This is a genomic window from Pseudomonas sp. CROZ-RG-20F-R04-15, from assembly GCF_022662375.1.
GTDB lineage: Bacteria > Pseudomonadota > Gammaproteobacteria > Pseudomonadales > Pseudomonadaceae > Aquipseudomonas.
In genome coordinates this window covers 1-114,533 of sequence record NZ_JAKNQL010000018.1, presented here as the reverse complement: position 1 = coordinate 114,533, position 114,533 = coordinate 1, and the positions used below count along the sequence as shown (strand labels likewise).

At 60.5% G+C, this 114,533-nt stretch carries 81 protein-coding genes, 1 tRNA gene, 1 rRNA gene and 1 pseudogene; 59 read left to right on the top strand and 25 right to left on the bottom strand.

Annotated features, from left to right (window positions below; all coding sequences use genetic code 11):
- Window positions 1–110: 110 nt before the first annotated feature.
- Window positions 111–226: ribosomal RNA gene (gene rrf, locus L8H52_RS22490) — 5S ribosomal RNA — on the top strand.
- Between the two features lie 72 nt (window positions 227–298).
- Here rrf and L8H52_RS22485 read toward each other — a convergent pair.
- The 4 genes from L8H52_RS22485 to L8H52_RS22470 all read right to left on the bottom strand — a co-directional run bounded on the left by L8H52_RS22485 (window position 299) and on the right by L8H52_RS22470 (window position 5,648).
- Window positions 299–1,477: a PepSY domain-containing protein gene (locus tag L8H52_RS22485; RefSeq protein ID WP_242208740.1), complete on the bottom strand. Its 1,179-nt coding sequence runs from the start codon at window positions 1,475–1,477 to the stop codon at window positions 299–301.
- A gap of 76 nt (window positions 1,478–1,553) precedes the next feature.
- A complete protein-coding gene (locus tag L8H52_RS22480) occupies window positions 1,554–4,058 on the bottom strand; it encodes a TonB-dependent siderophore receptor (RefSeq protein ID WP_242208741.1) in 2,505 nt (834 codons plus the stop codon).
- An 88-nt stretch (window positions 4,059–4,146) separates the two neighbouring features.
- A complete protein-coding gene (locus tag L8H52_RS22475) occupies window positions 4,147–5,148 on the bottom strand; it encodes a FecR family protein (RefSeq protein ID WP_242208742.1) in 1,002 nt (333 codons plus the stop codon).
- Entirely contained in the window at window positions 5,148–5,648 is a 501-nt protein-coding gene (locus L8H52_RS22470; protein ID WP_150687708.1) for a sigma-70 family RNA polymerase sigma factor, read from the bottom strand. Before L8H52_RS22470 ends, L8H52_RS22475 begins: the two co-directional genes overlap by 1 nt.
- A 304-nt stretch (window positions 5,649–5,952) precedes the next feature.
- Here L8H52_RS22470 and L8H52_RS22465 point away from each other — a divergent pair, with 304 nt between their 5' ends.
- Window positions 5,953–7,833 (top strand): methyl-accepting chemotaxis protein, encoded by a 1,881-nt coding sequence (locus tag L8H52_RS22465; RefSeq protein ID WP_242208743.1) that lies wholly within the window; start codon window positions 5,953–5,955, stop codon window positions 7,831–7,833.
- A gap of 147 nt (window positions 7,834–7,980) precedes the next feature.
- Here the strand turns inward: L8H52_RS22465 and L8H52_RS22460 are convergent, their stop codons facing one another.
- Genes L8H52_RS22460 through L8H52_RS22445 form a run of 4 tightly spaced genes read right to left on the bottom strand, consistent with a single transcriptional unit; the run spans window position 7,981 to window position 13,580 of the window.
- A complete protein-coding gene (locus tag L8H52_RS22460) occupies window positions 7,981–8,448 on the bottom strand; it encodes an SRPBCC family protein (RefSeq protein ID WP_242208744.1) in 468 nt (155 codons plus the stop codon).
- A 23-nt stretch (window positions 8,449–8,471) separates the two neighbouring features.
- Window positions 8,472–11,864, bottom strand: a complete 3,393-nt coding sequence (locus tag L8H52_RS22455; protein WP_242208745.1) for a non-ribosomal peptide synthetase — start codon at window positions 11,862–11,864, stop codon at window positions 8,472–8,474.
- Window positions 11,865–11,877: 13 nt separating this feature from the next.
- Window positions 11,878–12,807, bottom strand: a complete 930-nt coding sequence (locus L8H52_RS22450) for a diiron oxygenase (RefSeq protein ID WP_242208746.1) — start codon at window positions 12,805–12,807, stop codon at window positions 11,878–11,880.
- On the bottom strand, window positions 12,804–13,580 hold the full coding sequence (locus L8H52_RS22445) for a DUF3050 domain-containing protein (RefSeq protein WP_242208747.1): 777 nt from the start codon (window positions 13,578–13,580) through the stop codon (window positions 12,804–12,806). The genes L8H52_RS22450 and L8H52_RS22445 overlap by 4 nt, the downstream gene beginning before the upstream one ends.
- A gap of 138 nt (window positions 13,581–13,718) precedes the next feature.
- On the opposite strand from L8H52_RS22445, the gene L8H52_RS22440 reads away from it, so the two are divergent.
- A complete protein-coding gene (locus tag L8H52_RS22440) occupies window positions 13,719–13,880 on the top strand; it encodes a hypothetical protein (RefSeq protein WP_242208748.1) in 162 nt (53 codons plus the stop codon).
- Window positions 13,881–14,320: 440 nt separating this feature from the next.
- Here the strand turns inward: L8H52_RS22440 and L8H52_RS22435 are convergent, their stop codons facing one another.
- Window positions 14,321–15,031 carry a GntR family transcriptional regulator gene (locus L8H52_RS22435; RefSeq protein WP_242208749.1) on the bottom strand — a complete coding sequence of 237 codons (711 nt, stop codon included), beginning with the start codon at window positions 15,029–15,031 and terminating at the stop codon, window positions 14,321–14,323.
- Between the two features lie 197 nt (window positions 15,032–15,228).
- Here L8H52_RS22435 and lapG point away from each other — a divergent pair, with 197 nt between their 5' ends.
- Together lapG and lapD are read left to right on the top strand one after the other, a co-directional pair.
- Window positions 15,229–15,921, top strand: coding sequence for a cysteine protease LapG (lapG, locus tag L8H52_RS22430; RefSeq protein WP_127925361.1), 693 nt, complete (start codon window positions 15,229–15,231; stop codon window positions 15,919–15,921).
- A 14-nt stretch (window positions 15,922–15,935) separates the two neighbouring features.
- Complete coding sequence (lapD, locus tag L8H52_RS22425; RefSeq protein WP_242208750.1) at window positions 15,936–17,882, top strand: cyclic di-GMP receptor LapD; 1,947 nt, start codon at window positions 15,936–15,938, stop codon at window positions 17,880–17,882.
- A 594-nt stretch (window positions 17,883–18,476) separates the two neighbouring features.
- Here lapD and L8H52_RS22420 read toward each other — a convergent pair.
- A complete protein-coding gene (locus tag L8H52_RS22420) occupies window positions 18,477–18,815 on the bottom strand; it encodes a hypothetical protein (RefSeq protein ID WP_007918987.1) in 339 nt (112 codons plus the stop codon).
- A gap of 149 nt (window positions 18,816–18,964) precedes the next feature.
- Complete coding sequence (locus tag L8H52_RS22415) at window positions 18,965–35,803, bottom strand: LapA family giant adhesin (protein WP_242208751.1); 16,839 nt, start codon at window positions 35,801–35,803, stop codon at window positions 18,965–18,967.
- Window positions 35,804–36,161: 358 nt separating this feature from the next.
- Between L8H52_RS22415 and L8H52_RS22410 the strand changes: the two genes are divergently transcribed.
- The 10 genes from L8H52_RS22410 (at window position 36,162) to L8H52_RS22365 (ending at window position 49,595) form a co-directional block, all read left to right on the top strand.
- Complete coding sequence (locus L8H52_RS22410; protein WP_064117410.1) at window positions 36,162–37,514, top strand: TolC family outer membrane protein; 1,353 nt, start codon at window positions 36,162–36,164, stop codon at window positions 37,512–37,514.
- A gap of 34 nt (window positions 37,515–37,548) precedes the next feature.
- The gene (locus tag L8H52_RS22405; protein ID WP_242208752.1) at window positions 37,549–39,705 is read left to right on the top strand and encodes a type I secretion system permease/ATPase; all 2,157 of its coding nucleotides are present in this window, start codon (window positions 37,549–37,551) and stop codon (window positions 39,703–39,705) included.
- Window positions 39,695–41,062, top strand: a complete 1,368-nt coding sequence (locus L8H52_RS22400; RefSeq protein WP_242208753.1) for an HlyD family type I secretion periplasmic adaptor subunit — start codon at window positions 39,695–39,697, stop codon at window positions 41,060–41,062. Before L8H52_RS22405 ends, L8H52_RS22400 begins: the two co-directional genes overlap by 11 nt.
- Before the next feature lie 363 nt (window positions 41,063–41,425).
- The gene (locus tag L8H52_RS22395; RefSeq protein ID WP_242208754.1) at window positions 41,426–42,322 is read left to right on the top strand and encodes a TauD/TfdA family dioxygenase; all 897 of its coding nucleotides are present in this window, start codon (window positions 41,426–41,428) and stop codon (window positions 42,320–42,322) included.
- Window positions 42,323–42,344: 22 nt separating this feature from the next.
- The gene (locus tag L8H52_RS22390) at window positions 42,345–43,205 is read left to right on the top strand and encodes an ABC transporter ATP-binding protein (protein ID WP_242208755.1); all 861 of its coding nucleotides are present in this window, start codon (window positions 42,345–42,347) and stop codon (window positions 43,203–43,205) included.
- A gap of 20 nt (window positions 43,206–43,225) precedes the next feature.
- Window positions 43,226–44,092, top strand: a complete 867-nt coding sequence (locus tag L8H52_RS22385; protein WP_242208756.1) for an ABC transporter permease — start codon at window positions 43,226–43,228, stop codon at window positions 44,090–44,092.
- A 173-nt stretch (window positions 44,093–44,265) separates the two neighbouring features.
- Window positions 44,266–45,183, top strand: a complete 918-nt coding sequence (locus L8H52_RS22380; protein ID WP_016985559.1) for a LysR family transcriptional regulator — start codon at window positions 44,266–44,268, stop codon at window positions 45,181–45,183.
- Window positions 45,184–45,408: 225 nt separating this feature from the next.
- Window positions 45,409–46,947: an MFS transporter gene (locus tag L8H52_RS22375; protein ID WP_242208757.1), complete on the top strand. Its 1,539-nt coding sequence runs from the start codon at window positions 45,409–45,411 to the stop codon at window positions 46,945–46,947.
- Between the two features lie 27 nt (window positions 46,948–46,974).
- Complete coding sequence (locus tag L8H52_RS22370) at window positions 46,975–48,045, top strand: HlyD family secretion protein (RefSeq protein WP_242208758.1); 1,071 nt, start codon at window positions 46,975–46,977, stop codon at window positions 48,043–48,045.
- A 53-nt stretch (window positions 48,046–48,098) separates the two neighbouring features.
- Window positions 48,099–49,595: an efflux transporter outer membrane subunit gene (locus L8H52_RS22365; RefSeq protein ID WP_347340759.1), complete on the top strand. Its 1,497-nt coding sequence runs from the start codon at window positions 48,099–48,101 to the stop codon at window positions 49,593–49,595.
- Here the strand turns inward: L8H52_RS22365 and L8H52_RS22360 are convergent.
- The gene (locus L8H52_RS22360) at window positions 49,576–50,265 is read right to left on the bottom strand and encodes an NYN domain-containing protein (protein ID WP_242208760.1); all 690 of its coding nucleotides are present in this window, start codon (window positions 50,263–50,265) and stop codon (window positions 49,576–49,578) included. The two genes, L8H52_RS22365 and L8H52_RS22360, sit on opposite strands and share 20 nt — an antisense overlap.
- Window positions 50,266–50,750: 485 nt before the next feature.
- Here L8H52_RS22360 and L8H52_RS22355 point away from each other — a divergent pair, with 485 nt between their 5' ends.
- Genes L8H52_RS22355 through L8H52_RS22340 form a run of 4 tightly spaced genes read left to right on the top strand, consistent with a single transcriptional unit; the run spans window position 50,751 to window position 55,449 of the window.
- On the top strand, window positions 50,751–51,530 hold the full coding sequence (locus L8H52_RS22355) for an efflux RND transporter periplasmic adaptor subunit (protein WP_194935321.1): 780 nt from the start codon (window positions 50,751–50,753) through the stop codon (window positions 51,528–51,530).
- On the top strand, window positions 51,527–52,846 hold the full coding sequence (locus L8H52_RS22350) for an HlyD family efflux transporter periplasmic adaptor subunit (protein WP_242208761.1): 1,320 nt from the start codon (window positions 51,527–51,529) through the stop codon (window positions 52,844–52,846). The genes L8H52_RS22355 and L8H52_RS22350 overlap by 4 nt, the downstream gene beginning before the upstream one ends.
- The gene (locus L8H52_RS22345) at window positions 52,847–54,943 is read left to right on the top strand and encodes a biotin/lipoyl-binding protein (protein WP_242208762.1); all 2,097 of its coding nucleotides are present in this window, start codon (window positions 52,847–52,849) and stop codon (window positions 54,941–54,943) included.
- Between the two features lie 11 nt (window positions 54,944–54,954).
- The gene (locus tag L8H52_RS22340; protein WP_242208763.1) at window positions 54,955–55,449 is read left to right on the top strand and encodes a GNAT family N-acetyltransferase; all 495 of its coding nucleotides are present in this window, start codon (window positions 54,955–54,957) and stop codon (window positions 55,447–55,449) included.
- Window positions 55,450–55,496: 47 nt separating this feature from the next.
- Here L8H52_RS22340 and L8H52_RS22335 read toward each other — a convergent pair whose 3' ends face one another.
- Both L8H52_RS22335 and L8H52_RS22330 read right to left on the bottom strand, forming a co-directional pair.
- On the bottom strand, window positions 55,497–55,808 hold the full coding sequence (locus L8H52_RS22335; protein WP_242208764.1) for a hypothetical protein: 312 nt from the start codon (window positions 55,806–55,808) through the stop codon (window positions 55,497–55,499).
- Window positions 55,809–55,862: 54 nt separating this feature from the next.
- Window positions 55,863–56,450 (bottom strand): tail fiber protein, encoded by a 588-nt coding sequence (locus L8H52_RS22330; RefSeq protein ID WP_242208765.1) that lies wholly within the window; start codon window positions 56,448–56,450, stop codon window positions 55,863–55,865.
- Window positions 56,451–56,688: 238 nt separating this feature from the next.
- On the opposite strand from L8H52_RS22330, the gene L8H52_RS22325 reads away from it, so the two are divergent.
- From L8H52_RS22325 to L8H52_RS22295, 7 genes are all read left to right on the top strand, one after another.
- On the top strand, window positions 56,689–58,269 hold the full coding sequence (locus L8H52_RS22325; protein ID WP_242208766.1) for a glycosyltransferase family 39 protein: 1,581 nt from the start codon (window positions 56,689–56,691) through the stop codon (window positions 58,267–58,269).
- A gap of 150 nt (window positions 58,270–58,419) precedes the next feature.
- Window positions 58,420–59,265: a sulfotransferase gene (locus L8H52_RS22320; RefSeq protein WP_242208767.1), complete on the top strand. Its 846-nt coding sequence runs from the start codon at window positions 58,420–58,422 to the stop codon at window positions 59,263–59,265.
- A gap of 57 nt (window positions 59,266–59,322) precedes the next feature.
- Window positions 59,323–65,739: an Ig-like domain-containing protein gene (locus L8H52_RS22315; RefSeq protein WP_242208768.1), complete on the top strand. Its 6,417-nt coding sequence runs from the start codon at window positions 59,323–59,325 to the stop codon at window positions 65,737–65,739.
- 46 nt (window positions 65,740–65,785) lie between these two features.
- Window positions 65,786–67,303: a TolC family protein gene (locus tag L8H52_RS22310; protein ID WP_242208769.1), complete on the top strand. Its 1,518-nt coding sequence runs from the start codon at window positions 65,786–65,788 to the stop codon at window positions 67,301–67,303.
- Window positions 67,287–67,892, top strand: coding sequence for an adenylyl-sulfate kinase (cysC, locus tag L8H52_RS22305; protein WP_242208770.1), 606 nt, complete (start codon window positions 67,287–67,289; stop codon window positions 67,890–67,892). Before L8H52_RS22310 ends, cysC begins: the two co-directional genes overlap by 17 nt.
- Window positions 67,889–68,674: an aspartyl/asparaginyl beta-hydroxylase domain-containing protein gene (locus tag L8H52_RS22300; RefSeq protein WP_242208771.1), complete on the top strand. Its 786-nt coding sequence runs from the start codon at window positions 67,889–67,891 to the stop codon at window positions 68,672–68,674. The genes cysC and L8H52_RS22300 overlap by 4 nt, the downstream gene beginning before the upstream one ends.
- Window positions 68,662–69,624: a sulfotransferase family protein gene (locus tag L8H52_RS22295; RefSeq protein WP_242208772.1), complete on the top strand. Its 963-nt coding sequence runs from the start codon at window positions 68,662–68,664 to the stop codon at window positions 69,622–69,624. Before L8H52_RS22300 ends, L8H52_RS22295 begins: the two co-directional genes overlap by 13 nt.
- On the opposite strand, the gene L8H52_RS22290 is transcribed toward L8H52_RS22295, so the two are convergent.
- Complete coding sequence (locus L8H52_RS22290) at window positions 69,619–70,377, bottom strand: slipin family protein (protein WP_007917711.1); 759 nt, start codon at window positions 70,375–70,377, stop codon at window positions 69,619–69,621. The genes L8H52_RS22295 and L8H52_RS22290 overlap by 6 nt on opposite strands.
- A 2-nt stretch (window positions 70,378–70,379) precedes the next feature.
- The gene (locus L8H52_RS22285; protein WP_242208773.1) at window positions 70,380–70,910 is read right to left on the bottom strand and encodes an NfeD family protein; all 531 of its coding nucleotides are present in this window, start codon (window positions 70,908–70,910) and stop codon (window positions 70,380–70,382) included.
- 193 nt (window positions 70,911–71,103) lie between these two features.
- Between L8H52_RS22285 and L8H52_RS22280 the strand changes: the two genes are divergently transcribed.
- From L8H52_RS22280 to pgaD, 14 genes are all read left to right on the top strand, one after another.
- Complete coding sequence (locus L8H52_RS22280; RefSeq protein ID WP_242208774.1) at window positions 71,104–71,547, top strand: YbaK/EbsC family protein; 444 nt, start codon at window positions 71,104–71,106, stop codon at window positions 71,545–71,547.
- Between the two features lie 128 nt (window positions 71,548–71,675).
- Window positions 71,676–71,921 (top strand): DUF2789 domain-containing protein, encoded by a 246-nt coding sequence (locus tag L8H52_RS22275; protein ID WP_242208775.1) that lies wholly within the window; start codon window positions 71,676–71,678, stop codon window positions 71,919–71,921.
- A gap of 86 nt (window positions 71,922–72,007) precedes the next feature.
- Window positions 72,008–73,498: a Fic family protein gene (locus tag L8H52_RS22270; protein ID WP_242208776.1), complete on the top strand. Its 1,491-nt coding sequence runs from the start codon at window positions 72,008–72,010 to the stop codon at window positions 73,496–73,498.
- Between the two features lie 117 nt (window positions 73,499–73,615).
- Window positions 73,616–74,044, top strand: coding sequence for a MarR family transcriptional regulator (locus tag L8H52_RS22265; protein ID WP_064117434.1), 429 nt, complete (start codon window positions 73,616–73,618; stop codon window positions 74,042–74,044).
- Window positions 74,041–76,104, top strand: coding sequence for an FUSC family protein (locus L8H52_RS22260; RefSeq protein WP_242208777.1), 2,064 nt, complete (start codon window positions 74,041–74,043; stop codon window positions 76,102–76,104). Before L8H52_RS22265 ends, L8H52_RS22260 begins: the two co-directional genes overlap by 4 nt.
- Window positions 76,101–76,310, top strand: coding sequence for a DUF1656 domain-containing protein (locus tag L8H52_RS22255; RefSeq protein WP_007917703.1), 210 nt, complete (start codon window positions 76,101–76,103; stop codon window positions 76,308–76,310). The genes L8H52_RS22260 and L8H52_RS22255 overlap by 4 nt, the downstream gene beginning before the upstream one ends.
- On the top strand, window positions 76,307–77,209 hold the full coding sequence (locus L8H52_RS22250; RefSeq protein WP_242208778.1) for an HlyD family secretion protein: 903 nt from the start codon (window positions 76,307–76,309) through the stop codon (window positions 77,207–77,209). Before L8H52_RS22255 ends, L8H52_RS22250 begins: the two co-directional genes overlap by 4 nt.
- The gene (locus tag L8H52_RS22245) at window positions 77,206–78,648 is read left to right on the top strand and encodes an efflux transporter outer membrane subunit (protein WP_242208779.1); all 1,443 of its coding nucleotides are present in this window, start codon (window positions 77,206–77,208) and stop codon (window positions 78,646–78,648) included. Before L8H52_RS22250 ends, L8H52_RS22245 begins: the two co-directional genes overlap by 4 nt.
- 93 nt (window positions 78,649–78,741) lie before the next feature.
- Entirely contained in the window at window positions 78,742–79,377 is a 636-nt protein-coding gene (locus L8H52_RS22240; RefSeq protein WP_242208780.1) for an NADH:ubiquinone oxidoreductase subunit N, read from the top strand.
- A 292-nt stretch (window positions 79,378–79,669) separates the two neighbouring features.
- Entirely contained in the window at window positions 79,670–81,175 is a 1,506-nt protein-coding gene (locus tag L8H52_RS22235) for a YdgA family protein (RefSeq protein WP_242208781.1), read from the top strand.
- A 257-nt stretch (window positions 81,176–81,432) separates the two neighbouring features.
- The gene (gene pgaA, locus L8H52_RS22230; protein WP_242208782.1) at window positions 81,433–83,913 is read left to right on the top strand and encodes a poly-beta-1,6 N-acetyl-D-glucosamine export porin PgaA; all 2,481 of its coding nucleotides are present in this window, start codon (window positions 81,433–81,435) and stop codon (window positions 83,911–83,913) included.
- A 12-nt stretch (window positions 83,914–83,925) separates the two neighbouring features.
- The gene (pgaB, locus tag L8H52_RS22225) at window positions 83,926–85,923 is read left to right on the top strand and encodes a poly-beta-1,6-N-acetyl-D-glucosamine N-deacetylase PgaB (RefSeq protein ID WP_242208783.1); all 1,998 of its coding nucleotides are present in this window, start codon (window positions 83,926–83,928) and stop codon (window positions 85,921–85,923) included.
- A 1-nt stretch (window position 85,924) separates the two neighbouring features.
- Complete coding sequence (gene pgaC, locus L8H52_RS22220; protein WP_016987619.1) at window positions 85,925–87,280, top strand: poly-beta-1,6-N-acetyl-D-glucosamine synthase; 1,356 nt, start codon at window positions 85,925–85,927, stop codon at window positions 87,278–87,280.
- Complete coding sequence (gene pgaD, locus L8H52_RS22215) at window positions 87,277–87,804, top strand: poly-beta-1,6-N-acetyl-D-glucosamine biosynthesis protein PgaD (protein ID WP_242208784.1); 528 nt, start codon at window positions 87,277–87,279, stop codon at window positions 87,802–87,804. Before pgaC ends, pgaD begins: the two co-directional genes overlap by 4 nt.
- A 102-nt stretch (window positions 87,805–87,906) precedes the next feature.
- Here the strand turns inward: pgaD and L8H52_RS22210 are convergent, their stop codons facing one another.
- Window positions 87,907–89,436, bottom strand: coding sequence for an FAD-dependent oxidoreductase (locus L8H52_RS22210; protein ID WP_242208785.1), 1,530 nt, complete (start codon window positions 89,434–89,436; stop codon window positions 87,907–87,909).
- Between the two features lie 140 nt (window positions 89,437–89,576).
- On the opposite strand from L8H52_RS22210, the gene L8H52_RS22205 reads away from it, so the two are divergent.
- The 5 genes from L8H52_RS22205 to L8H52_RS22185 all read left to right on the top strand — a co-directional run bounded on the left by L8H52_RS22205 (window position 89,577) and on the right by L8H52_RS22185 (window position 93,396).
- Complete coding sequence (locus L8H52_RS22205; protein ID WP_242208786.1) at window positions 89,577–90,137, top strand: YbhB/YbcL family Raf kinase inhibitor-like protein; 561 nt, start codon at window positions 89,577–89,579, stop codon at window positions 90,135–90,137.
- Between the two features lie 84 nt (window positions 90,138–90,221).
- Window positions 90,222–91,907: a VWA domain-containing protein gene (locus L8H52_RS22200; protein ID WP_242208787.1), complete on the top strand. Its 1,686-nt coding sequence runs from the start codon at window positions 90,222–90,224 to the stop codon at window positions 91,905–91,907.
- A gap of 30 nt (window positions 91,908–91,937) precedes the next feature.
- Window positions 91,938–92,519: an RNA polymerase sigma factor gene (locus L8H52_RS22195; RefSeq protein ID WP_242208804.1), complete on the top strand. Its 582-nt coding sequence runs from the start codon at window positions 91,938–91,940 to the stop codon at window positions 92,517–92,519.
- A complete protein-coding gene (locus tag L8H52_RS22190) occupies window positions 92,516–93,112 on the top strand; it encodes a hypothetical protein (RefSeq protein ID WP_242208788.1) in 597 nt (198 codons plus the stop codon). The genes L8H52_RS22195 and L8H52_RS22190 overlap by 4 nt, the downstream gene beginning before the upstream one ends.
- A gap of 20 nt (window positions 93,113–93,132) precedes the next feature.
- Entirely contained in the window at window positions 93,133–93,396 is a 264-nt protein-coding gene (locus L8H52_RS22185; RefSeq protein WP_242208789.1) for a hypothetical protein, read from the top strand.
- A 77-nt stretch (window positions 93,397–93,473) separates the two neighbouring features.
- Here L8H52_RS22185 and L8H52_RS22180 read toward each other — a convergent pair.
- A tRNA-Arg gene (locus L8H52_RS22180) sits at window positions 93,474–93,550 on the bottom strand.
- A gap of 442 nt (window positions 93,551–93,992) precedes the next feature.
- Here L8H52_RS22180 and gabD point away from each other — a divergent pair.
- The 3 genes from gabD to L8H52_RS22165 all read left to right on the top strand — a co-directional run bounded on the left by gabD (window position 93,993) and on the right by L8H52_RS22165 (window position 98,247).
- Complete coding sequence (gabD, locus tag L8H52_RS22175; protein WP_007917688.1) at window positions 93,993–95,435, top strand: NADP-dependent succinate-semialdehyde dehydrogenase; 1,443 nt, start codon at window positions 93,993–93,995, stop codon at window positions 95,433–95,435.
- Window positions 95,436–95,620: 185 nt separating this feature from the next.
- Complete coding sequence (gene gabT / locus L8H52_RS22170; RefSeq protein WP_007917687.1) at window positions 95,621–96,898, top strand: 4-aminobutyrate--2-oxoglutarate transaminase; 1,278 nt, start codon at window positions 95,621–95,623, stop codon at window positions 96,896–96,898.
- A gap of 137 nt (window positions 96,899–97,035) precedes the next feature.
- Complete coding sequence (locus L8H52_RS22165) at window positions 97,036–98,247, top strand: response regulator (RefSeq protein ID WP_242208790.1); 1,212 nt, start codon at window positions 97,036–97,038, stop codon at window positions 98,245–98,247.
- Window positions 98,248–98,387: 140 nt separating this feature from the next.
- Here L8H52_RS22165 and L8H52_RS22160 read toward each other — a convergent pair whose 3' ends face one another.
- Both L8H52_RS22160 and desA read right to left on the bottom strand, forming a co-directional pair.
- Window positions 98,388–99,377: a sensor domain-containing diguanylate cyclase gene (locus L8H52_RS22160; protein WP_242208791.1), complete on the bottom strand. Its 990-nt coding sequence runs from the start codon at window positions 99,375–99,377 to the stop codon at window positions 98,388–98,390.
- A gap of 143 nt (window positions 99,378–99,520) precedes the next feature.
- Entirely contained in the window at window positions 99,521–100,705 is a 1,185-nt protein-coding gene (gene desA / locus L8H52_RS22155; RefSeq protein WP_242208792.1) for a delta-9 fatty acid desaturase DesA, read from the bottom strand.
- Between the two features lie 146 nt (window positions 100,706–100,851).
- On the opposite strand from desA, the gene dibA reads away from it, so the two are divergent.
- The 6 genes from dibA (at window position 100,852) to L8H52_RS22125 (ending at window position 107,193) form a co-directional block, all read left to right on the top strand.
- Window positions 100,852–102,771: a phosphodiesterase DibA gene (gene dibA / locus L8H52_RS22150; RefSeq protein ID WP_242208793.1), complete on the top strand. Its 1,920-nt coding sequence runs from the start codon at window positions 100,852–100,854 to the stop codon at window positions 102,769–102,771.
- A 237-nt stretch (window positions 102,772–103,008) separates the two neighbouring features.
- A complete protein-coding gene (gene oscA / locus L8H52_RS22145; RefSeq protein WP_007917682.1) occupies window positions 103,009–103,191 on the top strand; it encodes a sulfur starvation response protein OscA in 183 nt (60 codons plus the stop codon).
- A 135-nt stretch (window positions 103,192–103,326) separates the two neighbouring features.
- Complete coding sequence (locus L8H52_RS22140; protein WP_242208794.1) at window positions 103,327–104,340, top strand: sulfate ABC transporter substrate-binding protein; 1,014 nt, start codon at window positions 103,327–103,329, stop codon at window positions 104,338–104,340.
- Between the two features lie 155 nt (window positions 104,341–104,495).
- The gene (gene cysT, locus L8H52_RS22135) at window positions 104,496–105,314 is read left to right on the top strand and encodes a sulfate ABC transporter permease subunit CysT (RefSeq protein ID WP_008080019.1); all 819 of its coding nucleotides are present in this window, start codon (window positions 104,496–104,498) and stop codon (window positions 105,312–105,314) included.
- A 13-nt stretch (window positions 105,315–105,327) separates the two neighbouring features.
- Complete coding sequence (gene cysW / locus L8H52_RS22130) at window positions 105,328–106,200, top strand: sulfate ABC transporter permease subunit CysW (protein WP_108224225.1); 873 nt, start codon at window positions 105,328–105,330, stop codon at window positions 106,198–106,200.
- A gap of 3 nt (window positions 106,201–106,203) precedes the next feature.
- On the top strand, window positions 106,204–107,193 hold the full coding sequence (locus tag L8H52_RS22125; RefSeq protein WP_242208795.1) for a sulfate ABC transporter ATP-binding protein: 990 nt from the start codon (window positions 106,204–106,206) through the stop codon (window positions 107,191–107,193).
- 108 nt (window positions 107,194–107,301) lie between these two features.
- On the opposite strand, the gene L8H52_RS22120 is transcribed toward L8H52_RS22125, so the two are convergent.
- A complete protein-coding gene (locus tag L8H52_RS22120; protein ID WP_242208796.1) occupies window positions 107,302–107,826 on the bottom strand; it encodes an Mpo1-like protein in 525 nt (174 codons plus the stop codon).
- Between the two features lie 84 nt (window positions 107,827–107,910).
- Between L8H52_RS22120 and L8H52_RS22115 the strand changes: the two genes are divergently transcribed.
- A complete protein-coding gene (locus tag L8H52_RS22115) occupies window positions 107,911–108,588 on the top strand; it encodes a Crp/Fnr family transcriptional regulator (protein ID WP_242208797.1) in 678 nt (225 codons plus the stop codon).
- 16 nt (window positions 108,589–108,604) lie between these two features.
- On the opposite strand, the pseudogene L8H52_RS30535 reads toward L8H52_RS22115, so the two are convergent.
- The 3 genes and pseudogenes from L8H52_RS30535 to L8H52_RS22105 all read right to left on the bottom strand — a co-directional run.
- Window positions 108,605–108,703, bottom strand: a pseudogene (locus L8H52_RS30535) (metal ABC transporter ATP-binding protein); the annotation flags it as partial.
- Between the two features lie 11 nt (window positions 108,704–108,714).
- Window positions 108,715–109,125: a hydroxyisourate hydrolase gene (uraH, locus tag L8H52_RS22110; protein ID WP_242208798.1), complete on the bottom strand. Its 411-nt coding sequence runs from the start codon at window positions 109,123–109,125 to the stop codon at window positions 108,715–108,717.
- Window positions 109,126–109,137: 12 nt separating this feature from the next.
- Entirely contained in the window at window positions 109,138–109,623 is a 486-nt protein-coding gene (locus L8H52_RS22105) for a heme-binding protein (protein ID WP_242208799.1), read from the bottom strand.
- Between the two features lie 135 nt (window positions 109,624–109,758).
- Here L8H52_RS22105 and L8H52_RS22100 point away from each other — a divergent pair, with 135 nt between their 5' ends.
- From L8H52_RS22100 to L8H52_RS22090, 3 genes are all read left to right on the top strand, one after another.
- A complete protein-coding gene (locus tag L8H52_RS22100) occupies window positions 109,759–110,439 on the top strand; it encodes a heavy metal response regulator transcription factor (protein WP_016987597.1) in 681 nt (226 codons plus the stop codon).
- Window positions 110,429–111,847: a heavy metal sensor histidine kinase gene (locus L8H52_RS22095; RefSeq protein WP_242208800.1), complete on the top strand. Its 1,419-nt coding sequence runs from the start codon at window positions 110,429–110,431 to the stop codon at window positions 111,845–111,847. The genes L8H52_RS22100 and L8H52_RS22095 overlap by 11 nt, the downstream gene beginning before the upstream one ends.
- Window positions 111,848–111,931: 84 nt before the next feature.
- Window positions 111,932–112,177: a helix-turn-helix transcriptional regulator gene (locus L8H52_RS22090; RefSeq protein ID WP_242208801.1), complete on the top strand. Its 246-nt coding sequence runs from the start codon at window positions 111,932–111,934 to the stop codon at window positions 112,175–112,177.
- A 38-nt stretch (window positions 112,178–112,215) separates the two neighbouring features.
- Here L8H52_RS22090 and L8H52_RS22085 read toward each other — a convergent pair whose 3' ends face one another.
- Window positions 112,216–113,220 carry an AraC family transcriptional regulator gene (locus tag L8H52_RS22085; protein ID WP_242208802.1) on the bottom strand — a complete coding sequence of 335 codons (1,005 nt, stop codon included), beginning with the start codon at window positions 113,218–113,220 and terminating at the stop codon, window positions 112,216–112,218.
- A gap of 100 nt (window positions 113,221–113,320) precedes the next feature.
- Between L8H52_RS22085 and L8H52_RS22080 the strand changes: the two genes are divergently transcribed.
- Window positions 113,321–114,391 (top strand): fatty acid desaturase, encoded by a 1,071-nt coding sequence (locus L8H52_RS22080; protein WP_242208803.1) that lies wholly within the window; start codon window positions 113,321–113,323, stop codon window positions 114,389–114,391.
- The last annotated feature ends 142 nt before the right edge of the window (window positions 114,392–114,533 follow it).

Below are 114,533 nucleotides of genomic sequence, written 5' to 3'. Positions count from 1 at the left end.
AGATTAAATTCCAAAACCCCTGTCTGCTAACGCAGTCAGGGGTTTTGTTTTAGTAGAAACATCCGTTTTTGCTGGCTTGTTACCGTGTTGACGAGCCAGATACAGAATTTCTTGACGACCATAGAGCGTTGGAACCACCTGATCCCATCCCGAACTCAGCAGTGAAACGATGCATCGCCGATGGTAGTGTGGGGTTTCCCCATGTGAGAGTAGGTCATCGTCAAGATTGAATTCCGAAACCCCTGTCTGCTAACGCAGACAGGGGTTTTGTCATTTCAGCGCCTACAAAAACTGACTATTAAACTGCTTTGCGTGCCTTGCTGATGCGTCGAGCCTGCCATTTGCGCCACCAGATGTAGACGCCGGTCCCTGACAGTCCTGCAATCAAAACACCTAACACCGCGATCATTACTTGTCCGGTCACTCCTACGATCCGTCCACCATGTATCGGCAACTGCAGCCGATAAAACTGCTCCCCCAACGTCCCCTGTCCTGTTATTTCCTGTCCTAACAAGCGCCCGTCCGTACCATGAAAGAACAACCAGGATTTGCCATGGGCTTCAGTGTCGTGCTGCCCGAATCCCGCGCCGTAGAAGTTGTACTCGAAGCTGTAATACAACTCCCCGATCACTGCTGTCAGTCCTAGCCTTTTCCCCTCCTGCAATGCCCTTTCGTAAGCCTGTTGATAACTCAATTGCGTCACCCCCAACGTTGAAGGAGGCATTCGTCCTCGCGCCTCATAGACGCTCGGCTCAATCGACGAAAACAACGACACCGCAGGCTTGAACACCTGACTCGGCAAGTTCATCGCCACGCTGCTCACGGCGATCGGCAGCAACAACAGCCACAACCACAATCCCCCCGCACGATGCAGATCGAAGTTCAGCCGGTAGGCATGCCCACCCTTGATCTTCCAGGCCGTCGACCACTTCTTCCAGAACGGCTTTCCACGCGGCAATGTCAGCCACAGCGCCACAAAACAGTCGATCACCCAGGCGACGGCCACCAACCCCATCAGCCACAACCCCCAGTTCCCCGGCAATGTCAGGTTGTAGTGAAACTCGAGGATGAACGGGACAAAATTCTTCCGTCCAAAACAGCATTCCCCCCAATAACGCTGACCCGTCTGTTCAGCACTCACCGGGTCGAGGTAAAGCACCTGATTACGCTCATCGAATGGCTTTCCTGTCGCCGGATCAGTACGTGGCACTGCCGCCAGTAAAGCGGTATGCCCCGCCTCATGCGGATACTCCATGTACCAGACCTGCAGCTTTGGATGCGCGGATTGCACCGCATCAACCAACGTGCCCGGTGGCAGTCGCGAACCCTGGGCAGAAGCCGTATAAAACTCCGGGTTTAGCCATTCATCCAGCTCATGATTGAACGCCAGAATGCTCCCGGTAATCCCGGCCAACAGCAAAAACACTGCTGTGGCTAAACCGATATATCGATGCAATAAAACCAGAAACGCACGCATTGAAATTTTCCCGTGAAAACGACAAAGCCAGCCCCTGAATTTCAGAGGCTGGCTTTTTTATGCCCAGGACAAAGGCTTAGAACTGGTAGCTGACCGTCGCCGCCACGTTGCGCTCTTCGCCCATGTAGCAGAAGTTCAGACTGGCGCAGGAAGCCACGTAGGACTCGTTGGTCAGGTTGTTCGCATTCAGGCGTACGTCAACGCCCTTCAAACCGACTTTGCTCAGGTCATAACCAATCGAGGCGTCGAACAGTGTGTAGGACGGCACCTTCAAGGTGTTCTCTGCATCCGCCCAGCTATAGCCGACATAACGCACGCCGCCGCCCAGGCGCAGGCCATCGAGTACCGCACTGTCGAACTTGTAGTCCGCCCACAACGAAGCCATGTGTCGTGGCGCCTGCGTCGGCGAGTTGCCTTTGTTCTCGATCACGTCGGTCGGGGTGCTCAACGTACTGACCATCGACTTCGAGTATTCGATATCGGTGAAGGTGTAGCTGCCGAGAACCTTGAGGTTATCGGTCAACTGCATGTGCGCTTCCAGTTCCACACCCTGAGAGCGGACGGCACCGACCGCACGATAGAAGTTTTCCTGCGGCAGTTTGGTCGCCAGGTTCTCTTGGTCGATGCGGAACAGCGAGGCGGTGAACAGGTTGTCCGTGCCCGGCGGCTGATACTTCAAACCGACTTCCCATTGTGTGCCATCGGTAGGAGCAAGCGGGTTACCGGCACTGTCGGCATAGGAATTGGGGTTAAACGATTCGGAGTAGCTGATGTAGGGCGCCAAACCGTTATCGAACAGGTACAACGCACCGGCCCGGCCAGTGAGTTTGGTGCGGCGATCATTGATCTCTGTGCCAACCGGACGTCCGGCCTCAGCGATACGGTTTTCATCTGAAGTCTCGACCCAGTCCTGGCGCAAGCCCAGCGAGAAACGCCACTTGTCCATCTCGATCAGGTCTTGCAGGTAAACCCCGGTCTGCTCCAGACGGCGCAGGTAACTGGTTTCGCCATACATGTCGATCGTCGAGTTGCCGTACACCGGGTTGAACGCATTGATCGGCGCGAGTCCGCCGCTGGTCCAGTCAACCACGGTTTTACGCCGCTGATAATCCGCGCCCATGAGCAACGTGTGTTTGGTCGCGCCGGTGAAAAATTCGGCCTGGAGCATGTTGTCGACGATGAATGCATGCAGACGCTCATCACCGCCGGTGTAGTAGCGGTTCAACTCGTTGCTGGTCGGTGAGGTCCAGCCATAGGCGTAGACCTGATCCATGTTTACCTTGGAATCGAGGTAACGGAAATTCTGCCTTGCGGTGAAGACATCATTGAACCGATGTTCAAACTGATAACCGAACGATTGCTGATCTCGCGAATAGCCATCGACACCCGGTTCGCCTTCGAAGAAGTGCGGCGAGATGCGGTTGCCGTTGCGCTGATGAATCGTGCCGTCCGCTGGTACGCCACCGTGGTAACCGCCATCCGGATCGTGTTGCAGATAAGCCTGCAACGTCAGCGAAGTGTCTTCAGTGAAATCGATACTGAGGGTCGGTGCGAGGGCGAAGCGCTTTTCCTTGTTGTGGTCGAACTGTGTGTCGGACTGATCCGTTAAGCCGATCAGACGATAGGCAGTGCGCTTGTCGTCATCGACCGGGCCGCTGAAGTCAAAACCGACCCCGCGCTGACCCTGAGTGCCGACCGTCGCTTGGACCTGGTGGTAAGCCTCGTACAACGGTTTCTTGCTGGTCAACGCCACCAGGCCGCCAGGCGAACTGCGACCGTACAATACCGACGACGGTCCCTTGAGAATGTCCACGCGTTCAAGGAAATACGGATCGACTTGCATGGTGCTGTAAGTGCCGCTGTCACCCATCGACTTGAGGCCGTCGAGGTAGATATTGTCCACCGAGCCATCGTTGAAACCGCGCATCGCCACATAGTCATAACGGTGGGTCGCGCCATACGGATTGGTCAGCACGCCCGGGGTGTAACGCATTGCCTGCGCGACGGTCTGCGACCCTTGGTCGTCCATTTGCTCGCGAGTGACCACGGAGACGCTTTGTGAAGTTTCCAGCAACGCGGTGCTGGTCTTGGTGGCGATCTGGCTGTGGGTGGCGTTGTAGCCATCCATGCTGCCCAATGCGTTGCCGAGGGCGAAACCTTTGATATCGGTGGTTGGCAGGGCCAGCGCTTCGGTTTCAGCCAGCGGGCGCAGGATGTAACTGCTGCCATCCTGACTGAGCGCTTCCAGACCTGAACCGCCGAGCAAATGGCTCAGCGCCTGATCAGTCGAATAATCACCCTGTACGCCGGGCGATTGCCGGCCTTGGGTTTGCTGCGGGGTCATCGACAACGTAATGCCAGCCTGACGGGCGAACTGATTCAACGCTTCTCCCAGCGGCCCGGCAGCAATGTTGTAGCGATGGCTGACTTCACTGGTACTGCCGCTGGCCGCCAGGCTCAGACTCGGCAATGCACTCACGCCCAGCGCTGTGGACAACAGTGCAGCGCGAACGGCGTGGCGCAGCAGTCCGGAGTCGGCAGTGAAATTCGGAGAGTTCTTACAGGTGGCGCGGACAGTCATTGTAGGTTTCCGTAGGAAGTCGCAAACGCTTGAATTGAAGTGCTTACTGACCAAGCCGAACTTGCTGCGAAAACCCGCCAAAATAATTTCAGGCGACGCGCTCCAGCGTCACCCACCAGCGCGTGCGGTAGCGCAATTGCACCGGCAACGTCTGCGGCAGGATGGCCAGCAGCTTGTCGGTATCTTCCAGGCGGAACACGCCGGACAGACGCAGCTCGGAAACGTCGGACGCACAACTCAGAAAGCCCTGACGATAACGCCCGACTTCAGCGAGAAAGTCGCCCAAGCGCATATTGCGTGTGACAATCAGGCCATCGACCCAAGCGCCGGCATCCATATCCAGCGGTGGCGCCGGACGTACCTGGTGGTGGTCGATCAGATAGCTTTGCCCGGCGAGTGCTTCCAGCGATGTCGTACCGGAGTGAATGGCAACCCGCCCACTGGTGACGCTGAGTCGCGTGCAATGGCTGTCCTGACGCAGGATGAACCGCGCATCCTGCGGTTCGTAAATGCCGTGACGGCTTTGCACGCGCAGCGGCCGCTCGAAGGTTACCCCCTGATCAGCGCCGCCACAGGTGACGATGATTTCGCCGCGAGTCAGTTTGATCAGCCGCTGCTGCGCGGTGTAATCCAGATCCACCGCACTGGCGGTGTTGAGTTCGATCCGCGTGCCATCGGGCAACTGGAAGCCACGACGCTCACCGGTCGCTGTCGCGTAATCGGCGCTCCACTGTTGCCATGTCGCAGTGTCCTTGGCCAGCCAGGCGGCGGAACCCATCAGCAATGCACCAGACAGCAACTTCAAAGCCTGTCGCCGGCCCAGCCCCTGTGCGCTGTTTTCCAAGGTGTTGAACGCCACCTGGGCACCGGGGACTGCGCGCAGGTTATTGCTCAATTCGGCTTGCAGCGACTGCACCCGTTGCCAGGCCAGTTCATGCTCATGATGTTCGGCGCGCCACTGTTCACACTGGCGGTTCAGGCGCGGATTGCCGTGATTGTTGCGCAGGCGCAACAGCCATTGAATGGCCTGCTTGACCACCTGTTGCTGCGGCTCGGTGCGGCGGCTCAGAGAAAGATTATCCACAGGCATCAGTTTTCGTACCGCAGCACGTAGCAGTGATACAGCGCATCGGCGACGTAACGTTCGACGGAGCGCAACGACAGGCCCATCTGTTCAGCGATCTGCTTGTGGGTCAAACCTTCGCACTGCGCCAGCAGAAACGCCTGACGCACTTTCGGCTTCAGTCCTTCAAGCATGCGCGCGATGCTTTCCAGCAGTTCGATTACCAGTGCACGGGCTTCGGCGCTCGGCGTTTCGGCTTCGGGTAGATGCGCAATGGTTTCCAGATAGGCGCGTTCGATTTCCTCGCGCCGCCAATGATCAATCACCAGACCACGCGCGATGGTGCGCAGGAAGGCGCGAGGAGCTTTGAGTTCGAGGCGTTCGGTGCGTTGCAACAGGCGTACGAAAGTATCCTGGGCCAGATCTGCCGCATCTGCCGCGTTGCCCAGCCGCGCGCGCAGCCAAGCGTTGAGCCAGCCGTGATGACTACTGTAAAGCGCCTGTACTGCAAACTCAGGTGAGGACATGAACGCGAACGTCACAAATGATAATTACTCGCATTGTCATCAAGGGTTACAGAATTTGCAACTGCCACTGATACAACGCTCATAAAAAACCGGCTACCAGCCGCTCTAGTACGCCGTTCGGCGGGAACTCGCCAGAAATGCCATCCATTTTCCGTCCAGCCCTAAGATTTCTCCGACACGTGCCGACAGACTGGTGAGACATGCGTGCACCAAAGTAGAGCGGCCTGAAGAACGCCGCCTGCGCTGTACATGGAATGTTGCATCCGGAACGCATCCCCACTTTTGTCATAAGAAGTCCCATGAAATGAATCTCAAGTTCAGCCATAAAATCCTGTTGGCCGCCTCGGGCGTCGTGGTCCTGGCGTTCGCGCTGTTCACCCTCTACAACGACTATCTGCAGCGAAACACCATTCGCCAGAACCTTCAGTCTTCTGTGCAGCAGGCCGGTGATCTGACCGCCAGCAGCGTGCAGAACTGGATGAGCGGGCGGATTCTGGTGCTGGAAAATCTCGCGCAGAACGTTGCCCATCAGGGCAAGGACGCGGACTTGCCGGGTCTGGTCGATCAGCCGGCCTTCACCTCGAATTTCCAGTTCACTTACGTCGGTCAGGCCAACGGTGTGTTCACTCAGCGCCCTGACGCGAAGATGCCGGACGGCTACGACCCGCGTCAGCGCCCTTGGTACAAGCAAGCGGTAGCCGCCGATAAAACCATGCTGACGCCGCCGTACATGGCTGCTGTCGGCGGGTTGGTGGTAACCATCGCCATGCCGGTGAAAAAGAACGGCGAACTGCTCGGTGTGGTCGGTGGTGACCTGAGCCTGGAAACCCTGGTGAAGATCATCAACTCGGTGGACTTCGGTGGCCTCGGCCATGCGTTTCTGGTCAGTGCCGACGGTCAGGTGATCGTCAGCCCGGACAAAGATCAGGTCATGAAAAACCTGAAAGACATCTACCCGAACACCAGCGTGCGCATCGAGAAGGGCAACCAGAACGTCGTGCTCAATGGCCAGGAACGTATCCTGTCGTTCACCCCGGTCAGCGACCTGCCGAATGCGCAGTGGTACATCGGTCTGTCGATCGATCGCGATAAAGCCTACGCCGCACTCAGCCAATTCCGCACCTCGGCGCTGATCGCGATGTTTGTCGCCGTGGCCGCCATTGCCTTGCTGCTGAGCCTGTTGATCAACGTGTTGATGCGTCCGCTGACCACCATGGGCCGCGCGATGCAGGACATTGCTCAGGGTGAAGGCGACCTGACTCGCCGTCTGGTTGTAGAAAGCAAAGACGAGTTCGGTGAATTGGGCAGCGCGTTCAACCAGTTCGTTGAACGGATTCACGCGTCGATTTCCGAGGTGTCCTCGGCGACCCGTCATGTGCATGACCTTTCGCAACGGGTGATGGCGTCGTCCAACGCCTCGATCGTCGGCTCCGACGAGCAAAGCGCGCGCACCAACAGCGTCGCTGCGGCGATCAACGAGTTGGGCGCCGCCACCCAGGAAATTGCGCGTAACGCCGCCGATGCTTCGCAGCATGCCAGCGGCGCCAGCGAGCAGGCCGATGACGGTCGTCAGGTGGTCGAGCAGACGATTCAAGCGATGACCGAACTGTCGCAGAAGATCAGCCTGTCGTGCACGCAGATCGAAACCCTGAACGCCAGCACCGACAACATCGGCCATATCCTCGATGTGATCAAAGGCATCTCGCAACAGACCAACCTGCTGGCACTCAACGCTGCGATCGAAGCGGCGCGTGCCGGTGAAGCCGGGCGTGGTTTTGCGGTGGTGGCGGACGAGGTGCGTAACCTTGCCCATCGCACCCAGGAATCGGCGGAAGAGATCCACAAGATGATCACTTCCCTGCAGGTCGGTTCGCGTGAAGCGGTGACCACGATGAATGCCAGTCAGGCCTCCAGCGAGCAGAGCGTGGAAGTGGCCAACCAGGCCGGTCTGCGTCTGGTCAGCGTGACCCAGCGCATCGGCGAAATCGACGGGATGAACCAGTCGGTGGCAGCGGCGACCGAAGAGCAGACCGCCGTGGTGGAAACCCTCAACGTCGACGTTAACCAGATCAACCTGCTGAACCAGCAGAGCGTGGCCAACCTCAATGAAACGTTGAAGGATTGTGATGCGTTGTCGCAGCAGGCTAACCGTCTGAAGCAACTGGTCGACAGCTTCAAAATCTGATTTTTCAGCTTGGAGACCGAGTTATCGTTCTTCGCGAGCAAGCTCGCTCCCACAAATTGACCGCGTTTCTACAGAAGGAATGCAATCAAAATGTGGGAGCGAGCCTGCTCGCGAAAGCGGTGGTTCAATCACCGCAAAGCCGAAGCCTTAAACAAACAGCTTCAACACATTCCCCATCGCATCATCCGCAAACCCCTGCACAAAATCCTTGAACCCTGGCAGCGCCTCTTCGCCGCCCGAGGCCGGCTCGGCAATGATCGTCCACGTCGCCCGGGACTTGCCTGTGCCCAGCGACTCCACATTCATCGCCGCCCACAGATTCGCCACGCCCAACGTGTTGTAAATTGTCGTCCAGGTCATGCTTCGTGCGTGCTCATCGCGCGAATTGAGTTGTTCGACCACCACGTTGCCATCCTTGAAGAACTTTTTGCGCAGTGAGGACACGCCCTCACCGGTCATTTCGATATGCGACAGCGCCGGAATGAAGCGGTCGAAACCGCCGAAATTGCCGACCACCGCCCAGACTTGCGCCGCGTCTGCGGGCACTTCTACCGAAGAGACAACGTGGCAGCCGTGGGGGTTTTTGATCAGGGTGTCGGGTTGCAGATTGCTCATGGTGTTGCTCCTTTTTTATGGCTTCAGATGAAGTTGATTTGTTTCAGGTAGTCGCAGCCGCGACGCAGCAGCGCCGGGGATTTCTGCGGGTAGTGCGCGCCCATTTGCTGCACGCCGGCTTCAGCGTTGGCGTGGCCGATCAGAGAGATGTCGCCGATGTCTTCTTCAAAGCCGTTGAGGTAGAAACCGAGTACGCCGAACAGCGCGTTGTCGGCGTCGACCCGGTTCAGTTGCTGCTGCCAGTCGGCAACGCTGACCAGCGCGAACTCGCTGCCGGTTTCACGGAACGAAGCGACGTAGGCGTCCCAACTCAATGGCTCGGGGTTATGCAGGTTGAACACCGCCCGCTCGGGCGCATAACGACTGGCGTGGAAGGCGATGAAACGGGCGAGAAAGTCCACCGGCATCAGGTCGAAATTCAGCGCGAAGGCTGGCACCTGACCGAGCTGAATCGAGCCTTTAAGCATCAGCATCAAGCGGTTTTTGTGCGGCTGACAAACGCCGCTCAAGCTGTTGAAACTGATGTTGCCGGGGCGATAAAGATTGACCCGAGCGCCGCGTTCCCGCGCCCGTTCAAGGATGCGTTCAGCGACCCATTTCGACAGGTTGTAGCCGTTGCGAATGTAGATCGGTGGCGTCAGCGCGGCGGGCAGTTCCAGCACCCGTCCCGCATCATCGACCGTGCTTGAAGCCGACAGCGTAGAGACGAAATTGAAAACCTTTTTGCTCTGCCCTTCGCACAAACGCAGCAGGGCAAAAATCGGCTCGACGTTGTCTGCCGCCAGCGACTCGTAATCAAGCACGTGATTGACGTTGGCGGCGTTGTGCACCAACGCGCCGAACTCACGATCCAGACGTTGATAATCTTCGTCGTTCAGGCCCAGTTGCGGACGCGTAATGTCTGCCGCGTAAACCCGCACACGACGCAGATCCAGATGCTCCAGACGGTTTTCCCGCAGTGCCTCGGCAAAGCGTTGCGCCGCCGTTTGCCCGCCGCCGTCACGCACCAGACACGCCACTTCGCTGGCGCCCCAACCAAGCAGCGCCTCGACGATGTGCACACCGACAAAGCTGTTGGCGCCGGTGACGATGACCTTGTGCACATCGCCCATGCGGCTGATCGGCAGCGGTTCGATGTCCAGCGTACGTTCGGCGTCGGCCATGGCCTGGGCGCTGAGCACCGCGTTGTCATCGGTGCCGCGCACCAGCGTTGCGAGTTTGATGATGGTCGGCAGTTCGATGAAGCGATTGATCGAAACGCTGCGCCCGAATTCCTCACGCAAACGCAGCAACATCCGCGACAGCAGAATCGAGTGGCCACCGAGATTGAAGAAGCTTTCGTCGGTGGAAATGTCGCTGGTCGGCAACTCCAGCAACTCCGCCCAGATCTCCAGCAGCAGGGCTTCATCAGCATTCACCGGCAGACATTTCGGCCCGCTGTCCTGAACGTTCACCGGCAGTTCCAGCAGCGCTTTGCGGTCGACCTTGCCGTTGCTGGCGAACGGCATGCTCGGCAGCTCGGTCCACGCCACGGGTTGCATGTAGTCCGGCAAAAACTGTCGGGCGTGGGCCTTCAATGCTTCGCGCGCGGTGGCTGATTGCGGCTGGGCGAGGAAGGCCAGAATGCGCCGCTGACTGTCGATCACCACCGCCACTTGCCGGTACAACTGGCTCTCGCGCAGGCAGCGCTCGATCTCTTCCGGCTCGACCCGAAAACCACGGATCTTCACCTGATTGTCGCGACGTCCGCACAGCTCGATTCCGTGCTCGCCCCACTTGGCCATGTCACCGCTGCGGTAGGCGCGCAGCGTCTGCCCGTCCGGCAGATTCAAGGTCAGATAACGCTCGGCGGTCTGCTGTGGATTGTTCAGATAACCGAGGCAGACGCCGGGGCCGACGATGAACAATTCGCCGACGGTGTTCTGCGGCACCGGTTGCAAATCGTCATCGAGAATCAGCACCTGGCTGTCGGCGATCGGCGCGCCAAGGCTGCGGTTGCTGTCACCGGGTATCAGTTGACGCGCAGTGATCAGCACCGTGGCTTCGGTCGGGCCGTAAAGGTTATGCAGCGTGCCCTGACGGGTCAGTTGCTCGATGACGAACGGCTCGCAGACATCGCCGCCGGTCATCACTTGCACGCCTTCCAGCTGCTCCAGCGGCAGGATGCTCAACAGCGCCGGCGGCAGGAACGCATGGGTCAGTTGTCGGCGGCGGATCAGCGCGATCAGTTGCAGCGGATCACGCCGTTGGGTGTCGTCGGGCACCACCAGTTCGGCGCCTTCAAGCAGGGTCGGGAAGATATCGATCAGTGACGAATCGAAGCTCAGCGAAGAGAACTGCAAGACCCGACTTTCGGCCTGCAACTGCACGTAATCGGCGTACCAAGCGGTGAAGTGCGCAAGGTTGGCCTGACTGAGCAATACGCCCTTCGGATGCCCGGTGGTGCCCGAGGTGTAGAGCGCCATGCACGGCGCATCGAGTGCGGGGCGCTGGCGCATCAGCGCTTGGCTGAGGTCCGCATCAGCGCTGTCGATGCCACTGACATCCAGCCCCGCCATGGTTTCGCCAAGCGGATGCTCACCATCGTGCAGCAGCAACAACGCGCCGGCGTTTTGCAGAATGTATTGCTGGCGCTGCAACGGGTGGCTCGGTTCCAGCGGCAGGTACACCGCGCCGCTGCCGAGAATCGCCAGAATCGAAGCGAACAACGCCGGACTCTTCGGCAGGCAGATACCGACCACCCACGGCTGCGGGTGTTGCTCGAGCAAGGGCTGCAAGCGCTGTTGGATCGCGCGACTGTGGGCGTGTAGTTGCCGATAGCTGATCGATTGTTCGGCGAGATGCAGCGCCGGTCGTTCGGCATGACGGATCAGGCTTTGTTGCAGGCGCTCGATTGCCGGGGCCTGCGCCTGTTCCAGCAGAGTCGGATTCGCCGTGTCGTTGAGGCGATGGATGTACGCCAGGCTGTCGAGGAACAGCAGGTCTTCCATCCGCTCGAAATCCGCCGCCGGCACCGACGCGGCCTGCTGAAAATAGTCAGCATCACGAGAGAAGCGGCTGACCAGCAACGTCACTTCGTCGACCACCTGCGTCAGTGCTCGCTGGCGCAGTGACTGACCATTGCCGGACGGCTCATCGGCAATCGGCACGCGGCTGATCAGTGAAGAGCCGAGGAAGCACAGCAGATCGAGTGAAGGTAAACCGGCCTTGCTGTGCGCATTGATACCCAAGCGCAGGTGCAGGTGCGGGATTGCGCAGCGATCGCCAGCGCCGATGAAGCCATCGTCGATGATCAAGTCCATCGTCGATGCCGCAACGCCGCTACGCTGCAATGTGTGGCCGTGTTGTTCAAGCTCCAGCGCCAGGTCGGTCATGGCCTGGCTGGCGCCAATCAGCAAAATGTCGAGACGTTTCATGTCGGCCTCCTCATCAAACCAGGTAATCACGCAAGGCGTGCTGCACGCAGGGCGTGTCGAGCAGCGAGCTGTTGTGGAAGAACTTGACGATGTTGCCCACCAGCGGATGGTGGCGATTGATCGGGAACGCCAGCCCGGCCATTTCATCCCGGAGCGAACGGCGGGTGGTTTCGCTGACCGGCAGCGCATCGATGAGGCGCAGGTCGAAGGTTTTCTGGATGTCGTTGGTCAGGTAATGGCCGATGAACACCGGCAGGATTTGCGCGATGGTTTCGCGATCCGCCGCGCTGGCGGTGTGCCAATAGATGCGCACCATCCGCGCCCAGAAGCTCGAATGACGACCTTCATCGAGCAGGTGATCGGCCATCAGGCCCTTGATCGACGGCTTGACCGTATCGTCGCGGGCGAACGCCGCCACATCACCGGTCACGGTATTTTCGGCGATGGCCACGCAAACCAGTTCCACCGCGCTACGCAGGTGCTCGGGTGCCAGCGCAACAGCGGCGGGAATCGCCCGGCTCAGTTCGATTTCATCGGGCAACTGAATCGGTTCGATACCGGTCATCGCCACCGTTTGCTGCATGAAATCCATCGCCACCAGCGCGTGGTAATCCTCGTCGACCACCACGGTCATCGCGTCGTAACGACAGGCAAACGGGAAGGTCACGGCGAAGCGATTCTTGGCGATGCTGCGCGCGGTTTTATCGACGATCTCGGTCTCGAAAATCACCACATCGTTGATGAATTTGTACAACGTCTGCACCAAGGCGAAATCGCGCTGCTGCGGACACTCGCGCAGGAAGGTTTCGCTGAGCACCAGTGGTTGGCGGCTGAGCGGGTAGATCAGCCGCTCGTCGTCTTCGAGCACGCGCCGTGGGCGAGTGCGGATGGTCGCGCGGTTTTCCCAGGCATCGGCAAACGATTGATAGTCGGCGGCATTCATTGGGCCACCTCCGCCAATGGTTCGCGCATGCTCAGGCGCAGGCCGTCCCACAAGGCGATACGGCTTTCCACGGCCGCGATGGCGCTGGCGTAGACCTCGGCCTCACGCTGCGGATCGCCAGCGACCAGACGCTCGAGAAGGTGCTCCGCAGCCGGGCCGTGATCTTCGGAGTCAACTTCGATGTGGCGTTCCAGGTAATAGCGAAAGGTCGGCGCCTGCTCGATTCCGATGCCCCAGTCGTCGAGGATGCGCTGGAACATGCTCGGGATCACGCTCTCGCGACCATGCAGAAACGCCGCCGCCACACTGTGTCCCGGTGCATGCAGGGCGGTACGCAAGGTGTCGCGGACAAACTGCGCGGCGGCCGGATCAACCTCGACGCTTTGCAGCGCGACGTCATAGCTCACACCTTCCTGTTGCAGCGCGACAAAGCGCTCCACGGCGGTGGTACTCGCGCCGATTTCGCGCATCGCATCCAGGTACAACTCGAAATGGCTGTAATGCCCTTCGGTCAGCCGATCGTCCGATTCTTCGCCGAGAACGATCTCGTTGATCAACCGGGCGGCGTGAGGATCGCGCGGCGGTAACCACGGCAACCGCGTGCAGGTCAGTTCCTGCTGCAGGCGTTTGGTCAGCGACATGAAATCCCACACGGCAAATACGTGGGTTTCCATGAAACGTTGTAACACCGATAACGAAGTGATCTCGGAAAAGATCGGGTGAATGCTAAGTTCGGCTTTCTTCAGGGCGAGTTGGTTCTTATTGGGCATCATGATGTCCTTTATCGTTGATGTTGAGTGGAACTGTTCTGGCAACTGCGCAAACAATGAAACGACGACTTGCTTGTTTTCTTTCGGCGAACGACAACCTTTCTTTCTGCAAGATAAGTACGGAGCTGGTATAGCGCTGACATGCCTGCCCTTAAAGCGCTGCTGCTGTGCCGCAAGCATCGGGGCGCTGCCGAGGTGAACGGTGAAGTTCACACTTGGCGAGGAAAAACTAATACACCGACAAAGTATTTAACAAGTACATTTTTAATTATTTTAAGTTGGCTGTTTTTTGAAGTTGAGTAATACCGATAAAACTTCTGGCGGAAGTTTTATTTAGGCGTAGAAGCTCCTTTCGGCGAATAACGGCCAAAATTGATCGACAAGAGTGAATGCCTCACTCGAAGCAACTTTCCAGTAATAAGAGTTGAATGATTTAAAAGGGCGGAAGTTGGCCGTGACCCCGCGCCATGACTTCCTTTTTCCCGTGGCAAGGCTCCTTCCGTAGGTTCCTGGTGCGGGGACTGCGCCGTCAGGACGGCGCGTCGCCCGTTCTTTATGGGGTTGGCCGTTCAAGAGTGCGGGTAAATGAGCGCCACGGCTATTACCGATTCGTCATTGGCAGGATGCAAATATCGGGCTGAATGGTGCGCAGGGGGTTAGAGCGGGGACGCGGATCCGCCGGCCTGAGGGCAGGCAGATCGCTTGGGGATTTGTAAGCGGGTGCTTCGCGGGTGGGTACGCGTTCAGCGCGCGGCTTGGCGGCTTTGTGCGGCGGGGGTGGCGAGATAGCGGGTAATGACCTCGACGCCCCGATTGAGGTGTTGCTCAAGGAGTTCGATCGACCGGTCAGTGTCGCGATCTTGCACCGCTTGCAGCATCGCCCGGTGATCGTCCTGGGACAATTTGCCCAGACCCATGGCCTCAAGGTTGAAACGCAGGAAGCGTTCCTCTTCGTTGAGTCCGTCTTCGACCAGCCGCAGCAAGCGTTTGTTGGGCGCCTTGCTGTACAGGGCCATATGGAACAAACGGTTGAGCCGGCCGATTTCCGTGTAGTCGCGTTGCGCCTCCAGCTCATCGATGTAAGCCGCCGCGCGTGCATGATCGGCAGCGGTCAACAGCGGAACCGACTGCCGCATGGCTTCGGATTCGAGCAGGATGCGCAACTCGTAGGTTTCAGTGGCATCGCCCTGAATCAATGGCGCAACCACCGCACCTTTGTGCGCGGTAACGCTGAGCAGTTCCTGGGCTTCGAGCTGGCGCAAGGCTTCGCGCACCGGCATGCGGCTGACGCCGAACAGATCGGCCAGATCCTGCTGACGCAGGGCCGTACCGCAGGGCAGACGACCGTCGAGGATCGCCGAGCGCAGGGTTTCTTCGATCACCGAACGGGCCAGATGCGCAGGAATCGGTCCGTCGACTTTAATGCTGTGCAGCGGTTTGGGCTTCTGTGTCACGACTACGCACCCTGTATGTCGGCCTGATTTGGATCCAAATGACACTAGTGATTGCTCTACAGGTTGTCAAACCTTGTAAAACATTACGCTGGCAACTGAAGTTTAGCGTGCCGTAGATGATCTCATGGTGCCATTGTTTTTTGCCGGGCTAAGCTTCACCATCAAACGCTTTCCCTCCTGCCCTCTGGAAACCTGCTGTGGCGGTACGTTTCGCGATCCCTCGGACGCTGCGCTGGCTAGGCTGCGCATTGTTGCTGGCCGGCATGATGCTGGGCGGTCTGCATGCCGATTGGGATTTTTCTGCGATCAGCCGCAAAGCCACGGCACTCTACGGGCCACTGGGTGCCGGCCAGCAACGGATCGATGCCTGGCAGAACCTGTTGGCCACGCAGAAACAGGTCAGCGAAATGGAAAAACTCAAAGTGGTGAACCTGTTCTTTAACAAACAGGTGCGCTACGTCGAAGACATCGACCTGTGGCACGAGGTCGATTATTGGGAAACCCCTATCGAAGCGCTGTGGAAGGGCGCCGGTGACTGCGAAGACTACGCGATCGCCAAGTATTTCAGCCTGCGCCACCTCGGGGTTTCCAGTGACAAACTGCGCATCACCTACGTCAAGGCGTTGCGTCAGAACCGCGCGCACATGGTCCTGACTTACTATGCCACCCCCGATGCCATGCCGTTGGTGCTCGACAGCCTGATCGATCCGATCCAGCCGGCGTCGCAGCGAACCGATTTGCTGCCGGTCTACTCTTTCAATGCTGAAGGGTTGTACTTGCCGGGGGCCAAGGGCAACAAGAAGGTCGGTGATACCAAACGCCTGTCACGCTGGCAGGATGTCTTGAAGAAAATGCAGGCCGAAGGTTTCCCGGTCGAGACGACTAACTAGGAGCACGCGCTCAGATGTCTTTGTTCAAACAGCTGTTGATCGCTATCTGTCTGTTCCTGGTGGTCGCCTTCACCGGCAGCTTCATGGTCAGTCTGGAAAGCTCGCGCACCCAGTACGTCAATCAGTTGCGCTCCCACGCCCAGGACGCCGCGACGGCGCTGGCCTTGTCGCTGACGCCGAATATCGACGACCCGGCAATGGTCGAGCTGCTGGTCAGCTCGATTTTCGACAGCGGTTATTACGCGAGCATCCGCGTGGTCGATCTCAAGACCGATCAGACGATTGTCGAGCGCAGTGGCATTCCGGCCGTCAGCAATGTGCCGGACTGGTTCGTCAAACTGATCGGCCTGGAACCGGCCGGTGGCGATGCGCTGGTCAGCCGTGGCTGGGAGCAGGCGGCACGGGTCGAGGTGGTCAGCCACCCGATGTTCGCCGTGGCCAAACTGTGGCAGAGCGCGTTGGGCAGTCTTGGCTGGCTGCTGATCTGCGGCGCAGTGAGTGCGGTGCTCGGCGCGCTGCTGCTGCGCCGGCAGTTGAAGCCGCTGGATTACATGGTCAAGCAATCCCACGCCATTGCCCGTCGTGAATTCCTCAGCCTGCCGGATCTGCCGCGCACGCCTGAGTTGCGTCGCGTGGTGCAGGCGATGAACCAGATGGTCGAAAAGCTCAAGGCGCTATTCCAGGAGCAGGCCGAGCGCAGTGAAAAACTGCGCGCCGAGTCCTATCAGGACAATCTCACCGGGCTGGCCAACCGGCGTTATTTCGAGATGCAGTTGAATAACCGGGTGAGCAACCCGGAGCAGGCCAGCTCCGGTTATCTGCTGTTGTTGCGGGTCAAGGATCTGGCCGGGCTCAACCAGCGTCTGGGCGGTCAGCGCACCGATGAATTGCTTAAAGCGGTCGGCGAACAGTTATCCCGCGAGTGTGCCAAGTACCCGGAAACGCAGAACCTCGTCACCCGTATTCGTGGTGGTGAATTCGCCGTACTGGCGCCGGGACTGGTCCGCGAGGAAGCGCTGCAACTGGCGCAGAATCTCGACAATGCCTTGAGCAGTTTGCACGCCACCGGCGCGACCGACGTCGCGGCCGTGGCGTCGATCGGTCTGGCGCCATTCACCCACGGCGATTCGCCGCAACAGGTGCTGACGCTCGGCGATCAGGCGCTGGCGCAAGCCGAAGGGCAGGGTGAGCAGAACTGGGCCTGCATCGATCAGAGCCTGACGGCGGATGTCGGCGACGATCACCACGCCTGGCATCGCTTGCTCGATCAGGCCTTGAGTCAGCAGCGTTTCGAGCTGTATTTCCAGCCGGTGGTGGCTGCCGCCGACACGCAATTGGTGCTGCATTACAAAGTGCTCTCGCGCTTGCTCGATGATCAGGGCCAGACCATCCCGGCCGGGCGTTTTCTGCCATGGCTGGAGCGATTCGGCTGGACCGCGCGACTGGATCGCCTGATGCTCGAGCGGGTGCTGGAACAGATGAAAGCGCATGAGGATTCGCTGGCGCTGAACCTGTCCTCGGCGACCCTGGCCGATCCGCAGGCGCTGAATAAAATCTTCGAGATTCTGCGCGCGCATTCCAATCTTGGCGCGCGCCTGACCCTGGAGATCGGTGAGGAGCAGTTGCCGGAGCAAGCGGTGCTGGAACAGTTGACCCGACGTCTGCGCGAACTCGGCTTTTCGCTCAGTCTGCAGCGCTTTGGTGGGCGCTTCAGCATGATTGGCAACCTGGCGCGGTTGGGGCTGGCGTACCTGAAGATCGATGGCAGCTACATTCGTGCGATCGATCAGGAGAGTGACAAACGCCTGTTTATCGAAGCGATCCAGCGGGCGGCGCACAGCATTGATCTGCCGTTGATTGCCGAGCGGGTTGAGACGGAAGGGGAATTGTCGGTGATTCGCGAGATGGGCTTGTATGGGGTTCAGGGGCAGTTGTTGGGTGAGCCGAAGCCCTGGCGGTGAGTCATTGCAAAAGCCACCCTCACCCTAGCCCTCTCCCGGAGGGAGAGGGGACTGACCGTGGGATATTGATGTAATACGCCGACGTGAAAGAACTCCACTGAATCCATAATCAACCCGCTCTCTCAGGTCGATGTATAACGCCAGACACCTCGGTCGGCCCCTATCCCTCAAGGGACTGATTGGGGGGATATTCGGGGAGTCCGCCGACGTGAGCGATTTGTCTTGAATCCATAATCGACCCGGTTTTTCAGGTCGATGTATAACGCCAGACACCTCGGTCGGCTCCCTCTCCCGGAGGGAGAGGGGACTGACCGTGGGATATTGACGCAATACGCCGACGTGAAAGAACTCCACTGAATCCATAATCAACCCGCTCTCTCAGGTCGATGTATATCGCCAGACACCTCGGTCGGCCCCTCTCCCTCAAGGGACTGATTGGGGGATATTCGGGGAGTCCGCCGACTTGAGCGACTTGTCTTGAATCCATAATCGACCCGGTTTTTCAGGTCGATGTATAACGCCAGACACCTCGGTCGGCTCCCTCTCCCGGAGGGAGAGGGCTGGGGTGAGGGCAGGCTTTTGATTGTGGGCGGATCAGATCAACCCGCCCTCATCCTCATCGATCAACTGGCTCAACCCGCCCAACGCTTCACGCGCCTGGGTCCGGTCCATCAACTTGGCTTGGGCCGCCGGTGGCAGGTCGGTGACGCGGATCACGCCTTTCTGGGTCAGCACCTGAATCAGGTCGTCGAGGACCCGAATCATTTCAAAGTCGCTCTGCTTGAGCTGTTTGAGGCTGGTTTCCACCACTTCGTTGGCGAACCAGGCCTGGATTTCATGGCTGTCGGCCGGCAGGGTTTCCGTGGCCTCGGCGTAGGCCGCGGCTTCCACGCGAATCAACAGACCTTGCGCATCGCGTTGCACGTAAAACATTGAGCATCCCTCGGAAATGAACCAGCGTCATGCTGTCAGCAGCATAGCCAACTGCGCGCGAGTATGCGGTGCGGCGACGTAATCGTCACCGTCGCGGTAGGCGCAAACGTGACGGCCGCCCCAGAAGGGCGGCCGTTTTTGTTCATGTGTCAGCTGTTGTTGTGGTCGACCTTGATGGTCGGGTCGCTGCCGGCAATCAGGTTGTGGATGTTGGCGCTCGACCAGTTGTTGCCTTCCAGTTTGATCGTCACGTCCGGGGTTGCCGCAGCGGCGTCGCCGGAGTTGAACTTGCCCGCCGAGCTGACTTGCAGCGACGACGTGCCGTCGACCGTGGTGATCTTCAGGAAGTTGTCGATGGTGCTGCCGGTCTCGCCCTGCAGCAAATCGCGCAGATCGATACGGTCACCGTCGGCGGCCTTGAAGTCCTTGATCACGTCGTTGCCGGTGTCGCCCGCCTTCCAGACGAAGGTGTCCGCCCCCGAACCACCGATGAGGATGTCGTTGCCCTGACCGCCAATCAGCGTGTCGTTGCCGGTGCCGCCGAGCAGGATGTCATTGCCTTTGCCGCCATCAAGCAAGTCGTTGCCGCCCGAGCCGAACAGGATGTCATTGCCCGCGCCACCCAACAGCGTGTCGTTGCCGTCATGCGCGCCGGACACATCGAACGCCTGATAGTGCTCGGTGATGTACTGGTGCACGTTGCTGGTGGTGACTTTGCTGACGTCGACGCCGGTCTGCTGCGCGACGAACGCCTGCATCGCCTGATAACCCTCACCGGCAATGCCGTTGAAGCTCACCAGGTCGCCGAACAGGATGTCATTGCCGTCGCCACCGCTGACGGTGTCGTTGCCCGGCATCGTCGCCTCGGTGTGGCCGATGATCGAGTTGGCCAGATCCTTCGGATCGATGTTGGTCTGCGGCGTTTTGTCCGAATCGTAAGGCTTCAGATCGTTGAGGCTGACGCCGCTGTTGAGGCCGATGGCCTCCACGTTCGACAGGCCACTGAGCAACGCGAAGCTGCTGGTCGAGTTGTCGGTGGTGGTCGAGGTGGTGCTGCTGCCGCTGCCCGCCAGGCTCGACAGCTCGTAAGTGCCGTCGCCCTGCGCGTGAACGGTACCCAGATTGGTGGCGCTCCAGCCGTAACGGGCCGTGTAGGTCTGCAACTGGGCAATTCCGCTGGCGTTGATGCTCAGGTAATGCGTGTTGTCGATATAGGTGCTGAAGGTGTCGCCCAGCTTGTAGTTGCTGGTGGTCACCACGCTGTCGAACTTCACGCTACCGTACAGCGTCGGGTTGGTCTGCTCGCCGCTCTGGTAGTAGGTCGGCTGGCCATCGGTGATGAAGTACGTGAGGTTCTTCGCCCCGGTGTTGGCCACAGCGTCGGCGCTCTGGAACCAGTTGGCCGTGGTCTTGAACACGTCCTCGTAGTTTGTGCCGCCGCCGGAACTCATCGAGTCCAGTACCGCTTTGAGCTGCGTCAGCGCGTTCGGATCGTTGAGGTTCACCGACACCGATTTGTTGACCTGGGTATCGAAGTCCACCAGGAAGATGTTCACCGTGCCCGAGTTGCTGCCGCCCAGGCTCTGCTTGAGGGTGTTGAACACCGATGTCAGCGAATCCTTGGCCGAGTTGATCGACGAACTGCTCATACTGCCGGAGCTGTCGACCATGAACGCGATGTTGTAGTTGGTGCCCGGGACCACGGTCAGGCCACCAATGTCGGCGACGATGATGTCGTTGCCATCGGTGCCGGTGACAGTGTCATCGGCCGAAGTCGCAACGATGGCGTTGTACACCGCTGGCACCACGCTGACCGGAATGGTCGCGGTGCTGCTGGCCGAACCGCCGACCATTTCGGTGGAGGTCGAGGTCACGGTCAGGTTGAACTGGCCGTTGTAGTACGGCGGTGGGGTCACGGTCAGGCTGCCGAGGTTCCAGCCGGTGACGTTGGCGTCGCCGCTGCTGGCGGTGACGGTGAAGGTGTGACCCGCGCCATCGCTGAGCACCGAGCCGACTGGCGCGCCGCTGATCTTCACGCTCAGAGTTTCCGAGCCGTCGGTGTCCGTCAGCGCGGTGGTGATCGCCGACAGTTTCACCGTGGTGCCTTCGGCGCCGGTGTTGAGTTTGTAGCCGTCGTAATAGCCTTCGCCGTTAGTGCCGTGCAGATCGGAGACAGTCACGCCCGAGTTCACCAGATCCTGTACGCCGGTGTAGATCGGTACGCCAGTGCTGCTCAGGTCGATCGGCATGCTGCCGTTGACCGACAGGTTGACGTCATAGCTGCCTGGGCCGCTCTGGTTGTGGTGGTAGATGTCCAGGGTGTAGTAGCCGCTGGTGGTCGGGGTGAACGAACCGTTGAGGTTGCCGCCCGCGCCCCACGTGGTCGACGCCACGCTCTTGCCGCCAATGGTCACCAGCAGGCTGTCATCGCCGATACCGCTGAAGGTGTAGGTCTTGCCGGCTTCCAGATAAATCAGGCCGGAAGTCTTCGACGCCGTGCCGGCGGTCACGCTGCCGTCAGACTGCACGTTGTTGACGTTAGTGCTGGTGTTCGGTGTGCCAGCGCCGTCGATCACATTTTTCAACGTGGTCGAATCTGCGCCGTTGCCGTTGGTGCCCAGGCCCGACAGGCCGGTCCAGACTTCCTTGACCAATCCGGTGGACTTCACGCTGTTGTCGGCCACGCTCACGGTCGGCGCATCCGCCACTGGCGTGATGTCGATCTTCACGGTACCGGTGTTGCCCAGCAATTGGCCGTCGGTTGGCTGGAACTTGATTTGTGCGTAGTCAGCCTGGTTGTTGCCCAGACCTGTGCCGCCGTAACCGTTGACGCCCGACTCGTTGGCATCCGGCAGGAAGCGCAGCTTGCCCGCGTCAATGTCAGCCTTGCTGAAGGTCTGGTTGTTGGCGACGTCTTTCCAGGTCGAGCCGTCCAGGTACTGCAGTTTGCCTTCGCCCGGCAGTTGGGTGATTTTCACCCCGAGGCTGCTGGCAGGGCTGTCGACGTCGGTCACGCCGAAGGTCGACCAGCCAAGGATCAGCGGCGTGTCTTCAGTGCCGGTGACGTTGACAGGCGCTGCGACCGGCGCATCGTTGACCGCCACCACGTTGACCGTGGTGGTCGCAACGTTGGAGTAGTTGCCGCCATCGGTCACCGTCACGGTGATGATGCGCGGCACGGTGCTCGGGTCTTCGCTGTTGTTGGTGAAGCTGATGTTCTTGATCGCCTGCATGTAATCGGCCAGCGTCGCGTTGCCCGACAAGGTCAGGGTCACGGTGCCGTTGGTGCTGTTGGCATTGATGGTGATGCCGTTGACGCTGTTGCCCAGATTCAGCGCGTCACCGTCCTGACGGTTGGTCAGTACGACGGTCGCGCCAGTCAGCATGGTGCTGTCCGGGTCGGTGATCTTGATATCGGTGTCGGCAATCGACACGCCCGCACCCGGGGTGTTCTCGGTGAAAGTCACCTTGTAGTCGGCACCGGTGGCGCCGCTGGAGTTGTTGGCGTCGAGGTCGATGACCGGCGGTGCGTCGTTGTCGATGATCGAGGTGCTAACGCTGCCGTTGGTGGCGCTGACCGCGAGATTTTCAAAGTTGCCGCCGGTCGCCGAATCGATCTTGACCACGAAGTTCTCGGTGCCTTCGGTGATCTTGTCATCGATGGTCGCGACGTTGAACTGCGCGCTGCTCGCACCTGCCGGGATCTTCACGGTGTACACACCGGTGAAGTCCGAACCGTCGGCAGCGGTGCCGCTGTAGACGATTTTCAGGGTCACTTCGGTTTGCGCCGGGTGATTCAGGCTGACCGTGTAGCTGGCAGTCTGGCCTTCGGTCACCGAGCTGCTGCCGGTGATGCTGACCGTGGTGGTGTCGATGGTGTCAGTGACGTTGGTCACGGCTGGCGTGGTGTTGGTCACCAGGTTTTCGAAGCTGCCACCCGTTGCGTTGCTGATGGTGGCTTGCACGTTGCCGGCGTCTTTGTAGACGTCGTCGGCCGGAGCCGGGACGGTCACGGTGCCGGTGGTTTTGCCCGCGTCGATGGTGATCACCGAGCCGTTGCTCAGGGTCACGGTGACTGGTGAGCCAGCGGCGTTGGTCAAGGTTGCGGTGTAAGTGATCTGGCCACCTTCGGCCACGGTACCGGTCGCGGACAGCGTCAGGTTGGTGGTGTCGACGGTGTCAGTGACGCTGGTCGAAACCGGCGTCTTGTCGGCCACGAGATTTTCGTAGTTGCCGCCAGTGACGTTGGTGATCGAGTTTGTCAGCGGTGCGTGGCCGGTCAGCGCATCGTTCGGTGCGGTGGTGGTCACGGTGCCGGTGGTTTTGCCGATGTCGATGGTGATGGTCTGACCGTTGGCCAGGGTCACGACAACCGGCGCGCCGGTCACAGCTGCACCGACAGTGGCGGTGTAGATGACGTTGCCGCCTTCAGCCGCGGTGCCGGTCGCGGTCAGTTTCACCGTGGTGGTATCGATGGTGTCGGTGACGCTGGTCACGGCTGGTGCGGTGCTGGTCACCAGATTTTCGAAGCTGCCACCGGTGGCGGTTTTGATGCTTGCCTGGACGTTGCCGGCGTCTTTGTAAACGTCGTCAGCCGGTGCCGGAATGGTCACTGTGCCAGTGGTCTTGCCGGCGTCGATGGTGATGACCGAGCCGTTGCTCAGGGTTACGGTCACTGGCGAGCCAGCGGCGTTGGTCAGGGTCGCGGTATAAGTGATCTGGCCACCTTCGGCCACGGTGCCGGTCGCGGACAGCGACAGGTTGGTGGTGTCGATGGTGTCAGTGACGGTAGTCGAAACCGGGGTCTTGTCGGCCACCAGATTCTCGTAGTTGCCACCGGTCACGTTGGTGATCGAGTTGGTCAGCGGCGCGTGGCCAGTCAATGCGTCGTTAGGCGCAGTGGTGGTCGCGGTGCCGGTGGTTTGTCCAACACCGATGGTGATGGTCTGACCGTTCGACAGGGTTACCACGACTGGCGAGCCCGTCACTGGTGCGCCGACGGTTGCGGTGTAAACGACATTGCCGCCTTCAGCCGCAGACTCGGTGGCCGTCAGTTTCACCGTGGTGGTGTCGATGGTATCGGTGACGCTGGTCACAGCCGGAGTCGTGCTCGGCACCAGGTTTTCGAAGTTGCCACCGGTAGCCGTGCTGATGGTCGCCTGCACGGTGCCGGCGTCTTTGTAGACGTCGTCAGCTGGCGCTGGAACAGTCACGGTGCCAGTGGTTTTACCGGCATCGATAGTGATCACGGCGCCGTTGCTCAGCGTCACGGTCACTGGCGAGCCAGCGGCGTTGGTCAAGGTCGCGGTGTAAACGATCGAGCCGCCTTCGGCCACGGAGCCAGTCGCGGACAGCGACAGGTTGGTGGTGTCGACGGTGTCAGTGACGTTAGTCGAAACTGGCGTCTTGTCGGCCACGAGGTTTTCGTAGTTACCGCCCGTGACGTTGGTGATCGAGTTGGTCAGCGGTGCGTGACCAGTCAACGCATCGTTTGGTGCGGTAGTGGTCGCAGTCCCCGTAGTTTGACCGACTCCAATGGTGATGGTCTGACCGTTGGCCAGAGTCACCACGACTGGCGAACCAGTGACTGGCGCGCCGACGGTTGCGGTGTAGACGACGTTGCCGCCTTCAGCGGCAGTGGCGGTCGCGGTCAGTTTTACCGTGGTGGTGTCGATAGTGTCGGTAACACTGGTGATTGCTGGCGTCGTGCTCGGCACCAGGTTTTCGAAGTTGCCACCGGTGGCGGTGCTGATCGTTGCTTGCACGGTACCAGCGTCTTTGTAAACGTCGTCGGCCGGGGCTGGAACGGTCACGGTGCCGGTGGTTTTACCGGCGTCGATGGTGATCACGGCGCCGTTCGACAGGGTCACGGTGACTGGCGAGCCAGCAGCGTTGGTCAGGGTCGCGGTGTAGACGATCGAGCCACCTTCAGCCACAGAGCCGGTCGCGCTCAACGACAGGTTGGTGGTGTCGACAGTGTCGGTCACGTTGGTGCTGACCGGGGTCTTGTCGGCCACGAGGTTTTCGTAGTTACCGCCCGTGACGTTGGTGATCGCGTTGGTCAGCGGCGCGTGACCGGTCAATGCATCGTTTGGCGCTGCAGTGGTTGCGGTGCCCGTGGTCTGGCCTACACCGATGGTGATGATTTGACCATTGGCCAGCGTCACGACAACTGGCGAGCCGGTAACCGGAGCGCCTACGGTAGCGGTGTAGACAACGTTGCCGCCTTCAGCCGCCGACTCAGTGGCGGTCAACTTCACGGTGGTGGTGTCGATGGTGTCGGTGACACTGGTGACGGCTGGAAGAGTGCTCGGTACCAGATTTTCGAAGTTGCCACCGGTGGCGGTGCTGATGGTCGCCTGCACGGTGCCGGCGTCTTTGTAGACGTCGTCGGCCGGGGCTGGAACGGTCACGGTGCCGGTGGTTTTGCCGGCATCGATGGTGATCACGGCACCGTTCGACAGGGTCACGGTGACCGGCGAGCCAGCGGCGTTGGTCAGGGTTGCGGTGTAAATAATCGAACCGCCCTCAGCCACGGAACCGGTCGCGCTGAGCGACAGATTGGTGGTGTCGACAGTGTCGGTCACGTTCGTGCTGACCGGCGTTTTGTCAGCAACGAGATTTTCGTAGTTGCCGCCCGTCACGTTGGTGATCGAGTTGGTCAGCGGTGCGTGGCCAGTCAATGCGTCGTTAGGTGCAGTAGTGGTCGCGGTGCCGGTGGTCTGGCCAACACCAATGGTGATGGTCTGACCGTTCGACAGGGTTACCACGACTGGCGAGCCAGTCACTGGCGCGCCGACGGTTGCGGTGTAGACGACATTGCCGCCTTCAGCGGCAGTGGCGGTCGCGGTCAGTTTCACCGTGGTGGTGTCGATGGTATCGGTAACGCTTGTGATAGCCGGCGTTGTGCTCGGCACCAGGTTTTCGAAGTTGCCACCGGTAGCCGTGCTGATGGTCGCCTGCACGGTGCCGGCGTCTTTGTAGACGTCATCGGCCGGAGCCGGAACGGTTACAGTGCCGCTGGTTTTGCCCGCCTCGATGGTGATCACGGCGCCGTTGGACAGCGTCACGGTGACCGGCGAGCCAGCGGCGTTGGTCAGGGTTGCGGTGTAGACGATCGAGCCACCTTCAGCAACCGAACCAGACGCGCTCAGCGACAGATTTGTGGTGTCGACAGTGTCGGTCACGTTGGTGCTGACCGGGGTTTTGTCGGCCACGAGGTTTTCGTAGTTGCCGCCGGTTACACCAGTGATCGAGTTGGTCAGCGGCGCGTGGCCGGTCAGCGCATCGTTGGGTGCGGTGAAAGTCACGGTGCCGGTGGTTTTGCCGACTTCGATGGTGATGTTCTGACCATTGGCCAGGGTCACTACGACTGGCGAGCCGGTAACCGGCGCACCCACCGTCGCGGTGTAAGTGACGGTGCCACCTTCAGCCACGGAGGTATCGGCCGTCAGTTTGACGGTCGAGGTGTCGATGGTGTCGGTGACTTCGGTCACGGCCGGCGTTGTGCTCGGCACCAGGTTTTCGAAGTTGCCGCCAGTCGCGGTCGAAATCGTCGCTTCGACTTTGCCGGCGTCTTTGTAGACGTCATCGGCTGGCGCTGGAACAGACACGGTGCCAGTGGTTTTACCAGCCTCGATGGTGATCACAGCGCCGTTCGACAAGGTCACTGTGACTGGCGAACCAGCAGCGTTGGTCAAGGTCGCGGTGTAAACAATCGAACCGCCTTCTGCCACAGAGCCGGTCGCGCTCAGCGACAGGTTAGTGGTGTCGACGGTATCGGTGACGTTGGTCGAAACCGGGGTCTTGTCGGCCACCAGATTCTCGTAATTGCCACCGCTTATCTCGGTGATTGCATTGGTGATCGGTGCGTGGCCGGTCAATGCATCGTTCGGGGCGATGGTGGTTGCGGTGCCGGTGGTCTGGCCAACGCCGATGGTGATGGTCTGACCGTTTGACAGGGTGACGACCACAGGCGAACCGGTAACCGGCGCACCCACCGTTGCGGTGTAAGTGACGGTGCCACCTTCAGCCACGGAGGTATCGGCCGTCAGTTTGACGGTCGAGGTGTCGATGGTGTCGGTGACATTGGTCACGGCCGGCACGGTGCTCGGTATCAGATTCTCGAAGTTGCCGCCGGTCGCGGTCGAAATGGTTGCTTCGACTTTGCCTGCATCTTTGTAAACGTCATCTGCCGGAGCTGGAACGGTGACAGTGCCGGAAGTCTTGCCCGCGTCGATAGTGATCACGGCGCCGTTCGACAGGGTCACGGTGACTGGCGAGCCCGCCGCGTTGGTCAGCGTTGCGGTGTAGATGATCGAACCGCCTTCAGCCACGGTGCCGGTCGCCGTCAGCGACAGGTTAGTGGTGTCGACGGTGTCGGTGACATTGGTTGAAACCGGTGTCTTGTCGGCGACCAGATTCTCGTAGTTACCACCACTCACTTCGGTGATCGCATTGGTGATCGGCGCGTGGCCGGTCAATGCATCGTTCGGCGCGGTGGTGATCGCGGTGCCGGTGGTCTGGCCAACGCCAATGGTGATGGTCTGACCGTTAGCCAGGGTCACGACCACAGGCGAACCGGTGACTGGCGCGCCGACGGTGGCGGTGTAGGTAACGGTGCCACCCTCAGCCGCCGACTCGGTCGCGGTGAGTTTGACGGTGGTGGTGTCGATGGTGTCGGTGACGTTGGTCACGGCCGGCACGGTGCTCGGCAGCAGATTCTCAAAGTTACCGCCGGTTGCATCCTTGATCGTCACTTCGACTTTGCCGGCGTCTTTGTAGACGTCATCGGCAGGCGCTGCGACGGTCACGGTGCCGGTGGTTTTACCCGCCTCAATGGTGATCACCGAACCGTTCGACAGGGTCACGGTCACCGGGGTGCCGGCCGGGTTGGTCAGCGTCGCGGTGTAAACGATCGAACCGCCTTCAGCCACCGAATCGGTCGCTGTCAGGTTCAGGTTGGTGGTGTCGGTGGTGTCCGAAACCGCAGTGTCGGCAGATTTGCCGTCGACCGCGAGTTTTTCGTAGTTACCGCCGGTGGCGCCGTCGATGGTCACGCTCAGCGAGCTGCCGCCGGCCAACGGGCTGTTCGGCGCAACGAAGTTCACCGAGCCGGTGGTTTCACCGACCGCAATGGTGATGGTCTGGCCGTTGGACAGGGTCACGACCACCGGCGAGCCGGTCACTGGCGCAGTCACGGTTGCGGTGTAGACCACGGTTTCGCCTTCGGCGACGTTGGCGGTGGCGGTCAGCGACACTGTGGAAGTATCGATGGTGTCGTTGACGGTGGTGACGGCCGGGGTCGTGCTGGTGACGAGGTTTTCGAAGTCGCCACCGGTCGCGCCCTTGATGGTCGCTTCGACGGTGCCGGCGTCTTTGTAGACGTCATCTTTCGGTGCGTCGACGGTGACAGTGCCGGTGGTTTTACCAGCGTCGATGGTGATCACGGCACCGTTCGACAGGGTCACGGTCACTGGCGAGCCAGCCGCGTTGGTCAAGGTGGCGGTGTAGGTGATCTGGCCGCCTTCGTCCACAGTGCCCGTCGCAGTCAGCGACAGATTGGTGGTGTCCGTGGTGTCGGTCACGGTGGTGCTGACCGGGGTTTTGTCGGCCACGAGGTTTTCGTAGTTGCCGCCGGAAACGTCGGTGATCGCGTTGGTCAACGGCGCATGACCGGTCAACGCATCGTTTGGTGCGGTGGTGGTCACGGTGCCGGTGGTTTTACCCACTTCGATGGTGATGTTCTGACCATTGGCCAGGGTCACGACAACCGGCGAACCGGTGACTGGCGCGTCGACGGTCGCGGTGTAGGTGACGGTGCCACCTTCAGCAGCGGTCTCGGTGGCGGTCAGTTTGACCGTCGAGGTGTCGATGGTGTCAGTGACGTCGGTTACCGCTGGGGTGGTGCTCGGCACCAGATTCTCGAAATTGCCGCCCGTAGCATCCTTGATGGTCACTTCGACTTTGCCGGCGTCTTTGTAGACGTCATCGGCCGGTGCAGCGACGGTGACGGTGCCGGTGGTCTTGCCCGCTTCAATGGTGATCACCGAACCGTTGCTCAGGGTCACGGTCACCGGCGTACCGGCGGGATTGCTCAGAGTCGCGGTGTAGATGATCGAACCGCCCTCGGCGACCGAATTGGTAGCGCTGAGCGACAGATCAGTGGTGTCGACGGTGTCGGTGACGGTGGTCGAAACCGGGGTCTTGTCGGCGACCAGATTCTCGTAGTTACCACCGCTCACGTCAGTGATCGCATTGGTCAACGGCGCGTGGCCGGTCAGCGCATCGTTCGGTGCAATGGTGGTCGCGGTGCCGGTGGTTTTACCGACTTCGATGGTGATGGTCTGACCGTTGGCCAGTGTCACGACCACTGGCGAACCCGTCACCGGAGCGCCGACAGTGGCGGTGTAAGTGACGGTGCCACCTTCAGCCGCAGATTCGGTGGCGGTCAGTTTGACCGTCGAGGTGTCGATGGTGTCGGTGACTTCGGTCACGGCCGGAACGGTGCTCGGCACCAGATTCTCGAAATTGCCGCCCGTAGCATCCTTGATGGTCACTTCGACTTTGCCGGCGTCCTTGTAGACGTCATCGGCAGGCGCAGGAACCGTCACAGTGCCGGTGGTCTTGCCCGCTTCAATGGTGATCACCGAGCCGTTGCTCAGGGTCACGGTCACCGGCGTACCGGCCGGATTGGTCAGGGTTGCGGTGTAGATGATCGAACCGCCCTCGGCGACCGAATTGGTGGCGCTGAGCGACAGGTCAGTGGTGTCGACGGTGTCGGTGACGGTGGTGGAAACCGGGGTCTTGTCGGCCACCAGGTTTTCGTAGTTGCCGCCGCTGACACCAGTGATCGAATTACCCAGCGACGCCTGACCGGTCAGCGCATCGTTCGGCGCAGTGAAAGTCACGGTGCCAGTGGTCTTGCCGACTTCGATGGTGATGCTCTGGCCGTTGGCCAGGGTCACCACGACTGGCGAACCGGTGACCGGCGCGCCGACTGTAGCGGTGTAAGTGACAGTGCCGCCTTCAGCCACAGTAGTGTCGGCCGTCAGTTTCACCGTCGAGGTGTCGATGGTGTCAGTGACGTCGGTCACTGCTGGTGTGGTGCTCGGCACCAGGTTCTCGAAGTTACCGCCCGTTGCATCCTTGATGGTGACTTCGACTTTGCCGGCGTCCTTGTAGACGTCATCGGCAGGCGCTGCGACGGTCACGGTACCGGTAGTTTTACCAGCGTCGATGGTGATCACCGAGCCGTTGCTCAATGTCACGGTGACTGGCGTGCCAGCCGGGTTGGTCAGCGTCGCGGTGTAAACAATCGAACCACCTTCAGCCACAGAACCTGTCGCGCTCAACGACAGGTTGGTGGTGTCGACGGTATCGGTCACCGAAGTCACGGCCGGGGTCTTGTCGGCCACGAGATTTTCGTAGTTGCCGCCGCTGGCGCCGTCGATTTTCACGCTCAGCGTGTTGCCGCCAGCGAGGGCATCGTTCGGTGCGGTGAAGTTGACGCTGCCGCTGCTGGCGCCAACCGGGATGGTGATGGTCTGGCCGTTGGACAGGGTCACGACAACCGGCGCACCGGTGACGGGAGCGGTTACGGAGGCGGTGTAAACCACCACGCCGCCTTCAGTGGTGCTGGCGGTGGCGGTCAGCGACACGGTGCTGTTGTCGATGGTGTCGGTCACGTCGGTGACCGCTGGAGTCTTGTCAACCACCAGGTTCTCGAAGTTGCCGCCGGTGGTCTTGGTGATGCTCGCATCGACCTTGCCAGCGTCCTTGTACACGTCATCGGCCGGTGCTGCGACGGTCGCGGTGCCAGTGGTCGCGCCTTTGGCGATGTTGATCACCGCGCCGTTGCTCAGGGTCACGGACATCGCCGTGCCCGCCGGGTTGGTCAGGCTCGCGGTGTAGACGATCAAGCCGCCCTCGGCGACCGAAGCGGTGGCGCTCAGGCTGATATTGGTGGTGTCGACCGTATCGGTGACAGTTGTAACCACTGCCGAACGGTTGGCATCGACCTGTTCGAAGTTGCCGCCACTGTGGCTGGCGATCGCGGTCTGTACCTTGCCGCCGTCGATGTATGGAGTGTTCGCAGGCGCAGCGAAGTTCACCGAACCGCTGGTGGCGCCGGCGGCGATGTTGATCACCGCGCCGTTGGCCAGGGTCACGGTCATGGCGGTGCCGGCCGGATTGCTCAGGGTCGCGGTGTAGGTGATCTGGCCACCTTCGCTGACGGTGTCGCTGGCGCTGAGGGTCAGCGTGGTTTTGTCGATGGTGTCATTGACGGTGGTGCTGACCGGAGTCTTGCTGACGTCGAGTTTCTCGAAGTTGCCGCCAGTGGCATCGGTCATGGTCACGGTGAGCTTGCTGACGTCTTTGTAAACGTCATCGCTCGGCGCGGCGATGGTCACCGAACCGCTGGTTTTACCGGCTTCGATGGTGATGGTCTGACCGTTGCTCAGGTTGACGGTCACCGGCGTTTGCGCGGCGTTGGTCAGGGTCGCGGTGTACGTGATCGAAGTGCCTTCAAGCACATAGCTTTCAGCGCTGAGGGTCAGGTGCGTGGTGTTGATGGTGTCGGCAACGTTGGTCACCGCTGGCGTCGGATTGGCTACCAGATTTTCGAAATTGCCGCCCGAGGTTTCCTTGATGGTCACTTCGAGTTTGCCGGCGTCTTTGTAGACGTCATCGGCTGGCGCCGGAACGGTCACGGTGCCGGTGGTCTTGCCGGCGTCGATGGTGATGGTCGAACCGTTGCTCAGGGTCACGGTCACCGGCGTGCCGGCCGGGTTGGTCAGTGTCGCGGTGTAAACGATCTGCCCGCCTTCATTGACGTTGCCGGTGGCGGTCAGCGAAACGGTGGTGGTGTCGACGGTGTCGGTCACGGTAGTGCTGACCGGAGTTTTGTCGGCGACCAGATTTTCGTAGTTGCCGCCGCTGACGTTGGTGATCGAGTTGGTCAGCGGAGCGTGACCGGCCAGCACATCGTTCGGAGCGGCGGTCGACACGGTGCCGGTGGTTTTGCCGACTTCGATGGTGATGCTCTGACCGTTGGCCAGGGTCACGACGACAGGTGAACCGGTCACTGGTGCACCAACAGTCGCGGTGTAAGTGACGGTGCCGCCTTCAGCAGCGGTTTCGGTCGCGGTCAGTTTCACCGTCGAGGTGTCGATGGTGTCAGTGACGTCGGTCACGGCTGGAACGGTGCTTGGCACCAGGTTCTCGAAGTTGCCGCCCGTGGCGTCCTTGATGGTCACTTCGACTTTGCCGGCATCTTTATAGACGTCATCGGCAGGCGCAGCGACGGTCACGGTGCCGGTGGTTTTACCGGCGTCGATAGTGATTACCGAGCCGTTGCTCAGGGTCACGGTGACGGGCGAGCCTGCTGCGTTGGTCAGGGTCGCGGTGTAAACGATCGAACCGCCTTCAGCCACGGTACCGGTGGCGCTGAGCGTCAGGTTGGTGGTGTCGGTGGTGTCGGTCACGGTGGTGCTGACCGGAGTTTTGTCAGCGACCAGATTTTCGTAGTTGCCGCCGCTGACCTCGGTGATCGAGTTAGTCAGCGGTGCATGGCCGGTCAACGCATCGTTCGGTGCGGTGGCGGTCGCGGTGCCGGTGGTCTGGCCGACGGCGATGGTGATGGTCTGACCGTTGGCCAGGGTCACGATGACCGGCGAACCGGTGACTGGCGCGCCGACGGTCGCGGTGTAGGTGACGGTGCCACCTTCAGCAGCGGTCTCGGTCGCGGTCAGTTTGACGGTCGAGGTGTCGATGGTGTCAGTGACGTCGGTGACGGCTGGAACGGTGCTCGGAACGAGGTTCTCGAAGTTGCCGCCCGTGGCGTCCTTGATTGTGACTTCGACTTTGCCGGCGTCCTTGTAGACGTCATCGGCAGGTGCAGGAACCGTCACAGTGCCGGTGGTTTTGCCCGCTTCGATGGTGATCACCGAGCCGTTGCTCAGGGTCACGGTGACCGGCGTACCGGCCGGGTTGGTCAGGGTCGCGGTGTAAACAATCGAGCCGCCTTCAGCCACGGTGCCCGTCGCGCTCAGCGTCAGGTCGGTGGTGTCAGTGGTGTCAGTAACAGTGGTGCTGACCGGGGTTTTGTCGGCGACGAGATCTTCGTAATTGCCGCCGCTCACGCCCGTGATCGCGTTGGTGATCGGCGCGTGGCCGGTCAGCGCGTCATTCGGTGCTGTGGTGGTCACCGTGCCGGTGGTTTTACCCACTTCGATAGTGATGTTCTGACCATTGGCCAGGGTCACCACAACTGGTGAACCGGTCACCGGCGCGCCGACAGTGGCGGTGTAGGTGACGGTGCCGCCTTCAGCCGCCGACTCGGTGGCGGTCAGTTTGACTGTGGTGGTGTCGACGGTGTCAGTCACGTCGGTGACGGCTGGAACGGTGCTTGGCACCAGATTCTCGAAGTTGCCGCCCGTGGCGTCCTTGATAGTGACTTCGACTTTGCCGGCGTCTTTGTAGACGTCATCGGCTGGTGCTGCGACGGTCACGGTGCCGGTGGTTTTACCGGCCTCAATGGTGATTACCGAGCCGTTGCTCAGGGTCACGGTGACCGGCGAACCGGCTGCGTTGGTCAGGGTCGCGGTGTAAACAATCGAACCACCCTCAGCCACAGAACCGGTCGCACTCAGTGCCAGGTTGGTGGTGTCGGCAACATCGGTAACGCTGGTCGAAACCGGGGTCTTGTCGGCCACCAGATCTTCGTAATTACCACCGGAAACGCCAGTGATCGAATTGGTCAGCGGCGCATTGCCGGTCAGCGCATCGTTCGGCGCAGTGGTGGTCACGGTGCCGGTGGTTTGGCCGACGGCGATGGTAATGTTCTGGCCGTTGGCCAGGGTCACGACAACCGGGGAACCGGTGACTGGCGCGCCAACGGTAGCGGTGTAAGTGACGGTGCCACCTTCAGCGACCGAGGTGTCGGCCGTCAGTTTCACGGTCGATGTGTCGATGGTGTCGGTGACTTCGGTCACGGCTGGAACGGTGCTCGGCACCAGGTTCTCGAAGTTGCCGCCGGAAGCGTCCTTGATGGTCACTTCAACGTTGCCGGCGTCTTTATAGACGTCATCGGCTGGCGCCGGAACGGTCACGGTGCCAGTGGTTTTACCCGCCTCGATGATGATCACCGAGCCGTTGCTCAGGGTCACGGTCACCGGTGTACCGGCAGGATTGGTCAGAGTCGCGGTGTAAACGATCGAGCCACCTTCGGCGACGGTCCCGGTCGCTGACAACGACAGATTGGTGGTGTCGATCGAATCGGTAATCGTGGTGGTCGCTGGCGTGGTGTTCGGCACCAGATTTTCGAAATTGCCGCCGCTGGTGCCGGTAATCGTGGTGCTGACGGTGCTGCCATTGTTGTAAACGTCGTTGGCCGCGGTTGGCACGTTGACGCTGCCGGTGGTCTTGCCGGCTTCAATGGTGATGGTCGAGCCGTTCGACAGAGTGATCGTCACCGGGGTTTGTGCGGCGTTGGTCAGCGTCGCGGTGTAGGTGATCTGGCCGCCTTCGACGACCGTACCGGTGGCGGTGAGGCTGACGTTGGTGGTGTCGATCGAATCGGTCACCGTGGTGGTCGCCGGCGTAGTGTTCGGCACCAGGCTTTCGAAGTTGCCGCCGGTCGTGCCGGTAATGGTGGTGCTGACGGTGCCGCCATTGTTGTAAACGTCATTGGCCGCCGTCGGCACGTTGACGGTGCCAGTGGTCTGGCCAGCTTCAATGGTGATGGTCGAACCGTTCGACAGGGTGACGGTTACCGGGGTTTGCGCCGGGTTGGTCAGGGTCGCGGTGTAGGTGATCTGGCCACCCTCGACCACTGTGCCGGTGGCGGTCAGGGTCAGGTTGGTGGTGTCGATCGAATCGGTGATGGTGGTCACCGCTGGTGTCGGGTTCGGCACCAGGTTTTCGAAGTTGCCGCCAGTCGCACCGGTGATGGTGGTGGTGACGGTGCTGCCATTGTTATAGACGTCGTTGGCCGGGGTCGGCACGTTGACGGTGCCAGTGGTCTGGCCGGCGCCGATGGTGATGGTCGAGCCGTTCGACAGGGTGACGGTCACCGGGGTTTGCGCCGGGTTGGTCAGCGTTGCGGTGTAGGTGATCTGTCCGCCTTCGGTGACACTCGGCCCCGCCGTCAGGGTGACGGTGGTGGTGTCGATGGTGTCGGTGACCTGCGTCGTGGCCGGGGTGGTCGGTGGCGTCACGGTGATGCCGTTGCCGCCGGTGGTGCCGGTGACGGTCACGTCGATTTGGCTCGGATCGTTATAAACCGTGTCGTTCGGCGCCAGCGGCACATTGACGGTGCCGGTGGTGGAACCAGCAGGAATCACAATCACCGCGCCGTTGGACAGGGTGATGGTCAGGTCGGTCAATGGCGCCTGGGTCAGGGTCGCGGTGTAGACCAGCACGCCGCCGGCTTCGGTGATGGACGGCGTAGCGCTAAGGCTCAGGGTCGACTCACGCAGAGCGTTAGTGGTGGTATCGGTGGTCTGGCCGCCGGTGATGTTTTGCCCGGCCTGCCCGGCAGCATTGATGCCTGCAGTCGGGAAACCAATGGTCGGGTCAACGCGGCCAGCGGTGGCGTCGAGCATCACGAAACTGTGACCGCCACCGGCGGCACCGCCAGTGCCTGCGGCGCTCGGGCCGGCAGCGGTAACATCGAGGGCGGTAGTCGGGTCGACACCGGCGGCGATGGCTTGCTGCAATTCTGCTACCGACGGCGCGGCCTGCGCGGTGGCTTCGGCCAAGTCAGTGCTGGAGTCGGGCGCGTTGGCGCTCCACTGGGTTTCGCGGCCCAGATCCAGGGTGCGGCCATCAGCCAATTCAAGCGACACGGCGCCAGACAGACCGGTGTCGATCTGGTCGCCGACAAACAGGCGATCGCCTTCAACGAGTACCCGACGGACGCCCTCTGGGGACACCACGAATACCTGACCGACAATGCTTTTGACGATGGCAACAACACTGCTCATTGAAGACTCTCCGGGGTGTCACGTTCAGTTGACTTCCATGGACCTGATGGCATGGGCGCCGATTCAGTCTGGACGTACTTTAAAAATTTGCGAAACAAGTTTGACGCGTCTTTTCGTCAATAATTTGGCTAGATTCTTTCGCTATTAACTTTATGCCAAACTATTGACCTTCTGGGTGCCATCCTAAACAATCGCCCCACTAATGTCACATTGATATTTCCGCGGCGACCTGTCCTTCAGCGTGTGATCCAGTTCCTGTTTTGAACTTTCCGACATACGGTCAATCTGGTTGCCATCATCCGACGCAGCGCCACGTTTAGCTGTGATTCAAGACAAGAAGTTCTGGGAAATTCCTATCATGCGTTCGCCCCTGCTTTTCGCCGTACCCTTCGCTCTCGCCGCCTCTTTTGTACAAGCACAATCCTTACCAGAAGCCATGCAGCAGGCATTGGATGTCCATCCGGAAATCCAGGCAGGGGTCAACAGTCGTTTGGCCGCGGATTATCAATTAAGAGCGGCGAAAGGGGGATACCTGCCGAAGGTCGATCTGCTCGGCGGTTATGGCCGTGAAGGCACCGACAGCGTGACCACTCGCGCCAACTCCGGCGGTAACCACTACGAAACCCTGAACCGTAGCGAGTCAAGTTTACGTCTCTCGCAAATGGTCTTTGACGGTTTTGCGACGTCCAGCGAAGTCGGGCGTCAACAAGCCACCGTCAACTCCCGCGCCTACTCGTTGCTCGGCACTTCCGAGCGCACCGCGCTGACCGTCGCCCAGGTTTACCTGGACGTGCTGACCCGCCGCGAATTCGTGCGTCTGGCCGAAGACAACCTCAAGAGCCACCAGCGCATCTACGATCAGATTCAGTTGCGCACCCAGCGCGGCGTCGGCAGCGGTGCCGACCTTGACCAGGCCGAAGCGCGGATGGCCCAGGCCCGCAACAACCTGATCACCGAGCAGACCAATCTGGCCGACTCGGAAACCAACTTCCTCAGCGCCGTTGGCCAGATGCCTGATCAACTGGAGCGTCCGGCGCCGTTCATGGCGATGATGCCGGCCAACCTCAACGAAGCCCGTACGCAGATGCTGGAGAACAGCCCGATCCTGCGCTCGGCCGAGTCCGACATTGCCGCTGCCGAGAAGCAGTACGAAACCGCCAAGTCGACCTTCTACCCGCGTTTCGACGCCGAGCTGGGTCGCACCGCCGACAACGATCTCGATGGCCAGAACGGCCACAACAACGAATGGCAGGCGATGCTGCGCATGCGCTTCAACCTTTATTCCGGTGGCAGCAACAAGGCCGATCTGGAATCCAAGTCGTACCTGTCGAACCAGGCGCTGGATATCCGCAACAACGCTTTGCGTCAGTTGAACGAAGAACTCGGTCTGGCCTGGAACGCCTTGAACAACGCCAACGCGCAGGTGCCGATCGCGCAGCAATACGTCGACCACAGCACCTCGGTGCGCACCGCCTACCAGCGTCAGTTCAGCCTCGGCGAACGGACCCTGCTCGATTTGCTCGACAGCGAAAACGAGTTGTTCACCGCTTCGCGGCGTCTGGCTGAAATCAAAAACATTCAGTTATTTACTCAGTACCGAATCAAGGCGACCATGGGCGAGTTGCTCAGAAGCCAGGGAGTGGTCGCACCGTTGGCATCCGTTGTGCAGAACGACGTGAAGCCCAAGGTCCAGCTGCCTGGGATGAATTGAGTTATCCCTTTTCAACTGTCAAAGAGTGTCGAGCGTGGAATCAGAAGTCAGTCGAGTTCAACTCAGTCATGATCCACGCGCGTTGCACGACGATCCGTTACTGGACGGTCTGCTCGCCCTTTGCATGCTCCATCAGAAACCCGCCAGCGCGGCGATGCTGACCACCGGCCTGCCGCTGCCCAAACAACGTCTGAGTGTCGAGTTGCTGCCCCGCGCGGCGGCTCGCGCCGGCCTGCAAGGTCGGGTGCTGCAGCGCAAACTGGAAGAAATTCCGGCGATCGCCATGCCGGCCTTGCTGCTGCTCAAGGATGGCCGCAGCGCCGTCCTGCTCGGCTGGCAGGGCGATAGTGAAGCACGAGTCCTGCTCAGCGAAACCGACGGCGGCGAGTCCATCGTCAGCCGCGAACTGCTCGCCGACGATTACACCGGCAAAGTCTTCTTCGCTCAGCCGCAACACAAATTCGACGTCAACCACGGCACGCTGATTCCGCGCGCACGCTCGTGGTTCCGCGACACCCTCAAGCGTTCGCGCTGGCTGTACGCCGATGCGATCGCCGCGAGTTTCCTGATCAACATCATCGCCATGGCTGCGCCGCTGTTCGTGATGAACGTCTACGACCGCGTGGTGCCGAACCAGGCCGAAGCCACCCTGTGGGTGCTGGCGCTCGGTATTACCGGCGCCTACATCTTCGACCTGGTGCTGAAGAGTCTGCGCGCCCTGTGCCTGGATCTGGCCGGGAAGAAAACCGACCTGATCATCTCCGCGACGCTGTTCGAGCGCATCGTCGGCATGGCCATGAAATACCGCCCGGCGCGAGTCGGCAGCTTTGCGCAGAACATCCACGAGTTTCAGAGCCTGCGCGACTTCCTCGCCTCGCTGACCCTGACCAGTCTGATCGACCTGCCGTTCACCATCCTGATCTTTATTGTTATCGCCATTCTCGGCGGGCATCTGGTGTGGATTCCGGTGTTGGCGTTCCCGATTGCCCTGCTGATCGGCTATGCGTTGCAGAAGCCGCTGGTGGCCACCATGGAACGCACCATGGCCCTCGGTGCCGAGCGCCAGTCGAGCCTGATCGAAACCCTCGCCGGCCTTGACGCGGTGAAGGTCAACAACGCCGAAAGCGAACGCCAGTACCAGTGGGAACAGACCATCGGCACCCTCAGCCGCCTCGAGCTGCGAGTGAAAATGCTCTCCGGTCTGGCGATGAACATCACCCTGCTGATCCAGCAACTGGCCGGGGTGATCATGATCGTCTTCGGCGTCTACCAGATCATCGCCGGCAACCTGAGCATGGGCGGTCTGATTGCCTGCTACATGCTCAGCGGCCGCGCACTGAGCCCGCTGGCGTCGCTGTCGGGCTTGCTGACCCGTTATCAGCAAGCCCGCGTAACCATGACTTCGGTCGACCAGATGATGGAGCTGCCGCAAGAGCGCAATTTCGAAGAGCGCCCGCTGAGCCGCAAGGTTTTGCAGGGTGCGATCGAGTGCCGCCAGCTCAACTTCACCTACCCGGAACAACAGAACCCGGCGCTGAAGAACATCAATCTGGTGATCCGTCCTGGCGAGAAAATCGGCATCATCGGCCGCAGCGGCTCGGGCAAGAGTTCGCTGGCGAAACTGCTGGTCGGCCTGTATCAGCCGGACGACGGCGCGTTGCTGGTCGACGGCGTGGATATCCGCCAGATCGACGTCAGCGAGTTGCGCTACAACATCGGCTACGTGCCGCAAGACATTCAACTGCTGGCCGGTACCCTGCGTGACAACCTCGTCTCCGGCGCGCGTTATGTAGAAGACGAGCTGGTGCTGCAAGCCGCCGAACTGGCTGGCGTCCACGAATTCGCCCGACTGCACCCGCAAGGCTATGAGCTGCAAGTCGGCGAGCGCGGGCAGAACCTCTCCGGCGGTCAACGACAGAACGTCGCGCTGGCCCGGGCCTTGTTGCTCAACCCGCCGATTTTGCTGATGGACGAGCCGACCAGCGCCATGGACAACACCGGCGAAGAACGCCTCAAGCAACGCCTCGCCGCCGTCATTGAAAACAAGACCGTGGTGCTGGTGACGCACCGGGCTTCACTGTTGTCGCTGGTCGATCGTCTGCTGGTGATCGACCGTGGACAGATTCTCGCCGATGGCCCGAAAGCCGCCGTGATGGAAGCGTTGAAGAAGGGGCAGATCAGTGTTGCTTAAGTCGGGTTTCAAGGATTCGATCCGTCGCTACTTCAAGGGCTCGGCATCGTTGCAGGGCCAGCCGCTGCCGGAGGTCAACAAGGCGCTGATCGAAGACGCCCCGCGCGTCGTGCGTCTGACCATCTGGGCGATCATCGGCTTCTTCATCTTCCTGCTGCTGTGGGCCAACTTCGCCGTGATCGACGAAGTGACCAAGGGCGACGGCAAGGCTATTCCGTCGTCGAAGATCCAGAAAATCCAGAACCTTGAGGGCGGGATCATCTCCGAACTGTTCGTCAAGGAAGGCCAGATCGTTGAAGTCGGCGCGCCGTTGATTCGCCTCGACGACACGCGATTTGCCTCCAACGTCGGCGAAACCGAGGCCGATCGCCTGTCGATGCTGCTGCGCGTCGAGCGATTGAGCGCTGAAGTGGATGATCGCCCGCTGAATTTCCCCGAAGACGTGCTCAAAGCCGTGCCGGGTCAGGCAAAAAGCGAAGAGTCACTGTACATCAGCCGCCGTCAGCAACTGCACGACGAGATCGGTGGTTTGCAGGAGCAGTTGATTCAGCGTCAGCAAGAGCTGCGCGAGTTCGCCTCCAAGCAAGCGCAGTATCGTCAGCAGCTCGGCTTGCAGCGGCAGGAAATCAACATGTCCGAGCCGTTGGTGGCGCAGGGCGCGGTGTCGCCGGTGGAAGTGCTGCGCCTGAAGCGTGCCGAGGTGGAAACCCGCGGTCAGCTGGATGCAACGACGCTGGCCATCCCGCGTGCCGAATCGGCGATCAAGGAAGTGCAGCGCAAGATCGACGAGACGCGCGGCAAATTCCGCAGCGAAGCGCTGACCCAACTCAATGAGGCGCGCACCGACCTGAACAAGGCCAGCGCGACCGGCAAGGCCCTGGAAGACCGCGTCAGCCGTACGCTGGTGACATCACCAGTGCGCGGCATCGTCAACAAACTGCTGGTCAACACCATCGGCGGGGTGATTCAGCCGGGCAGCGACATGGTCGAAATCGTCCCGCTGGACGACACCTTGCTGGTTGAAGCCAAGATTCGCCCGCAAGACATCGCGTTCCTGCACCCGGGGCAGGAAGCGATCGTCAAATTCACCGCGTACGACTACACCATCTACGGCGGGCTCAAAGCCAAGCTCGAGCAGATCGGTGCCGACACCATTACCGACGAAGACAAGAAAACCACGTACTACATCATCAAGGTGCGCACTGAGCGCAGCCACTTGGGTACCGATGAAAAGCCGTTGCTGATCATCCCGGGGATGGTCGCGTCGGTGGACATCATTACCGGCAAGAAGTCGGTGTTGAGCTACCTGCTCAAACCGATCATCCGTGCGCGGGCAGAGGCGTTGCACGAGCGTTAGATCTTCAGCGCTGCCACCGGCCTCTTCGCGAGCAGGCTCGCTCCCACATTTGGATTTCTTTTGAACACAGAATTTGTGTCCACTGAAAATCAACTGTGGGAGCGAGCTTGATCGCGAAGGCGTCAGTCGAATCGCTGAATCTGTCAGGAAGTGACAAAAACCGTCACTCACCATCCAGCCCATTCCGCCATATCGTTATTCAATAACGGTATTTAATATCGCGTTCTTATAGCTATAAAGTCATCCCCCTGCGTACCTGCCGACCAATCGGCGCGCCGCACGACCTGAACCAACACGCAATCCAGCGTGAGTGTCTGATCGACGAGCGCGCCCGTGAGCGTGCCGTGCGTGGGAGATGGAAAGATGTCCGCAGCTACTGCTTCCCCAAGCGCCGCGACCGCCGCGCCGCAATCCTTTGAAATCCGTCCGTTCAGCGGTGCCGTCGGCGCCGAGATCATTGGCCTCGACCTCACCCGGCCGATCAATGATCAGGACTTTGCGCGCATCCATCGCGCGCACCTGGATCACCATGTCGTGGTGTTCCGCGACCAGCAAATCACTCCGCAGCAACAGATCGACTTCAGCCGCCGCTTCGGCGTGTTGCAGATTCACGTGCTCAAGCAGTTCCTGCTGGCCAACCACCCGGAAATCCTCATCGTTTCCAACATCATCGAAAACGGCCAGAACATCGGCCTCGGCGATGCCGGCAAGTTCTGGCACTCCGACCTCTCTTATAAAGAGCTGCCAAGTCTTGGCTCGATGCTGCATGCGCAGGAATTGCCAGAGGAGGGCGGCGACACGTTGTTTGCCGACATGCACAAAGCCTGGGACAACCTGCCCGAAGCGTTGCGCAAAGCGGTCGAAGGCCGCAGTGCCGCGCATTCCTACACCGCGCGCTACAGCGAAACCAAATTCGAAGGCAACTGGCGCCCGACCCTGACCCCGGAGCAACTGGCTCAGGTCGCGGAAGTGGTGCACCCGGTGGTGCGCACGCACCCGGAAAACGGCCGCAAGGCGTTGTTCGTCAGCGAAGGTTTCACCACGCGCATCGTCGGTCTGCCGGAAGACGAGAGCCAGCAGTTGCTGAGCGAGCTGTACGCCCACAGCGTGCTGCCGCAAAACATCTACCGCCATCAGTGGCAGCCCCACGACCTGGTGTTCTGGGATAACCGTTCGCTGATCCACCTTGCCGCCGGCTGCCCCGCGCACCTGCCCCGCAAGCTGTATCGCACGACCATTCAGGGCGACGCGCCTTTTTGATTTGCCGGAGATTGATCAAATAATGAACGCTCCCTTGCCAGGCCACGCGGCCAGCAACCCGATCGCCCGCAGCGACGCGCTGCTGGCGGTTGATCACGTCAGCCTCGAATACCGCACGCCGCAACGTGTGGTGCGCGCCACCCACCAGGTCAGTTTTGAAATCGATCCGGCCGATCGTTACGTGCTGCTCGGCCCGTCCGGTTGCGGCAAATCCACCTTGCTCAAAGCAGTCGCCGGGTTCATTCAGCCGTGCGAAGGCGAGATCCGTCTGCAAGGCCAGCGCGTTGATGCGCCGGGGCCGGACCGGATCGTGGTGTTTCAGGAATTCGACCAACTACCACCGTGGAAAACCGTCAAACAGAACGTGATGTTTCCGCTGCTCGCTTCGCGCAGCCTGAAGAAAAAAGAAGCTGAAGAACGCGCGCTGCATTATCTGGAGAAGGTCGGCCTGGCGGCGTTCGCCGACGCCTATCCGCACACCCTGTCCGGCGGCATGAAAGCACGCGTGGCGATTGCCCGGGCGTTGGCCATGCAGCCGAAAATCCTCTTGATGGACGAACCGTTCGCTGCGCTCGATGCACTGACCCGGCGCAAGATGCAGGAAGAATTGCTGCTGCTCTGGGAAGAGGTGCGCTTCACTCTGCTGTTCGTCACGCACTCGATTGAAGAGGCGCTGGTGGTCGGCAATCGCATCCTGCTGCTGTCGCCGCATCCGGGCCGGGTGCGCGCCGAAGTGCACAGCCATCAATACGATTTGCACAGCCTCGGTGGCGTGGCGTTTCAGCAATCGGCGCGGCGCATTCATCGTCTGCTGTTCGACGAAGGCCAGTCGCCGGAAACCGAGCGTGACCATGACTTCAACGATATTCGCATCGCCTATTGAGCGGCCAGGAGGACTACCCGATGAGCCATTCATCATCTGTGCGTGAAGAGTTTGAAATTGTGCTGGAGCCGCTGACCGAAGTGCCGGTAGAGCGCGAGCTGTCGCTCGGCACGCGGCTGTGGCAACAGGGCTGGTTGCGTAAAGGCCTGATCCTGATTGTGCTGGCGGTGGTTTGGGAAGTGGTCGCGCGGATTCAGAACAATGACCTGATGCTGCCGAGTTTCTTGCAGACCAGTCACGCGCTGTTCGAGGGTCTGCTCAGTGGTGAGCTGCTGGCCAAGGTGTGGATATCGTTGGTGGTGCTGATCAAGGGGTATCTGATCGGCATTGTGCTGGCATTTGCTCTGACGACACTGGCAGTGTCGACGCAGTTGGGCCGTGATCTGCTGAGCACGATGACTTCAATGTTCAACCCGCTGCCGGCGATTGCTCTGCTGCCGTTGGCGCTGCTGTGGTTTGGTCTGGGGCAGAACAGCCTGATTTTTGTGCTGGTGCATTCGGTGTTGTGGGCGCTGGCGCTGAACACCTATGCGGGGTTTCTCGGGGTTTCCGAGACGCTGCGCATGGCTGGGCGTAATTACGGTTTGAAGGGCTTGCGGCTGGTGCTGTTCATCCTGATTCCGGCGGCGCTGCCGTCGATTCTCGCCGGGCTGAAGATTGGCTGGGCGTTTGCCTGGCGCACGTTGATCGCCGCTGAATTGGTGTTTGGCGCGACCAGTGGCAAGGGCGGGCTGGGCTGGTACATCTTCCAGAACCGCAATGAGCTGTATACCGACAAGGTGTTTGCCGGGTTGGCGGTGGTGATCCTGATCGGGTTGCTGGTGGAGAATCTGGTGTTCGATACCCTCGAGCGGGTGACCGTTAAGCGTTGGGGGATGCAGCGGTAATTTTTGGCGTGATGGCTGGCCCCTTCGCGAGCAGGCTCGCTCCCACAGGGGAGTGCATTCCAAGTGTGGGAGCGAGCTTGCTCGCGAAGGCGTCGGTCAGATCAACACCTACTCTGAAAGATGTTTGCTAGCATTGCGCCCAGATCAATCCTGATTAGCCATGAGTGCTCGGCATGCAACTCCCGGACATGAACCTTTTGGTCGCCCTCGACGCCTTGCTCGACGAGGGCAGTGTGGTCGGCGCCGCGCGGCGGATGAACCTCAGTCCGGCCGCCATGAGCCGTACCCTGACGCGGATCCGCGAAGCCATCGGCGATCCGATTCTGGTGCGCGCCGGCCGAGGCCTGGTGCCAACGCCCAAGGCGCTGGAACTGCGCGAACAGGTGCGCGACGTGGTCGAGCAAGCCGCGCTGCTGTTCCGCTCAGCCGACTCGGTGGAACTGGGCACACTGCGCCGACGCTTCAGCATCCGCGCCAATGATTTTTTCATTGGTGTGTATGGCGGCAAGCTGTTCGATACCCTCGATCAACTCGCGCCGCACTGCGAGTTGCGCTTCGTTCCGGAAGGCGATGGCGATGATGAAGCGCTGCGCGAGGGGCGCATCGATCTGAGCGTCAGCAATACTCGGCCGGTCACCCCGGAAGTCAAAGTGCAAAACCTGTTCTCAACCCATTTCGTTGGCTTGGTACGCGAAGACCATCCATTGCTCGACGGCGAAATCACTGCAGAACGCTACGCCGGGTTTTCCCATATCAGCATGTCGCGCCGTGGCATCGCTCGCGGCCCCATCGACACGGCACTGAATGCCCTGGGTCTGGAGCGGCGCGTGGCGGTGATTGCGCCGAGTTTCCATGCGGCGATGTTTGCGCTGCCGGATTCCGATCTGATTCTGCCGGTGCCCAAAGAGGCGTTGCTCAGCGTGCGTCGCCTGGGTTTGAAACTGCGCTCATTCGACCTGCCGATCCCGTTGCCGACCTTGATGCTGACCCAGGCCTGGCACCCGCGCTTCGACAAGGATCCGGCACACCGCTGGCTACGCGAAACCCTTAAGGCCTGTTGCGACGAAACGTGGCTGGCAGCCCAGCCTTAATCCCCCAAACAACACAAAACCCTGTGGGAGCGAGCCTGCTCGCGAAAGCGCTGGATCAGTCACCAATGATATTGACTGACCTGACGCCTTCGCGAGCAGGCTCGCTCCCACAAGGGATCTCCATTGTTGTGTCTGGCGCACTTATAACCTGCCAATAAGTCAATTTTCGTCATTGCCAAGCCCGACTAAGATGCTCCGGTATTTTTCCCTCCGGAGTGAGTATTCATGACATCCCTGACGGCGGCGGCGCCTATCGCTGCGGCCAGCCCGGCGACGGCGGCCACGCCACCGGTGTTCGGGGCGCGGATCATCATCGGTCTGGTCGGCGTGCTGCTGGCGGTGCTGGTGTCGGGCCTCAACGAGATGGTCACCAAGGTCGCCCTCGCCGACATTCGTGGCGGGTTGCACATCGGCTACGACGAAGGCACCTGGCTGGTTGCCAGCTACACCGCCACCTCGGTCGCGGCCATGGCCTTCGCACCGTGGTGCTCGGTGACCTTCTCGCTGCGTCGCTTCACTCTCTGCGCCATTGGCCTGTTCACCTTGCTCGGTGTGCTGTGCCCGTTCGCGCCGAATTACGAAAGTCTGCTGCTGATGCGCATCCTGCAAGGTCTGGCCGGTGGCGCGTTACCGCCGATGCTGATGACCGTCGCCCTGCGCTTCTTGCCGGCCAACATCAAACTCTATGGCTTGGCCGGTTATGCGCTGACCGCTACTTTCGGCCCCGGCCTGGGTACACCGCTGGCCGGGTTGTGGACTGAATACGTCGGCTGGCAATGGACGTTCTGGCAAATCATCGTGCCGTGCCTGATCGCGATGGTGATGGTGGCTTTCGGTCTTCCACAGGATCCGCTGCGGCTGGAGCGCCTCAAGTCGTTCAACTGGAAAGGCCTGCTGCTGGGTTTTCCGGCGATCTGCATGCTGGTGATCGGCCTGTTGCAGGGCAATCGCCTGGACTGGTTCGAGTCGAGCCTGATCTGTGGGTTGCTCGGTGCCGGCTCGCTGCTGCTGGTGGCGTTTCTGATCAATGAATGGTCGCAGCCGATTCCGTTTTTCAAATTGCAGATGCTCGGTATCCGCAACCTGTCGTTCGCCTTGATGACCCTGGCCGGTGTGCTGGTTGTTCTGCAGGCGGTGGTGTTGATTCCGTCGAGTTATCTGGCGCAGGTGCAGGGTTATCGGCCGGCGCAGACTGCACCGATCATGCTGATCGCCGCCTTGCCGCAACTGATTGCGCTGCCATTGGTGGCAGCGTTGTGCAACCTGCGCTGGGTCGATTGTCGCTGGGTGCTTGGCATCGGTTTGAGCATGTTGACGCTGTCCTGCCTGGGCGGATCGCTGCTGACTTCGGAATGGATTCGCGACAATTTCTACGTCCTGCAGTGGCTGCAGATTTTCGGTCAACCGATGTCGGTGTTGCCGCTGCTGATGTTGTCCACCGGCAGCATCCAGCCGCAGGACGGGCCGTTCGCCTCCGCGTGGTTCAACACGGTGAAAGGCTTGGCAGCCGTGGTCGCCACCGGGGTGATCGACACGCTGACCACCGCGCGCCTGCATTTCCACTCAACCATGCTGGTCGACAGCCTCGGCAACTCGCCGCTGGCCGATCGCAGTGATCCAGGTCTTGCCCATCGTCTGCATGAACAGGCCGTGGTGCTGACCGCATCCGATCTTTATGTGTGCATGGCCGGCGTCGCGGTGGCGCTGATCCTGCTGATTTTCTGGCTGCCGACGCGGATCTATCCGCCGCGCGCGCCGACCTGATTGCTGCACTGAACAATGAAGGTTTTTATGACGACTCAAGCAAAGCAAAAACTCGCGGTGGCCATAGCCGCCGCTCTGGCGGTCGGCGTGCTGGTGTATCTGGCGCTGCCCGGCTTGTTTGGCAAGCGGACCCAGCAAAATACCAACGATGCATTCGTCTCCGCCGACTACACCCTGGTGGTGCCGCGCGTGGCCGGTTTCATCAAAGAGGTATTGGTAGAGGACAACCAGCAAGTAAAGGCCGGGCAGTTGCTGGCGCTGATCGATGATCGCGATTTGCGCGCGTCGGCTGAAGCGGCGGATGCGCAAACTCTGGTGGCGCGGGCGCAGTTGCAAAATGCCAAGGCGACACTGGAACGGCAGAGTTCGGTGATCGCTCAGGCACAGGCCTCGGTTGTGTCGGCCAAAGCGGAAATGGCTTTCGCCCAGCAGGAGTTGAATCGCTACAACCATTTGGCGGGCGTTGGCGCCGGCACGGTGCAAAACGCGCAACAGGCGCGTACGCGCATCGATCAGGCCACTGCGCATCTCGATACCGCCACGGCGAAACTGGCGGCAGAGCGCAAGCAGGTCGACATCCTCACCGCTCAGCGTGACGCGGCCGAGGGCAGTTTGAAACACGCGCAAGCGGCACTGGAAATCGCCAGTTTTGAACTCTCTTACACGCGCATCACCGCGCCGCAGGACGGCATGATCGGCGAGCGTGCCGTGCGCGTCGGCGCCTATGTGACCCCGGGCAGCAAGCTGCTGGCGGTGGTGCCGCTGAAGCAAGCGTATGTAGTGGCGAATTTTCAGGAGACGCAACTGACTGACGTGCAGCCGGGGCAAGAGGTACAAGTACGCGTCGACAGCCTTGGCGGTGAAGCGTTGAGTGGCCGTGTCGAAAGTATTGCCCCGGCGACCGGTGTGACCTTTGCGGCGGTGAAACCGGATAACGCCACCGGCAACTTCACCAAGGTGGTGCAGCGAATTCCGGTGAAGATCATGCTCGAGCCGGGCCAGCCGTTGGCTGAAAGGTTGCGCGTAGGGATGTCGGTGGAAGCGAGCATTGATACCAAAAGCTCGGCGACATCCGTGCGTGAGGTGACTCAGCGATGAGCCGTGTTGATCGAACCGACGCCTTCGCGAGCAGGCCCGCTTCCACAGGGAGAATGCATTCCAACATGTGGGAGCGAGCCTGCTCGCGAAGAGGCCTGTGGCAGCAAATCAGTTTGAGCGCCTTGCTCGCAGTGAACCTCACCGCTTGCACGGTAGGCCCAGACTTCCACAAGCCCGAAGCCACACAAATCGCCGACTGGGCAAAGCCTGCCAAGTCCGCCCCCAGCCAAGCCGTCAGCGAACCCCTGAACGAACGCTGGTGGGAAGTCTTCCACGACGCGCAACTGTCAGCGCTGACCCAGCGCGCTGTGCGCAGTAACCTCGACCTGCAACTGGCCAGCAGCCGTCTGCAACAGAGCCGCGCCGCCCGCCAGGTCATCACCGCTGACCGCTATCCAAACACTGCGGCCACCGGCAGTTACTCGCGCGAACGCAACAGCGGCAAAGGCCTGAGCGATCCGTCCGGGCATAACGGCGATTCCGCTTTCAACCTGTGGGACGCCGGTTTCTCCGCCTCGTGGGAACTGGATTTCTGGGGCCGCGTACGCCGCGAAACCGAAGCCGCCGATGCCAGCCTCGAAGTCGCCGAAAACGATCGTCGTGGTGTGTTGCTGGCCGTGCTTGCGGATACGGCGCAAAACTACATCCAGCTGCGCGGCGTGCAGAACACCCGCGCCGTCACCGAGCAGAACCTCGACGTTGCGCGACACAGCCTGAAACTCTCGCAACTACGACTGGCCGACGGGGTGGCGACGGATCTCGATGTCGCTGAAGCCGCTGCGCAAGTCGCGGCCATCGAGTCGCGCTTACCGGCGCTGGAACAACGTCAATCGCGACTGATCAACGCGATCAGCCTGCTGATGGGCGAACCGCCACAGGCATTGGCCAAAGAGTTATCCACAGACGCAGCCGTGCCGCAGTCGCCGCTGCAAGTCGCTATCGGCCTGCCGTCGCAACTGGCCGAACGCCGCCCGGACATCCGGCAGGCCGAAGCGCGCTTGCACGCCGCCACCGCCAACATCGGCGTGGCCAAAGGCGATTTCTATCCGCGCATTACCCTGTCCGGCAACCTCGGCTCGCAAGCCATGCAACTCAGCGACTTCGGCTCGTGGGGCTCACGCGCTTTCGGCATCGGCCCGCAATTCAGCCTGCCGCTGTTCGACGGCGGACGCCTGAGAGGGATGCTGCAACTGCGTGAAGCGCAACAACAGGAAGCGGCGATCGGCTACCAGCAAACCGTGCTGCGCGCCTGGCATGAGATCGACGATCAACTGATCGCTTACAACGCCAGCCAGCGCCGCCGCGACAGCCTCGCCGAAGCCGTACGTCAGAACCAGATCGCCTTGCGCACTGCGCAACAGCAATACGTCGAAGGCGTGGTCGATTTCGTCAACGTGCTCACCGTGCAAGGCGCGCTGCTGGCGACGCAGGAGCAGTGGGTGGAGAGTTCGACCGGCGTTTCGTTGGCGATGGTCGGGTTGTACAAGGCGTTGGGCGGGGGGTGGGAGTCGGTGTATCCGGCGCAAGTACCTACCAATAATCCGGTTTGATCGCTGGTTTTTTGTGAGTGGCTACTCGGTCAGGAAACTGATGGAGGAGCAATTCATCCGCAGTGATTACGCGCCGCAACCAATGAGAGTGATCTTTCAGAGAACCTGGAGTGGGCCGGTTCAAACCTGCCCTGTGCGGAAGAATCACGCCAACGGTTAGATGAGGAAAATCTGTCCGTATTGCTCTCAATGCGGGAGTGATATCAGTGTCACTCGACACCAGTACGAGTTGTTCGACACGCTCTTGCGTCGCGAACATCATCTGCTGGCAGGCGGTGCGGTACATGCTGATCGCTATATGAACGTCGGTTTCCTTTTCTTCAAGCTTCCAGATGTCGACCTTGTCTTGACGTGAGGCCTTGGTGTTTTTGTCGATGAATCGAGGCGCTTTAGCTTGTTCAAGGTGATGTCGACCAAAATGCACCCTGACATTGGTCGTGCGCAGTGCCCTTATATAAGTGTCTTGTGCCTCTTTTGAAATTCGGCCCAATGTCGCGAGCTCGGGTTTGATTGAGGAGGTGAAATAGTCAATCGAGACAACGGCGTTTTGCGGGTTTTCGATGTATGCCACATGGACAAGCAATCCTTCAAGATTGAGCCATTTATAGGGGGTGCCAGCGAGCAGCCCATAAAACAAGTTGTAGCCATCGACAAAGAAAGCAGTTCGCACAAATCATTCCTCAGAAACGAAAAAACCGGCCTAAGCCGGTTTCTTCACCCCAACTGCCAGCGAACTGAATCGCTACGTACGGGGTTGAGTAAGGCAATCCTAGATTGAGCGCGTCATGCAGGTCAACCACCAAATAATTGCACGCTCACTCCGCTGGTTTATCTCCAGCACCGGCTTGTCAGTTTTGGTTGCTGGTATCCGCCATGGTCAAGCCATTTAAGGGCTTGTGTATTAGAGGTTGTTGCAGAGAGAGGTAAATTCGCTCCGCGCCTATTGCATAGGTAGTCTGTCTATCGCCGTTTTCGCAGTGAGCAATCAGTAGTATCCCCAACTCGCGTAGGACGCCGGAATTTGCCTACGTCTTTTAAACGGTCATAGAGCGGCTTTCTCTTTTGAAACATTACATTTCCGAAGAGTGATGGCCTTTCGCTTGACGCTAACCCCCGCTGTCGTAGACTCCGCACATCCGTCAGGGAGTAGCGGTTATGCAGCGTTTTCGCGGTTGGGTTATCGGATTGACCTTAATAACGTGTGCAGTTCAGGCGCAAACGCCCGGGCCAGACGATCCGCTGCTGGATAATCCGGCGTCGGGAGCGGCCACTGCGAGCAGTGAGGCGCGGGGGGTGTTGCGGGCGCGCGATCAGGCGACGCTGGCCAGTGAGCTTTCCGGGCGGATTGTCGAGTTGCCGTTCAGCGAGGGCGAGTCGTTCAAGAAGGGCGATACGCTGGCGAAGTTCGATTGCTCTGCTTATCAAGCACAGCTCAATGCCGCACAAGCGGCCAGCCGTGGTGCTGGTGAGGAGCTGGCGCACAACAAGCAATTGGCCGCGCTCAATTCTGTCGGGCGCTTCGAAGTGGCGCGGGCCGAGGCCAAGGTCAGCGAAACCCAGGCGCAATCCCAGGTGTATCAAGTGCAGGTCAAACGCTGCAGCGTGATCGCGCCGTTCGACGGGCAAGTGGTCGAGCGCAAGGTGCAGCGCTATGAAAGCGTGCCGGCCGGCGCGCCGCTGCTCGATGTGGTGGATAACCGCACTCTGGAAATTCATTTGCTGGTGCCGTCGCGCTGGATGGCCAGACTCAAGCCCGGCCAGACGTTCAGCTTCGTTCCCGATGAAACCGGTCAGCCGATCGATGCCACGGTGAAACGCCTCGGCGCGCGCATCGATGAGGGCAGTCAGACCCTGTTGCTAGTAGCAACACTCCCTGAAGCCAAAGGCTTGCTCGCCGGCATGAGCGGCACCGCGCGTTTCCCGGAGCTTAAGTGAACGCCCCGGTGAGCGGCGGCGCCGAGCAGGTGTTCGCGCGATTTCTTGACCTGGAACGCCAGACCCGCGCGGCCCGTGACGCCGCGCAACTGGCCTACAGCCTGGTCAACGACGGCCAGGCGCTGTTCGGTTTTCGTCATGCGGCGTTGTTGATTGCCGGCAAGGTGCAAGCCGTGACCGGCGTCAGTGCGGTCGAGCCGAATGCGCCGTTCGTGGCGTTTGTCGAACAGGCCGTGGCGCAGTTGTTCAAGCAGGATGTGCTGAAGCAGGCGCGAGTGATTGCGCCGCAGTTGCTCAGCGAATCGATCCAGGCTGACTGGCGCAGCCTGTCCGCCACGCAAGTGTTCTGGTTGCCGCTGGTTGATCGCGATGCGCAGGTATTTGGCGGTTTGTGGCTGGCCCGCGATGTGCCGTGGAACCCTTCCGAACAAGTTTTGCTGTCGCAATTGGGCGATACCTACAGCCACGCCTGGCTGGCGCTGCAACCGCGCAAACCGTGGCGGCTGCGCTGGACTCGTAAACGTCAGGTGGCACTGGTCGCGGTGCTATTACTGGGGCTGTTGATCCCGGTGCGTCAATCGGTGCTGGCCCCAGCCGAAGTGGTGCCACTGGGCGGGCGCGTGGTAGCGGCGCCGCTGGACGGGGTGATCGCCGAGTTTCTGGTCAAACCCAATCAAACGGTGAAAACCGGCGATGTGCTGGTGCGCTTCGAAAGCACCACGCTCAAGGCGCAGGCCGATGTCGCTGAGCGCGCGCTGGGGGTGGCCGAAGCTGAGCTGAAATCCAATTCCCAGCGCTCGTTCGCCGATGCCGAATCGAGCGCAAAAGTCGATTTGCTCGCCGCCCGTGTTGAGCAGAAACGCGCCGAACGTGACTACGCCCGCGAGCTGCTCAAACGTAGCGAAGTGCGCGCCGAGCGTGACGGCATTGCAGTGTTCGCCGACGCCGAGCGTTTGACCGGCAAACCGGTACAGACCGGCGAGCGCCTGATGGATATCGCCGACCCGAACCAGGCCGAACTGCGTATCGAACTGGCGGTGGGCGATGCGATCTCGTTGGAGCCTGGTGCCGAAGTAGCGTTGTTTCTCGACAGCGATCCGCTGAAACGCCATCTCGCCACGCTGGAGCGTTCGGCGTACGAGGCGCAGCCGACGGCGGGCGGTCAACTGGCCTATCGGCTCGACGCCAATTTTACCGAGGCGCCGCCACGCATCGGCCTGCGCGGCACGGCGAAAATCTTCGGCGACCGCGCTCCGTTGGCGTTGTACTTGTTGCGCCGGCCACTGGCCGGTTTGCGCCAGAGCGTGGGCCTCTAGATGAATCTGCCGAGCCTGCGTGCCGACCTGCAATTGTCGCCCGCGGCGCCGGCCCTGGACGGTTCGCCGCGCTGGACCCTGGCCGATCCGGTGCGCGGGCGTTATTTCAAACTCGGCAGCGCGGCGATGCGCCTGCTGCGCCACTGGTCGCTGGGCGACGCCGAACAAGTCTTGCACGCGGCCAACCGTGAGCCGGGCTTGCCGCTGGACGGTACGGAGCTTGAGCAACTGCTGGAGTTCCTCCGTGGCCACGATTTGATCAGCGCGCTGGACGATCAACAGCGCGCCAGTTATCGACTCAAGGCCTTGGCGCAAAAGCAAAGCCTGTGGCAAATCCTCCTGCATCAATATCTGTTCTTTCGCATACCGCTGTGGCGCCCGGACGCATTTCTCAATCGCGCGTGGCCGTGGCTGGAGCGCTTCGGCCCGCGCCTGCTGCGCTACGGTTTGCCGGCGACCTTGGCGTTGGGCGTGTTTCTGGTCTCGCGCGACTGGCAGCGCTTTGTCGGCACCTTTCCGCATTTGTTCAGCCTCGGTGGCGCGTTGGCGTTTGGCGTGGCGCTGTTCTTTGCCAAGCTCTGTCACGAGTTTGGCCACGCGTTCATGGCCAAGCGCGCGGGGTGTCGGGTGCAGAGCATGGGCGTGGCGTTCATGGTTTTGCTGCCGATGTTTTATACCGATGTCAGTGATGCCTGGCGGGTCAATGATCGCCGTGCGCGATTGCTGATCGGTGCCGGCGGTGTGCTCGCGGAATTGCTGTTGGCGTGTATTGCGCTACTCGCATGGTCGTTGCTGCCGGACGGCCCGGGACGCACGGCGGCGTTCATGCTCGCCAGCGCCACGTGGATCACCACGCTGGTGGTCAACCTCAATCCGTTCATGCGCTTTGATGGTTATTTTCTGATCAGCGATTTCTGGGAAGTCGACAACTTGCAGGGCCGCGCATTTGCTCTGTGTCGCTGGCGCCTGCGCGAGTTTTTGTTTGGCTATGGCGCACCGGCGCCGGAGCCGTGGTCGCCGAAGATGCAACGGCGTTTGCTGATCTGGGGGTATGGCTCATGGTTGTGGCGTGCGGCGTTGTTTTTCGGGATCGCACTGGCGGTCTATCACCTGTTCTTCAAGGTGTTGGGGATCTTCCTGATGCTGGTGGAACTGGTCTGGTTCATTTTTCTGCCGATCATGCGTGAGTGGCGCCAGTGGTGGAGCCGCCGCGAACAGGCGCACGGCCCGCGCGTGTTGCTCAGTGGGTTGGCGCTGCTCGGGTTGTTGCTGGTGCTGATCGTGCCGTGGCGCAGTTCGGTGGAGTTGCCGACGATGCTCGAAGCCGGGCGCACCAGTGCTCTGCATGCACCGGCGGCGGCGCGGGTCAAAGCGGTGAACGTGACGGACGGGCAGAAAGTCGCTCAGGGCGATGTGCTGATTGAACTGGAATCACCGGACCTCGAATCGCGACTGGCGATCGTGCGTCGGGAAATCCAGATTCAGCAGTTGTTGATGCGCCGCCAGGCCAGTCGCAGCGAAACCGCTGCCGACGCCGGCATTGTCGAGCAGCGGCTGGCAGAAGCGGTCGCCGAATACCGTGGGCTGACGGCGCAACGCGAGCGCCTTTTGCTGCGCGCACCGCAGGCCGGCAGCGTGCGTGATCTGCTGCCGAACATGACGGTCGGGCGCTGGCTGTCGACCCGCGATGCGCTGGCCCGAGTGGTCGAGGACGGCGCGCGCCTGCGCGGTTATCTCGCCGAAGCCGAATTGTGGCGAGTCAAACCCGGCGCCAGCGGCCGCTTCATCGCCGATGACCCGATGCACCCGGCGCTCGCCGTGCAGTTGAATGAAATCGACACCAATGGCGTGGCCTACGTCGATCAGGAGGCGCTGACCTCCGATCACCACGGGCCGATTGCCGTGCGCCGCGATCAACAGCAGCGGGCAGAGCCGGTGCAGGCGCAATACGGCGCGCGGCTCAGCGTACTGGACGATACGTCGACACCACCGCAACCGTTGCGCGGTGTTGTGATTTTGCAGGGCAGCGGCGAATCGTTGCTCGGTGTGGCATGGCGCCGAATGGCGGCGCTGGGGGTCAGGGAAAGCGGTTTCTAACGGAGAGCACGATGGCGGACAACGCAGCAGTGGCGGCAGAAGGATTAGTGGTGCGGCCTTCGCGGGCAAGTGACGGGCCGTTTTTGCAGGGCCTGTATCAGACGGCGCGGCCGGACCTGCAATGGGTCGACGGCGAGCAGGAACAGGTGCAGCAACTGGTCGCCCAGCAGTTCCAGGTGCAGGAGCAGGGCATGGGCGACAACTACCCCAACGCCATGCACTACGTGGTGGAAAAACTCGGCACCGCCATCGGCGCGTTGAGCACCGATTTCGGCACCAACGAGATTCGCGTGTTGTATCTGGCGTTCATTCCGCAGGCACGTGGCCAGGGTTTTGGGCGGGCGGTGCTGCAAGGCGTACAGAAAGCCGCGCAGCAGATTCGTTGCCCGGTGGCGACGGTGGTCTGGACCAGCAATCCCCATGCGCGACGGCACTACCTCGCGCTCGGGTTTGCGGTTGAAGAACGCAACCCGGCGGCGGAGCGCCTGGTCTGGTATCCCGCTTGAATCCGCACCGAACCCTGCAGGCGAAGGCCTACAGGGAAAATGTCGTGTCAGTTAAAGGTGATGTGGAAGTAAGCCAACTTCGGGTCCCGGCCCATGGGGGGGACCCGTGATACGAAGATGTCGTCGACCCGCCCCAGTTCCGGCAATTCAAATGCACAGAGTCCATCGACGAATTCCGTCGGTTGCAGACTGCTCAGTTCGACGCTGAAGGGCATGCGCTCGCTGTAGCGCATTTGCGCCAGAGGCTTTTCCGCCAGTTCGTCGATGTGGATAGGTAACTCAGTGCCATCGGGCAAATGCAGGGTGCCGATCCGCCCCAGCAATGCCTGGAAGTGTTGGCTTTGAACCGATTGCAGCATGTTCTCGCTCCGCCAAGGTTGGAAACCGGGGGAGGTGGCTCCCCCGGCGGTCGGTCAGTTACGCGATGGGAAGATGCCGTTCAACGCGATGCTGAAGTTGAGCACCAGATACGGGTTCATCACCGGCATCGGCAGGCCGTTGCCGGTGGGGCTGATCGTCCCGCTGATGGTGGTGGCAGCGCCTTTGAGCGGCACGGGGGATGCGCCCTGCGCGTCGGAAAAGATATTCGCCAGACCCGGCCCGGTGCCCGACGCACCAATGTAGGCGTTGGTCGCCGTCGGCGCGCCGGCCGGATTGCTCGCCGGGTTGGCCAGTTGCACGGTGGTGGTGGCGGTGAGGCCGGCGAGGGTGTGGGTGTGGTTCGGAAGATTGTTGAGGGTGGCCGTGACTTGCTCGGCGCCGGAGATTTCTCCCATGACCCGCGGCGTCAGACCCGCGCCGTTGCCTTGGCAGATCGGCATGCGGCTCTGCAGGTTGGGCAGGCCGAAGTTGACGGTGCCGTTGCCGCCGTAAGTGGTGCCGAGCAATGCAAACAGCGCCTGGTTCTGACTGATTCCAATGATCTGACCGTTGCACAAGGCCCAGCCGCTGGGCGCATAGTTGAAGGCAAACGTCAGAACAGTGCCCATGTAAACGTCCATAAAGTCCTTATCCTTCTGATTGGTTGTCGGCGGGCCGCTAGTGGGTTCAGGCGGTTGCTATTGCCTTGGCACTCCGTGGCCAGGTCACGCCACGCCAGAGCGTAGACGCGGATTGGCAAGCTTGCCGGATGTCGTGAAGTCGCAAATCGGCATCGACGACTCTCCTGCGCCTGACCTAGAGTGACTGGCAGGTTCGGGCTCATACAGGCGTGGTGTCGTGGCACGGCAAGAGGCAGCAATGGCGTTCAACAGAGTGACACCGGTGGGCGACACACAGGATCCGCACGCGCTGCCGGGTTCGTGGTTTGCCCGCTTGCGTTTGATCCGCTGGGCCAGGGAACACTGGCTGCTGCCGATTCTGTTGTTGGCTGGCGCCGTACGCTTTTACGACCTGACCGCTGCGGCGATCTGGGGCGATGAAGGTTCCAGCCTGCTGCTGGCGCGCTATTCGTTGGCCGATATCTGGCATCACGCGGCGTTCGATGTGCATCCGCCGCTGTACTTCATGCTGCTGCATGGCTGGATCGAACTGTTCGGCGACGGCATTTTTGCCATCCGTTGCCTTAGCGCTCTGGCCGGTGTCGCTGCGGTCGGCATGGGCATCTGGCTGGTGGATCGCTTGGCCACGCGCCGCGCGGCGATCCTCGCCGGGCTGCTGTTGGCGTTATTGCCGACAGCGGTGCGCTACAGCCAGGAAGTGCGCATGTATTCGCTGCTCGGCCTGCTGCTGATCGCCGCGACGCTGGCGCTGGTCTACTGGATCCGCCGACCGCAGCGTCATCGGTATCTGGTGATTTATGCGCTGTTGATGACGGCGGCCCTCTACACCCATTACTTCGCCGTGCTGGCGGCGCTGTGTCACTGGATTTATCTGGCTGTGATTCGGTTTCAGCGCGGCTATCGCTTGCGGCACATCCAGCGCCCGGGCTGGTGGCTGGCGAACCTGGCCATCGCGGCGTTGTACCTGCCGTGGTTGCCCAACCTGCTCGATCTGACGCAACACATGGAACAACTCAAGGTCGGTGGCGATGTCGGCTGGGAAGACCCGGTGACGCTGGCGTCGTTGCCGTCGATGATCTGGACATGGTTGATCCAGGATGACGGCGAACACCTGCCGTTGCTGGTGTTCGGCGCGTTGCCGCTGGCATTGCTGCTGCTGACGGCGGTGGCGGTCACTCGTGATCGCAGCGTGTCGCGCGGCAGTGTCCTGTTGGCGTTGTACACCGGCTTACCGCTGTTGCTGGTGTTTGCGGTGTCGTTCATCACGCCGATATTCATCGAGCGCTATCTGACCGCCTACGCCCTGGGTTTGCCGCTGCTGGCGGCGCTGGCCATCGACCGCTTGTACAGCCGCGTGCGGGTCCTCGCGTTGGCGGTGCTGGTGGTATTGCTCGGGGTGGAAATGGTTGGCCTGAACAACAACGCCGCGGTCGACAGCAGTGATCAGTTCGATCACGTGGTGAACTACGTCAATCAGCATTTCCAGCCCGGTGATCGCATCATCACCAGCGACATGCTCTGGTACTTGAGTTACGTCTACTACGATCGCACCGGCGCACAGGTGCGGCTGTACACGCCGCCCGCTGCGGACGGCCGCTCGACGCGGCCGAACCAATATGGTTTCGGGACGCTGGTCAGCGACGATGTCTACCTCGACAGCCTTGCCGAGGTTTCTGGCAATGCGCGGATATGGCTGGTCGGCACCCAGGATGACCCGGCAGAGTTTGCACCGATGCCCGCCACCTGGCAGATCAGCGCGCAAGTCCATGCGGGCGGGGCGCAAGCACGCTTGATCACGCCGAAATCCGCAGCGCAATAGCGGCTGTTGAGACTAAAACGATTCACCTTCAAATTCGCGATTAAAAGTTAACCGGTTAGTCACTTTTGCTCTGAATTGATATCAAAACACTACTAGTCGCAGGGTGGTTGTTGGACTACGCTTTGTCGGACAAAGGGACTTTAGATCAGGGTGAAGGGATTGCAGCAGTTCCACTTTATCTCCGGCTTGCCGCGTTCAGGCTCCACCCTGCTTTCTGCAATTCTTTTGCAGAACCCGCGCTTTCATGCCGGCATGACCAGCCCGGTCGGATCGCTGTTCGCCAGTGTCCTCGAACAATGCAGCGCCGGCAGCGAGTATGGTGCGGTGATCGACACCGACATGCGCCGTCGCCTGTTACGCGGTCTGTTCGAATCCTTCTATGCCGACAAGGCTGACAAACCGGTGGTGTTCGACACCAATCGGCAGTGGAGTTCACGTCTGCCGGCACTCAACGACCTGTTTCCCCAGGCTAAAGTCATAGCCTGCGTGCGCAACGTCGCCTGGGTGATGGACAGCCTCGAACGGCTATACCGCGCCAATCCTTTTGAAAACACCAAACTTTTTGGCGATGCGGTCGAGCGCAACACGGTGTACAGCCGTTGCGAAACCCTGGCTCAGCGCAATCGCCTGGTGGGTTTTGCCTGGGCCGCGCTCAAGGAAGCCTATTACGGCGAGCAAGCCGACTCATTGCTGATCATCGATTACGATTTGCTGACCCAGGCGCCGGAGCGCGTGCTGCGGCTGGTCTACGAGTTCATTGGCGAGCCTTGGTTCGAGCACGATTTCGAGCATCTGGCCTATGACGCGCCGGAGTTCGACCAGGGCCTTGGCCTGGCTGGCCTGCACAAGGTCAAACCGAAAGTGGCCTTGCAGTCACGGCGCACCATTCTGCCGCCCGACCTGTTCAAGCAATACGCTGATTTGTCCTTTTGGCTCGATGGCTCAGCCAGCGCCGCCAATGTCATTCGTATGAAGTCCGACGCCGCGATCAGTTGATCGCGGCGTTTTTCCATTGATGCCTTACGTACCTTCGTTCGAGTTCGGGTGAGCAACATGTGGTGGAGCATTTTTGGCGGTGCAAAGGTCAAGTCTCGGGCAACCGCAGGTCAGCGCTCGCTGGCCGCGCCGATGATCATGTCGCTGGAGCCGCGCATGCTGTTCGACGGCGCGGTGGCTGCCACCGTGGCCGATACCGCTGCGCAAGCCGACAGCCATGCGCCCACCGCGGCCGAGGCGGCCAAGGCGCCGGTGGCTGACCATCCCGTAGCGAGCAAGGACACCCACGGCCAGGCTGATGCCACGCCGGCGGCCAGCCCGGTCGCGGTGCCCGGTCAGAGTGTGGTGTTCGTCGATTCGCGGGTGAAGGATGCCGACAGTCTGCTGCAAGGGATTGCTCCCGGCACGCAAGTGGTGAAACTCGACGCCAGCAAGGATGGTTTGCAGCAGATCGCCGACTTCCTCGATCAACATCACGGCGTCAGCTCGGTACAGATCATTGCCCACGGCAATGCCGGTGATTTGTGGCTGGGCAACAGTTATCTGTCGGCGGACAACGTCGCTCAACGCAGCGCGGTTCTCGCTGAAATCGGCAAGGACATGAACGCTGGCGGCGATATCCTGATTTACGGCTGCTACACCGCCGAAGGTGATCGCGGCTTGAGTTTCGTCGACTCGCTGGCGCAGTTGACCGGGCGTGATGTGGCCGCTTCGAACAACCGTACAGGCGTAGGTGGCGACTGGGATCTGGAGATCGCCACCGGCACTATCGAAAGCGCCAACGTGCTGTCGAGCAAAGCCATGAGCGAGTACCAGTGGGGCCTGGCCACCTGGACCGCGACCAACAACCTCAACTCGGGCGTCGGCTCGCTGCGCGCGGCGCTGGCCTCGGCGCAGAACGGCGACATCGTCACGTTCAGTTCCGGCATGACCGTGCAGCTTACTTCCGAGCTGCTGATCAACAAGAACATCACCGTCGATGGCGACCTGAACAACGACGGCGTGGCTGACGTGACCCTTGATGGTCAGTACAAAACCCGTGTGGTGGAAGTCACCTCCGGCAGCACCGTGACCCTCGACGGCCTGGTGATCACCAAAGGTCTGGTCGCCGGCAACGGTGGTAATGGCGGCTCGGCGGCGGCGGGCGCCATGGGCGGCGGCATTTTCAACGCCGGCATTCTTACCCTGAACAACGTCACCGTGACCGCGAACGCCGCTTCCGGCGGTGGTGGTGGCGGGGGTGTGACCGGCGGTTATGTCGGCGGCGGCGGTGGCGGCGGTGCGGGTATCGGTGGCCAGACCGGTGGTCATGGCGGTTCGTCCGGCCCAGCTACCGGCACCTATGCCGGGGGGGCGGGCGGTGCCAATGCCGGCGGCTATGGCGGCGGTTACAGCCCGACCGACATGGGTGGCCGTGGCGGTACCAGCACCGGTGGCGTAGGCGGCAACGGTGGCAGCGCCGGTGCCGGTTACAGTCATGGCGGCAATGGTGGTTCGGCGAGCAACGGCACGCTGTCCATTGGTGGCGGCGGCGGTGGTTCCGGCTGGGACAAAGTCGGCGGCGTCGGCGGCAATGCAGCCGGCGGTATCTACAACGCTGCGAGCGGCACCCTGAAAGTCATCGGCACCTCGGTCATCAGCAACAACATTGCTGCCGGCGGCGGCGGTGGTGGTGGCGGTGGGGTCGGCAGCAACGGTGCCGATGGCGGTGCCGGCGGTCGCGGCGTCGGGGCGATCTGGAACAACGGCGGTGTGGTGCTGATCACCGCGAGCAACTTCGCCGCGATCAGCGGCAACGGCGCCGCCAGCGGTGGCGGTGGTCTTTCCAACGGTGGTTCGACCGGCACGACGCCGAGCGCACTGGTGGGGATCTACAACAACGGCGGCACCCTCAATACTGCTTACGTGGAACCGCCGACTGCCACCATCGTGGTCGCCGACACCGCGCTGAAAATCGGCGAAACCTCGCTGGTGACCATCACCTTCAGCCGCGCCGTCAACGGTTTTACCAACGCTGACCTGACCATTGCCAACGGCACGCTGACCAATGTGTCCAGCGCCGACGGCGGTATCACCTGGACAGCGACGTTTACGCCGACCAACAACATCACTGACACCACCAACCTCATCACCCTCGATAACACCGGGGTGACGGCTGTGTCCGACAGCGTGGCAGGCGTCGGCACTACCAACTCCAACAATTACGTCATCGATACTCAGCGACCGACCGCAACCATCGTGATGGCAGACACTGCCCTGAAAATCGGCGACACCTCGCTGGTGACCATCACGTTCAGCGAGGCAGTGAGCGGTTTCACCAACGCCGACCTGACCATTGCCAACGGTACGCTGACCAACGTCAGCAGCGCCGACGGCGGCATCACCTGGACGGCGACGTTCACCCCGAACGCGAGCATTACCGATGCCACCAACCTGATTACCCTGGACAACACCGGGGTGGCGGATCTGGCCGGCAACGCCGGCAGCGGCACCACCGATTCGGCCAATTATGTGGTCGACACCGTGCGACCGACAGCGACCATTGTCGTTGCCGACACCAATCTCGCGGCAGGCGAAACCTCTTTGGTGACCATCACCTTCAGCGAAGCGGTGAGCGGCTTCACCGCCGCCGACCTGACGGTGGCCAACGGCACCTTGAGCGGACTGAGCAGCAGCGACGGCGGCATCACCTGGACGGCAACCTTTACGCCGAACAGCAGCACCACCGACGCGACCAACCTGATCACCCTGAACAACACCGGGGTTACGGATCTGGCCGGCAACACCGGTACCGGCACTACCGATTCCAACAACTATGCGATCGATACGCTACGGCCGACGGCGACCATCGTGGTCGCCGACAACGCGCTGAAAATCGGTGAAACCTCGCTGGTGACCATCACTTTCAGCGAAGCGGTCAGCGGCTTTACCAACGCCGATCTGAGCATTGCCAACGGTACGCTGAGCGCAGTCAGCAGCGCGGATGGCGGCATCACCTGGACGGCGACGTTCACGCCGACCAGCAGCATCACTGACGCTACCAACCTGATAACCCTGAATAACACCGGGGTCGCGGATCTGGCGGGCAACACCGGCGTCGGCACCACCGATTCCAACAATTACGCGGTCGACACCGTGCGGCCGACCGCCACCGTGGTGTTCGCGCAAAACACTTTGAAAATTGGCGATACCTCGCTGGTGACCATCACCTTCAGCGAAGCGGTGAGCGGTTTCACCAACGCCGACCTGACCATCGCCAACGGCACCCTGACGGCGGTCAGCAGCGCGGACGGCGGCATCACCTGGACGGCAACGTTCACACCGAGCGCGAATATCACCGACGCCACCAACCTGGTGACGCTGGACAACACTGGCGTTGCCGACCTGGCTGGCAACGCTGGCAGCGGCACCACCGATTCGAACAATTACAGCATCGACACCCAGCGTCCGACCGCGACCATCGTCATCGCCGATCCTGCTCTGAGCGCCGGTGAAACCTCGCTGGTGACCATTACCTTCAGCGAAGCGGTCAGCGGTTTCACCAACGCCGACCTGACCGTCCCCAACGGCACGCTCACGGCGGTCAGTAGCGCCGACGGCGGCATCACCTGGACGGCGACGTTCACGCCGAACGTGGCGATCAACGACAGCACCAACGTCATCACCCTGGCCAACACCGGGATCGCTGACCTTGCCGGGAACGCCGGTACGGGCACGACCAACTCCGGCAACTTCACCATTAACACCGTGGCGCCCACCGCCACCATCGTCGTCGCGGACAACAGCCTGACCGTCGGCGAAACGTCGCTTGTGACTATCACCTTCAGCGAAGCCGTGAGCGGTTTCAACAACGCCGACCTGACGATTGCCAACGGCACGCTCAGCGCAGTGAGCAGCAGCGACGGCGGCATTACCTGGACGGCGACCTTCACCCCGACCAGCAACATCACCGACGCTACCAACCTGGTTACCCTCGACAACAGTGGTGTGCAAAACGCTTCCGGCAACGCTGGCAATGGCACCACCAACTCGAACAACTACGCCATCGACACTCAGCGCCCGACCGCCACCATTGCACTCGCCGATTCGGCGTTGGGCGTCGGTCAGACCACCACCGTGACCATCACCTTCAGCGAGGCCGTGAGCGGTTTGACTCTGGCTGATCTGACCGTGGCCAACGGCACGCTTTCCGGGCTGAGCACGTCGGACAACATCACCTACACGGCGACGTTTACGCCGTCGGCGGGCATCACCGACACCAGCAACATCATCACCCTGGACAACACCGGCATCACTGACATCGCGGGCAACACCGGCAGCGGTACCACCGACTCGGCCAACTATGTCATCGACAGCCAGCGTCCGACCGCCACCATCGTCATCAGTGACACCGATCTGCGCCCGGGTGAAACCGCGCTCGTCACGATCACCTTCAGTGAGGCGGTCAGCGGCTTCGATAACTCTGACCTGAGCGTCGCTAACGGCACACTCAGCAACGTCTCGTCGAGCGACGGCGGCATCACCTGGACCGCGACGTTCACGCCGACCATTGGCGTCAGCGATGCCACCAACCTGATTGTGCTGAACAACGCTGGCATCAGCGATCTGGCGGGCAATGCCGGCACCGGCATCACCAACTCGGCCAACTATGCGGTGCAGACCGAAGTGCCGACCGCGACCATCGTCGTTGCGGATACCGCGCTCAAGGCCGGTGAAAATTCGACGGTGACCATCACCTTCAGTGAAGCGGTCAGCGGTTTCAGCAACGCTGACCTGACCATCGCCAACGGCACCCTGAGCAATGTGGCCTCCAGCGACGGCGGCATCACCTGGACCGCGACGTTCACGCCGACCGCCAACATCACCGATACCAGCAACCTGATCACCCTCGACAACAGCGGCGTCACCAACGCCTCCGGCAACAGCGGCGTCGGCACCACCGATTCGAACAATTTCGCCATCGACACGGCGTTGCCGACCGCGACCATTGTGGTCGCCGACAATCGCCTGGGCATCGGTGAAACCACCACGGTGACGATCACCTTCAGCGAGGCTGTCAGCGGTTTCGATCTGTCGGACATCAGCGTCGCCAACGGCACACTGGCGAACCTGAGCAGTAGCGATGGCGGCATCACCTGGACCGCCACGCTGACGCCGGCGGCGAACGTCAATGACACCACCAACCTGATCATCGTCGACACTGCCGGGGTGCAGGATCTGGCCGGCAACCCGGGCGCCAGCATCGCCATTTCCAACAATTACGCGCTGGATGCGACCCGGCCAACCGTGGACATCGTGGTCGCCAATCCGCACTTGGGTATCGGCCAGACCACCACAGTGACCTTCACCTTCAGCGAGGCGGTGAGCAATTTCGACTTGTCCGACCTCAGCGTGACCAACGGTGATCTGAGCAACCTCAGCAGCAGCGATGGCGGCAAGACCTGGACCGCGACCTTCACGCCGACCGCCAACGTCAGCGATCCGAGCAACTTCATCGCGCTGGACACCAGCAACGTCACTGACCTGGCCGGTAACGTCGGCAGCACGGTGGCGGTGTCGAACAACTATGCGCTCGACAGCGAACGGCCAACGGCGACGGTGGTGATTGCCAATCCGAACCTCGGCCTCGGCCAGACTTCGCCAGTGACCATCACCTTCAATGAGGCGGTCAGTGGGTTTGATCTGGCGGACATCAATGTCGGTAATGGCAGCTTGTCCAACCTGAGCAGTAGCGATGGCGGCAAAACCTGGACCGCGACCCTGACGCCGAATGCCAACGTCAACAGCGCCAGTAATGCCATCAGCGTCAACAGTGCCGGGGTCAGCGATCTGTCAGGCAACAGCGGCAGCGGCGTCAGCAGTTCGAACAACTACGCGATCAACACGGTGCCGCCAGTCGTTCCACCGACGCCGCCCACTGCGCCAACCAGTGTGGTCATTCCCGATCCTTTGATTCGCAGCAGCGACCCGGTGGTGCCACTACCGCCACCGAGCTTGCCGCTGCAACCGATCATCTTCACCGCGCCGACCGGCGATCTCGGCTCACCGCTGACCTTTGCGCCGCTGTTCGAGCAACGGGTGATCGGCAATGGCATCCGTCCGTTGGGCGATATCTTCATGAACCACGGTGCCCTCAGCCCGAGCTTCATCGCGCAGGTGTTCAGCAGCAGCGACAGCGGCGGTGATGGATCCGGGCACGGCTTCCTCGGCTTCGGCGGTGGTGATGGTGGCGTATTCGGTACGAGCACGCTGTCGAGCCTGTTCAATCAGGACAGCGCTGCCGATCGCGATTCGTTGAACGCGTTCGGCAGCCAGTCACTCAAGGCTGACGACGTTTCTCAAGGCCTGCGCGGCGTGTTTGGCGCGCCGACACTGGGGCAGCAACTGCAAGAACTCAAAGACAACGAACAACACCGGGTCGACAACCTGGCGGCAGCACTGCAACAGGTCGGTATCAGCGAAATATCGGCCTGAACCAACCATTACTCAACACTGTGCGGGACCTAGGGGCAATCCAGGGATGAAGAAAAGTCAGAAGTTGTTCGGCGCCAGCCTGCTGGCGCTGGCGATCAGCGGATGTGCAGTGACCAGTGAACCGATTGAACGCAGCGTTAGTGAACAGCGCGCCAAGACCGACCTGCAAAGCATGTACAAGGATCAGGAACCGCTGCGCGGGCCGTTGACCCTGCACCAGGCCATGGCCCGCGCCGTGAAGTACAACCTCGAAGGCCGCTTGAAAATCATGGAGGAAGCGCTGGCCAAGCGGCAGCTCGACCTCGCCAGTTTCGACATGCTGCCGCGCATGGCGCTGGACGCCGGCTACGTCGGGCGTAACAACGTCAACGCCTCCAGCAGCCAGAGCGTACGCACCGGCACCCAGTCTCTGGAACCGTCGACCTCGCAGGACCGCGACCGCGACGTCGCCGACCTGACGATGGTCTGGAACGTCCTCGACTTCGGCGTCAGCTACATCAGCGCCAAGCAGCAGGGCGACCAGCGTCTTATCGTTCAGGAACGGCGCCGCAAAGTGATCAACACCATCGTTCAGGACGTGCGCTCGGCTTACTGGCGAGCGATGGCCGCCGAACGTCTGCTCAAGCAGATCGACAGCCTGATGGCACGGGTGCAGACCGCCCGCGACAACAGCCAGACCTTGAGCGATCAACGCATTGGCGATCCGGTGCAATCGCTCGGTTATCAGCGTTCGCTGATCGAAGCGACCCGCCAACTGGAAGAGCAGCGTCGCGCCTTGTCACTGGCGAAAACCGAACTGGCGACACTGATCAACCTGCCGCTGGGCACCAACCTGACGCTGGCCACCGATGACGGTTACCAGATTCCCGAGCTCAAGGTCGGTCTGGCCAAACTCGAACAAGAAGCGCTGACCAGCCGCCCGGAACTGCGCGAGCAGGATTACCAGACGCGCATCAGCGCCGCCGAAACCCGCAAGGCCATGCTGCGTTTGCTGCCGGGTCTGGAGTTCTCGGCTGGCGGGCATTACGACAGCAACTCGTTTCTCGTCGAACAGGGCTGGGCCGATTACGGCGTGAAAATCACCTGGAACCTGTTCAACGTGATCTCCGCACCCGCTGCAATCAACGTCGCAAAGGCCGGCGAAGAAGTCGCCACGGCGCGGCGTCAGGCGATGTCGATTGCGGTGCTGGCTCAGCTCTATGTGGCCAACGCCAACTACCAAGAAGCGTTGCGGCAGTTCAAGACTAATCAGCAACTGTCAGACATCGACGGACAAATCGTCGGCCAGTTGCGCAACCGTCATCAGGCAGCAGGGATCGGTGAGCTGGAACTGATTCAGGGCGAGTTGAACAACCTGCAAGCGGACTTGCGCCGCGATCTGTCGTACGCCGATCTGCGCAATGCTTATGGCCAGATCTTCGCTAGTGCCGGCCTCGATCCGTTGCCGGATCAGGTGCAGTCGACCGAAGTGCAGTCGATCGCCACCGCGCTGGCCAATCGCGAGTCGGCGTGGGCGGCGGGGGATATCTCGGCGCCGGTGGTGGCGCATGCCCCAACGCAGTAATGTACTGGCGCCCAGCGCCAGCATCAGCCGCACGCAACGCGAAGCCCGCAATGGTCATCGGGGGGCGGCGATTCTGCTGACCGGTTTACCGGCGGCAGGCAAATCGACATTGGCGCAAGCGCTGCAGGCCACCCTGTTCGCGAGTGGCCGGCAAAATGTGGTGCTCGATGGCGACAGTTTGCGGACCGGGCTCAACCAGGATTTGGGCTTCAGCGATGCCGATCGCCAGGAAAACATTCGCCGCGCCAGCGAACTCGCGGCGCTGCTGGTGGACAACGGGCAGATCGTGATTCTGGCGATGATTGCGCCGTTGGCCGAGCTGCGTGATGTGTTTGCACAGCGCTTGGGTGACGATTATCGCGAGGTCTGGTGCAGCGCGTCACTGGCGGTGTGCGAGCAGCGTGATCCGAAAGGGCATTACGCCCGCGCCCGACGCGGCGACCTGCCCGGTTTTACCGGAGTTTGCGCGCCGTATGAGCCACCGGCGCAGCCGTCATTGGTGCTCGACACTGGCGTGCAGTCGGTCGACGACTGTCTCGATCGTCTGCTGACCTGGCTCGGCGAGTGTTCGGTGTTGCCCAAGGCATGAGTTCCCCGGCGTATTCGCGACTGCCGGTAACGGTGGATTTGCCCTTGCTGCTGCAGGCACTGGCAGCGATTGCCGACGACGCCTGGCGCAGCCATTTCAATACAGATTATTTTTCCGGCGACTGGAGCGGTGTGGCGCTCATTTCGGCGGTCGATGCGCTGACCGAGCTGTCTCCCGGGCGCGGTGAGCCAGTGCAGCGTGGCCCTTGGCTGTGCGATGAGCGCTGGCAAAAAGCGCTGCAGCATCTTTCTCTGCACATCGTCAGTGCGCGGTTGCTGCGCCTTGGGCCGGGTGGACGAATTCACCCGCATCGCGATTACGACCTTGATGGCCCGCAGGCCGATCGGCGTTTGCACATTCCGTTGCTCAGTCCGCCGAACGTCGATTTCTGGCTCGACGGGCAGCGCATGCCCATGCAGGCCGGCGAATGCTGGTTTCTTGATCTCGCTCGTCAACATCGTGTGGATAACCGCGATACATCGGCGCGGGTTCATCTGGTACTCGATTGCCGCCCCGGTGTCTGGCTTGAGCAGATGATCAGCGACGGATTGCACAGTACCCCTGAGCCCGGTTTGGCCGACACGCCGTTGCAGCGCTTTCAGAGGCTGGTGGCTGAAGATGCTTCGCTGTCTCTGGCCTTGCGTACGCTGCACGATCCAGACGTCTTCATCAGTCGAGCGCTGGAATTGGGCGCCGAGCGTGGTTTGTCGTTTTCTTACGAGGAATTGCGTGCGGCGATGCGCGACGGCCGTCGACAATGGAACGAACAATGGAGCGGTTGAATTTCGACGGCTGGTTGCCGATTCGTGTCTGGCCGGTTGACGGGCAGTGGCAGGTGGATTGGTGCTGGTTCGGCGACAAGGCGCTGCATCAGCCGTTCTTTCGCGATGCGGTCGAGGATGCATTACGGCTGCCGTTCAATCAGGCGTTTCGGCGCCAGACGTCTTTGGCAGCGTTGAGTGAATGGCAAACGCAGAGCCCTGGGCTTGCACCGAGTGCATTTGTGCTGCACGCCTCGCGTTGCGGTTCGACGCTGATCAGCCAGATGCTCGCCCGACTCGACGATCACATAGTCGTGTCCGAGCCACCGCCGCTGGACGCCTTGTTACGCAGTGATTTACCCGCCGGCGAACGCCGGGCCGCCATCGTCGGGTTGCTCTCGGCCTATGGGCAGCGCCGACGCGGTGTGGAAAAGCGCCTGGTGATCAAACTCGACGCCTGGAACATCGGCGAATGGCCGCTGCTGCAGGACTGTTTCGCAGATACGCCGTGGCTGTTTCTCTATCGCGATCCTTTGGAAATTGCCGTTTCTCATCTGCGCCGGCCGGGGATGCACATGGTGCCGGGGATGCTCGGCGAGTGTGTGCTGGAGGACGGTTTACCGTTCGAAGGGCGCGAAGAATTCATCGCCCGACGCTTGGGGCGATTGTTGGCGGCGGGGGTGATGCATTGCCGTGACTCGGGTGGTTTTCCGGTGAGTTACAGCGAGTTGCCCGAGGCGATGGCGGGGCGGTTGGCCCGGTTTTTCCGCTTGAACGATGAACAGTGCAAGCAGGTCTTTGCCGCGACCGCGCAGCATGCGAAACAGCCCTCGCAAGCGTTCACTGCCGATGGCGACGACAAACGCCGCGAAGCTTCAGCAATGTTGCGAATGCACGTACAGAATTACACCCGAGCGCCCTACGAGGCGTTGGAAAAACTTCGTCTGCGCGCCACAGGATTTGCTTCATGACTTGCCGGACAAATCCGCCATGCCCTTGAGCAATTCAATCGGCAACGGAAAGACAATTGTCGAACTCTTGTCCCCGGCAATCGAACTCAAGGTCTGCATATAGCGCAACTGCATCGCCCCGGGCTGACGTCCGAGCATTTCCGCTGCTTGCATGAGTTTTTCCGAGGCCTGCAGTTCGCCTTCGGCGTGAATCACCTTGGCCCGTCGCTCGCGCTCGGCTTCAGCCTGTTTGGCAATGGCCCGGACCATCGATTCGTTGAGATCGACATGCTTGATCTCGACGTTGGCGACCTTGATCCCCCAAGCATCGGTCTGCGCATCGAGCACTTGCTGAATGTCGATGTTCAACTGCTCGCGTTCAGCCAGCAGTTCATCCAGTTCGTGTTTGCCGAGCACTGCACGCAAAGTGGTCTGGGCTAACTGGCTGGTAGCGGAAAGATAATCCTCAACCTGAATAATCGCCTTCTGCGGATCGAGCACGCGGAAATACAGCACGGCGTTGACCTTCACCGACACGTTGTCGCGGGTGATCACATCCTGCGGCGGAACATCGAGCACCACCGTGCGCAGGTCGACCCGAACCATTTGCTGGACCACCGGAATCAGCAGGATCAGGCCCGGTCCTTTTACCTGCCAGAAACGTCCGAGTTGGAACACCACGCCGCGCTCGTATTCGCGCAGGATGCGGAACGTCGAACCGGCGAGGGCAATCACCAACAACAGCAGCGCAACAAAACCGATTTGCAGACCCATGATCACTCTCCGAGCGGCGCCGCGTCAGTCGCGGCCACTTGCAGCAACAATCCCTTGCGCCCGACCACGCGCACCGATTGCCCGGTTTGCAGTGGGGTGGCGCTGAGCACTTGCCAGCGCTCACCTTGCAGTTGCACCCAGCCGTTGCGCGCATCGCCCGGTTGCACCGTGGTGATCGCGGTGACACTGCCGAGCAGGCCGGCATCGCCACTGACGGTGTGGCGCGGTCGGGTTTTCAGGGCGCGGATCAGCAGCGCGATCAACAGCAGGGCGCTGATCAGGCCGAGACCGATCATCATCGGCACCGGCAACTCGGCGTTGCTCAGAATCAGCGCGCCGATGACAAACATGATGATCCCGCCCAAACCAATGACGCCGTAATTGGGCAGCGCGGCTTCGGCGATCAGGAACACGATCCCCAGGGTGATCAGCCACAGACCGGCCGGACTCATGGGCGGCAACGGGCTGTCGGCGGCGAGGGCTGAGCCGCTGATCAGCAGGAGCAAGGCAAACGCACAACATCGGCTGTTCACGTGACCCTCCGCGAGCGTCATGTCTGGTTCTTACAGTCTAGTTGAGGGTTTCGCTGGTTGAATTTTGATCAGTGTGAGGATGTGTCCAGTGAGCGGATTTCCCTGCATCGACGGCCTGCCGAACTAGACTCAAACGCACGGCAACCACCGTTCAGCGAAACACCGAGGTGCATCATGCGCATGGCAAAAAAAGGTGCAGAGCAGCCTGAACCGGGCGCACTGCGAATACGACATCGTCGCCCACCGACACTCGTCCAGCAGCCTGGAAACCGCACGGGTCGCCGGGGTGCCCGCCGAGCGGGTGGCCAAATCGATCATCCTCGACGACCACCACGGGCACTATCTGATGGCCGTGCTGCCGGCCAGCCGTCACCTTGACCTGAGCAAGGTGCGCCTCAGCGGCGAATGGCAACTGACCCGCGAAAGCAATCTGGCGCACATCTTTGACGACTGCGAACGCGGCGCGGTGCCGCCGCTGGGCGACTCCTATGGCCTGGACATGGTCATCGACCCGTTGCTGACGCGGCAGAAGGATATTTATCTGGAGGCGGGCAACCACAATTATCTGCTGCATATGAGCATGCCGGTGTTTCTGAAAATGGTGCCGCATGCCGAGGTGCGGGAGTTGAGCGATTAGGTTTTGTGGCGCCGGCACTGACACCTTCGCGAGCAGGCTCGCTCCCACAGGTTGATCGCATTTCCCTGTGGGAGCGAGCCTGCTCGCGAATAATTTTCCACACAGCCCATTTTTGAAGGAGTTGATCAATGGAAAGTCCAACCCACAGCCTCCCATCCCTGTTCAAACAACTCGGCCTTTCCGACGACCCGGTCGACATCGACAAATTCATCGCCACCCATTCCCCGCTCAAACCCGAGCTGCATTTGGCTGACGCGTTTTTCTGGTCGAAGAGTCAGTCGCAGTTTTTACGGGACGAGATTCTGGATGACGCCGACTGGGCGGAGGTGGTGGATCAGTTGGATGTGTTGTTGCGTAAGGGCAGGAGTGTGTAAAAAAAATTGTAGGAAAAGGCTGAAATGTAAAAAAAACATGCGCGATGTAAAAAAAACTGGGCTTTAATCGTCGCAGTGAATTTTTTATGTGGACGATGACGATGCCAACTGTTGGTTATGCCCACCTGCGTGATGCGCTGAAGCTTAATGCATTTGCCCCCAAGCGTATTGCGATGATCAAACCGGTTACCCGGATTACCTTGATCGGTGAGTGTCTAGCGGTTCCAAACGGCGTCGCGCCGGAACAGGGTTCGACACTTGAGCACATTTTGTTTGCTCTGAAGCATGAGGGAATAAACCTGTGCATTCTTGCTCAGGCGCTTGAAACCGTTGAAGCGGACGAGTTGCTAGGTGAGTTGAGCCGATCACCTAACGGGGTATTTATCCGCAAGGCCTGTTTTCTTTGGGAAAGTTTCACGGGCAAACAGCTGGAATATTCAGTACCGGTTCGGGGCAACGTTGTCGCTTTGTTTGATCCCAAGCGTTATGTCACCGGGCCTGCAATTCGAAATAGTCGTTGGCGGGTAGATTTTAACGGGTTGGGGTCAATGCGTTACTGCGCCACAGTCGAGCGTACGACGGAGCTGCAGGCGCTGCTTGATCTGGACATCCTTGGTCGAGCCCAGGCTTTTATGGCGACGTTGCCGCCGGAAATGATGGATCGGGCAATCAATTGGGCCTATCTGCATGAGACCCGCGATTCTTTCGCCATTGAGAAAGAAGAGCCCAATGAAGAAAAGTCGCGCCGTTTTGTTCGGCTTCTCCGCCAAGCTCATGAGCGAACAGAGTTGAGCGAAGACTATTTGGTCGAGTTGCAGAACAGTACGGTTTCCAATCCTTTCGATAAAGCTGTGCTTTTCCGTCATGAACAGAACCATTTACACAACGGCTTGAGAGGCGCAGCTGGCGTCAGCTATGTCCCGCCTCCACCGCAATTGTGCAGGGAGTTGATGGACGAGTTGATGAGTTTTGCCAATCACTCAGCCAAGCAGGTTGATCCGTTGATAGCTGCAGCGGTTGTGGCTTTCGGGTTTGTCTTTCTTCACCCGTTCATGGATGGCAATGGTCGACTTTCACGTTTCCTGATTCACCAGACGCTTTGCCACTCTGGCGCTCTAAAAAATGGTTTGTTGTTACCGGTTTCCGTAGCGATGAAACACGAAGAGTCTGGCTATCTCGAAGCATTAAAGGAGTTCTCGAAACCAGCAAGAGAGTTCTGGAATGTCACTTGGCTGGACGCTGATCAGATGGCTTTCGATTTTATTGGGCACGACTCAATCTATCGATTCTGGGACGGGACTCAATGTGCAGAATTTACTTTGCAAATGGCCTTGCGAGCATTGGAAGTGGAGCTGCGCGAGGAGACCGAGTTTCTCGAAAAATACGACTACGTCATCAAAGAGGTGAATGGACGTTTTGACGTACGGGGGAGCGACCTCTCGAAACTGGTAATGATGTGTCTGGACAACGGTAACAAAGTTTCAAAGCATCGACGTAAGCAGTTTCAGTTCAGCGTGCCGGAGGAGGTTTTCGATTTCATTGAGCAGATAGCGGGTGACTTCGATTCGGTAGGCTAACCCTGAAAAGGTAATTTGTTTCAAAACTTGACTGAAATTCCCCTCCAGTGCGATATTGATAGTTAGCAAACTAACAGTGTGCATTTCTCCGTGCCGAACGAACTCGACGCTCTCCAGATGAACATCAGCAGTGCCATGGTGGTGGCCGCCAGGCATTGGCGGAAGATCTGCCAGACCACGCTGGTCAACTATGGAATCTCCGAAGCCTGCGCCGTGCCGTTGTTGATGATCGGCCGTTTGGGCGAGGGCGTGCGCCAGGTGCAAGTGGCGCAGGCGGCCGGGATGGAGAGTCCGTCGCTGGTACGTCTGCTCGATCAGCTGTGCCATTCCGGTTACGTCTGTCGTACCGAAGATGCCCAGGATCGCCGCGCCAAGTGCCTGAGTCTGACCGACACCGGCCGTGAACTGGTGCAGGCGGTCGAGATCGAACTGGTGCGCTTGCGTCATGAGGTGCTCGAAGGCATCGATCAAAGCGATCTGGAAGCTACGCTTCGGGTACTCAGAGCTTTTGAGGCGGCCAATCCGCCTGTGGTGGTCAATTCTTGAACGGTTTTTTCTCCGGCATTCCGCCGGCCCGCGACTGGTTCTACGGGATCCGGACTTTTGCAGCGTCGATGATCGCGCTGTATATCGCCTTGCTCATGCAAATGCCGCGTCCGTATTGGGCGATGGCCACGGTTTACATCGTTTCCAGCCCGTTTCTCGGGCCGACCAGTTCCAAGGCGTTGTACCGTGCCATCGGTACTTTTCTCGGTGCGGCAGCGGCGGTTTTTTTCGTGCCGATGTTCGTCCAGAGCCCGTACGTGTTGGTGGTGGTCATTGCGCTGTGGACGGGGATTCTGTTGTTCATGTCCCTGCATCTGCGCACGGCCAACAGCTACGCGCTGATGCTTGCCGGTTACACCTTGCCGCTGATTGCCTTGCCGGTGGTGGATAACCCGCTGGCGGTGTGGGACGTGGCGGAAGCGCGTACGGAAGAGATTTTCCTCGGCATCGCCGTCGCGGCGGTGGTCGGTGCGATGTTCTGGCCGCGTCGTCTGGCGCCGGTGTTCAACGATGCCGTGAGCAAGTGGTTCGCCGACGCGACGACCTACAGCCTGAAATTCCTCAGCCGCGATGTGCAGCCCGAAGAAGTCACCGCGCTGCGCATGGCCATGGTCGCCAACTTCAACAGCCTTGAGCTGATGATCGGCCAGTTGCCCCACGAAGGCGCGCGACCGCAAACCGTGCGCAACACCAAAGAGTTACGCGGGCGGATGATTCATCTATTGCCGGTGATCGATGCGCTGGAAGACTCGCTCTACGCCCTCGAACGGCGTACGCCAGAGCTGGTGGAAAAATTCGAACCACTGCTCGTCGCGACTCGCGAATGGCTCGCTCATCAGGACGCCGATCTCGACCGCTGGCAAGCGCTGAAAGATCAGCTCGAAGCCCTGCAGCCGAGCGTCGAGGCGCTTGAGGATCGCAGGCAACTGCTGTTCTCCAATTCGATTTATCGCCTCGGTGAATTCATCGATTTGTGGCAGGACTGCCGCAGTTTGCAGGACGCGATTCTCTGCGAGCGCCAGGACAGCTGGCGCGCGGTCTATCGCCATTGGCGTTTGGGTCGGCTGACACCGTTTATCGACCGTGGCTTGATGCTCTATTCGGTGGCCTCGACGATTCTGGCGATCATCACTGCTTCGGTGTTGTGGATTCTGCTCGGCTGGCCGGACGGCGGCAGTGCGGTGATTCTGGCGGCGGTGGCGTGTAGCTTCTTTGCCTCGATGGACGACCCGGCGCCGCAGATTTACCGATTCTTTTTCTGGACCGGCATGTCGGTGCTGTTCGCCAGCCTTTATCTGTTTTTGATTCTGCCCAACCTGCATGACTTTCCGATGCTGGTGCTGGCGTTTTCCATCCCGTTCATTTGCGTCGGCACCCTGACCGTGCAACCGCGTTTCTACCTCGGCATGCTGCTGACGCTGGTCAACACCTCGTCGTTCATCAGCATTCAGGGCGCTTACGACGCGGACTTTTTCGCCTTCGTGAATTCCAACCTGGCGGGGCCGATCGGCCTGTTGTTCGCGTTTATCTGGACGCTGGTGGCGCGTCCGTTCGGTGCTGAACTGGCGGCCAAGCGCCTGACCCGCTTCAGTTGGAAAGACATCGTCCACATGACCGAGCCAGCCAACCTCGCCGAGCACCGGCAATTGGGCGTGCAGTTGCTCGATCGGTTGATGCAGCACTTGCCGCGTCTGGCCCTTACCGGCCAGGACACCGGCATTGCCATGCGCGAAGTGCGCGTAGGCCTCAACCTGCTCGACCTGCTCGCCTACACCCCACGGGTGACCGGTGCACCGAATGCGTTGTTGCAGCAAGTGGTCAGTGAAGTCGGCGAGTATTTCCGCGCCTGCCTCAAGGCTGGCGAACGCTTACCGGCCCCGGCTCCGTTGCTGATGACCCTGGATCGCACCCGCCGTGCGCTCAGTGGCCACGGCGACGATGAAACCCGGCTAAACCTGTTGCACGCCTTGAGCGGTTTACGTCTGGCGTTGCTGCCCGGCGTCGAATTCGTCTCCAGCGCCGAGCCCGAAGAACCGCTGCCCGATGGAGCGCCCCTATGATCGGTGATCTGGACATCAGCGGCATTTTCCTGCCGACCCTGCTGGTGTTGATGGGCATCACTTATGTGCTGTTTTTGCTGGTGCATGCCGTGCTTACGCGCGTGCACTTTTACCGTCTGGTCTGGCACCGGGCATTGTTCAACGTGGCGCTCTACGCGGTACTTCTGTACGGCGTGGACTCACTCAGTCGATACCTGATGACATGAAAAAACCGTTTTTGACCATCGGTCGCGTGGTACTGACCCTGCTGATCGTGACTTTTGCCGTTGTCCTCGTCTGGCGCATGGTGATGTATTACATGTTTGCGCCGTGGACCCGTGACGGCCACATTCGCGCCGACATCATCCAGATCGCCCCGGACGTGTCCGGGTTGATCCAGCAGGTTGAAGTCAAAGACAACCAGTTGATCAAGCGTGGCCAGGTGCTGTTCAGCATCGACCAGGACCGTTTCAAACTGGCCCTGCGTCAGGCCAAAGCGGCTGTCGCTGATCGCGAAGAAACCTTGGCCCAGGCCCAGCGCGAAGCCAAGCGTAACCGTGGCCTCGGCAACCTGGTGCCGGCCGAACAGCTGGAAGAAAGCCAATCGAAGGTCGCCCGTGCGCAATCGGCGCTGGCCGAAGCCATGGTTACCGTCGACAGCGCTCAGCTCAACCTCGACCGCTCGGTGATCCGCAGCCCGGTGGATGGCTACGTCAACGACCGCGCACCGCGTCCGCAGGAGTTCGTTACTGCCGGGCGTCCGGTGTTGTCGGTGGTCGACAGCAACTCGTTCCACATCGACGGTTATTTCGAAGAGACCAAACTCGACGGCATTCATGTCGGTCAGTCGGTGGATATCCGCGTGATCGGTGACCGCGCCAAGCTGCGCGGGCATGTCGAAAGCATCGTCGCCGGCATCGAAGACCGCGACCGTACCAGTGGCAGCAACTTGCTGCCGAACGTCAACCCGGCGTTCAGCTGGGTGCGGCTGGCGCAGCGGATTCCGGTGCGGATTGCCTTTGATGATGTGCCGGAAGATTTCCGCATGATCGCCGGGCGTACCGCGACGGTTTCAATCATCGATGACGCAAAAATCGATGATAGAAAGCAGGAGCCCGCGCAATGAGCAGGGCCCTGATGATCGCCGGGTTGGGCGTGATGTTGTCGGCGTGTCAGATGGTCGGGCCGGACTATCACGTGCCTGAGGATGCGGCGGTTCAACGCAAGGATTTTCAGGGCGAGCTGGCCGTGGCGGGCAAACCGGTGGTCTCGGCGCCGGTGCCGGCGGATTGGTGGCGGCTGTATAAAGACCCACGCCTCGATCAACTGGTGCAGCAGGCTATGGCCTCCAACACCGACCTGCGCGTCGCCGCCGCCAATTTGCAGCGCGCCCGCGCTCAGGTCGATGAGGCGGAGGCTGCCGGCGGTTGGAGCGGTGGCGTGAAAATGGGCGCCCAGCGTTTACAGGAATCCGGTCAGGCATTCCTGTTGCCAGAAAAAGTGCCGGTGGCCAACGTCGGCGATATTGGCATCAGCGCCTCGTATCAGTTCGACCTGTGGGGCACGTTGCAACGCGGTATCGAAGGCGCCAAGGCCAACGCCGATGCAACCCAAGCCGCAGCGGATACCGCGCGCATTACTTTGGTGGCAGACGTGGTTCGCGCCTACACCCAGGTCTGCGCGGCCAATGAAGAACGCGAAATCGCCCAGCATTCCCTCGACCTGCAATCGCAAGGCACCACGCTGATCCAGCGTCTGCGCGATGCCGGGCGCGGCGATGAAACCCAGGTCACCCGCTCGCAAACCCAATTCAAATCCCTGCGCGCCGACATGCCGCGTTATGAAGCGGCGCGTCAGGCCGGGTTGTTCCGTCTGTCGATGCTGCTGGCAAAACCGGTCGATCAGTTGCCTGCTGGCACCGCGACTTGCGCCGAATTGCCGAAAATCGCCCAACTGGTGCCGGTCGGTGACGGCGCCGCGCTGCTCAAGCGTCGTCCGGACATTCGTCAGGCTGAACGACGTCTGGCCGCCGCTACCGCCGGGATCGGCGTCGCCACCGGCGAGCTGTACCCGGACATCAGCATCGGCGCGACCATCGGCACCGTCGGCATCATCGACGACCTCGGTGATCCGTCGACCAACCGTTGGGGCTTCGGCCCGTCGCTGAGCTGGAAAGTCCCGACCAACGGCGCCCGCGCGCGCATCCGTGAAGCCGAAGCGACGACCCAGGGCGCGCTGGCGCATTTCGACGGCGTGGTGCTCAACGCTATTCGCGAAACCCAAACCGGTCTGGCCCAGTACAGCGCCTTGCTGCAACGTCGCGACGCGCTGGCCGATGCCGAGCAGTCGGCGAAACTGGCCGCGGACCAGACCCACCGCTTCTTCCAGGCCGGCCGCGAATCGTTTCTCGCCGACCTGCAAGCGACCCGCACCTACACCGATGTCACTGCGCAACTGGCCGCCGCCAACACCCAGGTTGCGATGAGCCAGATCGATTTGTTCCTCGCCTTGGGCGGCGGTTGGGAAAGCGGACGAACGAACGCTGCAAGCCCCAGCAAACCCTGAGGCGGTTGCTATGCTTTGAAGTGTTGGAAGGGCGCCCCGTGCAAAGCACCCTTCCAGCGCACATTGCTAGCGCTGGTCTAGGGGAAACCAATAATGAAAAACCCTTACGCTCTCGGCTTCTGGTGCGCCCTCGCAGCGCTGGTGCTGCTTTCGGCCACCTATTTCTACGGCATCATGCTGGCCCATCAGATCGACAAGGCGATGGTCTTTCTCGACAGCGCAACGGCGTTGATCGCGGTCATGGCCATCGTCGTCGTGGCGTGGGCATCGGTGCAGGTGCAGCGGGTCAAAAAACGCCAGCTTGAACAGGGCAAGACCCTGGTGCTGATCTGGGACACCAAAGTCGCCCTGCGCCGGGTCGAAACTGTATTCGACAGGTATTTCTGGGGCAGCTACTGGCAGCCGGGGCGGACCTTCGCCGAAGTCATGGGCGAACTCACCGGCACGCCGCTGGAAAAAAGCCTCGAAGCGCTGAAAAAACAGTGCCTGGAACTCGACAAGCAGATCGATGGCGAGGGCTGGCACTGGCTCAACAATGCTCGTGAATTATCGGATGTCGCCACGGCCATGGCCCGTGAGCGCTATCAACTGGATTTCTGCGACCCGCGCGCTGACGGGCCGGGAGGGGCGGTGATCGATCGGGACTTTGAAGTGCTGGTCTACACGTGGACCGCGCGGCTGAAAAGCTTTGATCATCAACTGGATGAGATCGAGGTTCAGTATTCCTGATTCTCTGCTGAATCATCTGGCCCCTTCGCGAGCAGGCTCGCTCCCACAGGTACAGCGTTGTCCTTGTGGGAGCGAGCCTGCTCGCGAAGGCGGACTGAAAAACACCGAAACTCTTCCCGCCTGAACGCTGTCCACTCTCCCCATAGACACTCTTTCACCTTTAAACATTGGGCCACCTTGCGCGCCCGGTGCTAATCTCCACCGCTGAATTCAGCGCAGTCGAGCCGCGACCCGGTCACGGGTTCAGGGAAGACGACCACACTCACAGCCACGGAAATCGATCAGGTCATTCATGAATAAATCAGCAGGCGTGCTCCTCGGAATTGTTGTTGCCATCGGCGCGATCAGCGCAGGCGGGGCCTGGTACACCGGGACCAAGATCGAAGGCGTGTTGAACAACGCCGTCAGCAATGCCAACAAAGAGCTGCAAACCGCGATGGCCGGCTCCAACGGCACCGCGTCGCTGGAACTGGTGTCGCTCGACCGCCATACCTTCACCAGCACCGCGCACTACCGCCTCAAGGGTGAAGGCGAGATGTTTGGCGACAAGCCGGTCGAATTGCTCTTCGTCGACCACATCGAACACGGTCCACTGCCGTTCTCGCGTCTGGTCTCGCTGAAATGGCTGCCGGTCATGGCCACCAGCAACTACGAGCTGGAAAAGAACCCGGCCACCGAAAAATGGTTCGCCGCGACCAAGGGCGCCGCACCGCTCAAAGGCGTGACCAGCATCGGCTACGACGAATCCACCACCAGCACCCTCGACCTGCTGCCGTTCGAAACGGCACTGGATGAGCAGTCGAGCCTGAAGTTCTCCGGCCTGACCATGAACATTTCGGCCAACGCCCAGGCGCAGAAGGTCAAGGCGGACGGTTACATGGACAACCTGAAACTGGTCACCGTCGCTGAAGATCAGGCGCCCGTGCAGGTCGAACTCAACGGTCTGACCCTGGCCAGTAACCTCGCCAAGAGCAGCTACGGCTACTACACCGGGGAAAACACCCTGGTGCTGACCAACAGCAAAACCACCTTCGGCACCAAGCAATCGGTACTCGGCGTGAAGAACTTCGAAATGAAGAACCTCACCGAAGAATCCGGCAGCAATGCCTCGGGCCGTGCTGATTACAAGATTGGCGAAGTCAGCCTCAACGACAAGAAAATCGGCTCGGCCAATATGGCCATGAGCCTGAAAAACCTCGACATCCCGTCGACCATGTCGCTGATGCAGATCTACCAGACCAAATTGCAGCCGTACGAAAAAGCCGCCGCCGAAGCCGCAGCCCAGGGCTTGCCAGCGCCGGAGCTGAACCTCACCGAAGCTGAAAACGCCCAGGTCAAAGCCGACCTGCAGAAACTGCTGGCCGCCGGCCCGCAGATTGCGCTGGAGAACCTGTCGTTCAACACTGCCAACGGCGAAAGCAAAGCCAATCTGGTGATCGACCTGACCAAGCCACAATCGATGGACTTGCCACCGGATCAACTGGGCAAACAACTGGTTGCATTGCTGGATCTGAATATCCAGGTGTCCAAGCCGATGCTGGTCGATCTGCTCAGTGTGCAGGCGCAACTCGACGGCCAGACCGATGCCAAAGCCATCGTCGATCAATCCAAGGAAGCGGCCGACATGTTTGCGGGCATGGCGGTCGGTTCGCAGTTGGCCGTCGTCGACGGCAGCAACGTCGTGACCAAGCTGCATTACGCCGCCAATCAGGTTGAATTCAACGGCCAGAAGATGACCGTCGAGCAGTTCGTCGGCTTCCTGATGAGCAAGTTCGCAGGCGTCACGCAAGTGCAGTAATCCTGCGCTCTTAATAGCAACGCCCGGCCTCTGTATCGCACGGACGCCGGGCGTTTTGCTGTCTGGCGTTCGGGTTTTCGGTGTGCTGGCTGAGCCGCCAGCACGATTCTGAACAATTATTGTGTTCCGAAGATTGGTCTACGCTTGCGTGCAAGACTGCCTGACTAAGCTTGGCCGTGGTATGTGCTTCGCGGCCACCGTTACGAAAGGGCAAGGAGGGCATTGCGTCCCGGCTGGCCATGTAAGGATGCTGACGAATGCCGCGTATTGATGTTCCTGTATTACATCGTGGTTTACGCCCGTTGTTCCGAGTCGCGCTGTGCAGCCAGTTGCTCTGGCCGGCGCTGGCGTTTGCCGACACACCCTACGATCAGATGGTGCGCGACGCCCGTGCCGGGCAAACCACGCCGGCGCTGACGGTTTTGCGTCAGGTGCCACCCGGCCAGTCGACCACCGGGCAGATCAGCGATCACTTGCAGATCGCCAGTTGGGCCGGCCTCGACGCCGAAGTGGTGCAGGTTTATGAAACCCAGGGCCGCGATCGCCTCCTGCCGGTGCAGGCACTGACTGCCACCGCGCGTGCCTACCGCAATCTCAAACGCTGGGATCAGGCGACCCAGGTCTACAACAAGGCCTTGGCGCTGGAGCCGGATAATGCCGACCTGCAATTGGGCCTGGCCCTGACCCAGGCTGACGCCGGTAAACCTGATGAAGCGGTGACCCGCGCCAAAGCGCTGGTGGCGGCCAAACCCGATGATCCTTCCCGTCGTCTGGCGCTGGGCTACGCCTTGACTCGCGCCGGCAAGCAGTACGACGCCCTGTTCGAATACGACCAGGCCTTCAAACGCGCCGGCAACAAACCTGAAGTCGCTCGTGAATACGTGGTCGCCCTGCAAAAGGCTCGTCTGCCGGAGCCGGCGTTGCGTCTGGCCAATCAGCGTCCGGGTCTGATTGATCCGGTGACCCTGCGTCGCCTCGAAGGCGATCTCGCCGCCGAGCGAGTACGCCTGGCCGAACTCGCCACGCGCAGTGAGAAAGAACGCTATGTCATCGCCGACCGCGCGTTGGCCGACTACGACAAACTGCTCGCCACCTGGACGCCGGACGCTGCAGCACACGACGATGTGGTTCGCTGGCGCATCGACCGCATGGGCGCACTCAAGGCCCGCGCACGCACCGCCGACGTCATTACTGAGTACCAAAAGCTGCAAGCCGAAGGCGTGAAGATTCCGACTTACGCCCTGCGCTGGGTAGCTGCGTCGTATCTGGATCAACGCCAGCCGGAAATCGCCACCGACCTCTATCGGCAGGTGTTGTCGGCGCCAGACGCCGATGTCGGCGACCGCCTCGAAGACACCACAGCACTGTATTACTCGTTACTGGAAAGCGACCGCGCCGACGATGCGCGCAAAGTCGCCGAAGACTTGGCCAAGACTCAGCATCCGCGTATCGAGCTGAAAGGCTTGCCGATCGGCAACCCCAACGATGAATGGATGGATGCCCAGCAACTCGCCGCTCAGGCCGGGACTTACGGTTCCGATTTGCCTCACGGTGAGGAGCGTTTGCAGACCTTGGTCGATCAGGCGCCGGGCAACGTCGGTTTGCGTCTGGCTCAGGCCGATCTGTACCTGGCCCGCAACTGGCCGCGCCGCGCGGAAATGCAGCTCAAGGAAACCGAGAGCATGGTGCCGCGCGACATGGGCCTGGAAATCGGTCAGGCCCACACCGCCATGGAACTGCAGGAATGGCGGCAAATGGATGCGCTGACTGATGACGTCGTCGCGCGTTATCCGGATAACCGCCAGGTGCAGCGTCTGGCTCGCGAACGCGAAGTGCATGACATGTCGGAACTGCGCGTCGAAGCTTACGGCGGCAAGGCCAATGGTGGCGGCAGTGGCGATGCCGGCGCCGTCAGCGGCAGCCGCGATTTTGGCATCCAGACCACCCTGTACAGCCCGCCTATCGATGAAGACTGGCGCGTGTTCGCCGGGGCCGGCTATGCCACCGGCGACTTCGCTGAAGGCACCGGCAATCATCGCTTCCAGCGTGTCGGCCTGGAGCGCCGCACCCGCGATATGACCCTCGAAGCGGAAGTCTCCAATCACTCCTACGGTTTCGGCGACAAACAGGGCGCACGGCTGGCGATTGCCCGCGACATCAATGACCACTGGCAGTACGGCGGCAGCCTCGAATACCTGTCGGCCGAGACGCCATTGCGCGCGCTCAACAGCGACATCAAGGCCAATGGCGGCAGCGGTTTTATCCGCTGGCGCGCCAACGAAAGCCGCGAGTGGAAACTGGCCGTCAGCCCGTCGCATTTCAGCGACGGCAACAACCGCGTCGAAGCCTTGCTCACCGGTCGCGAGGGCGTCTACAGCGCGCCGAACGTGCAGGTCGATGCGGGACTGGAAGTCGGCACCAGCCACAACTCCAAGTCCGATGACGTGCCGTACTTCAACCCGAAATCCGACTTCAGCGTGATGCCGCTGGTCAACGTCAATCACGTGCTTTACCACCGCTACGAAACCTCCTGGAGCCAGCAGTTCCAGGCCGGCGCGGGGACGTACAGCCAGCGTGATCACGGCACCGGCGGCATGGCCTTGCTCGGTTACGGCCAGCGTTATGCCTGGAACGACGTGTTCGAGGTGGGCGGCTTGTTCAGTGTGATCAACCGGCCTTACGACGGTGATCGGGAGACCGATCTGCGTCTGCTCGTCGACCTCACTTTCCGCTTCTAGAAGAGTTTGAAGATGCCTTTGATTTCGCGTTTCATCCTTCTGCTGGGAGCGCTGCTGGTCAGCGCCTGTGCCCAGCAAGCTCCGGCCTTCGCGCCGCCGTCCGAGCGCCCGCTGGCGGCCAGTGAAAAACCGTGGCCGAAAAATCACGTGCTCGGCATCGCCTATCACGACGTCGAAGACCGCGATCCCGATCAGGCCGTGGTGGCGGTGCGCACCGAGCGCATGATCGAGCAACTCGCGTGGCTGCGCGAAAATGGCTACAAACCGGTGACGGTCGACCAGATCATGGCCGCGCGCAAGGGCGGCCCGGAGCTGCCGGCGAAGGCTATTCTGCTCAGCTTCGACGACGGCTATTCGAGCTTCTACACCCGCGTACTGCCGGTGCTGCGCGCCTATAACTGGCATGCGTTGCTGGCGCCGGTCGGCAGCTGGATCGACACGCCGCTCAATCAACCGGTGGACTTCGCCGGCGCGCCGCGTGCGCGTTCCGACTTCCTGACCTGGGATCAGGTGCGTGAAATCTCGCAATCCGGTCTGGTGGAAATCGCCGCGCACACCGACGCCAACCACAAAGGGATTCTGGCCAACCCGCAAGGCAACCTGCAGCCGGCAGCGGCGACCCGGCGTTACGACCCGGTGACCAAACGCTACGAATCCGAGGCTGACTTTCAGGCGCGGATTCGTACCGATGTGAGCAACATCTCGGAGAAAATCCGCAAGGTCACCGGCAAGAAGCCGCGCGTCTGGGTCTGGCCGTACGGCACGGCGGACGGTACTTCGTTGACCGTGGTCGGTGAGCAGGGCTATGAAATGGCCCTGACCCTGGACGACGGTCTCGATGCCCTCGACAACCTGATGAGCAGCCCACGCTTTCTGGTCGCCTCTGACCCTGACGGCGAGCATTTCGCCAACAGCGTCGTCGGTGTGCAGTCGGATTTCGCCATGCGCGTGGTCCACGTCGATCTGGATAACGTCTACGACCCGGACCCGGCGCAACAGGACATCAACCTCGGCAAACTGGTGCAGCGCATGGCTGACATGGGCGCCAACACGGTGTTCCTGCAAGCCTTCGCTGATCCCAAGGGCGATGGCCTGGTGCATTCGCTGTACTTCCCCAACCGCCACTTGCCGGTACGCGCCGACATCTTTGACCGGGTTGCCTGGCAGCTGCGCACTCGTGCCCACGTGAAGGTTTTTGCCTGGATGCCAGTGCTCAGTTTCGGACTTGATTCGAAGCTGCCGCGTGTCACCCGCTGGGACCCGAAAACCGGCACCACAGCAGTCGATCCGGACCAGTACAAACGTCTGTCGCCGTTCGATCCCGAGGTGCGGCGGATCATCGGTGAAATCTATGAAGACGTGGCGCGCCTGACTTCGGTCGACGGCATTCTCTACCACGACGATGCGGTGCTTTCTGACTTTGAAGACGCCAGCCCTGAAGCCTTGAAAGCCTACGCTGCCCATGGCTTGCCGGGTTCGATTGCCGCCCTGCGCGACGATCCGGCCGCGATGCAGCGCTGGACCCGCTTCAAGAGCAGATACCTCATCGACTTCACCAATGAGCTGACCGCCAAAGTCCGTGCGATTCGCGGTCCGCAGGTGCAGACCGCGCGCAACATCTTCGCCGAGCCAATGCTCAACCCCGAGAGCGAAGCGTGGTTCGCACAGAACCTCGACGATTTCCTCGTGACCTACGACTGGACCGCGCCGATGGCCATGCCACTGATGGAAAAACAGACCCAGGCGCAGTCCGGCCCGTGGCTGGAGGCGTTGGTGGCAACGGTCAAGAAACGTCCCGGCGCGCTGGATCGCACGGTGTTCGAATTGCAGGCCCGCGACTGGACCAAGAAGGATCAGGCCGACATCGATGGCGCGCATCTGGCGGACTGGATGGGCCGCCTCAAGCGTCAGGGCGCGACCAGTTTCGGTTACTACCCGGACAACTTCCTCGACAACCTGCCGGACCTGAAAACCGTAAGGCCTGCGCTCTCCAACAAATGGAATCCATAACATGCTGGATAGACTGTTAGCCCTGCTTGTTCTGGCGCTCGTCCTCGGCGTGCCGCTGGGCCTGATCTTCCTGGTCACCGGGCAGTTCCTGATGGACTTCGTGTTCTTCTACCCGTTGTTCATGTCCGGGTTGTGGATTGCCGGCGGCCTGTATTTCTGGTTGCACTGGGAGCGTCACTGGCCGTGGCAGGACGACACGCTGCCGCCGCCACTGGAAGGCGAGCCGCTGATCTCGATCCTGATCCCTTGCTACAACGAAGGTGACAACGCCGCCGATACGATCCACGCGGCGCTGGCTCAGCATTACCCGAACATCGAAGTCATCGCGATCAACGACGGCTCCAAGGACAACACCGCCGAAGTGCTCGATGCCTTGGCCAAAGAAGATCCACGCCTGCGCGTGCTGCATCTGGCGGAAAACCAGGGCAAGGCTGTCGCTCTGCGCATGGGCGCGATCGCGGCGCGCAGCGAATATCTGGTGTGCATCGACGGCGACGCGCTGCTGGCGCCGAATACGGCGGCGTATCTGGTCGCACCGATGCTGGATAACGCACGGCTTGGCGCGGTGACCGGCAACCCGCGGATTCGCACGCGTTCGACGCTGGTCGGGCGGGTTCAGGTCGGTGAGTTCTCGTCGATCATCGGGTTGATCAAGCGCACGCAACGGGTGTTCGGGCGGATTTTCACCGTGTCCGGAGTGATCGTCGCGTTCCGCCGTACCGCGCTGAACCGCGTCGGTTACTGGAGCCCGGACATGATCACCGAAGACATCGACATCAGCTGGAAGCTGCAACTTGATCACTGGAGCATCTTCTACGAGCCGCGCGCGTTGTGCTGGATTCTGATGCCGGAAACCCTCGGCGGCTTGTGGAAGCAGCGTCTGCGCTGGGCCCAGGGCGGCGCCGAAGTGCTGTTCAAGAACATTCGCGGCATCTGGCAGTACCGTCATCGTTATCTGTGGCCACTGCTGTTCGAATACTGCCTGTCGACCGGTTGGGCGTTTACCTTCCTGCTGTCGGTGATTTTCTGGGGCGTCGGCAAATTTGTGGTCATGCCGGAGGCGATCGCTGTGGATCACCTGATGCCGCCGGCATTTACTGGATTGCTGCTGGCATTTGTCTGCCTGGTGCAGTTCGCCGTCAGCATCATCATCGACCGCCGCTACGAGCCGGGGTTGGGCAAGACCATGTTCTGGGTGGTCTGGTACCCGATTGCCTTCTGGTTTGTCAGTTTGCTGACCACGCTGGTCAGCTTCCCGAAAGTCTTGTTCGGCCAACATCAGAAACGTGCGCGTTGGGTCAGTCCCGACCGGGGTATCAAACCGATTGGCGACGACGAAGAGGAGGTCATCAAATGAAAATCATCCGGACCCGCCAGCGGCCCTTTCTGGTCGTGGTCGATGTGGTGCTTACCGTGGTGGCGTGGGTTGGACTGCTGTTCTTGCTGATCCGTGGGCTATGGCCGTTGATCGAAACTCATGCGGGCGGGCCGCGTATCGACAACTCGGCGTTCGAAGCATTGGGCACGCTGCAGATTTATCTGTGGGTGGCGTTGGTCAACGCGGTGATTCTGATCGGTTGGGCGCGTTACCAGCAGCGCAAAAGTCGCAGCTTCGCCCAGCGCCGTTTGCCGTCGCCGGTGATCGACGATGAAGGGTTGAGCAAGAGCTTCAAACTCTGCGATGAGCGCTTTCGGAAACTGCGCTCGCCCGGCGTGATGACCATCCATAACGATCAGGAAGGTGACATCAGCCATGTGGTGACGCACTTCTGGCCGGTTCAGCAGCAGGAACTGCCACCGCCGCTGGCACCGCTGGAGAATCCCCGGGTGATCTTTCTGCATGCCGAGGATGACGACAATCGCGAGCCCCTTTCCCGTTAATTGATCGTTCCCACGCTCCGCGTGGGAACGCCTCTAGGGACGCTCTGCGTCCAGTGACGCGGAGCGTCACGGGCTGCATTCCCACGCAGTGCGTGGGAACGATCAAGCGTAATCGCGGATCAATGTCCAGGCCTCTTCCATAGCCAGCGGTTGCTTCATGCGCTCGGCCAGCAGCGCCATGGCGCGTTCTTTTTCGCAGGCGACTGCAGCGACCAGAATGCCGTTTCTGCCGAACAGCCCAATGAATGGCGGATGTTCAGGCTCGCCGAGAAACTCCACCTCATCCCAGTGCTCAGCGTGGCCGAGATAGTCGTAATTCTTGCCGAAGTGCCAGGTCCAGAAGAACGGCACGTCCAGATAATGCTCCTCGCCACCCAGCATGTTGGCAGCCGCGATTCGCGCGTGTTGCTGGGCCAGGCGCCAATGTTCGATGCGTTGCGTCTGGCCGTGGAGCGGGAACGTGGCGATGTCGCCGATGGCCCACAGGCCTTCGCTGATGCGCATGCCGTCATCGACGCGCAATGACTGATCCTTTTCCCTTGGCAGTGAGGCGAATGCTTCGGTCGCCGGATGTACGCCGATCCCCGCCAGTACCAAGTCGGCTGAAAGCCGCAGACCATTGTCCAGCAGCACCGCTTCGACTTTGCCGTCGCCGATGATCTCGGTGGCTTCGTGCTCGGTGATGAACTTCACGCCGTTTTCCTCGTGCAAAGCGCGGATGGCTTTGCCTACGGCCTCGCCGAATTGCGCGGCGAAAGGAATCGCGTGACGAGCCAGCACCGTGACGTCGAGGCCATGCTGGCGCAGGGCCGAGGCGCATTCGAGGGCGATGAAGCTGTCACCAATGATGATCGCGCGCTGATCGGGGCTGGCCGCTGTCATGATCTGTTCGGCTTGGGCTTTTGAGCGCAGTACGAACACCTGCGGAAGATCGGCGCCGGGCAAATCCAGCGTATTCGGCTCGCCACCGGTAGACAGCACCGCCGCGTCATAACGCAGGGCCTGGCCATCGCTGAGGTGCAAAATCTTGTTTGTGGCGTCGAGCGAGGTGATTTCGTTTTCCAGTCGCTCAATACGCTGCTCTTTATAAAAAGCTTCATCTCGCAGCGGCGGGGTTTCCTCGGCGGGCATTTCTCCAGCGAGAACAAATTTGCTCAGCACCGTGCGGTCGTAACCGGCATCCGCCTCGCGATCAATCATCACGATCCGGCCACCAAAACCTTTTTCCCGCAGCGCCGCGGCACACGCGGTGCCGGCCGCACCCGCGCCGACGATCACGAACGTGCGCGAATCATCCGCCGGAGGGGTATGTGGGTCGGGCAACGGCTGATCATCGACCCAGACCTCATCGCCACGCAGTTCCAGCGGATAACGTTTGAGGCTGTCGAGCGCCGGTGGCTCGCACAATGCGCCGTCTTCTGCGCGAAACGCAGCCTTGTGCCACGGGCAGATCAGGCGTCCGTGACACAACGCACCGTCAGCCAGCGGCGCCCCGGCATGTGGGCATTCGCCTTGAAATGCGCGTAATTGCCCAGCGGCGCGCAGCAGCACAATCTTGCATTCACCGATTTCAACTTGCAGGCCACGGTCTTCAGGGACATCGGCAATACGGGCGACGCGGTGCAGGGACATGAGCGACTTCCTCGCGGGGCATTTCTCTTGTGAGTTTGCGTCGTAGTGCGAGGTTCAGCCATTTGCTACTGCCACGGCACGAACGGTACGGCTATAGTTTGCAGGCCGAACACGGCCCAACTGCACAAGGTGCTCCCGGAATGACCCGATTGACCTCTCTCAACCCTTGGCTTGCGGCCATTGCCGTCACCCTTTGCGTGCAGTTTCCGGCGCAGGCCCAGGAGCGTTTCACCCTGAACATCCCGGGTGTTTCCGATAATCGCCTGTTCACTTCGGCAGCGGCCAGCGACGCGGCCGGCTGCGGCGGCAAGAACCAGTCGCCGGCCCTGAGCTGGAATGCCGGCCCCGCCGCGACCCAGAGTTACGCGATCGTCATGCATGATCCCGACGGCCAGAAAGGCCTGGGCGTCGATCACTGGATTCATTACGGCATCAAAGCCACCACGCACCAGATTGCTGCGGGCGTCGGCGCCAAGTCTGCGTTCGAAGGCGTCGGCGGCACCAACAGCAAGGGCAATACCCATTACATGGGGCCGTGCCCGCCGGTGGGCGACAGTGCGCACCACTACATCATCCAAATCTACGCGCTGGATCTCGCCCCGGACGCCTTGCCGGCCGGTCTGACCCGCGCCGAACTGATGGAGAAAATCAAAGGTCATGTGCTGCGCAACAGCAGTGCAGTGCGGCGTTATCACCGCTGAAATTTTTTAGCGGCCTTTAACCCGAACTGAACGGGCTGCCCGTCTCAGTGGATGAATGATCAATTTCGTCCCGAGGTCAGCCCCATGTCCCTTTCTCTTTTACGTCCTGTTGCGGTTGCTGTGCTGCTGGCGCTCGCCGGTTGCGGTGCTTCGTCCACACCCGATTCTGCTGCTGTGCCAGCGCCAGCGCCGGCGCAGTCCGAAGTTCTGGTTCAGCAGGAAGCGGTCATGGCTGACACCTCAATGGCCAAACGCGCGCTGTACAAAATGCCCAACGCGGGCAGTGCGGCGATGCCGTTGAGTGAAAGTTATCCACAGGGCTATCGCGATACGCAGCGCGAGCAATATCAGGCGTTGGCCGATAACCCGATTCACATCGTCGCCGAATCCCCGGTTTCGACTTTCAGCGCTGACGTCGACACCGGTGCCTACGCCAACGTCCGCCGCTTGCTCAATCACGGTCGACTGCCGCCGGAAGGCGCCGTGCGGCTGGAAGAAATGGTCAATTACTTCCCCTACGACTACGCGCTGCCCAGCGACGGCTCGCCATTTGGCGTAACGACTGAATTGGCGGCCTCACCGTGGAACCCGCACACCCGCTTGCTGCGCATCGGCATCAAGGCCACCGACCACACGATGGCGGAACTGGCCCCGGCCAATCTGGTGTTTCTGGTCGACGTGTCCGGCTCGATGGATCGCCGCGAAGGCCTGCCGATGGTCAAAAGCACGCTGAAATTGCTGGTCGATCAACTGCGTGATCAGGATCGCGTTTCGTTGGTGGTGTATGCCGGTGAATCGAGAGTGGTATTGGAGCCGACTTCCGGACGCGAGAAAGCGAAAATTCGTACGGCCATCGAGCAATTGACTGCGGGCGGTTCGACCGCTGGCGCCTCGGGTATCGAACTGGCCTACCAAATGGCCCAGCAGGCCTTCATCCCAAAAGGCATCAACCGCATCCTCTTGGCCACCGATGGCGACTTCAATGTCGGCGTCAGCGACTTCGACAGCCTCAAGCAAATGGCTGTGGATAAACGCAGAACCGGGTTTTCGCTGACGACCCTGGGTTTCGGTGTGGATAACTACAATGAACAGTTGATGGAACAACTGGCCGACGCAGGCGATGGCAACTACGCCTACATCGATAATCTGCGCGAGGCGCGCAAAGTGCTGGTGGATCAGCTGAGTTCGACGCTTGCCGTGGTGGCGAAAAACGTCAAATTGCAGGTGGAATTCAACCCGGCGCAGGTCAGCGAATATCGCCTGCTTGGCTATGAGAACCGTGCTTTGAAGCGTGAGGATTTCAGCAATGACAAAGTCGATGCCGGCGAGATCGGCGCAGGGCACACGGTGACCGCGTTGTACGAAATCGTTCCGACAGGTGAGAAGGGTTGGCTGGAGCCACTGCGTTACGGCAAATCTGACGCCGTTGCTTCGGCGAAGAGCGGGGAATTGGCAATGCTGCGTGTGCGTTATCAACAGCCTGAAGGTGGGAAAAGTCTGCTGATCGAGCGGCCCATCGACAATCAGGTTGCTGCAGCCAGCGAGGATCTGCGTTTTGCCGCCGCGGTGGCCGCATTCGCCCAACAACTCAAGGACGGTCGTTATACCGGCGACTTCAGCCTGAAAGACACCGAAGCACTGGCCCGTGGCGCGCGTGGCGATGACCACTTCGGACTGCGCAACGAGTTTGTGCAACTGGTCGAATTGGCGCAGAGCTTGCGCAGCTCAACCGCATCGAATGCGCTGGCCACTGAACAACGGATCGAATAAGTGAGTCGTCTGAAAGGCTTCATCAGTCAGCTGTTTGCTTCGGCAGACAGCTCAACCGCCAACAGCGATGAATCGCTGCTCGCACGTTATCGCGAGGGCGACGGCGCCGCGTTCGAGATCTTGTACGCGCGCCATCGCCAAGGCCTGTACCGGTTTCTGCTCGGATTGAGCGGCAAACCGGAACTGGCCGACGAAGTATTTCAGGAGACCTGGCTGAGCCTGATCCGCAGCAGCAGTCAGCCACAAGGCCGGGCGACATTTCGTACATGGCTGTTCCAGATAGCGCGCAATCGCCTGATCGACCACTGGCGCAAACACGGCGCCAGGCAACCGCTGCACGACAGTTATGACGAACAAGCGCATGCCGTGAGTGACGAAACGAACGGTCCCGAGCAACTGCTCAGCCTCAGCCGCGATAGCCAACGCCTGGAAAATGCCCTGCAAACCCTGCCCGCCGACCAGCGCGAAGTGTTCCTGCTGCGCGCCCACGGCGACCTCGATCTGGCACAAATCGCCACTCTCACCGAAACACCGCTGGAAACCGTCAAAAGCCGCTTGCGCTACGCCCAGCAAAAACTGCGTCGGCTGCTGGCCGAGGAGGTACTCACATGACTGACGCCCGCCAGACACCTGAAGATCCGCTGATCAAACACGTCCGCGAACAGCAAAATGCTGAGCCGCCAGCGCATCTCGATGCGTTCATCCTCAACGCAGCGCATCGTCAACCCCCTGCGCTGAAACCAAGCCTGTGGCAACGCTGGCTGGACGCTTGCCGCAAACCGCGCTGGCAAGTCGCGTTCGCCAGCCTCGTTGGCGTGGCATTGATGTTGTCGCTGGTACAGCGCGCGCCTCAACCGTTGCGTCAGTACGACTACGCCCCAGCCCCCAAGCTTGCTGTGCCCATGACCGACACGGACTCAGCGCAACTGCACCGATTGTCGGCCCCGGCCGGCGCCATGCCCGCACCCGCGCCGATGATGGAAATGGCCGCGCCGATGCAAGATCAAGCCATCAGCGCCGATGAAGCAAAATTCAGCAAACGCGCCGCCGCCCCGGCCAACGGCCTCGACGCACAACTGCGCGAAGTCCTGCGCCTGCGCGAATCCGGCCAATCGCAAGCCGCCGACAGCCTGTTCAACAACCTGCACAAACGCTACCCGAACGCCGATCTCGACGCCCGACTCCAACAGTTGCAGAAAAAATGACCGCCTGACCCCTCAGCCATTTGGCATTGCCCCGCAAAAACGCGCACTATCGGGGCATTGCCGATGCGCTGGAGGACAACGTGGCAGCAAAAATTGACCGCATCGCCCAACTGCTCAACTGCCCGGAGAAGGGCGAAGAGATGCGGCGAGCGATTACCGAGACGCGTAAAGAGTTTCTGCTGAATCAGCCGGAAGAAGATGTGCTTGAAGAAGAGGACGTCTTCGAGGACGAGGCTGAGGAAGACGACGATGATTACGATGAGTTTGACTGGACGACGGAATAACTTCGTCCAAGTCTCTTTGCATCGTCCACAAAAAAGCCCCGGACCATCACAGTCCGGGGCTTTCTCGTTTGAATCAATGGTGCACCAGGCGGGATTCGAACCCACGACCCCTGCCTTCGGAGGGCAGTACTCTATCCAGCTGAGCTACTGGTGCAGCGGGCGACATCATACCTAGGTCGGCTCGGGGCGTCCATGCTGGGTTTGAGCGGGTATTGTCAGTGCGCGTGTCGGCTGAAAGCGCTGCATTCCATAAAGCTGTAACGTCCTGCAAAACCCTCGCTTGGCGCTTTGGCAGGGTTGATCTAAGGTTTTCCTGCGGCGGGGACTTTTGGCTCGTTGATCTGAAAAATTCCACAAACACGCCGTTTTTGTTCTTTTTTTCGAACGACCTATTGTCCTTTAACCCCGTTGAACCTACGATCCGTTTGAGATTTCAAACGCTCGTTGACCGGGCGTTGAAGCGCCAGTGTTTCGAATCGTGCACTGTTGATGCGCCACACCCGGTCACTGATTTCCCTGACGGCAGCCTTGCGAGGCGCCTTTCTACAATCATAATTTGCTCCGCGCAGGCCGCGGTGCTGTTAAGGAAAGCCGACATGCAGCTTAAAGACACCCTGTTGTTCCGCCAGCAAGCCTTCATTGATGGCGCTTGGGTCGATGCGGACAACGGTCAGACGATCAAGGTCAACAACCCGGCCACCGGCGAAATCCTCGGTACCGTGCCAAAAATGGGCGCGGCCGAAACCCGCCGTGCCATCGAAGCCGCGGACAAGGCGCTGCCAGCCTGGCGTGCACTGACCGCTAAAGAGCGTGCCGGCAAGCTGCGTCGCTGGTTCGAACTGATGATCGAGAACCAGGACGACCTCGCGCGCCTGATGACTCTCGAGCAGGGCAAGCCGCTGGCCGAAGCCAAGGGTGAAATCGTTTACGCCGCTTCGTTCATCGAGTGGTTCGCCGAAGAAGCCAAGCGTATCTACGGTGATGTGATTCCGGGCCATCAGCCAGACAAGCGCCTGATCGTGATCAAGCAGCCAATCGGCGTGACCGCCGCGATCACCCCGTGGAACTTCCCGGCGGCGATGATCACCCGTAAAGCCGGCCCGGCACTGGCCGCCGGTTGCACCATGGTGCTCAAGCCGGCTTCGCAAACTCCGTTTTCCGCATTCGCACTGGCCGAACTGGCTCAGCGCGCGGGCATTCCTGCGGGCGTGTTCAGCGTGGTTTCCGGCAGCGCCGGCGACATCGGCAGCGAGCTGACCAGCAACCCGATCGTGCGCAAACTGTCCTTCACCGGTTCGACCGAAATTGGTCGTCAACTGATGTCGGAGTGCGCCAAGGACATCAAGAAAGTCTCGCTGGAACTGGGCGGCAACGCGCCGTTCATCGTGTTTGACGACGCGGACCTGGATAAGGCCGTCGAAGGCGCGATCATTTCCAAGTATCGCAACAACGGCCAGACCTGCGTCTGCGCCAACCGTCTGTACATTCAGGATTCGGTCTACGACGCGTTCGCCGAGAAGCTGAAAGTGGCTGTAGCCAAACTGAAGATCGGCAACGGTCTGGAAGATGGCACCACCACTGGCCCGCTGATCGACGAAAAAGCTGTGGCCAAGGTGCAAGAACACATTGCTGACGCTGTGGCCAAAGGCGCAACCGTACTGGCCGGTGGCAAGGCGATGGAAGGCAACTTCTTCGAGCCGACCATCCTCACCAACGTGCCGAAAAACGCTGCGGTGGCCAAGGAAGAAACCTTCGGTCCACTGGCGCCACTGTTCCGCTTCAAAGACGAAGCCGAAGTGATCGCGATGTCCAACGACACCGAGTTCGGTCTGGCTTCGTACTTCTATGCTCGCGACCTCGGTCGTGTGTTCCGTGTCGCTGAAGCGTTGGAATACGGCATGGTCGGCGTCAACACCGGGCTGATCTCCAACGAAGTCGCGCCGTTCGGCGGCATCAAGGCCTCTGGCCTGGGACGTGAAGGCTCCAAGTACGGCATCGAAGATTACCTGGAAATCAAATACCTCTGCCTGGGCATCTAAGCCGGGAAAGGGATCGCTGCAAACGCAAAGGGCACGAGAGCGCTGTCCCTTTGCGTCGTTTCAAACCGGAATTTTCTCTGCGGCCAGGAACGCCGTGGCAGTCGATCATCGCATGCTGCCACCGTCGATTTCTCCCGCTTAATCCTTGAACCACGCCGCCCGATGAGCGGCGAATGAGGACTGTAATGAGCAAGACTAACGCTGAACTAATGGCCCGTCGTACCGCAGCTGTTCCACGTGGTGTTGGCCAGATTCACCCGATCTTCGCTGAATCGGCAAAGAACGCTACCGTGACTGACGTTGAAGGTCGTGAGTTCATCGACTTCGCCGGCGGCATCGCGGTACTGAACACCGGCCACGTGCACCCGAAAATCATCGCCGCCGTGACCGAACAGCTGAACAAGCTGACCCACACTTGCTTCCAGGTACTGGCTTACGAGCCGTACGTTGAGCTGTGCGAGAAAATCAACGCCAAGGTGCCAGGTGATTTCGCCAAGAAAACCCTGCTGGTCACCACCGGTTCCGAGGCCGTGGAAAACGCCGTGAAAATCGCCCGTGCCGCCACTGGCCGTGCTGGCGTGATCGCGTTCACCGGCGCTTACCACGGTCGCACCATGATGACCCTGGGCCTGACCGGTAAAGTCGTGCCTTACTCGGCTGGCATGGGCCTGATGCCAGGCGGCATCTTCCGCGCGCTGTACCCGAACGAACTGCACGGTGTGAGCATCGACGATTCGATCGCTTCCATCGAACGCATCTTCAAGAACGACGCCGAGCCGAAAGACATCGCTGCGATCATCATCGAGCCGGTTCAGGGCGAAGGTGGTTTCTACGTCGCGCCGAAGGAGTTCATGAAGCGTCTGCGCGCTCTGTGCGACCAGCACGGCATCCTGCTGATTGCTGACGAAGTGCAAACTGGCGCTGGTCGTACCGGTACGTTCTTCGCCATGGAACAGATGGGTGTTGCTGCCGACCTGACCACTTTCGCCAAATCCATCGCTGGCGGCTTCCCGCTCGCCGGTGTTTGCGGCAAGGCCGAATACATGGACGCTATCGCGCCAGGCGGCCTGGGCGGCACCTACGCCGGTAGCCCGATCGCTTGCGCCGCTGCTCTGGCTGTGATGGAAGTGTTCGAAGAAGAGCAACTGCTGGACCGCTGCAAGGCTGTCGGCGAGCGTCTGGTCACTGGTCTGAAAGCTATCCAGGCCAAGTACCCGGTGATCGGTGAAGTCCGTGCCCTGGGCGCGATGATCGCGGTCGAGCTGTTCGAAAACGGCGACAGCCACAAGCCGAACGCTGCAGCAGTAGCGTCGGTTGTGGCCAAGGCGCGTGACAAAGGCCTGATCCTGCTGTCCTGCGGCACCTACGGCAACGTTCTGCGCGTCCTCGTACCGCTGACCTCGCCGGACGAGCAACTGGACAAAGGTCTGGCGATCATCGAAGAGTGCTTCTCCGAGCTCTGATCACCCCGTGTGACCTGATCGACAAAAAACCCGCTTCGGCGGGTTTTTTTACGCCCCTTGAAACACATCGAGCGCTTTAGCGCTGTATCGAATGGCCAGCATTGGCTAAGGTTCAGGCATTGCAAGGGAGAGCGCGCATGACTGCCGTTGATTTACCCGCCGTACCGCGAGTGCTGATCGCCGAGGCTGATCCGTGGTCTCGCGACCTGCTCAAACAAGTGTTGCTGAACGTGCGTTGCGATGCGCGGCTGGACCTGTGTGCCGATGGCCAGCAAGCCATGTCGATGCTCAGCGAAATTCCTTATGACCTGGCCATCGTCGATTGGGAGCTACCCGGCGTCGATGGCTTGAGCGTGTTGCGCAGCGTGCGGCAGCGCAAACGCAATCCGCCGCTGCCGTTCATTCTGATGAGCAGCCGTAACGACAGTGCCAGCGTGCGCGAAGCGATTCCGCTGGCGCCGACGGCGTATCTGACCAAACCGTTGAACATGGAAAGCCTGACCGAGCGATTGCAGGGCTTGCTGCTCAATGCCGGTGAGGAAGTGTTCTGTGAGGTGCCGGCATTGGCACCTGGCATGACTCTGTCGGTTTTCCTTGAGCGCCGCCGAGAGCAGGCTGACGGCGCGCCGTTGATGACCGATGTGCAAGTAGCGGTGAAACGCAGCCTTAATCCCAGCGGGCTGGATCTGAAGCTGTTGGAAGATGAAATTAAAACCGATCCGCAGATCACTGCTGTGTTGATCGCTGCGGCCAACAGCGCCGCGCAACACCACGGCGCGCCGGTACAAACCCTGGCGCAGGCCCTGCATCGTCTGGGCACCGGACAGAGCATGAACCTCATTCTGGGGCTGGCGCTCAAGCGCAGTGCGAAACTCAGTGATCCCTGTCTGGCCGATTACGCCGAGCGTTACTGGGGGCTGTCGCTGCACACTGCTGAATACGCGCGCACGTTGGCGCGCCTGCTTGATCTGGATCAGGAGCGCTGCTATTGCGCGGGCATGTTGCATCGTCTCGGCGATCTGGCGTTGCTGCGGTGTTTGCAGGAATGGCAGCAGGCCGGCGGTGCGCTGGATGAGCTGGAGGAGGTCGGCGAGGCGTTGGCTGAGTTTGGTGCGGCTTATGGTTCGGCGTTGCGTACTCGCTGGCGATTGCCGCTGGAGCTGCGTGAGCTGATTGCGTCGGTCTATCAGCTCGGCGGCGGCGTGTATTCCCGTGAGGCGCTGGTGATGAACATGGCGGCGCAGATGGCGCATCTGACCGAGCATGAAGGCGTTGAGGAGCTGGCGAAGAGCCGTACGGCAAGGCTGCTTAAAATCGGCTTGCCGGAGTTGATGCGGATGCGTAAATAACATTGATACACAGCAAAACCATGTGGGAGCGAGCTTGCTCGCGAAAGCGGTGTGTCATTCAGCGCTATGTTGACTGACAAAATGCCTTCGCGAGCAAGCTCGCTCCCACAGTAGTTATGTGTTGGGTTGAGGTATTGGGCTCAGGCAGAAATGATGCGGTTCTTGCCCTGCCGTTTGGCCTCATACATCGCCGCATCCGCACGCGCGAACAGGCTGTCGAGGTTTTCATCGCCATCGGTCAGATTGGTCAGACCCTGGCTGACGGTGATGCCAAACGTCTGCCCGTCATGGCTGAAACTCAAACGCTGAATTTCCTGCTGCAACCGCTCGGCCACTTGCTTGGCCATGTCCGGCGCGCAGCCGGGAAACACGGCGGCAAACTCCTCTCCGCCAATCCGCCCAAACAGATCACCACGGCGCAACGAGCCACGCCCGCACTCGGCAATCCGCTGCAACACGTTGTCACCCTCCGGGTGGCCGTAGCTGTCGTTGATTACTTTGAAGTCATCGATATCCAGCAGCAAAAATGCCAAGGGTGAACCTTGCTGCCGCGCTTCTTCGAACTCGCGATTGGCGCACTCGAAAAAATGCCGGCGATTGCTGCTTTGCGTCAGCACATCGGTGGTCGCCAAACGGTGCAGCTCGGTTTCCATCTGCTTCTTGTCGGTGATGTCTTCGGCGATGCCGACGATGATAACCGGTTGCCCAGGCTCGTCCTGACGGTTGATGAAGCATTTGTCGCTGAGCCAGCGCACCTGGCCGTCGGAGCCGATGATGCGGTATTCGCGATCCTCCACGGCGCCTCTGTGCAGGACTTCGGCGAGGCTGCGTTCGGCGTATTCCAGGTCATCGGGGTAGATGCTGTCGCGCCACTGGTTGTAGTCGGCGAGCAGCAGGCCGGCGGAACGACCGAAAATCCGTTCGTAGGCGGGGCTGACGTACAGCACCTGCCGGGTTTCCCAGTTGAACGCCCAAAGCACGGCGTTAACGCTGACCAGCAGCGAGCTGAACAGCTGTTCGCGTTCGCTCAGGCGGGCGACCTCGCCTTGGGCGTGCATCAGGGCCATGAGGGTTTGCGCGGCTTCGGGCCACTGCGGGAGGGATGAGTCTTTTTGGTTGTTATTGACCATCGGCACAGATCTCAAAGGACGTGCCGAAATTCGACAACGGCCACAGTACAGCCCGCCGGGATGGCGAAGTGTCTTTGAGATAGGCGATTTTTGGCGAAGTTCCGAAGGGTGCACCCGGGAGCCGGGTGCACCGATCAACGGTCTCAGACCGCCGCAGGACGCAGCGAGTAGGTTTTCAACTGATCAGCGAATTCGCGCAGGGACTGGATACCGCTGGCCTCGGCCTCGTGAATCCATTCCTTGATGGCGGCGAGCATGTCGTGGCCATTTGAGCTGGTCTTGACCCAGATCTGCTGCAGGGCCAAGCGTTTTTCGTAAATTACCTTCAACGCCTGACTGTGCTCGAGCATGGTCTGGATGCGCAGGTGATGACGATCTTCCAGCAGGCTGGTTTCCCGCGACAGCAGACGCTTGGCGCGGTGGAACTGGTGGCGCACCGAGTGATCGACCTTGGCCAGCTCTTGCTTGACCAGCGGACCGATCACCAATTTGCGGTACTGGGCCATGATCTGGAAGCGGTTGTTGAGGATGGCCATGGCGGTGTCCATGTCCAGACTGCCCTTGCCTTCGACGCGGTGGGCGATCGGTGCCACACGCTGAACCTTGGCCAGACGCAGGAAGCTGAAGACTTTGATCCAGGCCCAACCGAGGTCGAATTCCCACTTCTTCACCGACAGCTTGGCCGAGTTAGGATAGGTGTGATGGTTGTTGTGCAGTTCTTCGCCGCCGATCAGGATGCCCCAAGGCACCAGATTGGTCGCTGCGTCGCGGCATTCAAAGTTGCGATAGCCAACGGCATGGCCCAGACCGTTGATGACGCCGGCAGCCCAAACCGGGATCCACATCATCTGGATCGCCCAAATAGTGATGCCGATGGTGCCGAACAGAAGAAGGTCGATAACGCCCATGATCGCCACACCCAGCAGCGGGTAGCGGCTGTAGACGTTGCGTTCGATCCAGTCTTCGGGGCAGTTCTTGCCGTAGATGCGCAGGGTTTCCGGGTTCTGGGCTTCGGCGCGGTACAGCTCGGCACCGGTACGCAGTACCGTCGACAAACCCTTGATGACCGGGCTGTGCGGGTCGTCTTCGGTTTCGCATTTGGCGTGGTGTTTACGGTGGATGGCGGTCCACTCGCGGGTGTTCTGTGCCGTGGTCAGCCACAGCCAGAAACGGAAGAAATGCTTCAGCCCGGCATTCAGCTCCAGCGAGCGATGGGCGGAGTAGCGGTGCAGATAGACCGTGACGGCAACAATTGTCACGTGGGTCATCAGCAGGGTGACTGCGACCAGAGACCAGGCCGACAAGCCAAGAAAACCTTCGTACCACATAGGCTATAGGGCCCTCGATAAAGATAAAAACAGCCGTTGCATTATCACCAAGCACACAGATAAAACCAGTCGCCCTTTCAGATAAGAGTCGCTGGATGTTTCTTGACCTATAATTCCAACCTTTTTGTAGGGACATGGACAGCCGAATGCCTGCCACTTACCGCGATGCATTGCGTGCAGCGCTGCTCTATCTCGTGCTTGCCGCTGTCTGGCTGCAAGGTACTGATCATTTATTAAACAATTTCTTCGATAACTCCGTCGATCTTGCCCGATGGCAACTGATCAACGGTTACGTCTTTGCGGCAGTCAGCGCCGGGCTGATTTTCCTGGCGCGGGCGCGTTTGTGCGAGTTCCTCGGGATTGGCGCGCGTTTGCGTGAGCGTCACGCTGATCGCGAGCGCTTGCGCCAGGCGGCGGCGGTGTTCGATTGCACCCGTGAAGGCGTGTTGGTGACTAACCGTGATGGACTGATCGTGCACGTCAACCGCGCGTTCATGGAGATCACCGGCTATCAGCGTGAAGAGGTGCTTGGTCAGCAGCCGAGCCTGTTCAAGTCGGGCCATCATCCACCCGGGTTTTATCAGGCAATGTTCGCCACCCTTGAATCGCTGGGCGAATGGAGCGGCGAGATCTGGAACCGCCGAAAAAGTGGCGAGATTTATCCACAGTGGCAGACCATTCGGGTCATTCACGATGATCAGGGCCGGCTCAGCCATTACGTGGCGGTGTTCTCCGATATCAGTGCGATCAAGGATTCCGAGCATGAGCTCAAACACCTCGCGCACCACGACCCGCTGACGGATCTGCCCAATCGTCTATTGTTCAGCGATCGCGCCGAACAGGCGCTGGCCTCGGCGCAGATTCACAAGCGCGGCTGTGCGTTGCTGATGCTCGATCTGGATCATTTCAAAATGATCAACGACAGCCTCGGTCACAACGTCGGCGATCGTTTGCTCAAGGCCGTGGCGGCGCGGCTGCAGGCGCTGTTCGGTCCCGGCATTACCCTGGCCCGCCTCGGTGGCGATGAGTTCGCGGTGCTGGCGGAAAGTTGTCCACAGCTGGTGCAGGCGGCCGCGCTGGCGCAACGCATTCTCGATGCGCTGAAGGAGCCGTTCTGCATCGATGGCCATGAACTGTTCATCAACGCCAGTATCGGCATCAGCCTGTTCCCCAGTGACGCTTTGAGCGCCGAGCAGCTGTTGCGCAATGCCGATGCGGCGCTGTTCAAAGCCAAGAGCAGCGGCCGCAACGGTTACGCCTTGTACACCGAAGAACTCACTGCCCACGCCCAGCAACGGGTGGAAATCGCTTTCGAACTGCGCCGCGCGCTGGAGCAGCAGGAGCTGCGGGTTTACTACCAACCTGTGCATGACTTGAAGACCAGTCGCCTGATCGGCGTTGAAGCATTGGTGCGCTGGCAGCATCCGCAGCGCGGTCTGGTCTCGCCGGCGGAGTTCATTCCGATAGCCGAACGCACCGGATTGATTGCCGAAATTGACGCCTGGGTGATGCGGCAGGCGTGTCGGCAGATGTGTCAGTGGCAGCAGGCCGGGGTGGTGCTGTCGTTTGTTGCGGTGAATGTGTCGTCGCGGTTGTTCGCTCGTCGTGAGTTGTACCAACAGGTGGCGCAGGTGCTGCATGACACTGGGCTGGATCCGGCGTATCTGGAGTTGGAGGTGACTGAAAGTGCGGTAATGGATGATCCGGAAGTGGCGCTGGAGCAGATGCATCGTTTGCGCGAGTTGGGCATTCGCCTGGCTATCGATGACTTCGGTACGGGCTATTCGTCGCTGCTGCGGCTCAAGCGCTTGCCGGTGCAGAAACTGAAGATTGATCAGGGCTTCGTCGCCGGGCTGCCGTGGGACGAGGACGACGCGGCGATCGTGCGGGTGATCATCGCGCTGGCCCGGAGCATGGGCATGCAGGTGCATGCCGAGGGTATCGAGCAGGTTGAGCAGGCGGCGTTTCTGCTCGAGCAGGAATGCGATCTGGGGCAAGGATATTGGTTTGGGCGGCCGAGTCCGGCGCAGGAGATTGATTGGGCAAGAACTCCGTTGATTGGCTAAGACAGGGGCAAATTTGTTCCTGCGCTCAGCAAAGGGACGCTCTGCGTCGGCCCAAAATCGCGGCGCAGAGCGCCGCCGGCGGCATTCCCACGCGGAGCGTGGGAACGATCAGTTTTTCAGTTATATAAACATTCTTAAATAGTCTTTTTAAGAATATCTGCGCCTCTCTTATATTGCTCCCACGCCGAACGCAGTGCCGCCCACTGCCAGGCAAATCCCATTCAAAGGAGCAGCACCATGAGCGCATCCCTTCGCAGCGTTGACGGTCAGGACGAAAGCACCATCTTGCGTGAAATCCAGAGCGCCCTGCGCGATCTGCGTTTCGGCGCGGTGGAGATCACTGTGCACAACGCACAAGTCGTGCAGATCGAACGCAAAGAGAAATTCCGTTTGCAGCAACCGGGTAAACAACCGGGCTAGAAGATCGCAGCCTGCGGCAGCTTCTACAGGGGGCTGTGCGTAGGAGCTGTTGAAGGCTGCGATCTTTGAACCGGCAACACGATTTCCGAAATACATAAGAAAAAGCCACCACCAAGAATTCCAGGAGCTTTCACCATGTCGTCGATTCGCCGTTACGCTTTGGCCGCGCTGGCCAGTGCCGTGTTTGCCGGTTCCGCCGTTGCCAAGGATTACGAACTGCTCAACGTGTCGTATGACCCGACGCGCGAGCTGTATCAGGACTACAACGCTGAATTCATCAAGTTCTGGCAGAAAGATCACGTCGGCGACACCGTTAAAATCCAGCAATCCCACGGTGGTTCGGGCAAGCAGGGCCGCGCGGTGATCGATGGTCTGCGTGCCGACGTCGTGACTCTGGCCCTGGCCGGTGACATCGACGAAATCGCCAAACTCGGCAAGACCCTGCCCGCCGACTGGCAGAAGCGTCTTCCGGAAGCGAGCACACCGTACACCTCGACCATCGTCTTCCTGGTGCGCAAGGGCAACCCGAAAGGCATCAAGGACTGGGGCGATCTGGTCAAGAACGACGTCTCGGTGATCACGCCAAACCCGAAAACCTCCGGCGGTGCGCGCTGGAACTTCCTCGCCGCATGGGCCTATGGCCTGAAAGCCAACGGCGGTGACGAAGGCAAAGCCAAAGAATATGTGCAGACCCTGTTCAAGCACGTGCCGATCCTCGACACCGGTGCACGCGGTTCGACCATTACCTTCGTCAACAACGGTCAGGGTGACGTGTTGCTGGCCTGGGAAAACGAAGCGTTCCTGGCCCTGAAGGAAGATGGCGGCGCCGACAAGTTCGACATCGTCGTGCCTTCGCTGTCGATCCTCGCCGAGCCACCCGTGGCCGTGGTCGACAAGAACGCCGAGAAGAAAGGCAACGAGCAGATCGCCGAAGCCTACCTCAAGCACCTGTACAGCCCGGCCGGTCAGGAAATTGCCGCGAAGAACTTCTACCGTCCACGTGACAAGGACGTGGCCGCGAAGTACGCCCAGCAGTTCCCGAAACTCGAGCTGGTGACCATCGACAAGGACTTCGGCGGCTGGAAAACCGCACAACCGAAGTTCTTCAACGACGGTGGCGTGTTCGACCAGATTTATCAGGCGCAGTAATCTGACCCACAACGAGCCTGCTGCTTAGGCATGCGACATGTGGGAGCGAGCCTGCTCGCGAAGGCGGTATTTCAGGCGACAGGGATGTTGACTGATACTCCCTCTTCGCGAGCAGGCTCGCTCCCACATTGATGCGTTTTTAACCAAGGACTTTTATGTCGCGTCGTATCTCCCCCGTCATACCCGGCTTCGGGCTGACGCTGGGTTACACCTTGGTGTACCTCAGCCTGATTGTGCTTATCCCGCTGGCGGCGATGTTCGTCCACGCCGCCCAACTCACCTGGGATCAGTTCTGGGCGATCATTTCCGCACCACGGGTGTTGGCCGCGTTGAAGCTGAGCTTCGGTACCGCGCTGTGTGCCGCGATCATCAACGGCATCATCGGCACGCTGCTGGCGTGGGTGCTGGTGCGCTACACCTTTCCGGGGCGCAAGGTGATCGACGCGATGATCGATCTGCCGTTCGCCCTGCCGACCGCTGTGGCCGGTATCGCATTGACCGCGCTGTACGCGCCGGCCGGCCTGGTCGGGCAATTCGCCGCTGACCTCGGCTTCAAAATCGCCTACACCCCGCTCGGTATCACTTTGGCGCTGACCTTCGTCACGCTGCCGTTTGTGGTGCGTACTGTGCAGCCGGTGCTGGCCGACATTCCCCGTGAAGTCGAAGAAGCTGCCGCGTGCCTCGGTGCGAAACCGTTGCAGGTGTTCCGCCATATCCTCGTCCCCGCGCTGCTGCCCGCCTGGCTGACCGGTTTTGCCTTGGCGTTCGCGCGGGGCGTCGGCGAGTACGGTTCGGTGATTTTCATCGCCGGCAACATGCCGATGAAAACCGAGATCCTGCCGCTGCTGATCATGGTCAAACTCGACCAATACGATTACACCGGCGCTACCGCCATCGGCGTGCTGATGCTGGTGGTTTCCTTCGTTCTGTTGCTGCTGATCAACTTGCTGCAGCGGCGCATCGAAACCCCATAAGGAGGCGCGAACCATGTCCCAATCGTCTATTGCGGCCGCCTCTTCGGCCAACGCTGCACGCCGTGGCAGCGCCACTTCGCGCAGAGTCCTGATCGGCCTTGGCTGGCTGGTCTTTTTCCTGTTTCTGCTGCTGCCGTTGTTCATCGTGGTATCGCAGGGTTTGAAGAATGGCCTCGGCGCATTTTTCACCGCGATCTTTGAACCGGACGCGCTGTCGGCACTGAAACTCACCGTGTTCGCCGTGCTGATTTCGGTGCCGCTGAACCTGGTGTTCGGCGTCAGCGCGGCGTGGTGCGTGAGCAAATACTCGTTCCGCGGCAAGAGCATGCTGGTGACCCTGATTGACTTGCCGTTCTCGGTGTCGCCGGTGATCGCCGGTCTGGTCTACGTGCTGATGTTCGGCGCGCAAGGCCTGTTCGGGCCGTGGCTGCAGGATCACGACATCCAGATCGTCTTCGCCTTGCCGGGCATCGTACTGGCGACGATTTTCGTTACCGTGCCGTTCGTGGCCCGTGAGCTGATCCCGCTGATGCAGGAACAAGGCACGCAGGAAGAGGAAGCCGCGCGCCTGCTCGGCGCCAATGGCTGGCAGATGTTCTGGCACGTCACCGTGCCGAACATCAAGTGGGGCCTGATCTATGGCGTGGTGCTGTGTACCGCGCGGGCCATGGGTGAATTCGGTGCGGTGTCGGTGGTGTCCGGGCACATTCGCGGGGTGACCAACACCTTGCCGCTGCACGTCGAGATCCTCTACAACGAATACAACCACGTGGCCGCGTTCGCCGTGGCGAGCCTGTTGCTGATCCTGGCGCTCTTCATCCTGCTGCTCAAGCAGTGGAGCGAAAACCGTATCAACCGCCTGCGCGCCAGCGCCGCGGAGGAATAATTCATGTCGATCGAAGTGCGTAACGTCAGCAAGAATTTCAATGCCTTCAAGGCGCTGGACAACATCAGCCTGGACATCCACAGCGGTGAGCTGGTGGCGCTGCTCGGCCCGTCGGGCTGCGGCAAGACCACGCTGTTGCGGATCATCGCCGGTCTGGAAACCCCGGATCAGGGCAACATCGTCTTCCACGGTGAAGACGTTTCCGGCCACGACGTGCGTGATCGCAACGTCGGTTTCGTGTTCCAGCACTACGCCTTGTTCCGCCACATGACGGTGTTCGACAACGTCGCGTTCGGCCTGCGCATGAAACCGAAAAACCAGCGCCCGAGCGAAAGCCAGATCGCGGTCAAGGTTCACGAACTGTTGAACATGGTGCAGCTGGACTGGCTGTCGGATCGTTATCCGGAGCAGTTGTCCGGTGGTCAGCGTCAGCGAATTGCTTTGGCCCGTGCCTTGGCGGTCGAGCCGAAAGTACTGCTGCTGGATGAGCCGTTCGGCGCCCTTGATGCCAAGGTGCGTAAAGAACTGCGTCGCTGGTTGGCGCGTCTGCACGAAGAAATCAACCTGACGTCGGTGTTCGTGACCCACGATCAGGAAGAAGCGATGGAAGTGGCCGACCGTATCGTGGTGATGAACAAAGGCGTGATCGAGCAGATCGGCTCACCGGGCGACGTCTACGAAAACCCGGCCAGCGATTTCGTTTATCACTTCCTCGGTGATTCGAACCGCTTGCTGCTGAGCGACGACAATCACGTGCTGTTCCGCCCGCATGAGGTGTCGTTGTCCAAGCATGAGCTGGAAGATCACCATGCGGCAGAGGTGCGTGATATCCGGCCGTTGGGCGCGACTACCCGAGTGACGCTGAAAGTTGAAGGGCAGACCGATCTGATCGAAGCCGAAGTGGTGAAAGACCACGACAGCCTGATCGGGCTGGCGAAGGGTGAAACCTTGTTCTTCAAACCGAAGGTCTGGCAGAAAGTCGCCAGCCTCTAGAGTCAAAAGCTTCGCGAGCAAGCTCGCTCCCACAGTGGATGAGTGTTGAGCACAAAATGTGTGAACAACCAAAATCCCTGTGGGAGCGAGCCTGCTCGCGAATGCGGTCTAGACAGCCGCACGATTCGGATTGACCCGCACCACCCCCGCCCGCGCCTCGATCTGCTCTTTCAATTCACGCCGCATCCCCAGCACGAACGCCAACTCGGCCACGACAAACAACGGCCCGACAATCAGCCCCGACACATCATCGACAAACGCTGGTTTGCGCCCTTCATAGTGATGCCCGACAAACTGGATCACCCAGCCCACCACAAACATCGCCAACCCGCTGCTCAGCCAAACCATCGTGCTCTGCTGTGCCAATACATGCCCGGCCCAGACCGACAAGCCCATCAGCACGGTCATTAACACGCCGAGTTTCACCTCCAGTCGAAGGTAAAACCACGCCGAGGCCAGCGCCACGATCACGGCTGGAGATATCCACAACCCGCCCAGCGACCATTCCGGCCGCGACAACAAAACCGCCACGGCCACCACAATCAGCGGAATGCCGATAAAGTGGCTGGCGATGTTGCGCGGATCGCGGTGGTAGGCAGCGTATTGACTGAGATGGTCGACGAGGCTTTTCATTGTTGTTCCTCCGGTAGGGTTGATCGCATCATCCCTCGGGATCAGGGTTCGCTCTGTCAGGCAGGCGACAATCCAGGAGTGTTTATGCAAATACGTTCACGGCTGATGAGTGGCCAATGGTTCAGTCATCTGCCGGCGTCCTTTCAGGATAGTCTGTTGGCTACGGCCCGGGAGCGGCGGCTGACGGCAGGGCAGCGGCTGTTCCAGCGCGGTGATCCACCGTGCGGTTTATACGCGGTGCTCGACGGCGCCGTGCGTATAGGCGCGGTGAGCGAGCAGGGAAAAGAGGCGTTGTTGAGTCTGGTCGAGGCGCCGCACTGGTTTGGTGAAATCTGCCTGTTCGATGGCCAGCCGCGTACGCATGACGCCTATGCTGTGGGGCCGTGTACGTTGCTCAATATCCCGCAGGCGACGCTGCTGAAACTGCTCGATGAGCAGCCGGTGTACTGGCGGCATCTGGCTTTGCTGATGAGCCACAAACTGCGCCTGACCTTTATCAATCTTGAACAACTGAGCCTGCTGCCGGCGCCGGCGCGTCTGGCCCATCGCTTGCTGATGATCGCCGAAGGCTACGGCGAACTCGACGCGCCACGCCGGGTACTGCAACTGCCGCAGGAGCAACTGGCGTCGATGCTGTCGCTGTCGCGGCAGACCACCAACCAGATTCTCAAGGATTTGCAGGGGCAGGGGATTATCGGGCTCGGGTATGGCGAGATCGAAATACTCGACGCCGCGCGATTGCGCGTCCTGGCCACGATCTAACGGGCACTGAGATCCCCTGTGGGAGCGAGCCTGCTCGCGAAAGCGGTGGGTCATTCGACTGGGATTTCGACTGAACCGACGCCTTCGCGAGCAGGCTCGCTCCCACACTTTTGATCTGTGCTGGTTTTACGAACCGCGATAGGTCGAGAAACCGTACGGGCTGAGCAGCAGCGGGATGTGGTAATGCTGATCGGTCTGCTTCACTTCGAAGATCACCGGAATCTCCGGGAAGAACGTGTCGTGCTTGACCTTCTTGAAGTACTCGCCGGTCTTGAACACCACCCGGTATTCACCCGCTTCAAAAGGCTGTTTGGCCGGGAACAATTCGGCAATTCGCCCCTGTTCATTGGTCGTGCCCTGGGCCAATGGCTGCCAGTTCTGGCCGACGTGTTTCTCCAGCGTCACGTTGATGCCCGGCGACGGCAGACCGTTTTCCAGATTGAGCACGTGCACGCTCAACGGATTACCGGCGGCCAGTGCAAGGCTTGAAAACGCGCTCAGGCCGAGCGCGGCAAGGGTCATGCGCAAAGTCGTCATGGATGAAACTCCTTATTGGGAACGGGTGATGGCCAGACCGGTTTTCTCGGCAGCCTTGATTGCACAGTTTTCGTCTTGCTCACCGCCGCCGGAGCCGGCCACGCCCATCGCGCCAACCAGTTCATCAGCGGCGAACAGCGGAATCCCGCCGCCTAGCAGCAGCAACTCGTCGAGGGTATTGAGATTGGCGGTTTGCGGATTGCTGCGAGCGCGTTCGGCGAACAGCCGGGTGGCGGTTTTGCTCGACAGCGCGGTATACGCCTTGCGCTGGCTGGCGGCGGTGTTGTGCGGGCCGACACCATCGCCGCGCAGGGTCACCAGCAGATTGCCGCCACGGTCGAGCACCGACACCGTACCGGTGCAGTTGGCCATTGCCGTGTCGGCGAGCAGCCGTGCAGTTTTCAGGTCGAGATCAGCGTGACGCGGCAGCTCAGGACTGGCGGCAGCGGCGCTACTGAGGCCGATCATCAGGCTGGCTACAAAGTATTTGACGGTCATGGACAGGCTCCAAAAACGAAGGTCGCCACCTTAATCGCCGGTCTTCGTCAGAACCTCGTCAGTCTGATTACAAGTTTGTAATGGGCAACGCCGCCGAAGGCGCCTAGCCTGTGTGCCTATCAATCGAGGTGTGCCATGCGTTTGCTGGTCGTAGAAGATGAAGCCAAAACCGCGAATTTCCTCGCCAAAGGCCTGGGCGAGTCCGGTTTTGCCGTGGACGTGGCGCTCAATGGCCTCGATGGTCGCTACTTTATCGAGCAGCAGGAATACGACCTGATCATCCTCGATGTAATGCTCCCCGGGCTCAACGGCTGGCAATTGCTGCAACTGATCCGTCAGCGCGGCGCCACGCCGGTGCTGTTCCTCACCGCCAAGGACGCCATTGAAGACCGCGTGCGCGGCCTCGAACTGGGCGCCGACGATTACTTGCTCAAACCCTTCGCCTTCGCTGAGCTGCTCGCGCGGGTGCGCACGTTGCTACGGCGCGGGCCGATGCGCGAAGCCGAGTCGTACACCATCGCCGACCTGGAAATCGACGTACTGCGGCGCCGCGTCAGTCGTGGTGGTCAGCGTATTGCCCTGACCAACAAGGAATTCGCCCTGCTGCAATTGCTCGCCAGTCGTCAGGGCGAAGTGCTCTCGCGCACGTTGATTGCCTCGCAGGTGTGGAACCTGAATTTCGACAGCGACACCAACATGGTCGAAGTGGCGGTGCGTCGTTTGCGCGCGAAAGTCGATGATCCGTACATGCCGAAACTGATCCATACCGTGCGCGGCGTCGGCTATCAACTGGAAGCGCCGGACGATGCGCTCTAGGTCGATCGCCTGGCGCCTGGCGCTGGCGTTCGCATTGGTCTGCGCCTTGGTGTTGAGTGCTATCGGTGTGTTTCTCTACCGTTCGCTGGCCTCGGAAATCGCCTACCGCGACGACCTCGCGTTGCTCGGTCGACTGGAGCAAGTGCGCGCCTTGCTCGCCGACAGCGACAGCCTGGGGGCTTTGCAGGCTCGACCGCGTTTGTATCAGAACATGCTCGGCAATCTCGACAGCCTGTTGCTGGTGCGGCGTGCAGATGGGTCGAGCGTGATCGCGATCAATCCACGCCAACGCGATCTGCCACCGCTGAACGCGATCCCCCGCGAGCAAACGCCGCAGCGCCCCGATGTGCTCACGTGGCAAGCACCGGACGGTGCCGAGCTTGCGCTGTTGTCCGGCGAAGCGCAGGGGCCGAACGGCGAACCGCTGACCGTCATCGCCGGAAAGGTGCTGAGCGAGCGCGAGCAGATGCTCGGCAGCTATCGCATGCGCTTGTACCTGTCGGTTGTTCTCGGTGCGTTGCTCGCTTTTGCCTTGGGCTTGGTATTGCTGCGCCGGGGCCTGCAACCGTTGCGGCAGTTGAGCGAAGCAGTACGCCGCATCGATCTGCGCAGCCTCGACCAACGCCTGCCCGCCAACGGCACGCCCGCCGAACTGCTAGAGCCGGTGCAGGCGCTCAACGGCATGCTCGCGCGGCTGGACGACAGCGTGCAGCGTCTCTCGCAATTCTCCGCTGACCTCGCCCACGAAATCCGCACGCCATTGCACACCTTGCTGGCGAGCAACGGCCAGGCGCTGAATCACCCGCGCAGTACGGCGGAATATCAGGAGGTGCTTGCCTCGAACATGGAAGAGTTCGAGAGGCTCAAGCGCATGGCGGAAAACCTGATGTTCCTTGCCCGCGCGGAACAGGCCGAACGCGCGCTGAATCTGCAAAAGCTGGATTTGCACAGTGTTGGCGATGAGCTGTGTGATTACTTTGAAGCGTTGGCCGATGATCGTGACCTGCGCTTGGACAACCAACTGCAGGGCAATCTGCTCGCCGATCAGCAACTGCTGCAACGCGCACTTGGCAATCTGCTGGCGAATGCCGTGCGCCACGCCGATCAAGGATCGGTGATCAGTCTGCGTCGCCGCGACGAGTCAGGTGAGTGCTGGTTGCAAGTGCACAACCAAGGCCCGGCCATTGCGCAGGAGCATCTGAGCAAACTGTTCGACCGCTTCTACCGCGTCGATCCTTCACGGGCAGAACCGGGGGATTCGGGTGGGTTGGGGCTGGCGATTGTGCATTCGATCATGCAGTTGCATGGGGGACAGGTGAAGGTGAGCAGTGATGCTGACGGCACTGTTTTTGAGCTGGGGTTTGTGGTGAGCAAGTGCTGCTTAAATAGAGAGGCTAATCAGATTTAGATTGGCATGCAAAAATATGCATTAAATAGAATGCATATTTGCTGATTTTTTTAAAATGCATCGTAAGTAATGCAGGCATCCACAATGGAAAAAATAGGTAAGTTGATTAGAGAGCTCCGTAAGGCTAAGGGACTTTCTCAGCAAATGTTAGCCAAACAGTACGGCATGAGCCGCGCGACAATTTCTGGTATCGAAAACAACACCGTTTCTGAGATTGGCTTGCGTAAGGTGGAGGCAATACTGAATGGTTTGGGCTATGAACTCGCTGCAGTTTCTCGACCGACCCGTCCGACGCTCGATACGCTGAAAAAGGAAAACTTCCATCGCTGAGCCAATCTATCAGATGAACAGCTCTCGTTAGCTGAGCATCAGCGCAACCCATCGCGAAACTGCCCCGGCGTCATCCCCGTCCAGCGCTTGAACGCGCGGCTGAAGCTGCTGGTATCGGCAAAACCCAGCAAATAACTCACCTCACTCAACGAACACTGCGGATCGCGCAGGTGCAGCAGCGCCAGATTTTCGCGGCTCTCATTGAGCAATGTGTCGAAGCGACAACCCTCATCTGCCAGATGCCTCTGCAAACTGCGCAAACTCAGGTGCAACGCCTGGGCAATCCGCTCGGCACTCGGTTCGCCTTCCGGCAGTTGTTCCTCAATGGCATCACGAACCTTGCGCTCCCAGGTCAGCGGCTGGAGCTGGGCCATCGTGCGTTTGAGCACCGCTTCATTGTGTTCAGCGAGTTCCGGATTGGCGTCGTCGAGGTGGCTGTCGAAGTCGTCGAGAGCGAATTCCAGACGATCCTCGACACAGCCGAAATACACCGGAGCGCGGAAGACTTTGTGCCATTGATGCGCATCGCTCGGCTCCGGGCGGCGCAGAAAAACCGCCAGCGGCGCGTAATCACGGCCGAGGCGATTACGGCAGGTGCGCACGTAGATCGCGGCGAAGGCGTCGATGGCTTCGAAGGCCGGCGCCGGATTGCCTGACGGAATTTTCAGACGAAATTGATAGCGGTCGTCGCCACGACTCAGCTCCAGTTCCAGCGCATCGCTGACCACCGGGTGATAGCGCACGATACGTTCGAACACCTCGCGCAAACTGCCGCTGGCGACCAGCGCATAACCGAGGGCATGGAACGTGGTCGGGCTGACGAAGCGTGACACGCGCAAGCCAATTGCCGGGTCGCCGCTGACCTGCACGGCGATTTCCCACAGGCGTGTAGTGCCGGACAGTGGATAGCGCGCGTTGGGATCGTCCATCAAATTCGGGTCGAGCCCGGCCTGCTGGCACAGGGCAATGCTGTCCAGCCCCAGCGCATCGAGTTGCTTGCGCAAGGCACGGGTCCAGCTGGCGAGAGAGGTCGGTTCCTTCATGCTGATTGGCGCTTCCGGTCAACAGGTTGGCGTTCTCGGCTACCGCAATTGAAGCCTTGGCGAGGCACGATGCGAACATCATAAACCCGAGGATGGAAGCATGGACGGTACTTCTGCAAGTCCCCAGCGACACAATGCGGCCCAGCGATCAGCGCATATTCGCGAAGTGGTACTGGCCAAAGGCGTCGAATTGCGTGAGCGCTACCCGATTCTCAAGCATCAGGATGCGCTGGGCGCGGGGATTCTGGCCTTTGCCCTGATCGGGATGATCGGTTCGGCGGCGCTGTACATCAGCGGGCACATGGCGTGGTGGGCGTGCCTGTTGCTCAACGCGTTTTTTGCTTCGCTGACCCATGAGCTGGAGCACGATCTGATCCACAGCATGTATTTCCGCAAACAGCGCGTGCCGCACAATCTGATGATGGGCCTGGTGTGGCTAGCGCGGCCGAGCACGATCAATCCGTGGATTCGCCGCCATCTGCACCTCAATCATCACAAGGTCTCCGGCACTGAAACCGACATGGAAGAACGCGCGATCACCAACGGCGAGCCGTGGGGTTTTGCGCGCTTGCTGATGGTCGGCGACAACATGATGTCGGCCTTCATCCGCTTGCTGCGGGCGCCGACCTGGGCGCACAAGTGGAGCATTCTGAAACGGGTTTTCAAAGTCTATGCACCGCTGGCGCTGGTGCATTGGGGCGCGTGGTATGTGTTTCTCGGTTTTCATGCGGCCAATGGCATTGCCTATCTGCTGGGCTCGCCGATTGAATGGTCAGCGACGACGTTGTCGGTGATGCAGGTGATCGATATCGCCGCCGTGGTGATCATCGGCCCGAATGTGTTGCGCACGTTTTGCCTGCACTTCATCAGCTCGAACATGCATTACTACGGCGATGTTGAACTGGGCAATGTGCTGCAGCAGTGTCAGGTGCTCAACCCTTGGTGGCTGTGGCCATTGCAGGCCTTCTGCTTCAACTTTGGCAGTAGCCACGGGATTCATCATTTTGTGGTGAAGGAGCCGTTTTATATTCGCCAGATGACCGTGCCGGTGGCGCATAAGGTGATGCGTGAGATGGGGGTGCGGTTTAATGATTTTGGGACGTTTGGGCGGGCGAACCGGTTTGTTCGCAGGGATGAGGTTGTGGTGGCAGGGGAGGCGGTGGAGGCCTGACGAGTTGCCCCTCACCCTAGCCCTCTCCCTGAGGGAGAGGGGACCGATTGGGGGATATTGGGGAAGTACGCCGACCTGAATGTTCCTCATTGAATCCATAATCGACCCGATTTTTCAGGTCGATGTTTGACGAAAGACACCT

What these genes read in the sequence shown, in the direction of transcription:
- L8H52_RS22205 (WP_242208786.1), top strand. Translation starts at nt 89,577, where the DNA reads ATGACCCGATTGACCTCTCTCAACCCTTGGCTTGCGGCCATTGCCGTC.
- L8H52_RS22315 (WP_242208768.1), top strand. Translation starts at nt 59,323, where the DNA reads ATGTGGTGGAGCATTTTTGGCGGTGCAAAGGTCAAGTCTCGGGCAACC.
- L8H52_RS22480 (WP_242208741.1), bottom strand. Translation starts at nt 4,058, where the DNA reads ATGACTGTCCGCGCCACCTGTAAGAACTCTCCGAATTTCACTGCCGAC.
- dibA (WP_242208793.1), top strand. Translation starts at nt 100,852, where the DNA reads ATGCCTGCCACTTACCGCGATGCATTGCGTGCAGCGCTGCTCTATCTC.
- L8H52_RS22275 (WP_242208775.1), top strand. Translation starts at nt 71,676, where the DNA reads ATGGAAAGTCCAACCCACAGCCTCCCATCCCTGTTCAAACAACTCGGC.
- oscA (WP_007917682.1), top strand. Translation starts at nt 103,009, where the DNA reads ATGAGCGCATCCCTTCGCAGCGTTGACGGTCAGGACGAAAGCACCATC.
- L8H52_RS22325 (WP_242208766.1), top strand. Translation starts at nt 56,689, where the DNA reads ATGGCGTTCAACAGAGTGACACCGGTGGGCGACACACAGGATCCGCAC.
- L8H52_RS22085 (WP_242208802.1), bottom strand. Translation starts at nt 113,220, where the DNA reads ATGAAGGAACCGACCTCTCTCGCCAGCTGGACCCGTGCCTTGCGCAAG.
- gabT (WP_007917687.1), top strand. Translation starts at nt 95,621, where the DNA reads ATGAGCAAGACTAACGCTGAACTAATGGCCCGTCGTACCGCAGCTGTT.
- L8H52_RS22105 (WP_242208799.1), bottom strand. Translation starts at nt 109,623, where the DNA reads ATGACCGTCAAATACTTTGTAGCCAGCCTGATGATCGGCCTCAGTAGC.
- lapD (WP_242208750.1), top strand. Translation starts at nt 15,936, where the DNA reads ATGTCTTTGTTCAAACAGCTGTTGATCGCTATCTGTCTGTTCCTGGTG.
- L8H52_RS22100 (WP_016987597.1), top strand. Translation starts at nt 109,759, where the DNA reads ATGCGTTTGCTGGTCGTAGAAGATGAAGCCAAAACCGCGAATTTCCTC.
- L8H52_RS22200 (WP_242208787.1), top strand. Translation starts at nt 90,222, where the DNA reads ATGTCCCTTTCTCTTTTACGTCCTGTTGCGGTTGCTGTGCTGCTGGCG.
- L8H52_RS22440 (WP_242208748.1), top strand. Translation starts at nt 13,719, where the DNA reads ATGCCTGCCCTTAAAGCGCTGCTGCTGTGCCGCAAGCATCGGGGCGCT.
- L8H52_RS22355 (WP_194935321.1), top strand. Translation starts at nt 50,751, where the DNA reads ATGCAGCGTTTTCGCGGTTGGGTTATCGGATTGACCTTAATAACGTGT.
- L8H52_RS22470 (WP_150687708.1), bottom strand. Translation starts at nt 5,648, where the DNA reads ATGTCCTCACCTGAGTTTGCAGTACAGGCGCTTTACAGTAGTCATCAC.
- L8H52_RS22115 (WP_242208797.1), top strand. Translation starts at nt 107,911, where the DNA reads ATGCAAATACGTTCACGGCTGATGAGTGGCCAATGGTTCAGTCATCTG.
- L8H52_RS22165 (WP_242208790.1), top strand. Translation starts at nt 97,036, where the DNA reads ATGACTGCCGTTGATTTACCCGCCGTACCGCGAGTGCTGATCGCCGAG.
- L8H52_RS22250 (WP_242208778.1), top strand. Translation starts at nt 76,307, where the DNA reads ATGAAAAAACCGTTTTTGACCATCGGTCGCGTGGTACTGACCCTGCTG.
- L8H52_RS22385 (WP_242208756.1), top strand. Translation starts at nt 43,226, where the DNA reads ATGAGCCATTCATCATCTGTGCGTGAAGAGTTTGAAATTGTGCTGGAG.
- cysT (WP_008080019.1), top strand. Translation starts at nt 104,496, where the DNA reads ATGTCGCGTCGTATCTCCCCCGTCATACCCGGCTTCGGGCTGACGCTG.
- pgaD (WP_242208784.1), top strand. Translation starts at nt 87,277, where the DNA reads ATGAAAATCATCCGGACCCGCCAGCGGCCCTTTCTGGTCGTGGTCGAT.
- L8H52_RS22375 (WP_242208757.1), top strand. Translation starts at nt 45,409, where the DNA reads ATGACATCCCTGACGGCGGCGGCGCCTATCGCTGCGGCCAGCCCGGCG.
- gabD (WP_007917688.1), top strand. Translation starts at nt 93,993, where the DNA reads ATGCAGCTTAAAGACACCCTGTTGTTCCGCCAGCAAGCCTTCATTGAT.
- L8H52_RS22460 (WP_242208744.1), bottom strand. Translation starts at nt 8,448, where the DNA reads ATGAGCAATCTGCAACCCGACACCCTGATCAAAAACCCCCACGGCTGC.
- L8H52_RS22410 (WP_064117410.1), top strand. Translation starts at nt 36,162, where the DNA reads ATGCGTTCGCCCCTGCTTTTCGCCGTACCCTTCGCTCTCGCCGCCTCT.
- L8H52_RS22240 (WP_242208780.1), top strand. Translation starts at nt 78,742, where the DNA reads ATGAAAAACCCTTACGCTCTCGGCTTCTGGTGCGCCCTCGCAGCGCTG.
- L8H52_RS22295 (WP_242208772.1), top strand. Translation starts at nt 68,662, where the DNA reads ATGGAGCGGTTGAATTTCGACGGCTGGTTGCCGATTCGTGTCTGGCCG.
- pgaC (WP_016987619.1), top strand. Translation starts at nt 85,925, where the DNA reads ATGCTGGATAGACTGTTAGCCCTGCTTGTTCTGGCGCTCGTCCTCGGC.
- L8H52_RS22190 (WP_242208788.1), top strand. Translation starts at nt 92,516, where the DNA reads ATGACTGACGCCCGCCAGACACCTGAAGATCCGCTGATCAAACACGTC.
- L8H52_RS22080 (WP_242208803.1), top strand. Translation starts at nt 113,321, where the DNA reads ATGGACGGTACTTCTGCAAGTCCCCAGCGACACAATGCGGCCCAGCGA.
- L8H52_RS22380 (WP_016985559.1), top strand. Translation starts at nt 44,266, where the DNA reads ATGCAACTCCCGGACATGAACCTTTTGGTCGCCCTCGACGCCTTGCTC.
- L8H52_RS22120 (WP_242208796.1), bottom strand. Translation starts at nt 107,826, where the DNA reads ATGAAAAGCCTCGTCGACCATCTCAGTCAATACGCTGCCTACCACCGC.
- L8H52_RS22465 (WP_242208743.1), top strand. Translation starts at nt 5,953, where the DNA reads ATGAATCTCAAGTTCAGCCATAAAATCCTGTTGGCCGCCTCGGGCGTC.
- L8H52_RS22265 (WP_064117434.1), top strand. Translation starts at nt 73,616, where the DNA reads ATGAACATCAGCAGTGCCATGGTGGTGGCCGCCAGGCATTGGCGGAAG.
- L8H52_RS22290 (WP_007917711.1), bottom strand. Translation starts at nt 70,377, where the DNA reads ATGGGTCTGCAAATCGGTTTTGTTGCGCTGCTGTTGTTGGTGATTGCC.
- L8H52_RS22095 (WP_242208800.1), top strand. Translation starts at nt 110,429, where the DNA reads ATGCGCTCTAGGTCGATCGCCTGGCGCCTGGCGCTGGCGTTCGCATTG.
- cysC (WP_242208770.1), top strand. Translation starts at nt 67,287, where the DNA reads ATGCCCCAACGCAGTAATGTACTGGCGCCCAGCGCCAGCATCAGCCGC.
- L8H52_RS22395 (WP_242208754.1), top strand. Translation starts at nt 41,426, where the DNA reads ATGTCCGCAGCTACTGCTTCCCCAAGCGCCGCGACCGCCGCGCCGCAA.
- L8H52_RS22255 (WP_007917703.1), top strand. Translation starts at nt 76,101, where the DNA reads ATGATCGGTGATCTGGACATCAGCGGCATTTTCCTGCCGACCCTGCTG.
- L8H52_RS22415 (WP_242208751.1), bottom strand. Translation starts at nt 35,803, where the DNA reads ATGAGCAGTGTTGTTGCCATCGTCAAAAGCATTGTCGGTCAGGTATTC.
- L8H52_RS22340 (WP_242208763.1), top strand. Translation starts at nt 54,955, where the DNA reads ATGGCGGACAACGCAGCAGTGGCGGCAGAAGGATTAGTGGTGCGGCCT.
- L8H52_RS22485 (WP_242208740.1), bottom strand. Translation starts at nt 1,477, where the DNA reads ATGCGTGCGTTTCTGGTTTTATTGCATCGATATATCGGTTTAGCCACA.
- L8H52_RS22450 (WP_242208746.1), bottom strand. Translation starts at nt 12,807, where the DNA reads ATGAATGCCGCCGACTATCAATCGTTTGCCGATGCCTGGGAAAACCGC.
- L8H52_RS22335 (WP_242208764.1), bottom strand. Translation starts at nt 55,808, where the DNA reads ATGCTGCAATCGGTTCAAAGCCAACACTTCCAGGCATTGCTGGGGCGG.
- L8H52_RS22160 (WP_242208791.1), bottom strand. Translation starts at nt 99,377, where the DNA reads ATGGTCAATAACAACCAAAAAGACTCATCCCTCCCGCAGTGGCCCGAA.
- L8H52_RS22420 (WP_007918987.1), bottom strand. Translation starts at nt 18,815, where the DNA reads ATGTTTTACGTGCAACGCGATGCGCAAGGTCTGTTGATTCGCGTGGAA.
- pgaA (WP_242208782.1), top strand. Translation starts at nt 81,433, where the DNA reads ATGCCGCGTATTGATGTTCCTGTATTACATCGTGGTTTACGCCCGTTG.
- L8H52_RS22245 (WP_242208779.1), top strand. Translation starts at nt 77,206, where the DNA reads ATGAGCAGGGCCCTGATGATCGCCGGGTTGGGCGTGATGTTGTCGGCG.
- L8H52_RS22235 (WP_242208781.1), top strand. Translation starts at nt 79,670, where the DNA reads ATGAATAAATCAGCAGGCGTGCTCCTCGGAATTGTTGTTGCCATCGGC.
- L8H52_RS22455 (WP_242208745.1), bottom strand. Translation starts at nt 11,864, where the DNA reads ATGAAACGTCTCGACATTTTGCTGATTGGCGCCAGCCAGGCCATGACC.
- L8H52_RS22140 (WP_242208794.1), top strand. Translation starts at nt 103,327, where the DNA reads ATGTCGTCGATTCGCCGTTACGCTTTGGCCGCGCTGGCCAGTGCCGTG.
- pgaB (WP_242208783.1), top strand. Translation starts at nt 83,926, where the DNA reads ATGCCTTTGATTTCGCGTTTCATCCTTCTGCTGGGAGCGCTGCTGGTC.
- L8H52_RS22390 (WP_242208755.1), top strand. Translation starts at nt 42,345, where the DNA reads ATGAACGCTCCCTTGCCAGGCCACGCGGCCAGCAACCCGATCGCCCGC.
- L8H52_RS22270 (WP_242208776.1), top strand. Translation starts at nt 72,008, where the DNA reads ATGTGGACGATGACGATGCCAACTGTTGGTTATGCCCACCTGCGTGAT.
- L8H52_RS22345 (WP_242208762.1), top strand. Translation starts at nt 52,847, where the DNA reads ATGAATCTGCCGAGCCTGCGTGCCGACCTGCAATTGTCGCCCGCGGCG.
- L8H52_RS22475 (WP_242208742.1), bottom strand. Translation starts at nt 5,148, where the DNA reads ATGCCTGTGGATAATCTTTCTCTGAGCCGCCGCACCGAGCCGCAGCAA.
- L8H52_RS22365 (WP_347340759.1), top strand. Translation starts at nt 48,099, where the DNA reads ATGCATTCCAACATGTGGGAGCGAGCCTGCTCGCGAAGAGGCCTGTGG.
- uraH (WP_242208798.1), bottom strand. Translation starts at nt 109,125, where the DNA reads ATGACGACTTTGCGCATGACCCTTGCCGCGCTCGGCCTGAGCGCGTTT.
- L8H52_RS22300 (WP_242208771.1), top strand. Translation starts at nt 67,889, where the DNA reads ATGAGTTCCCCGGCGTATTCGCGACTGCCGGTAACGGTGGATTTGCCC.
- L8H52_RS22370 (WP_242208758.1), top strand. Translation starts at nt 46,975, where the DNA reads ATGACGACTCAAGCAAAGCAAAAACTCGCGGTGGCCATAGCCGCCGCT.
- cysW (WP_108224225.1), top strand. Translation starts at nt 105,328, where the DNA reads ATGTCCCAATCGTCTATTGCGGCCGCCTCTTCGGCCAACGCTGCACGC.
- L8H52_RS22090 (WP_242208801.1), top strand. Translation starts at nt 111,932, where the DNA reads ATGGAAAAAATAGGTAAGTTGATTAGAGAGCTCCGTAAGGCTAAGGGA.
- L8H52_RS22310 (WP_242208769.1), top strand. Translation starts at nt 65,786, where the DNA reads ATGAAGAAAAGTCAGAAGTTGTTCGGCGCCAGCCTGCTGGCGCTGGCG.
- L8H52_RS22330 (WP_242208765.1), bottom strand. Translation starts at nt 56,450, where the DNA reads ATGGACGTTTACATGGGCACTGTTCTGACGTTTGCCTTCAACTATGCG.
- L8H52_RS22445 (WP_242208747.1), bottom strand. Translation starts at nt 13,580, where the DNA reads ATGATGCCCAATAAGAACCAACTCGCCCTGAAGAAAGCCGAACTTAGC.
- L8H52_RS22125 (WP_242208795.1), top strand. Translation starts at nt 106,204, where the DNA reads ATGTCGATCGAAGTGCGTAACGTCAGCAAGAATTTCAATGCCTTCAAG.
- L8H52_RS22210 (WP_242208785.1), bottom strand. Translation starts at nt 89,436, where the DNA reads ATGTCCCTGCACCGCGTCGCCCGTATTGCCGATGTCCCTGAAGACCGT.
- desA (WP_242208792.1), bottom strand. Translation starts at nt 100,705, where the DNA reads ATGTGGTACGAAGGTTTTCTTGGCTTGTCGGCCTGGTCTCTGGTCGCA.